At 69.3% G+C, this 108,708-nt stretch carries 115 protein-coding genes and 1 tRNA gene (2 of these 116 cut by a window edge); 63 read left to right on the top strand and 53 right to left on the bottom strand.

Going from position 1 to position 108,708, the window contains the following annotated elements; all coding sequences use genetic code 11:
* On the bottom strand, positions 1-188 hold the beginning of the coding sequence (locus EES48_RS11220) for a cation efflux transmembrane domain-containing protein (RefSeq protein WP_122466833.1). Its footprint begins 481 nt before the window's first position; only the first 188 of its 669 coding nucleotides appear in the window; its start codon is at positions 186-188; its stop codon lies off the left edge, out of view.
* Between the two features lie 162 nt (positions 189-350).
* On the opposite strand from EES48_RS11220, the gene EES48_RS11215 reads away from it, so the two are divergent.
* Both EES48_RS11215 and EES48_RS11210 read left to right on the top strand, forming a co-directional pair.
* Positions 351-1,508 carry a citrate/2-methylcitrate synthase gene (locus EES48_RS11215; protein WP_122466831.1) on the top strand — a complete coding sequence of 386 codons (1,158 nt, stop codon included), beginning with the start codon at positions 351-353 and terminating at the stop codon, positions 1,506-1,508.
* Positions 1,509-1,544: 36 nt separating this feature from the next.
* On the top strand, positions 1,545-2,351 hold the full coding sequence (locus EES48_RS11210) for an undecaprenyl-diphosphate phosphatase (protein ID WP_122466829.1): 807 nt from the start codon (positions 1,545-1,547) through the stop codon (positions 2,349-2,351).
* 3 nt (positions 2,352-2,354) lie between these two features.
* Here the strand turns inward: EES48_RS11210 and EES48_RS11205 are convergent, their stop codons facing one another.
* From EES48_RS11205 to tadA, 3 genes are all read right to left on the bottom strand, one after another.
* Positions 2,355-3,437 (bottom strand): glycosyltransferase family 4 protein, encoded by a 1,083-nt coding sequence (locus EES48_RS11205; protein ID WP_122466827.1) that lies wholly within the window; start codon positions 3,435-3,437, stop codon positions 2,355-2,357.
* A 70-nt stretch (positions 3,438-3,507) separates the two neighbouring features.
* Positions 3,508-3,936 carry an MliC family protein gene (locus tag EES48_RS11200; RefSeq protein WP_122466825.1) on the bottom strand — a complete coding sequence of 143 codons (429 nt, stop codon included), beginning with the start codon at positions 3,934-3,936 and terminating at the stop codon, positions 3,508-3,510.
* Positions 3,937-3,952: 16 nt separating this feature from the next.
* A complete protein-coding gene (gene tadA / locus EES48_RS11195) occupies positions 3,953-4,405 on the bottom strand; it encodes a tRNA adenosine(34) deaminase TadA (protein ID WP_122466965.1) in 453 nt (150 codons plus the stop codon).
* Positions 4,406-4,417: 12 nt separating this feature from the next.
* On the opposite strand from tadA, the gene EES48_RS11190 reads away from it, so the two are divergent.
* Genes EES48_RS11190 through EES48_RS11180 form a run of 3 tightly spaced genes read left to right on the top strand, consistent with a single transcriptional unit; the run spans position 4,418 to position 7,587 of the window.
* A complete protein-coding gene (locus tag EES48_RS11190; protein WP_122466824.1) occupies positions 4,418-5,965 on the top strand; it encodes a pseudouridine synthase in 1,548 nt (515 codons plus the stop codon).
* A 3-nt stretch (positions 5,966-5,968) separates the two neighbouring features.
* Positions 5,969-6,535, top strand: coding sequence for a 16S rRNA (guanine(966)-N(2))-methyltransferase RsmD (gene rsmD, locus EES48_RS11185; protein ID WP_122466821.1), 567 nt, complete (start codon positions 5,969-5,971; stop codon positions 6,533-6,535).
* Between the two features lie 11 nt (positions 6,536-6,546).
* Positions 6,547-7,587 (top strand): Kelch repeat-containing protein, encoded by a 1,041-nt coding sequence (locus tag EES48_RS11180; RefSeq protein WP_122466819.1) that lies wholly within the window; start codon positions 6,547-6,549, stop codon positions 7,585-7,587.
* Here the strand turns inward: EES48_RS11180 and EES48_RS11175 are convergent.
* Both EES48_RS11175 and EES48_RS11170 read right to left on the bottom strand, forming a co-directional pair.
* A complete protein-coding gene (locus EES48_RS11175; protein ID WP_122466817.1) occupies positions 7,584-8,147 on the bottom strand; it encodes a hypothetical protein in 564 nt (187 codons plus the stop codon). The genes EES48_RS11180 and EES48_RS11175 overlap by 4 nt on opposite strands.
* Complete coding sequence (locus tag EES48_RS11170) at positions 8,144-8,713, bottom strand: RNA polymerase sigma factor (RefSeq protein WP_205679439.1); 570 nt, start codon at positions 8,711-8,713, stop codon at positions 8,144-8,146. The genes EES48_RS11175 and EES48_RS11170 overlap by 4 nt, the downstream gene beginning before the upstream one ends.
* 34 nt (positions 8,714-8,747) lie before the next feature.
* Here EES48_RS11170 and EES48_RS11165 point away from each other — a divergent pair, with 34 nt between their 5' ends.
* A complete protein-coding gene (locus EES48_RS11165; protein WP_122466813.1) occupies positions 8,748-9,041 on the top strand; it encodes a hypothetical protein in 294 nt (97 codons plus the stop codon).
* Here EES48_RS11165 and EES48_RS11160 read toward each other — a convergent pair.
* The 4 genes from EES48_RS11160 to EES48_RS11150 are packed head-to-tail and all read right to left on the bottom strand — an operon-like array spanning position 9,025 to position 10,665.
* A complete protein-coding gene (locus EES48_RS11160) occupies positions 9,025-9,492 on the bottom strand; it encodes a low molecular weight protein-tyrosine-phosphatase (protein WP_122466810.1) in 468 nt (155 codons plus the stop codon). The two genes, EES48_RS11165 and EES48_RS11160, sit on opposite strands and share 17 nt — an antisense overlap.
* Positions 9,493-9,551: 59 nt before the next feature.
* Positions 9,552-10,049 carry an oxidoreductase gene (locus tag EES48_RS11155; RefSeq protein WP_276309619.1) on the bottom strand — a complete coding sequence of 166 codons (498 nt, stop codon included), beginning with the start codon at positions 10,047-10,049 and terminating at the stop codon, positions 9,552-9,554.
* Positions 10,040-10,339, bottom strand: coding sequence for an SDR family NAD(P)-dependent oxidoreductase (locus EES48_RS15270; protein ID WP_276309618.1), 300 nt, complete (start codon positions 10,337-10,339; stop codon positions 10,040-10,042). The genes EES48_RS11155 and EES48_RS15270 overlap by 10 nt, the downstream gene beginning before the upstream one ends.
* A complete protein-coding gene (locus EES48_RS11150) occupies positions 10,336-10,665 on the bottom strand; it encodes a nuclear transport factor 2 family protein (protein ID WP_122466809.1) in 330 nt (109 codons plus the stop codon). The genes EES48_RS15270 and EES48_RS11150 overlap by 4 nt, the downstream gene beginning before the upstream one ends.
* 145 nt (positions 10,666-10,810) lie before the next feature.
* Here EES48_RS11150 and EES48_RS11145 point away from each other — a divergent pair, with 145 nt between their 5' ends.
* Positions 10,811-11,143, top strand: a complete 333-nt coding sequence (locus EES48_RS11145) for a winged helix-turn-helix transcriptional regulator (protein WP_240623326.1) — start codon at positions 10,811-10,813, stop codon at positions 11,141-11,143.
* A gap of 25 nt (positions 11,144-11,168) precedes the next feature.
* On the opposite strand, the gene EES48_RS11140 is transcribed toward EES48_RS11145, so the two are convergent.
* The 3 genes from EES48_RS11140 to EES48_RS14885 are packed head-to-tail and all read right to left on the bottom strand — an operon-like array spanning position 11,169 to position 14,167.
* Positions 11,169-11,981 carry an alpha/beta hydrolase gene (locus EES48_RS11140; RefSeq protein ID WP_122466804.1) on the bottom strand — a complete coding sequence of 271 codons (813 nt, stop codon included), beginning with the start codon at positions 11,979-11,981 and terminating at the stop codon, positions 11,169-11,171.
* 3 nt (positions 11,982-11,984) lie between these two features.
* Complete coding sequence (gene mutL / locus EES48_RS11135; protein WP_122466802.1) at positions 11,985-13,826, bottom strand: DNA mismatch repair endonuclease MutL; 1,842 nt, start codon at positions 13,824-13,826, stop codon at positions 11,985-11,987.
* 47 nt (positions 13,827-13,873) lie between these two features.
* Complete coding sequence (locus EES48_RS14885; RefSeq protein ID WP_162998127.1) at positions 13,874-14,167, bottom strand: hypothetical protein; 294 nt, start codon at positions 14,165-14,167, stop codon at positions 13,874-13,876.
* 205 nt (positions 14,168-14,372) lie between these two features.
* On the opposite strand from EES48_RS14885, the gene EES48_RS11125 reads away from it, so the two are divergent.
* On the top strand, positions 14,373-14,966 hold the full coding sequence (locus EES48_RS11125; RefSeq protein ID WP_122466797.1) for a type 1 glutamine amidotransferase domain-containing protein: 594 nt from the start codon (positions 14,373-14,375) through the stop codon (positions 14,964-14,966).
* Between the two features lie 25 nt (positions 14,967-14,991).
* On the opposite strand, the gene EES48_RS11120 is transcribed toward EES48_RS11125, so the two are convergent.
* A complete protein-coding gene (locus EES48_RS11120) occupies positions 14,992-15,285 on the bottom strand; it encodes a hypothetical protein (protein ID WP_122466794.1) in 294 nt (97 codons plus the stop codon).
* A gap of 202 nt (positions 15,286-15,487) precedes the next feature.
* Here EES48_RS11120 and EES48_RS11115 point away from each other — a divergent pair, with 202 nt between their 5' ends.
* Positions 15,488-16,792, top strand: coding sequence for an FAD/NAD(P)-binding protein (locus tag EES48_RS11115; RefSeq protein WP_240623325.1), 1,305 nt, complete (start codon positions 15,488-15,490; stop codon positions 16,790-16,792).
* Positions 16,793-16,798: 6 nt separating this feature from the next.
* Here the strand turns inward: EES48_RS11115 and glmM are convergent, their stop codons facing one another.
* The gene (gene glmM / locus EES48_RS11110; RefSeq protein WP_122466792.1) at positions 16,799-18,148 is read right to left on the bottom strand and encodes a phosphoglucosamine mutase; all 1,350 of its coding nucleotides are present in this window, start codon (positions 18,146-18,148) and stop codon (positions 16,799-16,801) included.
* 202 nt (positions 18,149-18,350) lie between these two features.
* Here glmM and glmS point away from each other — a divergent pair, with 202 nt between their 5' ends.
* The gene (glmS, locus tag EES48_RS11105) at positions 18,351-20,168 is read left to right on the top strand and encodes a glutamine--fructose-6-phosphate transaminase (isomerizing) (RefSeq protein ID WP_122466790.1); all 1,818 of its coding nucleotides are present in this window, start codon (positions 18,351-18,353) and stop codon (positions 20,166-20,168) included.
* A gap of 7 nt (positions 20,169-20,175) precedes the next feature.
* Here the strand turns inward: glmS and EES48_RS11100 are convergent, their stop codons facing one another.
* Together EES48_RS11100 and EES48_RS11095 are read right to left on the bottom strand one after the other, a co-directional pair.
* Complete coding sequence (locus EES48_RS11100; RefSeq protein WP_162998126.1) at positions 20,176-20,703, bottom strand: SRPBCC family protein; 528 nt, start codon at positions 20,701-20,703, stop codon at positions 20,176-20,178.
* Between the two features lie 155 nt (positions 20,704-20,858).
* Complete coding sequence (locus EES48_RS11095; RefSeq protein ID WP_122466784.1) at positions 20,859-21,710, bottom strand: glutamate racemase; 852 nt, start codon at positions 21,708-21,710, stop codon at positions 20,859-20,861.
* A 124-nt stretch (positions 21,711-21,834) separates the two neighbouring features.
* On the opposite strand from EES48_RS11095, the gene EES48_RS11090 reads away from it, so the two are divergent.
* A complete protein-coding gene (locus tag EES48_RS11090) occupies positions 21,835-24,009 on the top strand; it encodes a M3 family metallopeptidase (protein WP_122466781.1) in 2,175 nt (724 codons plus the stop codon).
* 80 nt (positions 24,010-24,089) lie between these two features.
* On the opposite strand, the gene EES48_RS11085 is transcribed toward EES48_RS11090, so the two are convergent.
* On the bottom strand, positions 24,090-24,623 hold the full coding sequence (locus tag EES48_RS11085) for a translation initiation factor IF-2 (protein ID WP_122466779.1): 534 nt from the start codon (positions 24,621-24,623) through the stop codon (positions 24,090-24,092).
* Positions 24,624-24,707: 84 nt separating this feature from the next.
* Positions 24,708-25,658: an acetyl-CoA carboxylase carboxyltransferase subunit alpha gene (locus EES48_RS11080; RefSeq protein WP_122466776.1), complete on the bottom strand. Its 951-nt coding sequence runs from the start codon at positions 25,656-25,658 to the stop codon at positions 24,708-24,710.
* 134 nt (positions 25,659-25,792) lie between these two features.
* On the opposite strand from EES48_RS11080, the gene EES48_RS11075 reads away from it, so the two are divergent.
* Complete coding sequence (locus tag EES48_RS11075; RefSeq protein WP_122466774.1) at positions 25,793-26,209, top strand: pyridoxamine 5'-phosphate oxidase family protein; 417 nt, start codon at positions 25,793-25,795, stop codon at positions 26,207-26,209.
* Between the two features lie 43 nt (positions 26,210-26,252).
* Here the strand turns inward: EES48_RS11075 and EES48_RS11070 are convergent, their stop codons facing one another.
* Together EES48_RS11070 and EES48_RS11065 are read right to left on the bottom strand one after the other, a co-directional pair.
* Positions 26,253-26,753, bottom strand: a complete 501-nt coding sequence (locus EES48_RS11070) for a YciE/YciF ferroxidase family protein (RefSeq protein WP_122466772.1) — start codon at positions 26,751-26,753, stop codon at positions 26,253-26,255.
* A 77-nt stretch (positions 26,754-26,830) separates the two neighbouring features.
* On the bottom strand, positions 26,831-28,984 hold the full coding sequence (locus tag EES48_RS11065; RefSeq protein ID WP_122466770.1) for a TonB-dependent receptor domain-containing protein: 2,154 nt from the start codon (positions 28,982-28,984) through the stop codon (positions 26,831-26,833).
* A gap of 122 nt (positions 28,985-29,106) precedes the next feature.
* Between EES48_RS11065 and EES48_RS11060 the strand changes: the two genes are divergently transcribed.
* Both EES48_RS11060 and EES48_RS11055 read left to right on the top strand, forming a co-directional pair.
* Entirely contained in the window at positions 29,107-29,334 is a 228-nt protein-coding gene (locus EES48_RS11060) for a hypothetical protein (protein WP_122466767.1), read from the top strand.
* A 263-nt stretch (positions 29,335-29,597) separates the two neighbouring features.
* A complete protein-coding gene (locus EES48_RS11055; RefSeq protein WP_122466765.1) occupies positions 29,598-30,899 on the top strand; it encodes a sugar MFS transporter in 1,302 nt (433 codons plus the stop codon).
* 130 nt (positions 30,900-31,029) lie between these two features.
* Here the strand turns inward: EES48_RS11055 and EES48_RS11050 are convergent.
* Positions 31,030-31,106 (bottom strand) — tRNA-Arg (locus tag EES48_RS11050).
* 53 nt (positions 31,107-31,159) lie between these two features.
* Complete coding sequence (locus EES48_RS11045; RefSeq protein ID WP_122466762.1) at positions 31,160-31,471, bottom strand: plasmid stabilization protein; 312 nt, start codon at positions 31,469-31,471, stop codon at positions 31,160-31,162.
* Positions 31,472-31,604: 133 nt separating this feature from the next.
* Between EES48_RS11045 and EES48_RS11040 the strand changes: the two genes are divergently transcribed.
* The 5 genes from EES48_RS11040 (at position 31,605) to EES48_RS11020 (ending at position 36,009) form a co-directional block, all read left to right on the top strand.
* A complete protein-coding gene (locus EES48_RS11040; protein WP_122466758.1) occupies positions 31,605-32,012 on the top strand; it encodes a hypothetical protein in 408 nt (135 codons plus the stop codon).
* Between the two features lie 68 nt (positions 32,013-32,080).
* Positions 32,081-32,806 (top strand): 2,3-diphosphoglycerate-dependent phosphoglycerate mutase, encoded by a 726-nt coding sequence (gene gpmA / locus EES48_RS11035; RefSeq protein WP_122466754.1) that lies wholly within the window; start codon positions 32,081-32,083, stop codon positions 32,804-32,806.
* Positions 32,803-33,447, top strand: coding sequence for a bifunctional diaminohydroxyphosphoribosylaminopyrimidine deaminase/5-amino-6-(5-phosphoribosylamino)uracil reductase RibD (gene ribD, locus EES48_RS11030; RefSeq protein ID WP_122466751.1), 645 nt, complete (start codon positions 32,803-32,805; stop codon positions 33,445-33,447). Before gpmA ends, ribD begins: the two co-directional genes overlap by 4 nt.
* Positions 33,448-33,487: 40 nt before the next feature.
* Positions 33,488-34,765: a pentapeptide repeat-containing protein gene (locus EES48_RS11025; RefSeq protein WP_122466748.1), complete on the top strand. Its 1,278-nt coding sequence runs from the start codon at positions 33,488-33,490 to the stop codon at positions 34,763-34,765.
* A complete protein-coding gene (locus EES48_RS11020; RefSeq protein ID WP_122466746.1) occupies positions 34,762-36,009 on the top strand; it encodes a pentapeptide repeat-containing protein in 1,248 nt (415 codons plus the stop codon). Before EES48_RS11025 ends, EES48_RS11020 begins: the two co-directional genes overlap by 4 nt.
* Positions 36,010-36,069: 60 nt before the next feature.
* Here EES48_RS11020 and EES48_RS11015 read toward each other — a convergent pair whose 3' ends face one another.
* On the bottom strand, positions 36,070-36,567 hold the full coding sequence (locus EES48_RS11015) for an Hsp20 family protein (protein ID WP_122466743.1): 498 nt from the start codon (positions 36,565-36,567) through the stop codon (positions 36,070-36,072).
* Between the two features lie 239 nt (positions 36,568-36,806).
* Between EES48_RS11015 and EES48_RS11010 the strand changes: the two genes are divergently transcribed.
* The 7 genes from EES48_RS11010 to EES48_RS10980 all read left to right on the top strand — a co-directional run bounded on the left by EES48_RS11010 (position 36,807) and on the right by EES48_RS10980 (position 43,583).
* Positions 36,807-37,682 (top strand): class I SAM-dependent methyltransferase, encoded by an 876-nt coding sequence (locus EES48_RS11010; protein ID WP_122466741.1) that lies wholly within the window; start codon positions 36,807-36,809, stop codon positions 37,680-37,682.
* A gap of 183 nt (positions 37,683-37,865) precedes the next feature.
* On the top strand, positions 37,866-38,723 hold the full coding sequence (locus EES48_RS11005; protein WP_122466738.1) for a class I SAM-dependent methyltransferase: 858 nt from the start codon (positions 37,866-37,868) through the stop codon (positions 38,721-38,723).
* Positions 38,720-39,742: an alpha/beta hydrolase gene (locus tag EES48_RS11000; RefSeq protein WP_122466736.1), complete on the top strand. Its 1,023-nt coding sequence runs from the start codon at positions 38,720-38,722 to the stop codon at positions 39,740-39,742. Before EES48_RS11005 ends, EES48_RS11000 begins: the two co-directional genes overlap by 4 nt.
* Before the next feature lie 68 nt (positions 39,743-39,810).
* Positions 39,811-40,467, top strand: coding sequence for a hypothetical protein (locus tag EES48_RS10995; RefSeq protein WP_122466734.1), 657 nt, complete (start codon positions 39,811-39,813; stop codon positions 40,465-40,467).
* A 20-nt stretch (positions 40,468-40,487) separates the two neighbouring features.
* On the top strand, positions 40,488-41,453 hold the full coding sequence (locus EES48_RS10990; protein ID WP_122466731.1) for a cation diffusion facilitator family transporter: 966 nt from the start codon (positions 40,488-40,490) through the stop codon (positions 41,451-41,453).
* Between the two features lie 37 nt (positions 41,454-41,490).
* Positions 41,491-42,606 (top strand): CobW family GTP-binding protein, encoded by a 1,116-nt coding sequence (locus tag EES48_RS10985; protein WP_122466729.1) that lies wholly within the window; start codon positions 41,491-41,493, stop codon positions 42,604-42,606.
* A complete protein-coding gene (locus EES48_RS10980; protein WP_122466726.1) occupies positions 42,603-43,583 on the top strand; it encodes a WD40 repeat domain-containing protein in 981 nt (326 codons plus the stop codon). The genes EES48_RS10985 and EES48_RS10980 overlap by 4 nt, the downstream gene beginning before the upstream one ends.
* On the opposite strand, the gene EES48_RS10975 is transcribed toward EES48_RS10980, so the two are convergent.
* The 5 genes from EES48_RS10975 to EES48_RS10955 are packed head-to-tail and all read right to left on the bottom strand — an operon-like array spanning position 43,565 to position 45,726.
* Positions 43,565-43,963 (bottom strand): VOC family protein, encoded by a 399-nt coding sequence (locus EES48_RS10975; protein WP_205679437.1) that lies wholly within the window; start codon positions 43,961-43,963, stop codon positions 43,565-43,567. The genes EES48_RS10980 and EES48_RS10975 overlap by 19 nt on opposite strands.
* Positions 43,960-44,391, bottom strand: coding sequence for a DUF1579 family protein (locus tag EES48_RS10970; protein WP_162998125.1), 432 nt, complete (start codon positions 44,389-44,391; stop codon positions 43,960-43,962). Before EES48_RS10970 ends, EES48_RS10975 begins: the two co-directional genes overlap by 4 nt.
* Entirely contained in the window at positions 44,388-44,885 is a 498-nt protein-coding gene (locus EES48_RS10965; RefSeq protein ID WP_122466721.1) for an SRPBCC family protein, read from the bottom strand. The genes EES48_RS10970 and EES48_RS10965 overlap by 4 nt, the downstream gene beginning before the upstream one ends.
* Positions 44,882-45,418, bottom strand: coding sequence for an SRPBCC family protein (locus tag EES48_RS10960; protein ID WP_122466718.1), 537 nt, complete (start codon positions 45,416-45,418; stop codon positions 44,882-44,884). Before EES48_RS10960 ends, EES48_RS10965 begins: the two co-directional genes overlap by 4 nt.
* Positions 45,415-45,726, bottom strand: a complete 312-nt coding sequence (locus EES48_RS10955) for an ArsR/SmtB family transcription factor (RefSeq protein WP_122466959.1) — start codon at positions 45,724-45,726, stop codon at positions 45,415-45,417. Before EES48_RS10955 ends, EES48_RS10960 begins: the two co-directional genes overlap by 4 nt.
* 93 nt (positions 45,727-45,819) lie before the next feature.
* On the opposite strand from EES48_RS10955, the gene EES48_RS10950 reads away from it, so the two are divergent.
* From EES48_RS10950 to EES48_RS10935, 4 genes are all read left to right on the top strand, one after another.
* Positions 45,820-46,158 carry a DMT family transporter gene (locus tag EES48_RS10950; RefSeq protein WP_122466957.1) on the top strand — a complete coding sequence of 113 codons (339 nt, stop codon included), beginning with the start codon at positions 45,820-45,822 and terminating at the stop codon, positions 46,156-46,158.
* An 89-nt stretch (positions 46,159-46,247) separates the two neighbouring features.
* On the top strand, positions 46,248-47,024 hold the full coding sequence (gene thiD / locus EES48_RS10945; protein ID WP_240623333.1) for a bifunctional hydroxymethylpyrimidine kinase/phosphomethylpyrimidine kinase: 777 nt from the start codon (positions 46,248-46,250) through the stop codon (positions 47,022-47,024).
* Complete coding sequence (locus tag EES48_RS10940; RefSeq protein WP_122466714.1) at positions 47,021-47,593, top strand: nucleotidyltransferase family protein; 573 nt, start codon at positions 47,021-47,023, stop codon at positions 47,591-47,593. The genes thiD and EES48_RS10940 overlap by 4 nt, the downstream gene beginning before the upstream one ends.
* An 11-nt stretch (positions 47,594-47,604) precedes the next feature.
* Positions 47,605-48,426: a PhzF family phenazine biosynthesis protein gene (locus EES48_RS10935; protein WP_122466712.1), complete on the top strand. Its 822-nt coding sequence runs from the start codon at positions 47,605-47,607 to the stop codon at positions 48,424-48,426.
* Positions 48,427-48,429: 3 nt separating this feature from the next.
* Here EES48_RS10935 and EES48_RS10930 read toward each other — a convergent pair whose 3' ends face one another.
* Positions 48,430-48,846 carry a hypothetical protein gene (locus EES48_RS10930; protein WP_240623324.1) on the bottom strand — a complete coding sequence of 139 codons (417 nt, stop codon included), beginning with the start codon at positions 48,844-48,846 and terminating at the stop codon, positions 48,430-48,432.
* Positions 48,847-49,053: 207 nt separating this feature from the next.
* Here EES48_RS10930 and EES48_RS10925 point away from each other — a divergent pair, with 207 nt between their 5' ends.
* The 8 genes from EES48_RS10925 to EES48_RS10890 all read left to right on the top strand — a co-directional run bounded on the left by EES48_RS10925 (position 49,054) and on the right by EES48_RS10890 (position 56,711).
* Positions 49,054-49,392, top strand: coding sequence for a PepSY domain-containing protein (locus EES48_RS10925; protein ID WP_240623323.1), 339 nt, complete (start codon positions 49,054-49,056; stop codon positions 49,390-49,392).
* Entirely contained in the window at positions 49,393-50,073 is a 681-nt protein-coding gene (locus tag EES48_RS10920) for a response regulator transcription factor (RefSeq protein WP_122466709.1), read from the top strand. It begins immediately after the preceding gene.
* Positions 50,070-51,482: a sensor histidine kinase gene (locus EES48_RS10915; protein WP_122466704.1), complete on the top strand. Its 1,413-nt coding sequence runs from the start codon at positions 50,070-50,072 to the stop codon at positions 51,480-51,482. The genes EES48_RS10920 and EES48_RS10915 overlap by 4 nt, the downstream gene beginning before the upstream one ends.
* 68 nt (positions 51,483-51,550) lie before the next feature.
* Positions 51,551-52,876 (top strand): hypothetical protein, encoded by a 1,326-nt coding sequence (locus tag EES48_RS10910; protein WP_122466702.1) that lies wholly within the window; start codon positions 51,551-51,553, stop codon positions 52,874-52,876.
* Positions 52,877-52,893: 17 nt separating this feature from the next.
* Positions 52,894-53,706 carry a c-type cytochrome biogenesis protein CcmI gene (ccmI, locus tag EES48_RS10905; protein WP_122466699.1) on the top strand — a complete coding sequence of 271 codons (813 nt, stop codon included), beginning with the start codon at positions 52,894-52,896 and terminating at the stop codon, positions 53,704-53,706.
* Positions 53,707-53,755: 49 nt separating this feature from the next.
* A complete protein-coding gene (gene ccmE, locus EES48_RS10900; protein ID WP_122466951.1) occupies positions 53,756-54,274 on the top strand; it encodes a cytochrome c maturation protein CcmE in 519 nt (172 codons plus the stop codon).
* The gene (locus EES48_RS10895; protein ID WP_122466696.1) at positions 54,271-56,244 is read left to right on the top strand and encodes a heme lyase CcmF/NrfE family subunit; all 1,974 of its coding nucleotides are present in this window, start codon (positions 54,271-54,273) and stop codon (positions 56,242-56,244) included. Before ccmE ends, EES48_RS10895 begins: the two co-directional genes overlap by 4 nt.
* Before the next feature lie 53 nt (positions 56,245-56,297).
* Positions 56,298-56,711, top strand: coding sequence for a cytochrome c-type biogenesis protein (locus tag EES48_RS10890; RefSeq protein ID WP_205679435.1), 414 nt, complete (start codon positions 56,298-56,300; stop codon positions 56,709-56,711).
* 3 nt (positions 56,712-56,714) lie between these two features.
* On the opposite strand, the gene EES48_RS10885 is transcribed toward EES48_RS10890, so the two are convergent.
* Positions 56,715-57,737, bottom strand: coding sequence for a 2'-deoxycytidine 5'-triphosphate deaminase (locus EES48_RS10885; RefSeq protein WP_122466694.1), 1,023 nt, complete (start codon positions 57,735-57,737; stop codon positions 56,715-56,717).
* Positions 57,738-57,818: 81 nt separating this feature from the next.
* On the opposite strand from EES48_RS10885, the gene EES48_RS10880 reads away from it, so the two are divergent.
* Positions 57,819-58,745: a M20/M25/M40 family metallo-hydrolase gene (locus EES48_RS10880; RefSeq protein ID WP_122466691.1), complete on the top strand. Its 927-nt coding sequence runs from the start codon at positions 57,819-57,821 to the stop codon at positions 58,743-58,745.
* A 66-nt stretch (positions 58,746-58,811) separates the two neighbouring features.
* On the opposite strand, the gene EES48_RS10875 is transcribed toward EES48_RS10880, so the two are convergent.
* Entirely contained in the window at positions 58,812-61,229 is a 2,418-nt protein-coding gene (locus EES48_RS10875) for a DNA translocase FtsK (RefSeq protein ID WP_122466689.1), read from the bottom strand.
* 156 nt (positions 61,230-61,385) lie between these two features.
* On the opposite strand from EES48_RS10875, the gene EES48_RS10870 reads away from it, so the two are divergent.
* The 4 genes from EES48_RS10870 (at position 61,386) to EES48_RS10855 (ending at position 67,933) form a co-directional block, all read left to right on the top strand.
* Positions 61,386-64,187, top strand: coding sequence for a M16 family metallopeptidase (locus tag EES48_RS10870; RefSeq protein WP_122466686.1), 2,802 nt, complete (start codon positions 61,386-61,388; stop codon positions 64,185-64,187).
* A gap of 134 nt (positions 64,188-64,321) precedes the next feature.
* Entirely contained in the window at positions 64,322-66,016 is a 1,695-nt protein-coding gene (locus EES48_RS10865) for an MFS transporter (protein ID WP_122466684.1), read from the top strand.
* A gap of 37 nt (positions 66,017-66,053) precedes the next feature.
* Positions 66,054-67,502, top strand: a complete 1,449-nt coding sequence (locus EES48_RS10860) for an NAD-dependent succinate-semialdehyde dehydrogenase (protein WP_122466681.1) — start codon at positions 66,054-66,056, stop codon at positions 67,500-67,502.
* Positions 67,499-67,933: a hypothetical protein gene (locus tag EES48_RS10855; protein WP_122466679.1), complete on the top strand. Its 435-nt coding sequence runs from the start codon at positions 67,499-67,501 to the stop codon at positions 67,931-67,933. Before EES48_RS10860 ends, EES48_RS10855 begins: the two co-directional genes overlap by 4 nt.
* On the opposite strand, the gene EES48_RS10850 is transcribed toward EES48_RS10855, so the two are convergent.
* Genes EES48_RS10850 through EES48_RS10840 form a run of 3 tightly spaced genes read right to left on the bottom strand, consistent with a single transcriptional unit; the run spans position 67,930 to position 73,053 of the window.
* The gene (locus tag EES48_RS10850) at positions 67,930-71,538 is read right to left on the bottom strand and encodes a hydantoinase B/oxoprolinase family protein (protein ID WP_122466676.1); all 3,609 of its coding nucleotides are present in this window, start codon (positions 71,536-71,538) and stop codon (positions 67,930-67,932) included. The genes EES48_RS10855 and EES48_RS10850 overlap by 4 nt on opposite strands.
* Before the next feature lie 44 nt (positions 71,539-71,582).
* Positions 71,583-71,996 carry a DUF2177 family protein gene (locus EES48_RS10845; protein ID WP_122466674.1) on the bottom strand — a complete coding sequence of 138 codons (414 nt, stop codon included), beginning with the start codon at positions 71,994-71,996 and terminating at the stop codon, positions 71,583-71,585.
* A 13-nt stretch (positions 71,997-72,009) separates the two neighbouring features.
* Complete coding sequence (locus EES48_RS10840) at positions 72,010-73,053, bottom strand: SAM-dependent methyltransferase (RefSeq protein ID WP_122466947.1); 1,044 nt, start codon at positions 73,051-73,053, stop codon at positions 72,010-72,012.
* A 182-nt stretch (positions 73,054-73,235) separates the two neighbouring features.
* Between EES48_RS10840 and EES48_RS10835 the strand changes: the two genes are divergently transcribed.
* The 7 genes from EES48_RS10835 to EES48_RS10810 all read left to right on the top strand — a co-directional run bounded on the left by EES48_RS10835 (position 73,236) and on the right by EES48_RS10810 (position 79,122).
* Complete coding sequence (locus EES48_RS10835) at positions 73,236-74,609, top strand: NAD(P)/FAD-dependent oxidoreductase (protein WP_122466672.1); 1,374 nt, start codon at positions 73,236-73,238, stop codon at positions 74,607-74,609.
* Positions 74,606-75,376, top strand: a complete 771-nt coding sequence (locus tag EES48_RS10830) for a DUF1365 domain-containing protein (RefSeq protein ID WP_122466669.1) — start codon at positions 74,606-74,608, stop codon at positions 75,374-75,376. The genes EES48_RS10835 and EES48_RS10830 overlap by 4 nt, the downstream gene beginning before the upstream one ends.
* 68 nt (positions 75,377-75,444) lie before the next feature.
* Entirely contained in the window at positions 75,445-76,650 is a 1,206-nt protein-coding gene (locus tag EES48_RS10825) for an FAD-dependent oxidoreductase (protein ID WP_122466666.1), read from the top strand.
* Positions 76,651-76,729: 79 nt separating this feature from the next.
* A complete protein-coding gene (locus EES48_RS10820) occupies positions 76,730-77,458 on the top strand; it encodes a CoA transferase subunit A (RefSeq protein ID WP_122466663.1) in 729 nt (242 codons plus the stop codon).
* Positions 77,455-77,631, top strand: coding sequence for a hypothetical protein (locus tag EES48_RS14880; RefSeq protein ID WP_162998124.1), 177 nt, complete (start codon positions 77,455-77,457; stop codon positions 77,629-77,631). The genes EES48_RS10820 and EES48_RS14880 overlap by 4 nt, the downstream gene beginning before the upstream one ends.
* A complete protein-coding gene (locus EES48_RS10815; protein ID WP_122466660.1) occupies positions 77,631-78,281 on the top strand; it encodes a 3-oxoacid CoA-transferase subunit B in 651 nt (216 codons plus the stop codon). The genes EES48_RS14880 and EES48_RS10815 overlap by 1 nt, the downstream gene beginning before the upstream one ends.
* Positions 78,282-78,351: 70 nt before the next feature.
* Complete coding sequence (locus tag EES48_RS10810) at positions 78,352-79,122, top strand: hypothetical protein (protein ID WP_162998123.1); 771 nt, start codon at positions 78,352-78,354, stop codon at positions 79,120-79,122.
* Between the two features lie 49 nt (positions 79,123-79,171).
* On the opposite strand, the gene EES48_RS10805 is transcribed toward EES48_RS10810, so the two are convergent.
* The gene (locus tag EES48_RS10805) at positions 79,172-79,891 is read right to left on the bottom strand and encodes a M48 family metallopeptidase (RefSeq protein WP_122466945.1); all 720 of its coding nucleotides are present in this window, start codon (positions 79,889-79,891) and stop codon (positions 79,172-79,174) included.
* Positions 79,857-81,137: a polyhydroxyalkanoate depolymerase gene (locus EES48_RS10800; protein WP_122466656.1), complete on the bottom strand. Its 1,281-nt coding sequence runs from the start codon at positions 81,135-81,137 to the stop codon at positions 79,857-79,859. Before EES48_RS10800 ends, EES48_RS10805 begins: the two co-directional genes overlap by 35 nt.
* 163 nt (positions 81,138-81,300) lie before the next feature.
* On the opposite strand from EES48_RS10800, the gene EES48_RS10795 reads away from it, so the two are divergent.
* Entirely contained in the window at positions 81,301-81,732 is a 432-nt protein-coding gene (locus tag EES48_RS10795; RefSeq protein WP_122466943.1) for a DUF488 domain-containing protein, read from the top strand.
* Positions 81,733-81,736: 4 nt separating this feature from the next.
* Here the strand turns inward: EES48_RS10795 and EES48_RS10790 are convergent, their stop codons facing one another.
* Entirely contained in the window at positions 81,737-82,342 is a 606-nt protein-coding gene (locus tag EES48_RS10790) for a nitroreductase family protein (RefSeq protein ID WP_122466654.1), read from the bottom strand.
* A gap of 36 nt (positions 82,343-82,378) precedes the next feature.
* Here EES48_RS10790 and EES48_RS10785 point away from each other — a divergent pair, with 36 nt between their 5' ends.
* From EES48_RS10785 to EES48_RS10775, 3 genes are all read left to right on the top strand, one after another.
* A complete protein-coding gene (locus EES48_RS10785; RefSeq protein ID WP_240623322.1) occupies positions 82,379-83,050 on the top strand; it encodes an NUDIX domain-containing protein in 672 nt (223 codons plus the stop codon).
* Positions 83,051-83,070: 20 nt separating this feature from the next.
* Positions 83,071-83,892: a serine O-acetyltransferase gene (cysE, locus tag EES48_RS10780; RefSeq protein WP_122466652.1), complete on the top strand. Its 822-nt coding sequence runs from the start codon at positions 83,071-83,073 to the stop codon at positions 83,890-83,892.
* A gap of 83 nt (positions 83,893-83,975) precedes the next feature.
* On the top strand, positions 83,976-84,188 hold the full coding sequence (locus EES48_RS10775) for a DUF3126 family protein (RefSeq protein WP_122466650.1): 213 nt from the start codon (positions 83,976-83,978) through the stop codon (positions 84,186-84,188).
* A gap of 6 nt (positions 84,189-84,194) precedes the next feature.
* Here EES48_RS10775 and EES48_RS10770 read toward each other — a convergent pair whose 3' ends face one another.
* The 7 genes from EES48_RS10770 to EES48_RS10740 all read right to left on the bottom strand — a co-directional run bounded on the left by EES48_RS10770 (position 84,195) and on the right by EES48_RS10740 (position 93,510).
* Positions 84,195-87,089 carry a bifunctional [glutamine synthetase] adenylyltransferase/[glutamine synthetase]-adenylyl-L-tyrosine phosphorylase gene (locus EES48_RS10770; RefSeq protein WP_122466648.1) on the bottom strand — a complete coding sequence of 965 codons (2,895 nt, stop codon included), beginning with the start codon at positions 87,087-87,089 and terminating at the stop codon, positions 84,195-84,197.
* Positions 87,089-88,510 (bottom strand): sensor histidine kinase, encoded by a 1,422-nt coding sequence (locus tag EES48_RS10765; RefSeq protein ID WP_122466646.1) that lies wholly within the window; start codon positions 88,508-88,510, stop codon positions 87,089-87,091. The genes EES48_RS10770 and EES48_RS10765 overlap by 1 nt, the downstream gene beginning before the upstream one ends.
* Positions 88,507-88,947 (bottom strand): endonuclease domain-containing protein, encoded by a 441-nt coding sequence (locus tag EES48_RS10760; RefSeq protein WP_122466644.1) that lies wholly within the window; start codon positions 88,945-88,947, stop codon positions 88,507-88,509. The genes EES48_RS10765 and EES48_RS10760 overlap by 4 nt, the downstream gene beginning before the upstream one ends.
* A 60-nt stretch (positions 88,948-89,007) precedes the next feature.
* Positions 89,008-89,679: a response regulator transcription factor gene (locus EES48_RS10755; RefSeq protein WP_122466642.1), complete on the bottom strand. Its 672-nt coding sequence runs from the start codon at positions 89,677-89,679 to the stop codon at positions 89,008-89,010.
* 65 nt (positions 89,680-89,744) lie between these two features.
* Complete coding sequence (locus tag EES48_RS10750; RefSeq protein ID WP_122466940.1) at positions 89,745-91,322, bottom strand: Do family serine endopeptidase; 1,578 nt, start codon at positions 91,320-91,322, stop codon at positions 89,745-89,747.
* Between the two features lie 186 nt (positions 91,323-91,508).
* The gene (locus EES48_RS10745; RefSeq protein WP_122466640.1) at positions 91,509-91,853 is read right to left on the bottom strand and encodes a DUF2794 domain-containing protein; all 345 of its coding nucleotides are present in this window, start codon (positions 91,851-91,853) and stop codon (positions 91,509-91,511) included.
* 268 nt (positions 91,854-92,121) lie between these two features.
* Entirely contained in the window at positions 92,122-93,510 is a 1,389-nt protein-coding gene (locus EES48_RS10740; RefSeq protein ID WP_122466638.1) for a S1C family serine protease, read from the bottom strand.
* 146 nt (positions 93,511-93,656) lie between these two features.
* On the opposite strand from EES48_RS10740, the gene EES48_RS10735 reads away from it, so the two are divergent.
* On the top strand, positions 93,657-94,448 hold the full coding sequence (locus tag EES48_RS10735) for a DUF3313 family protein (RefSeq protein WP_162998122.1): 792 nt from the start codon (positions 93,657-93,659) through the stop codon (positions 94,446-94,448).
* Between the two features lie 150 nt (positions 94,449-94,598).
* Positions 94,599-95,561 carry a malate dehydrogenase gene (mdh, locus tag EES48_RS10730; protein WP_122466634.1) on the top strand — a complete coding sequence of 321 codons (963 nt, stop codon included), beginning with the start codon at positions 94,599-94,601 and terminating at the stop codon, positions 95,559-95,561.
* On the opposite strand, the gene zapE is transcribed toward mdh, so the two are convergent.
* A complete protein-coding gene (zapE, locus tag EES48_RS10725) occupies positions 95,558-96,694 on the bottom strand; it encodes a cell division protein ZapE (protein ID WP_122466631.1) in 1,137 nt (378 codons plus the stop codon). The genes mdh and zapE overlap by 4 nt on opposite strands.
* Positions 96,695-96,858: 164 nt before the next feature.
* Here zapE and EES48_RS10720 point away from each other — a divergent pair, with 164 nt between their 5' ends.
* Both EES48_RS10720 and rarD read left to right on the top strand, forming a co-directional pair.
* A complete protein-coding gene (locus tag EES48_RS10720; RefSeq protein ID WP_122466628.1) occupies positions 96,859-97,905 on the top strand; it encodes an aspartate-semialdehyde dehydrogenase in 1,047 nt (348 codons plus the stop codon).
* Between the two features lie 13 nt (positions 97,906-97,918).
* Complete coding sequence (gene rarD, locus EES48_RS10715) at positions 97,919-98,881, top strand: EamA family transporter RarD (protein WP_122466626.1); 963 nt, start codon at positions 97,919-97,921, stop codon at positions 98,879-98,881.
* Here rarD and EES48_RS10710 read toward each other — a convergent pair.
* The 4 genes from EES48_RS10710 to xrtH form a co-directional block, all read right to left on the bottom strand.
* Positions 98,866-100,263, bottom strand: a complete 1,398-nt coding sequence (locus EES48_RS10710) for a glycoside hydrolase family 30 protein (RefSeq protein WP_240623321.1) — start codon at positions 100,261-100,263, stop codon at positions 98,866-98,868. The two genes, rarD and EES48_RS10710, sit on opposite strands and share 16 nt — an antisense overlap.
* A 97-nt stretch (positions 100,264-100,360) precedes the next feature.
* Positions 100,361-101,404 carry a LacI family DNA-binding transcriptional regulator gene (locus tag EES48_RS10705; RefSeq protein WP_122466621.1) on the bottom strand — a complete coding sequence of 348 codons (1,044 nt, stop codon included), beginning with the start codon at positions 101,402-101,404 and terminating at the stop codon, positions 100,361-100,363.
* 60 nt (positions 101,405-101,464) lie between these two features.
* Positions 101,465-102,130 carry an exosortase H-associated membrane protein gene (locus tag EES48_RS10700; RefSeq protein ID WP_122466618.1) on the bottom strand — a complete coding sequence of 222 codons (666 nt, stop codon included), beginning with the start codon at positions 102,128-102,130 and terminating at the stop codon, positions 101,465-101,467.
* Positions 102,127-102,678: an exosortase H gene (xrtH, locus tag EES48_RS10695; RefSeq protein ID WP_122466616.1), complete on the bottom strand. Its 552-nt coding sequence runs from the start codon at positions 102,676-102,678 to the stop codon at positions 102,127-102,129. Before xrtH ends, EES48_RS10700 begins: the two co-directional genes overlap by 4 nt.
* 163 nt (positions 102,679-102,841) lie before the next feature.
* On the opposite strand from xrtH, the gene EES48_RS10690 reads away from it, so the two are divergent.
* Positions 102,842-103,147, top strand: coding sequence for an entericidin EcnAB (locus EES48_RS10690; RefSeq protein WP_122466613.1), 306 nt, complete (start codon positions 102,842-102,844; stop codon positions 103,145-103,147).
* 10 nt (positions 103,148-103,157) lie between these two features.
* Here the strand turns inward: EES48_RS10690 and EES48_RS10685 are convergent, their stop codons facing one another.
* Positions 103,158-104,147, bottom strand: a complete 990-nt coding sequence (locus tag EES48_RS10685; RefSeq protein ID WP_240623320.1) for an MltA domain-containing protein — start codon at positions 104,145-104,147, stop codon at positions 103,158-103,160.
* A 209-nt stretch (positions 104,148-104,356) separates the two neighbouring features.
* The gene (gene timA, locus EES48_RS10680; RefSeq protein ID WP_122466611.1) at positions 104,357-105,001 is read right to left on the bottom strand and encodes a TIM44-related membrane protein TimA; all 645 of its coding nucleotides are present in this window, start codon (positions 104,999-105,001) and stop codon (positions 104,357-104,359) included.
* 171 nt (positions 105,002-105,172) lie between these two features.
* Here timA and secB point away from each other — a divergent pair, with 171 nt between their 5' ends.
* Positions 105,173-105,676, top strand: coding sequence for a protein-export chaperone SecB (gene secB, locus EES48_RS10675; RefSeq protein ID WP_122466608.1), 504 nt, complete (start codon positions 105,173-105,175; stop codon positions 105,674-105,676).
* Positions 105,677-105,691: 15 nt separating this feature from the next.
* On the opposite strand, the gene EES48_RS10670 is transcribed toward secB, so the two are convergent.
* Complete coding sequence (locus EES48_RS10670; RefSeq protein WP_122466605.1) at positions 105,692-106,228, bottom strand: DUF721 domain-containing protein; 537 nt, start codon at positions 106,226-106,228, stop codon at positions 105,692-105,694.
* A gap of 20 nt (positions 106,229-106,248) precedes the next feature.
* Between EES48_RS10670 and mutY the strand changes: the two genes are divergently transcribed.
* The 3 genes from mutY to xth form a co-directional block, all read left to right on the top strand.
* On the top strand, positions 106,249-107,325 hold the full coding sequence (gene mutY, locus EES48_RS10665) for an A/G-specific adenine glycosylase (protein ID WP_122466603.1): 1,077 nt from the start codon (positions 106,249-106,251) through the stop codon (positions 107,323-107,325).
* Between the two features lie 127 nt (positions 107,326-107,452).
* The gene (locus EES48_RS10660) at positions 107,453-108,088 is read left to right on the top strand and encodes a LolA family protein (RefSeq protein WP_122466600.1); all 636 of its coding nucleotides are present in this window, start codon (positions 107,453-107,455) and stop codon (positions 108,086-108,088) included.
* Between the two features lie 235 nt (positions 108,089-108,323).
* Positions 108,324-108,708 carry the 5' portion of an exodeoxyribonuclease III gene (gene xth, locus EES48_RS10655; protein ID WP_122466598.1) on the top strand. 413 nt of this gene lie beyond the right edge of the window, so only the first 385 of its 798 coding nucleotides appear in the window; its start codon is at positions 108,324-108,326; its stop codon lies off the right edge, out of view.

Raw genomic sequence — 108,708 nt, 5'->3', positions numbered from 1 at the left:
GCGGCCATCGCGCCGGTCCAGGCCAAGAGATCCAGCGCCGTGCAGACAAGCAGGGCGAAGACGGAGACGGAGCCCGAGGCGGCGAGACCAAAGGCCAGAACCGCGATGACCAGGCCCAGTCGCAGGCCCGGTCCCATTGAGGACGGGCCGCCGGAGGCGACGGCGGAGGGCGGGGAGGTCTCGGCCATGCCGGCTTTTGGCGCGGCCCGGCCCGGGTGGCAATGACCGGCCGTTCGCCTTACACAGGTCGCTCATCATTTTTTGCGGGTCGCCACAGCCTCGCCACAGGAGGGCGGAAGGGTCGGCGCCTCATCACGCGGTCGTCACCGGTCGCCAGTACGGAGTAGCGCATGGGGCAGGCCGCGCGCGATTGGATCGAACGGGGCGAGGCGCTGGAGCGCCTGGGGGTGAAGAGCCAGACCCTCTACGCCTATGTCAGCCGAGGACGGATCGCCGCCCGGCCCGATCCCGAGAACCCGCGACGCAGTCTGTACGCCGCCGCCGATGTGGCCCGGCTCAAGGGGGACACGGAGGCCGCCGCCCCGATTTCCTTCGCTGGCGTTTCCGGTCGAGGCGAGGCCTCGATCGAGAGCGCGGTCAGCGTGGTGGCGCGAGGCCGGCTGATCTACCGCGGTCACGACGCCATGAAGCTGGCCGAGAAGGCGACGCTTGAGGATGCGTTTCGCATCCTGATGGCGGCAGACGACAATCCCTTCGCCAATCTGCGCCCGCGCCTGGGAGTCCAGGTTCCGGGAATGGCGCGCGCCAAGATGATCGTGGTGCTGTCCCAGCACGCCGCCGAGGACGCCACGGCGACCGGTCGCGACGCCGCCCAGCTGCGCCGAGAAGCGGCCGGCGCGCTCAGCGACATGGTCGACGCCGTTGCCGGACCCGGGCCGAGATCGTACCTGCACCAGCGGCTGGCGCGCGGCTGGCGGGTTCTGGAGAAGGATGGCGACCTGATCCGACGGGCCCTGGTGCTGGCCGCCGACCACGAGATGGACGCCGCCGTCCTGGCCACCCGCGCGGCCGCCGACGCCGGCGCCGGACCGGCCGCCGCCGCCCTGGCCGGGGTCATGGCCCTGACCGGACCGTCGATCTCGGCGCCGCTGGGCGAGGCCATCGACCTGGTCAATGAGGCGCGCCGCGATCCCGACGCGGCCCTGGCGCGGCGGTTCGAGGCCGAGGGTCACCTGCCGGGCTTCGGCCATGCCGCCTATCCGATGGGCGATCCGCGGGCGGCGGCGCTTCTGGCGGCCTTCACCCCCGCGTCGGACCTGGCCGCCGTGGCCGAGGCGGGCCGCGCCCTGACCGGCCAGCCCCCAGCCTTCGCCCTGTCGCTGGCCCTGCTCGCGCGGACGCTTGACCTGCCGCGCCAGACGCCGATCGATCTCTATCTGCTGGGCCGCACCGCCGGCCTGTTGGCCCATGCGGTGGATCAGGCGATCGAGGGCTCGCCGATCCGGGCGCGGCTGCGCTATGTGGGACCGGAACCCGGCGGCCACTGACGGCTGTCCGCGCCAACCCAGGATGTCTCCGCCTTGATGAACGACTGGCTGATCGCCCTGATCCTTGGCGTCATCGAGGGGCTGACCGAGTTCATCCCCGTGTCCTCGACCGGGCATCTGCTGCTGCTGGGCCACTTTCTCGGTTTCGAGAGCACCGGCAAGACCTTTGAGATCGTCATCCAGCTGGGCGCCCTGCTGGCCATCTTCACCGTCTATTTCCAGCGGCTGTGGGCCCTGGCCACGCGGTGGCCGTTCGATCCGGCGGCGCGGCGGTTTCTGCTTGGACTGATTGTGGCCTTCCTGCCGGCGGCCGTGATCGGCTTCTTCGCCTATGACTTCATCAAGCTGGTGCTGTTCGAGACCCCGGTGGTGATCTGCCTCGCCCTGATCCTGGGCGGGATCATCCTGTTGTGGATAGACCGGCTGGAGCTGAGCGTGCGCCATGCCGACGCCAGCCTGATGCCGTGGCGGACCTGCCTGCTGGTCGGACTTTTCCAGTGCCTGGCCATGATCCCGGGCGTGTCGCGGTCGGGGGCCACGGTGGTCGGCGGCATGCTGCTGGGCGTCAGCAAGCGGGCGGCGGCGGAGTTCAGCTTCTTCCTCGCCCTGCCGACCATGGGCGCGGCGGTGGCCTGGGACCTGCTGCAGAACCGGGCGGTGCTGGACTTTTCGGACTTCGGCCTGATCGCCGTCGGCTTCGTCGCGGCGTTCCTGACGGCCCTGGTGGTGGTCAAGGCAGTGCTGGACTTCGTCACCCGCCACGGCTTCGCGCCCTTCGCCTGGTGGCGGATCGCGGTGGGAATCGTGGGGTTGGCCGGGCTGGCGATGACGGGCGGGCTGTAAGCCTCAGGCCGCGCGGTTCCGGACGCGCGCCAGGCGGCGCAGCCGGCGCCAGAAGCGGGTCTTCTCCGGCTCGGGATAGACGTGCAGGTTCTGCACGAACTCCTCGGCCGAGGCGCGCCAGCTGAACTTCTCCGCATAGGCCCGCACTGTCTTGCGATCCAGCTCCAGGCACTTGAGCGCGGCGGTCCTCAGATCGTCGTCGATAGCGCCGGCGTCGGAGCCCGGGATGATGTCGATCGGCCCGTGCGCAGGATAGGCGGCGACCGGTGTGCCCGCCGCCATCGCCTCAAGGATCACGAGGCCGAAGGTGTCGGTCCACGACGGGAAGACGAAGACGTCGGCGTCGGCGAAGCAGCGGGCCAGCTCCTCGCCGAACCTAGCGCCCAGGAACTTGGCCTTGGGATACTTCCGGGCCAGCTCCTCGCGGGCCGGGCCGTCGCCGACGATGATCTTGGTGCCCGGCAGGTCGGTCTCGAGGAAGGCCTCGATGTTCTTCTCCACCGCCACCCGGCCGACATTCAGGAAGAAGGGCCGGGGCCAGCCCTTCCCGCCCAGCTCGTCATAGATCGGTTTCAGGTCGGGGTTGAACAGCTCGGTGTCGACCCCGCGCGACCAGGGCGAGACGTTGCGGAAACCGTGCGCCGTCAGCTCGTCGCGCATGGTCGGCGTGGCCACCATCAGCCGGCCGGACGGCTTGTGGAACCACTTCATATAGGCGTAGCCGACCCCCACCGGGATCGGGAACCTGGCCGAGACATATTCCGGGAACTTGGTGTGGTAGCTGGTGGTGAAGGGCAGTTTCCACTCCACGCAGATGCGGCGAGTGGCGATGCCGATCGGCCCTTCGGTGGCGACGTGGACGGCCTCGGGCTCGAAGGCGCGCAGCCGTTCGCGGATTTCCTCCTCGGCGCCCAGGGCCAGGCGGATCTCCGGATAGGTCGGGCAGGGAATGGTCTTGAACTGGCTGGGCTCGATCACCTCGACCTCGTGGCCCATGGCGCGGCATTCCGCGACGGTGCGGGTCAGGGTTCGGACGACGCCGTTGACCTGGGGCTCCCAGGCGTCGGTGGCGAGGACGATGCGCATGGGGCCGGGAGGCTCCGCCGTTTCACTGGCCGGGAGATTTAGACGCTCGCGCCGGGGCGCGGAACCCCCGTCAGTCGACGGCGCGACATTCAGTGGGGTCGCGGTCACCGGCGGTCCAGGTCGCCATGCCGCCAGAGCCCCTGAGCTCATAGCCGGAGGCGAGGTACCAGATGCCGTCGGCGGCGCGCTCCTGACGCAGATCGACAGCCTCGCCGGTGGATTGCCGGACCGTGGCCATTTCGCGGGCGTTGTCGAAATCCACCGACAGGCGCTCGCCGTTGTTGCAGATGTAGACGGCGCGCACGACGCGGTTGGTGATCCGCTCCTGAATCTCGGCGCCGGTGCGCTTGCGGGTGGTCTGGGCGTCGATGGCGCGCTGCTTGACCAGGGCGGCGCTGTCGGGAGCGTTGGTCGGGCTGGCTTCCTCGCCGCAGGCGGCCAGCGACACGGCCGAGGCCAGGATCAAAACGGGGGCGATCAGCCGGGCGCGCGCGGTCATGGGCGCTGAACGTCTCTCAAGCGGGGCCGTTCCGGCCGCGCCGCGCGCGGAAAAAGCCGCGCAGCAGGTCGCCCGCTTCCTGGGCAAGCAGTCCGCCTTCGATGGAGGGCTTCCAGTGGAGGGTGGGCTGATCATAGAGACGTGGGCCGTGGGCCAGGGCGCCGCCCTTTGGGTCGTCCGCGCCCCAGACCACGCGGGCGATGCGGGCGTGGCTGATCGCGCCGGCGCACATGGCGCAGGGCTCCAGCGTCACATAGAGGGTCAGACCCGTGAGCCGATAGTTGCCGCGCGCCTGGCCCGCCGCGCGCAGGGCCACGATCTCGGCATGGGCGGTGGGGTCGTGGTCGCCGATGGGTCGGTTGGCGCCGGTGGCCACCACCTCGCCGGTCGCCTCGTCGACCAGGACGGCGCCGATCGGGGCCTCGCCCGCGTCCGCCGCCGCTTGCGCGAGGTCGAGCGCCATGCGCATGAACCGCTCATCATGGATCGCCATCCCAAAGACAGCGCCCGGACCCCGCGTCCGCGTCAAGACGAAAAGCGTAGCGACGGGTCCAAGTCCCGTGGCGAGGGCGCCAAGCCTGGTTTCAAGGACCGGCCGGGCGGAAAGCCGGGCGGCAAACCCGGAGCCGGGAAGCCCGGCGACAAGGCGGCCGCCGCGCCCCTGCGGCAGGAGCGGATCGCCAAGGTCATGGCGCGCGCCGGCATCGCCTCGCGCCGCGAGGTCGAACGGCTGATCGGCCTGGGCAAGGTGGCGCTGAACGGCCGTATCCTGGACACCGCCGCCACCCTGGTGACGCGCGACGATGTGATCACGGTGGACGGCAAGCCGATCGGCTCGGCCCAGGCGACGCGGGTGTGGCGCTATCACAAGCCGGTCGGGCTGATGACCACCCACAATGATCCGGCCGGGCGACCGACGGTGTTCGACAGCCTGCCCTCGACCCTGCCGCGGGTGATCTCGGTCGGGCGGCTGGACATCAATTCCGAGGGCCTGCTCCTGCTGACCAACGACGGCGAGCTGAGCCGGGCGCTGGAGATGCCGACCACCGGCTGGGTGCGCCAGTACCGGGCCCGCGCGCGAGGCCGGGCGACCCAGGCCGATCTGGACAGGCTGAAGGACGGCTGCGTGGTCGACGGGGTCCGCTATGGCCCCATCGAGGCGACCCTGGACAAGGCCAAGGAGGGCGCGCGCGACGAGGAGCGCGGCGGCGCCAATCTGTGGGTCTCGGTGTCGATCACCGAGGGCAAGAACCGCGAGGTCAGGAAGGTGCTCGAGAGCATCGGCCTGACGGTCAATCGACTGATCCGCCTGGCCTATGGCCCGTTCCAGCTGGGCACCCTGCCGCTGGGCTCGGTCGAGGAGGTCGGCCCCCGCGTGATCCGCGAGCTGTTGAGCGAGCATATCCGGCCCGAGACCCTGCCGACCGGCAACACTGTAGAGACGCCCGCGCCGATCCCCGGACGGCGGCCGCAGGGCGCGATCGTCAAGGGCCGCTCGGGCTCGGCCATCTCGGACCCCTCGCGCAAACCCAGCCGGGTGCGCGCGGCCGAGGCGGCGGCCGAGGCTGGGGCCGATGCGGCGAAGCGGCCTCCGAAGAAGGTCGGCTGGGCCAAGGCGGCGCCGCGTACGGACACGCGGCCCAAGCGGCCGTTCAAGCCGCGCGAGGGCCAGGAAGGCGAGCGTCCGAAGCGCGACTTCAAACCCCGCGACGGCGCGGCCCGGGACGATCGTCCCAAGCGAGATTTCAAACCGCGCGCCGAGGGTCCTGGAGATCGGCCGAAGCGGGATTTCCAACCTCGCGGCGAAGGCGTGGCCAGCGATCGGCCCAAGCGCGACTTCAAGCCTCGGTCGAACGCCGAACGGCCGTCGGACGATCGTCCGGGTGGACGGCCCGGCGGCAAGCCCGGCGGCAAACCCGGCTCTGGGCCTCGCGGATTCGGCGGCAAGCCGGGAGGCAAGCCTGGCGGACGTCCCGCCGGCGGCGCGCCTCGGGGTCCGCGTGGTCCCGGCGGCCCTCGCAAGGGCTAGACCATGCGGATCGTCGGCGGCGCCTTTCGCGGGCGGGCTCTGGTTACGCCCGAGGGGCAAGGGACGCGGCCGACCTCGGACCGGGCTCGGCAAGCCGTGTTCAATGTGCTGGAGCATGCGGCCTGGTCCGAACCGATGGAGGGGGAGCGGGTGCTCGACCTGTACGCCGGGTCCGGCGCTCTGGGCTTCGAGGCGATCAGCCGGGGGGCCGGTTTCTGCCTCTTCGTGGAGACGGACGACGGGGCGCGCGGCGCCATCCGCGAGAACGCCGAGGCTTTCGGGCTGTTCGGCAAGACGCGGGTGCATCGGCGCAGCGCCACCGACCTGGGGGTCCGGCCCGGCTCGGCGGGCGAGGCCTTCGACCTGGCCTTCCTCGATCCGCCCTATCGGCAGGGGCTGGGCGAACAGACCCTGGCGCGCCTGGTCGAGGGCGACTGGCTTAAGCCCGGGGCGTTGGTGGTGTTCGAGCGCGGCTCGGACGAGCCCGAGATTGACACGCCCGGCTACGAGCGGCTCGATGCCCGCGACTATGGCGCGGCGCGGGTGCTGTTCCTGAGACGCGCCGCCTGAAGGGGCGGACCATGATCGATCGACGCGGACTGATGGCAGGGGCGGCCGGGCTGGGCCTGGTCGGGCTTGCGGGGTGCGCGACGGCGTCGCCTGGCCGAAGGGCGCCGACCTGGCGCGTGCTGGCGGCGATGCCGCTGGAGGTTCAGGAGATCTACGCCGCCGAATGGAGCGGGCGGATCCTGACCGCCGGCGGACTGGACGGGCGCGAGGACGGGCTGTTCATCAGCGACCGCAGCTTCCTCTACGACCCCGGCGCCGATGTCTGGTCCGAGACGGCGCGGCTGCCGGCGCCCCGGCATCATCCAATGATTGTCTCGGTCGGCGGAGCGGCGTTCGCCCTGGGCGGCTATGGCCGGTCCGAGGCCGGGGACTGGACCTCCACGACCGAGGCTTGGGTGCTGGAGGGCGACGGCTGGCGCGAGGTCACCCGCCTGCCCGCGCCCCAGGCCGAGACGGTCGGGCTGGTTCACGACGGGCGCATCCACCTGATCGGCGGGCGGGCCCCGACGGGCGCCGCGAACGGCGAATGGAGCGATCAGGGCGACATCGCCACGCACCGGGTGTTCGAGGTTGCCTCCGGCCAGTGGAGCCAGCGGGCGCCGCTGCCGATGGCGCGAAACAGCGCGGCCGGCGTGGTTCATGACGGAGCCCTTTGGGTGGCGGGCGGTCGCACGGTCGAGGGCGGCGGCACGGGCCGGCTGGACCGCTATGACCCGGCGCGCGACGCCTGGGAGGCGCGGGCGCCGATCCCGCCCTCCCCCACCGGTCAGCAGGTGGGCGGCGGCCTGGCGCTGGGGGTGCTGGGCGACGGGCGTCTGGCGGCGTTTGGGGGCGAGTGGTTTGGGCCGCGCGGGTCCGGGGGCGGCGGGGTGTTCGCCGAGACCTGGCTGTACGATGTGGATGCCGACGCCTGGAGCGCCGGGCCGCCGATGACCACGCCGCGCCACGGCCTGGCGGCGGTCTCGATCCGGGGCGTGGTCTTCGCCATCGCCGGCGGGCGCGTGGTCGGCGGCGGCGACGCGGGTCCTGAGCTGGAGGCGCTGGTCCTCTAACCGGCGTCCATCTCCGACAGGGCGCGCTGATGGCGGTCGATGCGGCGGCGGCAGCGGCGGATGTGGACTCCATAGCCGACCGCGAAGGCCGCCAGGGCCAGCCCGCCAGCGGCCACGGCCGCGACCAGGCGGTCGGGGATCGGCTCCAGCAGATACATCGAGGCCAGGGTGACGCCCGCCGCCGCCGTGACGGCAAGTCCGCACCAGCCCCACCGCGCCCCGGCCCGGGCCTGATCCAGCGCGGTGCGCACGGCCTCGGCGGGTGTGTCGTCCAGAACCGGCGGCGCCGCCCGGCGAGCCCACAGGGTCAGGACCAGGGCGAAGGCGCAGAAGCCTACGGCCACCGACGCCGGTGGCCAGCCGATCTGGCTATCGACCGCCAGCCAAAGGAACAGGCCGGCGGCGACGATGGCGCCCCCGACCTCGCCATAGAAGTTCAGGCGCGCGATCAGGTCGCGGCGGCGGACGGCGCGCAGCAGTCGGGCGTCGGGCGCCGGCGCGCCGCCGGGCTCGGTCCAGGTCCGGCTGAGGTCGGACCAGTCGTCGGGGTCGCGGGTCATGGCTGGAGCTCCGGGTTCAGTCGGGCGCGCAGGGCGGCCTTGGCGCGGGTCAGGCGGATCGAGACGGTGTTGGCGTTCAGGCCCAGCAGATCGGCGATCTCGGCCGGGGCGAAGCCTTCCAGGGTCAGCAGGGCCGGCTGGCGCAGGGACAGCGGCAGGGCGCGCACCGCCTCGGCCAGCCGCGCCTGCATGTCGGCCGCCTCGGCCGCCTGATGCGGATCGGGGGCGTCGGAGGGGGCGGCCTCGTCCAATGGCTGGCGGCGCGGCTCGGCGGCCTCGCGGGCGACATGGGTGACGGCGCGGTTGTGGGCGACACGGGCGATGAAGGCCTTGACCGGCGCCTCGCCGCGAAACCGGGGCAAAGCGCGCCAGACGGCCAGGAGCATCTCCTGAACCAGCTCCTCGCGCCGGGCGCGGTCGGCCTCATAGGCCGAGGCGATGCGCGCCAGCATGCCGCCGTGCGCCGCCATCACCGCCTCGAAATCCCGATCCCGCTTCAGGGGGCGTCTCCGTGCAGAAAGTTCGACCTCGGGATGAAAGACTCTCTGACGGCCCGAGACTTTCACGGCGAGACCCGATTTTCACCGGAAAGGACACGCCATGACCACCGAACCCCTCGCCGCAGAAGCCGCCACCGACAAGCCTGGGCTGGCCCGGCGCGGTCGCCGCTGGCTGTGGACCCTGGCGGCGCTGCTGGCCGTCGCCGCCGTCTCGGCCTGGATCGCGCTGGGCGTCGGGCTGTGGATGGACGCCACGCGCGGGACGATCTTCGTCCTGGCCATCGTCGCGGCCCTGGCGACCGAGGCGCTGTTCTGGACCTGCGCGGCGGCCCTGGGTGTCACCGTCTTCGAGGCGCGCCGCCGTATCTGGGCGCGGATCACCGGCGGGGCTTGAGCACCCCGTCCAGAAGGCCTTCGGCGGCGGCGGTGACCTCGGCCCAGGTCACGTCGAAGCCCTCGGCCGCCCCGAACCAGGGATCGGCCACCGCCTGCCCCTCGCGGCCGGGCACGTGGTCGAGCAGCAGGCTGAGGCGGGCGGTCGCGTCGGCCGGGGCGAGGCGGCGCAGGTTTTCGAGGTTGTCGTGGTCCAGCGCCACGATGTGATCGAAGCGAATGAAGTCGCCCGGCGTCACCTGACGGGCGCGCAGGCCCGAGATGTCTGCGCCATGCCGCGCCGCCACGGCGACGGCGCGCGGATCCGGCGGCTCGCCCGCATGCCAGTCCCCGGTCCCGGCGGAGTCTAGGGTCAGGTCGAGATCGCGGCGGCGCGCGGCCTCCCGCAGGGCCGCCTCGGCCAGGGGCGAGCGACAGATGTTGCCGAGGCAGACGAACAGGATGGAGGGCATGACAGCCTATTAGCAGGGCGGCGCGGCGTCCGCCTCCTGAAGCGATAGGGATGTCGCGTTCAGCGGGTTGGGATGGTCCCGCCGTCTATGACGTATTCGCCTCCGTGAATCGCGGCCGCGCGGTCGGAAGCGAGGAAGGCGATCAGTTCGGCGACCTCCGACGGCTCAGCCGCGCGGCCCAGGGGAATACCGCCCAACGCCGCCAGCACGCTCTGACGAGCGTCCTCGATGTCGCCGCCCGTTCCGTCCGCGATCCTTTGGAGAAGGGCGGTCGACGCCTCGCTGGCGATCCACCCGGGAGAAACGACATTCACCCGCACGCCGCGAGGGCCGAGTTCCTTGGAGAGCGCCTTGCTGTAGACCGAGAGCGCCGCCTTGGCCGCGGCATAGGCCGTCGTCGACTCGGGAAGCGGCAGGGTGCGCTGGATGGACGAGACGTGAACGATGGAGCCGAACCCCCGGTCGATCATCTGGGGGGCGAGCAGACGATCCAGGCGGACCGCCGGCATCAGGTTCAGATCCAGTTCGGCCTGCCAGTGGTCGTCGGTCAGGGCCATGAAGCCGCCCGACGGCGCGGACGAGCCTCCCAGCCGTGGACCACAATGTCCACACCGCCCAGCTGGTCAGCAACCGCCCGGGCCACGGCCTCGCAGCCTTCGGTCTTGGTCAGGTCGGCCGGGACGAAAACGGCGGCGGATGGCGTGGGTGGGGCGGCTCGGGCGGTCGTCAGGACCCGAGCGCCTCCCGCGACGAACCGCTCGACGGTCGCCCGACCCGCGCCCTTGGTCCCGGCGGTGACCAGCACGCGCCGGTCGGCGAACTCCAAAGGGTCGATGCGCGCGCTCACAGCGAGACGTCCAGCGAGCGGATGTGCTCGTCGTCGATGCCGAAGCGCAGGGTGAAGCGGAGGGGACTGCCGGCGAAATTACCGTGCGTCGGCCCTTCGAGGACCACCAGACCGTCCTGATGGCGCACGGTGTCCGGCGTGAAGATGGCGGCGCTGGCGATCGTCGCGTCCTGGATCCAGCGCCGCAGCGCCTCGGTCCCCACATGACGCCCGCCGTCGTCCCGCACGACAGCATCCGGTGCGAAAGGTCGCAGCATCCCGTCGAGATCGAGCCGGGCATTGGCCTGGACATAGTCGGAAATCGGTTTGGGCAGATCGTCGATCATCGGTGGCTCCGGCTTGATCGTTGCGTTCGATCCAAACTGGAAATACGCTCGCCGAATGGCAAGTACAGACAAAAAAGTAAGGTACCCACCGAAAGGTGATCGCGAGACCTACACGCCCCAAACAGCGGCGCAGAGCGCCCAGAACGTGATCCGGATTCTGGAGGGCCGATGGAAGCTGGTGATCCTGTTCCAGCTGTTCGGGTCGAACGTGCGCCGGTTCTCTGAACTCGAGAGGGCCATACCGGGTGTTTCGCAGAAGATGCTGATCCAGCAGCTGCGCCAGCTCGAACAGGATGGCGTCGTCGGCCGCATCGTTCACCCCCAGGTGCCGCCGAAGGTGGAGTATCACCTGACCGAGTGGGGCCAGTCCCTGTGCCCTGTGCTGGACAAGCTGCTGAGTTGGGCCGAGGCGGCACCCGCCGAGGTGCGCGAACGATTGATCGAACGCGACATGGCTGCGGCCGCCGAAGCGGGCTGAGCCCTGATCTGGCGAAGCGGGCCGCTTACTGCCGCGTTGTGTCGGGCTCCGTAGCCAGGTCGATCTCCGCACCCCCCTCCAGAGCACTCCAGACCATTGGCGCGAGGCGGGTCATCGAGGGATGGTGGTCGGCGCCGGGGAGGGGAACGACCCTAGCGGCGCCGCCCGAAGCGTCGCGGAGCTGTTCGGCGGCGGTGAAGGGGACAATCGGGTCGGCGGTGCCGTGCAACAGGGTGACGGGCGCGGTGGCGCGACGAATGGCCTGACGATTGTCGAAGCGATCGGGCATGACGCCGCGCACGATCACGGGGGCCAGATCGCCGATGGCCCCGAACGTCCCCAGGGTGGCGACCCCATCGACCGGGGCGCGGGACGCGAGGCTGAGCGCGACCGCTCCGCCCAGCGAATGGCCGAACAGATAGAGCTTTCCGCCGGAAGGGAGGCGGCGACGCGCCTCGGCCAGGAAGGCGTCGGCGTCGGCGGAAAGGCCCACCTCGGTCGGCCGGCCGGGGTTGCCGGAGTAACCGCGATAGCTGGTCATCAGCAGGCCGCGTCCGTCGGCGGCCAGCGGCTCTGCATAGGCGCCGTCGCGGTTCAGATTACCGCCGTTGCCGTGGAAATAGACGACGATGTCCCGATGCGGCGACTGAGGCGCCCAATAGAGGCCGCTCAGGGTCAGGCCGTCGGCCGTGCTGACGTTGACCGGCTCGGGCGCGCGGGTCCAGGCGGGAGTCTCGGCCATACGGGACGGCAGGAAGACCCGGTCGCGGATCATGCCCGCGCAGCCGCCCAGCAGAACAAGGGTGAGGGCGAGGGAGATCAGGCGAGCGGTCGTCATCGGTCAGCGTCTTCCGAACAGCCGCTCGAGGTCGGCGAGTTTGAGTTCCACATAGGTCGGGCGGCCGTGGTTGCATTGGCCTGAGTGGGGGGTGGCTTCCATCTGTCTCAGGAGGGCGTTCATCTCGGGCGCGGAGAGGACGCGACCGGCGCGGACGCTGCCGTGGCAGGCCATGGTGCCGCAGATGGCGGCGAGGCGTTCCTTGAGGCTGAGGGCCGCGCCGTGTTCGATCAGGTCGTCGGCGATGTCGCGGATCAGGCCCTGGACGTCGGTGTCTCCGAGCAGGGCCGGGGTCTCACGCACCAGGACGGCGCCCGAGCCGAAGGGCTCGAGGATCAGGCCCAGCTCGGCCAGCTGGTCGGCGGCGGACGAGACGCGCTCGGCCTCGGCGGGGTCCAGCTCGACCACCTCGGGGGCCAGCAGGGCCTGGCGGGTGACCTGGCCCTCGGCCATCTGGGTCTTCATCCGCTCATAGACCAGGCGCTCGTGGGCGGCGTGCTGGTCGACCACCACCAGGCCGTCTCGGGTCTGGGCGACGATGTAGGTGCCGTGCAGCTGGGCGCGGGCGGCGCCGAGGGGGTGGTCGATGGGGTCGTGAGTGGTGAGCCGTGAGTCGTGAGTGGTGAAGGGCTCCGCGCCCGCCTCAACGCGGGCGCTGCGTTCGTTGAGGCCGGGGAGGACGTGGGTCGTGGCGGGAGCGGACCAGCCCTGCCAGCCGCTGTAGCCCTGAGAGCTGGGCGGCAGCGTGTAGCCGGGGCTGGGCGGCGCTCCTTGGTGCGCGGTGAAGCCCGCCAGCACATTGTCCGCCACCGTCGTCGAGGCGCGGTGGCCGGCGGCGTGCAGCGCGTGGCGCAAGCCGCCGACGATCAGGCCGCGCACGCCGGACGGGTCGCGGAATCGCACCTCGGCCTTGGCGGGGTGGACGTTCACATCGACATAGAGCGGGTCGAGATCGAGGAAGAGGACGGCGGCCGGGTGCCGGTCGCGGGCCAGAAAGTCGGCGTAGGCGCCGCGCAACGCTCCCTGCAGCAGCCGGTCCTTTACCGGGCGGCCGTTGACGAACAGGAACTGGTGCGCCGCGTTGCCGCGCGAATAGGTGGGGAGACCAGCGTAGCCCGTGAGCCGCACCCCGTCCCGCTCCTGATCGATCAGGAGGGCGTTAGCCTCGAAGTCGCGTCCCAGCAGGGCGGCGAGGCGGGCGAGGCGGCCCTGTGGCCCCGGATGTTCGGCGGGCAGTCGCAGGACGGCGCGGCCGTCGATCTCAAGCGTGAAGGCGACGCCCTCATGGGCCATGGCCTGGCGGCGGACCTCCTCGGTGATGGCCATGGCCTCGGCGCGCTCGGACTTCATGAACTTGAGCCGGGCGGGGGTGGCGTAGAACAGATCACGGACCTCGACCCGCGCGCCGTGCGGGCCGGGGAAGGCTGAGGGCGCGACGGCGCGCTGGTCGCCCGCCTCGACCGTCACCTGATGGGCGGTGTCATGGCCGCGCGCGCGGCTGGCGATCGTCAGGCGGGCGACCGAGCCAATCGAGGGCAGGGCCTCGCCGCGAAAGCCCAGGGTGGCGATGCGCAGCAGATCGACGTCGCCGGCATCGTCGGGCTCGAGCTTCGACGTGGCGTGGCGCTCGATGGCCAGCGGCAGCTCCTCGGCCGTCATGCCCTTGCCGTCGTCGGCGATCAGCAGCCGGTTCAGGCCGCCGCCCTCGGCCTGGACCAGGATGGCGCGGGCGCCGGCGTCGAGCGCGTTCTCGACCAGCTCCTTGACGGCGCTGGACGGCCGCTCGACCACCTCGCCGGCGGCGATGCGGTTGACGGTCTCGGGCGGCAGGCGGCGGATGGTCATGCGAGTCGGGAGGGTAGCAGGTTGCAGCGCCTGTATCCCAGCGCCGCTCAGTCGTCGCCGCGATCCAGCCAGGTGTCGATCTGGGCGGTCTGTCCCTGGACCGTTTCGCGGCGGGCGGTAGCGGCTTCCCGCGCGGCGCGCTCATCTTCCGGCGAGCGCAGGATGCGAACCGAGGGCTCGGCGGCCGGGGCCGGCTGGCGGCGGGCGCGAAGGTCCTGGATGGTCAGCTGCGACTCGAAGCGGTTGCGGTCGGCCTCGTATCGGTTGGCGTCGGCGCGGGCGCGCAGGCGATCCATCTCCAGCCGCTGGCGATCGGCGATGTAGCCGGGGGCGGCGGTCACGCCCCCGCTCCACGGCAGGGGATCGCGATACGCCTGTGCCGTTGCGGGCCCCGCGCTTGCGGCGATCAGTCCGGCGAGGAGGAGGACGGTCTTCATGACCGGAAGATGGACCCGGCGCGGCGGATCGCCAAGCTTGGCCGCAACCTCGGGCCCGGTGGCGGGTTGTCGCGGCCTCATCCCATTCTCGAACCCAAGGAGACCTTCCATGGCCCGACTGTCCGGCAAGACCATCGCCGTCCTCGCCACCGACGGCGTCGAACTGATCGAACTGACCGACCCGGTGAAGGCCCTCAAAGGCGAGGGCGCCATGGTGGAGGTGGTCAGCCTGAAGTCCGGCCAGATCCAGGGCTTCAATCACCTGACCCCCGGCGACAAGGTGACGGTCGACAAGACCCTGGAGGAGACCGACGCCGGTCGTTACCACGGCCTCCTGCTGCCCGGCGGGGTGGCCAATCCGGACCAGCTGCGCGGCAGCGAAAAGGCCATCGCCTTTGTCCGCGCCTTCTTCGACGCCGGCAAGCCGGTCGCCGCAATCTGCCACGCGCCGTGGGTGCTGATCGACGCGGGCGTGGCCGAGGGTCGCAAGATGACGGCCTATGAAACCATCCGCCTGGACCTCAAGAACGCCGGCGCCGAAGTGGTCAACGAAGAGGTGGTGGTCGACGAAGGGCTGGTGACCAGCCGCTGTCCCGACGACCTGCCGGCCTTCAACGCCAAGATGATCGAGGAATTCTGCGAAGGCCGTCACGACGGTCAGGCTGAGGCGGCGTCCGAGGCCGATCGGCCGACGGCTCACTGACGCGACAGGCGTTGTTCCGGGTGGATCAGCCGGCGGGCGGCTTCGTCGGCGTTCCGCCCTGGATGGTGGCGCACAGATTGGCCACGGTGGTCCGGCCCCAGTCGCCCAGACCGGCGTGGATTGAAGTCAGATACCCGATCGTGTTGGCCGCAGCCCCGTCCAGGGCCAGATTGCATCGCTCGAAACGACAGCCATCCAGCTGGACCCCGCCGCCGCCGGAGAAGCGCAGCGTGCAGCCGACAAATGTGCAGGCGGAATAGCCGTTGCCGTCCAGATCGATGGTCTGGTCGGTGAACGTCTGGTTCTTGAAATCGGCCATTGTTCCGGTCTCCCTGCGGTCGGCGCTGTCTGACCGGGCTTGCGCCGTGACGCAACCCGTGACGGCTTTGAAGGCGCGCTCGCGGCTCACAAAGCGTTGAATTTCGGATGTTAAGCCTGATGTCGCATTGACGTCCGGGCTTACGACATCGACAACGGCTCCGCTTGAATTTCGCCCTGAGGGCGAACGCGGGGGGGGTTGAGTGAACGATCGCGTGGCGATCATCGGGGGCGGATTCTCGGGCGCCATGCTGGCCGCGCGCCTGGCGGAATCCGGCGCTGACGTCGCGCTTATCGAACGCGGCGATCGGGCGGGCCTCGGCGTGGCCTATTCCACCCCCTTCGCCTCCCACCTGCTGAACGTGCGCTCGGGGCGGATGAGCGCGCGCGCCGACCAGCCCCGGGATTTCGTCGACTGGCTGGAGGAGACCCATCCGGAATTGGCCGACCCGGAGGGCTTCGCGCCGCGCCGGGTCTATGGCGAATACGTCCGGTCCCGCCTGGCCACCGCCCAGGCCAAGCACGCCGATCGGCTGCAGATCGTGCGGGGCGAAGCGAAGGGCCTCGACGACGGGGAAGTGATTCTCGCCGACGGCTCGCGGCTGGCGGCGCGCGCCGTGGTGCTGGCCACCGGCAATCCTCCGCCCCGGACCGCGCGACCCGGCCAGGACCCGAACCTGATCATCGCCGACCCCTGGGCGCCGGGCGCGCTGGACGTCGTGCGGCCGTCCGATGAAGTGGTGATCGTCGGGTCCGGCCTGACCATGATCGACGTCATGCTGATGCTGGAGGACCGCGGTTGGCTAGGTCGGGCGCTGGTCATCTCGCGCCGCGGCCTCATGCCCCGACCGCACGACGCCAATCAGCCCCGCGTCGAACCCCGCGCCGTCGCGCCGGGACCGCTGTCGACGCGGCTCGCCACGGAGCGCAGGCACGTCCGCGCGGAGGGCTGGGGCGTGACCATGGATCGGCTGCGCAGCCTGAATGCGCGGCTATGGGGCGAACTGACCGGGGCCGAGCGCAGCCGCTTCCTCCGGCACCTGCGCCCGTGGTGGGATGTGCATCGGCACCGGATCGCGCCTGAGCCCGCCCGCCGGATCGAGGCGCTGATGGCCGAGGATCGGCTGGTGGTGCGGGCCGGGCGGTTGGAGACTGTCGAGGCTCGACGCGGCGGGCTGGAAGTGCGCTGGCGGCCCCGGGGTCACACCGCCAGCCAGACCCGACCGACGGATCGGTTGATCGACTGCACCGGTCCAGGCCACGACCCCACCCGATCAGCCGAGCCTTTCACGCGCGCCCTGATCGCGCAAGGACTTGCGCGGCCGGACCCGCTCAGGCTGGGCCTGGACGTGGACGCCGAGGGCCGACTGATTGATGCCCGGGGGCGGGCGAGCGACCGCATCTTCGTGCTGGGCCCGCCAGCGCTCGCCGCCTTCTGGGAGACCGTGGCCGTGCCGGATATCCGCGAGCGGATCGAGGATCTGACGGCGCGGCTGACGCCCGGCTGAGCCGCCTCAGCCGGCGGTCTTAACAGCCTGGGCGATGTCCTTGACGATGGTCCTGACCAAGGCGGCGTCGTCGCCCTCGGCCATGATGCGGATCAGCGGCTCGGTGCCCGAGGCGCGCACCACGACCCGACCCGAACCGTTGAGCCGCTGCTCGCCGGCGGTGATGGCGGCGCGCACCTTGTCGGCCTCCAACGGTTGGCCGCCGGCATGGCGGACGTTCTCGAGAACCTGCGGCACGGGCTCGAACTGGCGGGCCAGCTCGCTCATGGGTTTCTCGCTCTCGACCAACACGGCCAGCACCTGAAGCGCGGCCAGCAGGCCGTCGCCGGTCGGCGCGTGGTCGGCCAGGATGATGTGGCCCGACTGTTCGCCACCGAGGTTGAAACCGCCCTTGCGCATCCGCTCCATGACATAGCGGTCGCCGACGGCGGTGCGCTCCAGGCTTAGCCCGGCGTCCTTGAGGGTGCGCTCGAGCCCCAGGTTCGACATAACGGTGGCGACCACGCCGCCGCCGGTCAGCAGCTCCTGGCGCTGCCAGTGCTTGGCGATCAGGGCCATGATCTGGTCTCCGTCGACGATCTGGCCGCGCTCGTCGCAGATGGCCACCCGGTCGGCGTCCCCGTCCAGGGCGATGCCGATGTCGGCGCGGTAGGTGCGCACCGCGTCGGCCAGGGCCTGGGGGTGAGTCGAGCCGCATTCGGCGTTGATGTTCATGCCGTTGGGCTCGACGCCCACCGGGAAGACCTCGGCGCCCAGTTCGTGAAGCACGGTCGGGGCGACCCGATATCCCGCCCCGTTGGCGCAGTCGACGGCGACACGCAGGCCCGAGAGGCTCAGGCGGCGGGGGAAGGTCGCCTTGGCGATCTCGACATAGCGGGCCTGGCTGTCGTCGATCCGCTTGACCCTTCCCAGCTTCTCGGCCGGGGCCAGGCCCTGGGTCAGATCCTCGTCCATCAGAGCCTCGATTTCGGCTTCGCGATCGTCCGACAGCTTGTAGCCGTCTGGACCGAACAGCTTGATGCCGTTGTCCTGCCAGGTGTTGTGCGACGCCGAGATCATCACGCCGAGGTCGGCCCGCATCGACCGGGTCATCATCGCTACGCCGGGCGTGGGCAGGGGGCCGAAGGTCAGCACGTCCATGCCGACCGAAGCGAAGCCGGCGACCAGGGCGGGTTCGATCATGTAACCAGACAGGCGGGTGTCCTTGCCGATCACCACCAGATGGCGCCGGTCGTCCGACGACATGAACATCTTGCCGGCTGCCAGACCGACGCGCAGAGCGACCTCGGCTGTCATGGGGTGGCTGTTGGAGCGGCCGCGAATGCCGTCCGTGCCGAAGTAGCGACGCTGAGCCAAGATCCCTCCTCTTCGCCGGGTCGCCGCGAAAGCCGCAGCGAAACCTTGCGAAACGCCTTTTCAGATGCCCCTAACGCCTCAATCGCGTATCGGGTCGCTCCCCTTTTCCGGGTGAGCCGCGCGGAGCAGCGGCATAGACCCGAAGACGTCGCCGTGCCAAGCGGTCGCAGGCGCGTCGCGTCCCCAGTGAGAGGTGTTTTCCATGTGCGGCATCATCGGCGTCACCGGCACGGGTCCGGCCGTTCCCAGGCTGATCGACAGCCTCAAACGTCTGGAATACCGGGGCTATGATTCCGCCGGCGTCGCCGCCCTCGTGGACGGAAAGATCGAGCGGCGGCGCGCGCCGGGCAAGATCCGCGCACTGGAGGAGGTGCTGGTCGAACAGCCCCTGTCCTCGACCATCGGCATCGGCCACACCCGCTGGGCCACCCACGGCGCGCCGACCCGTCCGAACGCCCATCCGCACAAGGCCGGGCGCGTCGCGGTGGTCCACAACGGCATCATCGAGAATTTCGCCGAGCTGAAGGCGGAACTGGAGGCCGTCGGCCGCGTGTTCGAGAGCCAGACCGACACCGAGGTCGTGGCGCATATGATGGACGCAGCCCTGGAGTCCGGGCTCGAGCCCACCAAGGCGCTGAAGTCGGTGCTGGACCGGCTGACGGGCGCCTATGCCCTGGGCGTGCTGATCGAGGGCGAGGACGAGCTGCTGCTGGGCGCCCGCCGTGGCAGTCCGCTGGTCGTCGGCTGGGGTGAAGGCGAGATGTATCTGGGCTCCGACGCCCTGGCGGTCGGCCCCTTCACCCAGAAGATCAGCTATCTGGAGGAAGGCGACTTCGTCGCCATCGACCGCTCCGGCGCGCGCATGTTCGACGCCGATGGCCAGGCGGCGGATCGGCCCATCGTTCAGGTCTCGGCCTCGGCGGCCATGGTCGAGAAGGGCAACTACCGGCACTTCATGGAAAAGGAGATCCATGAGCAGCCCGACAGCGTGCAGCACACCCTGGCCGCCTATCTGGATCTGGCGGGCATGAAGGCCAAGCCGGTCGAGAGTGTCGATCTGGCCAAGATTGGCCGCATCCAGATCATCGCCTGCGGCACCGCCTTCTACGCCGGCCAGATCGCCCGCTACGCCTTTGAACGGCTGGCCGGCCTGCCCTGCGACGTCGAGATCGCGTCGGAGTTCCGCTATCGCGAACCGGCGGTGTCCAAGGACACCCTGGCGGTGGCCGTCAGTCAGTCGGGCGAGACGGCCGACACCCTGGCCAGCCTGACCTGGTGCAAGCGTCAGGGCCTGAAGACCGCCGCCGTCGTCAATGTCCACACTTCGTCGATGGCGCGCGAGGCCGATGTGCTGTGGCCCACCTATGCGGGGCCGGAGATCGGCGTGGCCTCGACCAAGGCCTTCACCGCCCAGGTGGCGGCCCTGCTGTCGCTGGCCGTCGCCGCCGCCTCGGCGCGCGGCCGGATCGCCCCTGAGGAGGAGGCGCGGCTGGTCAAGGCGCTGTTCGAGGCGCCGCGCCTGATCGCCGAGACCCTGGCCGACGACTCGGACCTGCGCGACGTGGCCCAGGAGCTGGCCAAGGCCAGCGACGTGATCTTCCTGGGTCGCGGTCAGATGTTCCCCCTGGCCATGGAGGGGGCGCTGAAGCTGAAGGAGATCAGCTACATCCACGCCGAGGGTTATGCCGCCGGCGAGTTGAAGCACGGCCCTATCGCTCTGGTCGACGAACAGACGCCCATCATCGCCCTGGCCCCTCTGGACGCGGTGTTCGAGAAGACCGCGTCCAATCTACAGGAGGTGGCCGCGCGCGGCGGGCCGGTAATCATGGTGACGCCCATCGGAGCGCCGTCGCCGCATGGAACAGCCGTGTGGCGGGTCTCGGTGCCCGACTGCGACCCCTACGTGGCGCCGCTGGTCCACGCCATCCCGGTGCAGCTCTTGGCCTATTACACCGCCGTGCAGAAGGGCACGGACGTTGATCAGCCCCGCAATCTGGCCAAGTCGGTGACCGTGGAGTGAGGCACCGCTAGTCTTCGGCGTCCAGCGCGGCTTTCAGCGCCGCAACCTGCTGGCCGATGACGCCGTCGACGGGCCCGGACAGGGCGCCCAGGCCGTGGCCTTCCACCCGGTAGGTGACGATCACCCGGGTTCCGCCCGTCTCCAGCGTCTCATAGTCAAAACTGAGCCAGCCCGCCGACGACAGGCCCAGCATGGGTCCGAGCGCGGCGTCGATCACCAGGCGTCGGCCGGGCCAGGCCATGGCCACGGTACCGTGACGCGCGCCCCCGTCGAGCATGTTGTCGGCGTCGCTGAGCCGCTCGCAGAAACAGCCGCCGGGCTTGAGTTCCATCGAAAAGTTTTCGGCGTCGCCCGACCAGCTGTGGGCGTCGCTCCACCACCGGGCGGGCTGGCCCGTCAGGGCGTAGGCCTCAAGCGGCGTCGCGGCGGTCTCGAAGCTGTGGCTGACCACGAAGCCGTCGTCCCACTGCTCGGTAATTTCGGCGGCGGCGGGTGATGCGACGCCGAAGAAGGCCGCCCCTATCACACCGAGCACGGACACCCTCATTGTCACTCCCCCTATCCGTTTCCCCGGCGAAGGCCGGGGTCCAGGGCCGCGCGCTCAAGCCTTCACGGCGACTCGCTCAAGCCCTCCTGGGCCCCGACCTCCGCCGGGGAGGCGGTCACAGTGTGGTCCCCGGCGCGGGACCGTCAAGCCTGGGCGAAGCTGAGCGGCGCGCCCCAGAACTGGCTGACCATCTCGCTCTGCGGGCCGGGCTTGCCGGTGGTCAGGAAGTCGCGACGGCCGGAGGCGCCCAGGTCATAGTCGGGATGCCGCGCAAAATAGCGCTCCAGGGCGTCGGCGACGGCCGTCGGCTGGTGGATCACGGGCGTGCCCTCGGGCAAAAGGCGCGCGAACACCGGCGCGACGATCTCGTAGTGGGTGCAGCCCAGGATCGCCGTATCGGGATGCCGGCCGATGCGGCGGCGCAGGGCGTCGACATGGTCGCCGATCACCACCTCCAGCTCCTTGGGCGGCGCGCCAAGCTCGATCAGGCCGGCCAGGCCTGGGCACGGCTCGCAGAACACCGCCAGATCCTGGCGGCGCTTGTCGATCTCGATCTCATAGACCCGGCTGATGGCGGTGGCGGCGGTGCAGAACACGCCGGTGATCTCCAGCGCCTCGATCTTTTCCCCGCTGCGGTCGGCTTCGTATTCCCAGGGCAGGCCGGTGGCCGCCTCGATGGTCGGGACGATGATGCCCAGCACATTGACCGGCCGTCCGCGCCGCTCGCGTTCGCCGGGCAACCAGGTTTGTTGCAGGCGACGCAGGGCGATGGCCGAGGCGGTGTTGCAGGCCAGGACGACCACCGAGGCGCCGGCGTCGAACAGGCGCTCGCAGCCCGCGCGGGTCAGCTCGACGATCTCCTCGCCGCCGCGTCCGCCATAGGGCGCGTGGGCCTGATCGGCCAGATAGACGAAATCCCGCTCCGGAAAGCGACGGACCAGCTCGCGATGAACGGTCAGGCCGCCCACGCCGGAATCGAAAACGCCTATCGCCATGACGCGGGCTTTACCGGGCGGCCCTCGCGGCGTCCACGGCGGCGCATTACATCCGGTTCATGTGACGGTCAGCCTCGATCGGTCTAGGGTGCCGTCGAATGACAAAGCTTCAAGGAGTTATCGCGTGGATCGACGTCGTCTTCTCATCGCGGGCGGAAGCCTGATGGCCCTGGCCGCCTGCGCCACCAATGGGATGTCCGATGGCTGGGCCCCGCCCGCCGACCCCGCCGCCGTGGCCGAGGAGGCCCGCATCGCCCGCGCCGTCCTGCCGACCCAGACCCCGCGTGCGGCCCTGCTGCAGCCGTGGACGGGCGGCTACGACGGCCTGCCGCCGTTCGACCGGGTGACGCCCGCCGCCCTGCGCGAGGCGATCCTGGAAGGCATCGAGTTGCAACGCGCCGACATCGCCGCCATCGCCGGCAATCCGGAGGCCGCCACCTTCGCCAACACCCTGGTTGCGCTGGAACTGGCCGGCGAGCCTCTGGACCGGGCGCTGAACCTGATGGGGGTGATGACCTCCAACATCGGCGGCGCCGAGTGGGACGCGCTGGATTCCGAGACGGCCCCGCTGCTCTCGGCGGCGTCGGACGAGATCACCTTCAATCCGCAGCTGTTTGCCCGCATCCGCGCCGTGGCCGACGGCGCCGCCGCGGCCGGGTTGAACGCCCAGCAGACGCGCCTGGCCGAGCGCCGCCGCGACGCCTACATCAGGAACGGCGCGGCCCTGGACGAAGCCGGCAAGGCTGAGCTCGGCCGCATCAACTCGGCCCTGTCCACCGCCTTCACCGGGTTCGGCCAGAAGGTCGTGGCCGACGAGAACACCTGGACCCTGTTCGCCAACGAGGCCCAGGTCGCCGGCCTGCCCGACTCGAACAAGGCCGCCGCCGCCTCGGCCGCGCGCAGCCGCAATCTGCAGGGCTGGGCCATCGTCAACACCCGCTCTTCGGTCGACCCCTATCTGACCTTCGCCGACGATCGCGCCGGGCGCGAACAGGTCTGGCGCAAGTTCATCATGCGCGGCGACAACGGCGACGCCAACGACACCAAGGCGACCATCGCCGAGATCCTGCGCCTGCGGGCCGCCCGCGCGCGTCTGCTGGGGTATGAGCACCATGCCGCCTGGCGCATGCAGGACACCATGGCCAAGACGCCGGCGGCCGCCGAGGATTTGATGAACCGGGTCTGGGCCCCGGCCAAGGCGCGGGTCGCCGAAGAGGTGGCCGACATGCGCGCCATCGCCGGTCACGACATCGAGCCGTGGGACTATCTGTATTTCGCCGAGAAGGTCCGGAAACAGAAGTACGACCTCGATCAGAACGAGCTGAAGCCCTATTTCGAGCTGTCGGCGGTCAAACGCGGCGCCTTCGATATGGCGGGACGCCTCTACGGCTTCACCTTCACGCCGGTGACCAACGTCCCGACCTTCCACCCCGATGTCGAGGTGTTCGAGGTCCGCGATCAGCAGCGCGACAATCGGGTCATCGGCCTGTTCTATTCCGACGACTTCGCCCGCGCCGGCAAGCGTTCGGGCGCCTGGATGACCAGCTACCGGTCGTTCTCGACCCTGGACGGGACCAAGGCGATCCTGGCCTCCAACAACAACAACTTCACCAAACCTGACCCGGGCCAGCCCGTGCTGATCTCGCTGGACGACGCCACCACCCTGTTCCACGAGTTCGGCCACGCCCTGCACTATCTGTCGTCGGTGGTGACCTATCCGTCGTTCGGAAACACGCCGCGCGACTTCGTGGAGTATCCGTCGCAGGTGCACGAGCATTGGGTGCTGACCCGGCCGATCCTGGACGGCTTCATGCGCCACTACGAGACGGGCGAGCCGATGCCGCAGTCGCTGGTGGACCGGATCGAGGCGTCCAGCACCTTCAACCAGGGCTATGAGACGGTCAGCTATCTGTCGTCGGCGCTGGTCGACATGGACCTGCACACCCGCGCCACGCCGCCGACCGATATCGCCGCCTTCGAACGCGAGAGCCTGGCCCGCTTCGGCATGCCCGAGGAGATCGTGATGCGGCACCGCCTGCCGCAGTTCAATCACCTGTTCACGTCGGACGCCTATTCGGCCGGCTATTACAGCTATCTCTGGTCCGAGGTGATGGACGCCGACACCTGGGCCCTGTTCGAGGAGAAGGGCGTGTTCGACCCGGAAACCGCGCGCCGCTATCGCGCGATCATCCTGGCGCCCGGCAACACCACGGATCGCGGCGACGCCTATCGCGCCTTCAGGGGTCGCGACCCCGATGTGACGGCCCTGCTCAGGGTCCGGGGCTTCCCGACCAGCTGATCGGCTCCAAACTCAAAGAGAAAGGCCGCCGCCCCAGACAGGAGCGGCGGCCTTTTTCGTCAGACGATCCGGAGGACCGCTTATTCGGTCGGCGGGGTCGAGGGCGCCGGCTGAGCCGGGGCGGGCGCCGGAGTCGGAGCCGCCTGCGCGGCGATTTGCTGAGCGACCTGGGCCTTGATCATGGCCGGCGCGCCGCGCAGCTGCGGGACGGCATTGGCCTTAGCCTGGGTCATGCCAGCGATCGCGGCCTGGTCGGTCGACGCCGCGATCTGGCTGTCGAGGAAGGCGTCCAGCTTGTCGGCGAAGGCGGTGAATTCCGGCGCGTAGCGATCGATGATGGCGTCTGCGTCGGCTTGAGCCTTGACCGTATCCGAACCCGCCGCCGCGATAGCGGCCGCGATCTCGGAGCCCATGGGATCAACGCGCTGCTCGAACGCCTCGGCCTCGGCCTGGAAGGCGGCCTGTTCCGGCGTCGGCGCCGGCGCGGCCGGGGCGGCCGCTCCGGGGGCCGGCTGTGGGGCGGGGGCCGGTTGTGTGGTCGCGTCCTGGGCCATGGCCGGGGCGGCGACGATCAGGGTGGCGGCGGCCGCCAGCAGGGTGGACTTCAGATTCATTCGGTTGTCTCCCGAAACGACAAAGGATGGATGCGTGTGCCAGCCTAATGCGGCGATGGCGTGGTGACGAAACGACGGTCCGCCTCAGTTCAGGCGGCCAATGGCGTAGAACCGGTCGGCCCGCTGGCGCTTGAGAGCGGCGGGATCGAGCGTCTCCAGCGCGGTCAGTTCCTCCTCCAGCACATCGCCGACGCGGGTGATGGCGGCGTCGCGATCCGCGTGGGCGCCGCCGACCGGTTCCTCGATCACGCGATCGACGATGCCCAGGGACAGCAGGTCCGGGCCGGTGATCTTCATCGCCGCCGCCGCGTCCTTGGCTCGCGCGCCGTCGCGCCACAGGATGGACGCCGCGCCCTCCGGCGAAATCACTGAATAGATGGAGTGCTCCAGCATCAGCACCCGGTTGGCGGCGGCGATGGCGATGGCCCCGCCCGATCCGCCCTCCCCGGTGATGGTCGAGATCATCGGCACACCCAGGGTTAGGCCGCGCTCGGTCGAGCGGGCGATGGCCTCGGCCTGGCCTCGCTCCTCGGCGCCCAGGCCCGGATAGGCGCCGGCGGTGTCGACGAAGCTGAGCACCGGCAGGCCGAAGCGGTCGGCCAGGTCCATCAGGCGCACGGCCTTCCGGTAACCCTCGGGCCGGGCCATCCCGAAATTGTGGGTCAGGCGGGTGGCCGTGTCGTGGCCCTTCTCGTGACCCATGACCACCACGGCGCGGCCCCGGAACCGGGCCAGGCCGCCGATGATCGCCTGATCGTCGCCGAACTGGCGATCGCCGCGCAGCTCAGTGAAATCCTCCAGCAGGCCCGCCACATAATCGATGAGATGCGGCCGCTGCGGATGCCGGGCGACCTGGGTCTTCTTCCAGGGATCAAGCTCGGCGTAAGTCTTTCGACGCAGCTGGTCGGCCTTTCGTCGCAGGCCCTCGATCTCGGTGTCGAACGAGCCGGCCGAGGGAGCGAGCAGTGTCAGTTCCTCGATCTTGGCCTCGAGTTCCGCGATCGGCTTTTCGAACTCGAGATAGTGGGTGGCCATCGGCTGCCTGGACGCCTGTTGTCGAAGGGGCGGGAACCTAGAGAGCCGAACGCGCCCCGGCAAGCGGCGGTTCAGACGGCGCCATGAACCGTGTCGCGCCTCGCGGGTTTCCCCTGCTCAACCGGAGCGGACACATGGCTGACAAGACCCTCAAGGACCTCGCCAAGGAGATGAAGGGGATCGACATCTGCTTCCTGTCGACCCACGGCGCGGACGGCGACGTGCGGACCCGCCCGATGAGCAACAATGGCGAGGTTGACTACGACGGTGAGAGCTATTTCTTCGCCCTGGAAAACACCTTCACCGTCCAGGACATCTCCAATGACAGTCGGGTCGCCCTGGGCTTCACGGGCAAGCACTGGAAGTTCATCGCGGTGCAGGGATCGGCGACCCTGTCCAAGGACAAGGCCGCGTTCAAGGAGCACTGGTCCAAGGATCTGGATCTCTGGTTTCAGGAGGGCATCGACACGGAGGGGCTGACACTGGTCCGCGTGAAAGCCCAGCGGATCCACTGGTGGGACAAGGGCTCGGAAGGCGAACTGGTCCTCTAGAACCAAAAACGGCCGGGGCTGCTGACCCCGGCCGCGTGTTGCATCAGGCCGCCTTCTGCTGCGCCTGGGCGTTGATCGAGGCGTCGGCGATGCCGGTCAGATCCTCGTCGGTCTTGGATTCCTGCTGCAGCGTCTCGTCCAGCAGTTTGGCGGCGTCATCCAGCCCCAGAACCGTCGCCCAGCGTTTCAGCGTGCCGTAGCGGGTAATCTCGTAGTGCTCCACCGCCTGCGCGGCGGCGAGCAAGCCGGCGTCCAGAGCGGGCGTATCCTTATATTCCTCAAGGATTTCGTCGCCCTCGGCCAGAATGCCCTCGATGGCGTCGCAGGTCTTGCCGCGCGGCGCCTTGCCGATGATCTCGAACACCTGTTGCAGGCGCTCGATCTGGCCTTCCGTTTCGTCCCGGTGTTTCTCGAAGGCCGCCTTGAGCTCGGGCGACTGCGCGCCGCGGGCCATTTTGGGCAGGGCCTTCAGAATCTTGCGCTCGGCGTAATAGATGTCGCGCAGGGTGTCGTGGAACAGGTCGTCCAGCGTCTTGTCGGCCATGGTCTCATATCCTCGGTAAGCGCGGTCCGCCCATCGAGCCGCGCCCCCGACAACCGGGGCCTTCCGAAAAAGGTCCGTCAGAACCGCGCCCTGACGCCGAACACGAAATTCCGGCCCCTCAGCGGCACGGTTTCGGCCAGATAGCTGGCATGATTCAGGATGGTTTCGTCCAGCAGATTCGAGCCGCGCACATAGACTTGGGCGCGGGTCGGCCCCAGGTCGAAGTCATAGGCCACGGTGGCGTTGACCAGGTCGTGACCGGGCGTGACGCTCTCGAAGTCGGCGGTGCGATCCTGTTCGAAGACGCGGATATACTCCAGGTCGCCAGACCACGGCCCTTGGTGGAACTCACCGCGCGCGCCCAGCCGCGCCGCCGGAATGCGCGGCAGATCCTCCCCGGAATCCAGTTCGGCCTGGACCACGTCGCCGAACACCGAGCCGGCGAACAGGTCGCTGAACTCGTGCCGCACCTCTCCCTCCAGCCCGGTGAATTCGGCGTCGGCCTGGTCGTAGCGGATCAGGCGCAGGTCCTCGAACTGATCCAGGGTGTTGGCGTAGATGTAGCCGTCATAGTCGTACCGGTAGGCGCCGATCGAGAAGGTGGTCGGTCCCTCGGTCTTCCTCAGGCTGGCCTCGATGGACACCACGCCTTCCTCGTCCAGGGTGGGCGTGCCGATCTCCAGGGTGTTGGTTGCGATGTGGGTTCCGTCAGCGAACAGCTCCTGGGCCGTAGGCGCGCGCTCCGAGCGTCCGATCACCCCCTGGACGGTCCAACCCGGCGCCAGTTCATAGGCGGCGGAGGCCGAAATCGAGAAGGGGCTGTGCTCCGTGTCGTCGATGGTCGGTCCCGAGGTGTCCTGCCACTCCTGGCGGATGGCGCCCTCCAGACGCAGGGCGCCGAAGGCCTTCTCCTCGATCAGGAACAGGGCCCGGTTTTCGGTGATGGTCTCGGGCAGGAAGGCCTCCTCGCCGACCGCCTCGAAGTCGCTGCGCGACGCCTGACCGCCGAACACGCCGCGCCAGCCGGCGATCGGCGCGTGGGTGATCTCGACCCGGCCGTCATAGCCCTTGTTGTTGAAGGTGGTGCCGACCTCGCCACCCTCGATCTCGGAATGGGTGTAGTCGGTCCAGCCGGCGCGCAGGCGAGCGCGCTCGATGCCGGCCATCGGATTCTCGATCTCGCCGCGCACGTCCAGGCGCCGGCTGCGCAGGTCGATCACCGGCGGCGCCTCGCCCTCCGCATGTTCGTGATCGTGGTCCTCGCCTTCGTGGTCATGATCGTGGTCGTCCTCTTCGCCATGGTCGTCGCAGTGCAGGTGGTCGACATGGGCTTCGCACTCGGCGTGCGCATGGCTGTGGCCCGGGAGGCCGTACTCACTGCGCTGCTCGGTGAAGGCGGCGCCGAGGTAGCCGCGCGCGCCGATCCAGCTGACGCCCGCCGTCAGGGTGCGGGTGTCGTTGAAGCTGCCCTCGACGCGGTCGAAGCCTTCCTCCTCGTGTTCGTCCTCGTGGTCCGCGTCGCCGTGATCTTCGTCTTCGTGGTCGTGATCCTCCCCGTCGTGCGCGTGGTCCTCGTGCGGCGGCGTGTAGAATGGAACCTCATAGTCGTCGGTGCGCCGCACCGCGCCCTCCAGGCGGAAGGCCAGGTTCCCGGCCCCGAAGGTGGCCCCAACCACCCCGGCGCGCTCGTCGTCGGCCGTGCCGAAGCGCGCCTCGCCGACGGCGTCGATCCCATCGGTGGGAACCGAGGTCGGCACCTTCTTGTCGATCAGATTGACCGCCCCGCCGATGGCGCCGCCGCCATAGATCAGGGCGCTGGGGCCGCGCAGAATCTCGACGCCTTCCAGCAACAGAGGCTCGCCGGTGACATTGTGGTCGGGCGACACCTCCGAGGCGTCGGTCAGGCCCGCCCCGTCGCTGAGCACCCGCACACGCGGCGAGGTCTGGCCGCGGATCACCGGCCGGCTGGCCCCGCCGCCAAAGGTGTCCGAGCTGACGCCCGGCGTGCCGGACAGCGTCTCGCCCAGGGTCGACTGGCGACGATGCACCAGGGCGTCGCCGCGCAACACGGCGACATTGTTGATCACCTCATTGGCCCGGCGGCCCAGCGGGTCGGCGGTGACGACGATCTCGTCCAGACGCGTGACCGGTTCCTCCTGAGAGTGAGCGGCGGTGGCGGCGGCCACGGCTGACAGACTGACGGCGGCGAGCAGGGCGGGGCGGAAAGGCATAGGCGACCTCGGAAAGCGGAGAGGCCATCTTGTCCTATGTTATACCGTAACAGGTCAAGCGGGTTTGCGGCGCTGAACAGTATGTGCAATCTTGGGTTGTCAACAATTCTGGGAGGATCGTTATGTTGAAGACCCTGTCCGTCACCCTGGCCTCGATGATCGCCGGCGTGGCCATGGCCGGCGCGGCTCCGGCCGCCCTGTGCCAGCCTGGCCCCGGCGGCGACTGCCAGCAGCGCTGTGAATGCGAGGCCTTCTGCGCGCAACTGCCGCCAGGATCGCCTGAACGCGCCTACTGCTTCTCGAACTGCCCCACTACCCAGCACGACTGCCTCTGCCCGCTGGAGGGCTGATCCGGGCGCTGGTCGCGGTCGTCAGGCCGCGATCAGCCATCCCGCCGCGGCGATGGCCAGGATCACCGCCGCGAACAAGAGGTCTCGCCGGGGGTTGCGCCAGGATCGGGGGGCGTCGTTTCGCATTCCGACAGGCGATATCGGCTCCACCGGCCGTGTCCACTGGGTGGAAACACGGGGCCAGGCACGATCCGCCGACGAATCTACGTGCCCCGAGCGAACGCCTCTTCCCTCGCTGGCCGATCCCCGCTTACACAAGGGTCATGACACACGCGACCCCCGACTCCCCGACCGCCGCCAAGGGCACGGGCCTCGCCTTCGCCTATGTCACCACCCTGTTCTTCGCGTGGGGCTTCGCCACCTCCCTGATCGATCCTCTGATCGCGGCGGTCAGAAAGGTGTTCGATCTGTCGTTCGCCGAGGCGACCCTGACCGCGTCGGCCTGGTTCATCGCCTACGCCGTCGTATCGGTGCCGGCCGCAGCTCTGCTGTCCCGTCTCGGCTACAGCCGGTCCATCATCGCGGCGCTGGGCGTCATGGTGCTGGGCTGTCTCATCATTCCGGCGGCGACCCTGGTCGACCAGTACATGCTGGTGCTTCTGGGTCTGTTCGTCATCGCCTCCGGCGTCACCCTGCTTCAGGTCGCCGCAAACCCGCTCGTGGCAGCCCTGGGGTCACGCAAAAGCTCTCATGCCCGCCTGAATTTCTCGCAGTTCTTCAATTCCCTGGGCACCACGCTCGGTCCGTGGCTGGGGTCGACGGTTCTGCTGACTGGCGGCGTGTTCGCGGCCGGCGCCGTGGTGACCGAGGCGACCCGGGCGGAGTCGCTGCGGAGCATCGATCTCGCCTTCCTCGGCCTCGGGTCCGTTTTCGCGGTCGTCGCCGTCTTCATCTTCACGGCCCGCAAGCGGATCAACGCCGCCGCCGCGACGGCATCGGCTCAAGGGGGAGGCATGGCCTCGCCGCTGAAGGCCTTTCGGTCGAAATGGGCGCTTCTCGGGGCTCTGGCCATCTTCGTCTATGTCGGCTCGGAAGTGACGATCGGCGGCCTGCTCACCAACTTTCTGAACCGGCCCGAGATCCTCAACCTGCCCGAGGCCGACGCCGGACGCATGGTCAGCCTCTACTGGGGCGGCGCCATGATCGGGCGGTTCATCGGCGCCCTGCTGCTGACGCGTGTGAGGGCCGGGATCCTGCTGGCCGTCAACACCGCGATCGCCGCGATCCTCTGTCTGGTCGTCACCCAGACTTCGGGAGAAACCGCCGCCTACGCCGCCATCGCGGTCGGTTTCTTCAACTCCATCATGTTCCCGACCATCTTCACCCTCACCCTGGAGCGCTCCAGCGCTCCGGCCCCCGCGACGTCCGGCCTGCTGTGCACGGCCATCGTCGGCGGGGCGGTGCTGCCGCTGATCGGCGGTCAGATTGCGGATGTGACCGGCAGCCTCAATCCCGTCTTCTACGTCCCTCTCGTCGGCTATCTGATCCTCGTCGTTTTCGCCCTGTTGGCTGCGAAGGCGCGAGTGAGTGACGCGCAGACCGTTTCCGCGCCTGCGGGACACTGACAAACCGCCGGCGTTTCGAGACCACGGACTGGGATCGGATTGAATCCGGCTGGGAGGCTTAGATCGGGGGTCTTCTGGAGGGCTGCCGACGGAGGTGACGGATAGCCGCCCATGCTCAGTCGATGAAGCATGGCGACCCCGGGAGGACTCCAACCTCCGACCTCGGCTTTAGGAAAGCCTTGCTCTATGCAGCTGAGCTACGGGGCCATTGGCGTCGTCCCTAGCGGCTCGTCGAGGAGGGCGAAAGCCCCGACGCGGCCTCATCCGCCGCTAGACCTCTTCCGCCGGGTTTCCCAACCCTTCTTTGCGGCCGCCGAGCGGTCCGCCTTGGATCGGCCCGCCGAAGCCTGGCCTCCCTTGCGGCCACCCTTCCTGGCGGCCGGATGACCGGTGTCCGTGCCCCGGCCCGAGCCGCCCGGCTTCTTGCCGCCGCCGTCATCCTTGTTGACGGTCGCCCAGGCGCGTCGCTCGGCCTCCTTTTCCGACACGCCCCGCTTCGCGTAGCCCTCGGCGATGTGGTCGGCCTTGCGCTCCTGTTTGTCGGTATATTTGGTCTTGTCGCCACGAGGCATCACGGTCTCCCTTCAGCCACGACAATTGGAGCCGGGCGTGAAGGTTTCGCGGGCGCTGATATCGGCCGCCGGTTCTTCCCGCGCCTTGACACGTCCGTTGGAGGGACGCCCAATGCGCGAGGGAGCACAAGCCATGCGCGTCTTGATTATCATCGCCGCCATCCTGACCGCGCCCGGTCTGATGGGTTCGGGCATTCAGCCGTCCGAGGCGCGCGCTGAGCGACCCGGCCGCGCCTCGCAGTGTTTCCTGCCCCAGACCGTTCGCAACTATCGAACGGATGGTGATCACGCCGCCTATGTGAAGGATCTCTCGGGGCGTGTCTTCCTCCTCCAGACGAACGGCTGTCGGGGGCTGATCGTGTCACGCTCGATCGCCATCAGCCCGACCACGGGCGGCTCGGCCTGTGTGGGCGAGCCCGTCAGCATCGCCACCTCCGGGCCCTCGATCCGCGGCGAAAACAATTCGGTCTGCACCGCGCGCATCATGAAGCGGTTGACCCCGTCGGAAGTCGAAGCCTTGCCGCGCGGCGTCCGTCCCTAAAGGTCGATCCCCTTGACCCCCCGGCGGGTGGGTCATAGGCCGAACCTCCGTCCGTCACGGAGTTCACGATGCCGCGCCTGATCCTGCTGCGCCACGGCCAGAGCCAGTGGAACCTCGAAAACCGCTTTACCGGCTGGGTCGACGTCGACCTGACCGACAAGGGCGAGGCGGAGGCGCGAAAGGGCGGCGAACTGATCGCCGCCGAGGGCTTCCGGCCCGACGTGCTGTTCACCTCGGTCCTGACACGCGCCCAGCGGACGGGCCAAATCGCCCTTGAGGCGGCCGGACTGGACGGCGTGCCGGTGGTCGAGGACTGGCGGCTGAACGAGCGGCACTATGGCGGCCTGACCGGGCTCAACAAGGCCGAGACCACCGAGAAGCACGGCGACGCGCAGGTGAAGATCTGGCGGCGCAGCTATGATGTGCCGCCGCCGCCGATGGCCGCCGACAGTGAATGGTCTTTCGCGGCCGATCCGCGCTACGCCAGTCAGGACATTCCCGATACCGAGAGCCTGAAAACGACGCTGGAACGCGTGCTGCCCTACTGGGAGAGCGCCATCGCGCCGCGGCTCAAGACGGGCGACGACGTGCTGATCGCCGCCCACGGCAATTCGTTGCGCGCCATCGTCAAACACCTGTTCGATGTGCCGGACGACAGCATCGTCGGGGTCGAGATCCCGACCGGCAATCCGCTGCTGATCGATCTGGACGGCAAGCTCAGGCCGACGGCCGCGCGCTATCTGGACGCCGCACGCGCCCAGCCGCTCCCTCCCCTGCCGGCCGCCGCCGAATGAACGCCCCCGCCGGCGACGCCGACGCTCGCTTCATGGGCCGCGCGATCGAGCTGGCGCGCGGCCAGATGGGCGCCACCTGGCCCAATCCATCGGTGGCCTGCGTCATCGTCAGCGATGGTGAGGTGGTGGCCGAGGCCGCCACGGCTCAAGGCGGGCGCCCTCATGCCGAAGAGCAAGCCGTCCCCGCCGCCGGCGAGCGGGCCCGGGGCGCCACGGCCTATGTGACGCTGGAGCCGTGTGGCGCGCGCTCTTCGGGGCGCACCTCCTGCTCGCACTTCCTGGTCCAGGCCGGCGTGGCGCGGGTCGTGGTGGCGGCCGTCGATCCCTCGGCCTTCGCCGCCGGGCGTGGAATCGAGCGCCTGCGTCAGGCGGGACTGGAGGTCGAGGTCGGGCTGATGGCCGAACAGGCGGCCATTCTCTACGAAGGCTATCTGCATCGGGTCGAGACCGGCCGGCCCATGGTCAGGATCAGCGCCGACGGGGAGGGCTTCGACGCCCGTTTCGCCGCCTCGCCCAAGGCCGATCTGGCCACCGAACTGAAGCGGCTGGGCGAGGCCGGCTACACCCGGCTGTGGGTGTCGGCCGGCGACCTGGCCGATGCCCTGCGCGCCCAGAACCTGCTCAGCGACGAACAGGCTTAATCAAAGCTTCCTTAAGTGGTCGGGGCGCAGGCTTTCGAGCATGTCCGTCCGGCATCCGACCACCGCGCGCAGAAAGCTCAGCCAGGCTGATGTCGACGCCATCTGCGCGCGCCACGACCGGTTGTGGCAGGCGCGTCCGGGCGGCGCGCGGGCCGTGTTCGCCTGGATGGACCTGTCGGGCCTCGACCTGTCCGGCCGCAACCTGGCCGACGCCGATCTGTCGGCGGCGCTGCTGGTCGAGTGCAATCTTGCGAGGACCAAGCTGGATAACGCCAATCTGTTCGGCGCGGACATGGAGAACGCCATCCTGACCGAGGCGTCGCTGAGGCGGGCCGACCTTCGCGGCGCGTCGCTGCGCGGGGCCGACCTCACCGGCGCCGACCTGTTCGAAGCCGACCTGCGCGAGGGCGCCATGGCGGCCGCTGACGCCCACTCCGGCTACCGGGTCATCGAGCCGCGCTCCAAGTCCATCTCCCACGCCGGCGGCGCCAATCTGTCGGGCGCCAATCTGGAGCGCTCGCGCCTGTCCGGCATCATCGCCGTGGCCGCCGACTTTTCCGGCGCGGCCATGAAGGACTGCAAGCTGATCCGGGCCAATCTGAAGCAGGCCAATTTCAACGGGGCCGACCTGGCGGGCGCCGACCTGTCCGGGGCCGATCTGACCGGGGCCGATCTGCGCGACGCGGTATTGGTGGGGGTCAAGTCGGCCATGTGGCGGGTCGACGGGGCCGACATGACCGGCGCCCTGACCGACAACCGCTCGGCGGGGGAGCCCGTGTCGCGTCTGCCAGCCGCAGAGATGCTGAGGGAACACGCCCGGTGGTGCGAGTCCGACGGGGCCGAGGGCCAGCCTTCGGTGTTCGACAACGTCGATCTGCGCAGTCTGGACTCGATCCGGGGCCTGAACCTGACCGCCCTGTCGGCCAAGGGCGCGGTCTTCTACGGCCTCGACATGGAGGGTGTTCAGCTGCAGGGCGCCCACCTGGAGAACGCCGACCTGCGATCGGCCAAGCTCAAGGGCGCCGACCTGCGCGGGGCGCGCCTGAAGGGCGCACGGCTGGCGGGAGCCGATCTGCGCGAGGCGCAGCTAGGGCCGCTGCTGATCGGGCCGGAGCGCCTGCTGCCGGCCGACCTGACGCTGGCCAATCTGCGCGGCGCCGACCTGACCGGCGCGGATCTGAGACGGGCGTCGCTGGTTTCGGCCGACCTGTCGCGGGCCATCGTGCACGGCGTCAACGCCCGTCACGCCGACCTGACCGGCGCCCAGATGGCCGGGGCGCGCGGTCGCGACGAGATGCAGACTGGCGGCGACGAATGAGCCTCAGCCGCCGTATCACCCAGGCCGAGCTCGCCATGATCGCCGAGGCCCACGCCCGTTATGTCGAAGGTCGGGCCAACGGCCGCCGGGCGGTGCTCAAGTTCGTCGATCTGTCGGGTCTGGATTTGTCCGGCCTGATGCTGGACGACGCGGACCTGTCGGGCGCCAAGCTGACAGGCGCGAAGATGAAGGGGGTCCGTCTATCGCGGGCCCTGCTGTTCGGCGCCGACTTGGGTCAGGCCGATCTGCGCCAGGCGGTGCTTGTCCGGGCCGACATGCGCGGCGTAAGCCTGAAGGGCGCCAATCTTTCCCTGGCCGACCTAACCGGCGCCGATTTTCGCGAAGGCCAGATCGCCATCCCGCACCCCGACAAGGGTCTGGCGGCGGCGCGCCGGGAGCGGCGCGCCGGCGACGCCACCGACGCCGTGTTCACCGGCGCCACCCTGGATGGCTCGCGCTTCGACCAGTTGGAGGCGCTCAAAGCCGACTTCACCGACTGCTCGATGCGCGGAACCTGTCTGTCGCGCGCCAATCTGAAGGACGCCAACTTTTCGGGCGCTCTCTTGGAAGGAGCGGATGTGGCGGGGGCAAACCTGTCGGGCGCTCGCTTCGCGGGTGCGGTCCTGACCGGCTGCGCCACCGAGCGGGCGAGGCTGGACCGCACCGACTTCGGCGGCGCCCTGAGGGATCCCGACGCCAAGGCCATCCAGGCCGCCGAGATGATCTACCAGCAGGCCCGTGAAGCTCAGCAATGGGCCCAATCCGGCGGCAAGGCCGGCAAGCCGGCTAACTTCGACGGGCTCGATCTGCGTCCGCTGGGCGCGCGGCTGAAGGGCTATGTGCTGGCGGCGCTTAGCGCCCGGCAGGCCTGCCTGGTGGCGCTGGACTTCTCCGACTGCGAATTGCAGGGCGCGAACTTCGAGGGCGCCGATTTGCGCGGGGCCAAGTTCGTTGGGGCCGATCTGCGCGGCGCCCGCTTCGGCGGAGCCAATCTGGTCAAGGCCGACTTCCGCAAGGCCGATCTGACGCCGTTGCCGCTGGGCGCCGGTCGCAACCTGCCGACAAGCCTGGCCCGGGCAAGCCTGCGCTACGCTCACCTGAACGCAGCGCGGATGAATGGTATCGATCTGTCGGACGCTGACCTGGCTGGCGCGGACCTGACCGATGCGGTGATCACGGGGGCCCGACTCAATGGGGCGGTCCTCGATCAGGCCGTCGGCCTGTCGTTCGAAATCGCGGCCTGACCACGAAAAAGGGGCGACGCTGTCGCGCCGCCCCTCGGTCGTTCGCTATCGCCGATGGCCTTAGGCGGCCTTGGCGGTCTTGAGCGCGGTCTTGCCGGCCAGCTTGGCCTCGCCTTCGATCAGGGCCTGCCCGCCGCCGATCTCGATACGCCGGGGCTTCAGAGCTTCGGGCAATTCGCGTTTCAGAGAGATGGCCAGCAGGCCATTCTCCAGCGAGGCGTCGGTGACCATCACATAGTCGGCCAACTGGAAGCGGCGCTCGAAGTCGCGCTCTGCCAGACCGCGGTGCAGGAAGGTTCGGCCGTCCTGGGCGTCGTCGTTGGCGGTCTTGCGGCCGGTGACGGTCAGGAGGTTTTCCTTGACCTCGATCGACAGCTCGTCACGGCGGAAGCCGGCCACGGCGATCTCGATCCGATAGGCGTTCTCGCCCGTCGTTTCGATGTTGTAGGGCGGCCAGCCCGCGCCTTCGCCGGCCCGCGAGGCGGTCTCCAGCATGGAGGCCAGGCGGTCGAAGCCGACGGCCGAACGATACAGGGGGGTGAAGTCGATGGTGCGCATGATCAATCCTTCTGCGATCAGCAAGGTTGACCGGCCCGCGTCTGCCCGGGCCGGCGTTGGGGATCGGGCCCGTTGCGGTCTCTGATGAGCCCCGCGAACCCGGAACGCCCGGCGAACCGGCGCGTCCAGACGATGAGATGGGAGGGGCGTTTTTGGACCGCAAGGGGTGCGGCGCCGTGATTTCTTGGCCCGCATCTTCGCGCCGTCTACAAGGACCGAAACCGTCCGGAGACACCCCGATGCGCCGCGCCGTTCTCGCTTCCGTTCTCGCTCCTCTGGCCCTGATGGCCCCCTCCGCTGTGGCGCAACAGGCCCAGCCTCCCAGCGCCATGATGCCGGAGCATCACGAGGACGCGGCCCTGCAGACCGCTCTCGCCAATCCCACCCGCGACGACGCCGCCAAGGCGCGCGACGCCTTCCGCCATCCCTACGAGGCCCTGACCTTTTGGGGTCTGGCTCCGAACACGACGGTTCTGGAGATCGAGCCCGGCGCCGGTGGATGGTGGCTGGAGATCCTCGCCCCCTACGCCCAGGCGACCGGCGGCCGCTACATCGCCGCCCAAGGCGATCTCGGGGCGCCGGAGGTCTCGGATCGCGCCCGCCAGAGCCGCGCGGCGCTGCAGGAATCTCTGGCGGCCTATCCATCGGCCTCCATCGTGGATTTCGGACCGCGCGCGGGCATCGACGCGCCGGACGGGTCGGTCGACATGATCCTGACTGCACGGATGTTCCACAACTGGGCGCGCCAGGAAGGCCGGGTCGACCAGTACATGGCCGAGTTCGCGCGCGTGCTGAAGCCGGGCGGCGTCCTGGCCATCGAACAGCATCGCTCTCAGGATGGGCTGAATGTCGCTGATACCGCCTCGACGGGCTACGTTCCGGAAAGCTGGGTGATCCAGGCGGCGCAGAAGGCCGGCCTGACGCTGGACGCCCGCAGTGAGGTCAACGCCAATCCGGCAGACACCAAGGACCACCCCTTCGGCGTCTGGACCCTGCCGCCGGTGCGCAATTCCGAAGGCGACGGCCGCACTCTGACTGCCGAGGAGCGGGCCCGCTACGACGCCATCGGGGAGAGCGACCGCATGACCTTGCGGTTCCGCAAGCCGGCGGCCTGAGCCCCCGTCGGCAAATCGCCGCGCGTTACGGTGGACGCCCCCCGCGAACGTCTCTAGACCTTCGTGGGTCGGACGGATGCGGGCGTCCGATCTAGGATTAGGCTGATCGTGAAACCACCCCTGCCGGAGCGCGCCCTCCCGGCCCCGGAAGCGAGTCCGGGCCCCTCGCGTCGCCGCCTGCTGATGCTGACCGCCGCCACCGGGGTGGTCGCCGCCTGTGGGCGCCGCGAGGAGAAGGCGGCCGACCCCGGCGAACCGCCGGCGCCGACGGGGCCGCGTGAGGGCACGCTTGAATGGGCCGTCGCCGGCGACTGGCGTACCAATGACAGCGCCCGCGACGTCTGGCGTCATCCTCTCGAAACCCTGACCTTCTTCGGCCTCCAGCCGGGTATGACGGTGGTCGAGTTCTGGCCCGGGGCGGGCTGGTACACCGAGATCCTAGGCCCCTACCTGGCACGGGGCGGCGGCAAGCTCTACGCCGCCGGGTTCGAACTGGGCGAGACGCCGGTGCCGGCCCAGGCTCAGTTGATGGAGCGGTTCCGTGACCGCTTCCGCAACCGTCGCGTCTATGGCGATGTCGAGATCACCGAATTCGGACCGACCAGCGTCGAGGTCGCGCCCGCCGGCAGCGCCGATCTGGCCCTGTTCATGCGCAGCCTTCATCTTTTCATGGCGGCGGGCCTGGCGGAAAAGGCCTTCGCCGACGCCTTCGTGGCGCTGAAGCCGGGCGGCATCCTTGGCATCGAGCAGCACCGCGCCGCCGCCGACGAGGATCAGGATCCGGCCGCGGCTTCGGGCTATGTGCAGGAAGCCTTCGTCCGGCAGTTGGCCGAGGAGGCCGGCTTCGTTTTCGTCGAGGCCAGCGACATCAACGCCAATCCCGAGGATACCAAGGACCATCCCTTCGGCGTCGAGACCCTGCCGCCGCAGCGTCTTAGCGCGCCGATGGGCGAGCCGCCGGACCCGACCTTCGACCACACGCCCTATGACGAGATTGGCGAGAGCGACCGCATGACGCTCAAGTTCCGCAAGCCCGCATGAGCGCCGCGGGGGGTACGGAGCGGGCGCCGGTAAGGAACCGAGCCAGGGAGTTCGCCGAGGCGGCTCCATTGATGGGGGTGCCCGGCGCGCAACCGCCACCGGGCGGATCGGCGGAGTGGTTCAGGGGCGCCGGGGGTCTGCGCCTGCGCGCCGCCCTGTGGACACCAGCCGGGACGCCGCGCGGAACCGTGGTGGTCAGCCCCGGACGAACCGAGCCGATCGAGAAATACTATGAGCTCATCGGCAATCTTCTGGCGCGCGACTGGTGCGTCCTGGCTCATGACTGGCGCGGCCAGGGGCTGTCCGCGCGCCTGTTGCCCGACCGGATGAAGGGCCACGCGCGAGCGGTCGAGGAGTTTCTGGACGACTACAGCCGCTTGATCTCCGCCTTTGAGGCGCGCCTGCCCAAGCCCTGGATGATGCTCGGCCATTCCATGGGCGCGACATTGAACCTGCTGAGCCTGCAGGCCGGGGAGAGCCGCTTCGCCGCCGCCTTGCTATCCAGCCCGATGCTCCGCATCACCACCGGCAAGCGGTCGATGTGGTCGGTCAAACTGGCCACCCGTTGGCACGTCAGAAACGGCAAGGCCGGCGACTATGTGCTGGGCGAACTGGACGATCCCTTCGCTCACGACTTCGAACACAACGCCCTGACATCCGACGAGGGCCGCTACGATTTGTTCCGCCAGCAGCTTCTGGCATGCCCGCATCTGGCGCTGGGCGGTCCCACCTGGGGCTGGCTGGCCTTTGCGCTCGACGCCGGCGAACGGGCGCTCAAGCCCCGGGCGCTGCGGCGCGTGGCGACGCCGTTGGCGGTCGTGCAGTCGGGGGATGACACCCGCGTCTGGAAGACCACCAACGCCTGGGCGGCCAAGCGGATTCCCGGGGCGCACTACGTCGAGGTCGAAGGCGCGCGGCACGAAGTGATCATGGAGACAGACCCCCTGCGCGGGCGGTTTCTCGCCGAATTCGATCGCTTCTCCGACGAAATCGCGAAAGGACCCGGCCTCCCGGACTGAAAGAGCGATGATCGCCGCAGCGCGCGATTCTGCTGGAAAGTTACACTATAACAGTTTAGGGGTCGGCGATGGACCCCGCCGCCCATTCCCTGACCCTGTCGCTGATCGGCGGCGGCTTCGTGGCGGCGGCCCTGCACACGGCCCTGCCGACCCACTGGCTGCCCTTCGTCCTTGTCGGCCGCGCCCAGGGGTGGACCGGTCGCCAGACCTTGTGGGCGGCGGCGGCGGCGGCGTTCGCCCACACCCTATCGACCGCGACGGTCGGGCTGGTGATCATCGCCGCGGGCCTGGCCATCGATCACTGGATCACCGGCCTGCTGCCCTATCTGGCCGGCGGAGCGCTGCTGGGCATGGGCGGTTGGTATCTGTGGCGCTACAGTCGGCGACCGGCGCGCGGCGTTGGCGCCCAGGCCGTGGCGGCCGAACGGACGACCGGACACGGTCACGCGGCGGCGTTCTGGGGTCTGATCGTGATGCTGGCCGTGTCGCCCGGCGAGGTGCTGCTGCCGCTTTATCTGGGCGCCGCCAACGCCGGGGTTCCGGCGCTGCTCGCCCTGACCGTCGCCTTCTGGGCCGGGGCGACCCTGGGCATGGTCGTGCTGACCGGATTCGCCTGGGCGGGCTCAACGGCGCTGAAGCTGGAACGGCTGGCGCGGTATGAAGGCCTGATCCTGGGCCTGGCCCTGATCGGGCTCGGGCTGGTCGTCCTCTTCCACCCCCACTGAGACGGGGCTAACGCTGGCGAATGGCCCACGACGCCCACAGCCACACGCATCACCATCCGGGCGGCGGGCACGGCCACGGGCATGGACACACGCACGGCCACGGGCATCACCATGGTCCGGTCGACACCGGCGACTGGCGCTACGCCGTCGGACTGGCGGTCAATCTCGCCTTCGTGGTGGTGGAGTTCACGGCCGGGCTGATCGCGGGCTCGACGGCGCTGCTGGCCGACGCCGGGCACAATCTGTCGGACGTGCTGGGCCTGGCCATGGCCGGCGGCGCGGCCTGGCTGGCGCGGCACAGCGCCCACGGCGCGGCGGGCGGGCGTCGCACCTATGGGCTGGGGAAGGCCACGGTGCTCGCGGCTCTCGGCAACGCCCTGCTGTTGATCTTCGCCTGTGGGGCCATCGCCTTCGAGGCCGTGCGCCGCTTCGCCGAGCCGGCGTCGGTCGAATCCTGGACCATCATGATCGTGGCCGGCATCGGCTTCGTCATCAATCTGGGCACGGCCATGCTGTTCATGAACAGCCAGCACGACCTCAACGCCCGCGGCGCCTATCTGCACATGCTGGCCGACGCCGGGGTGTCGCTGGGGGTCGTCGTCGCCGGCGGCGTGATCCTGCTGACCGGCTGGAGCCTGGTCGATCCGCTGGTCAGCCTGGCCATCGTGGCGGTGATCCTGCTGGGCACCTGGGGCCTGCTGAAGGACTCGGTCAATCTGGCGCTGGACGGGGCCCCGGCCGGGGTCGACATGGCCGCCGTCAGCCGCGCCCTGACCGAGCTCCCCGGTGTCCGCGCCGTCCACGACCTGCACGTCTGGGCCCTGTCGACCACCGAGACCGCCCTGACCGTGCACCTGGTCCATGACCGCCCGGACGTCCCGGCCCTTCTGGCCGAGGCGCAAGGCCTGGTCCGCGATCGCTTCGGCATCGGCCACACCACCTTCCAGACGGAGCCCGAGCCCCTGCCGGATTGTCCTGGCTGCTGATCTTCACAAGCGGCCCCCGAAGCGCCATCTGGCGGCCATGACCGACAAGATCCCCGTGACCGTGCTGACCGGCTATCTCGGCGCCGGCAAGACCACCCTGCTGAATCGCATCCTCACCGAGGACCACGGCAAGCGATACGCCGTCATCGTCAACGAGTTCGGCGAGATCGGCATCGACAACGACCTGGTGGTCGGGGCCGACGAGGATGTGTTCGAGATGAACAACGGCTGCGTCTGCTGCACCGTGCGCGGCGACCTGATCCGGGTCGTCTCCGGCCTGATGAAGCGCCAGCGGCCGGGCCAGCCCGCCTTTGACGCTATCATCGTCGAGACCACGGGCCTGGCCGACCCAGGCCCGGTGGCCCAGACCTTCTTCGTCGACGCCGATGTCCAGGCCAAGACCCAGCTGGACAGCGTCACCGCCCTGGTCGACGCCCGTCACGTCATGGCGCGGTTGGACGACTCGAAGGAAGCGCGCGAGCAGGTCGCCTTCGCCGACCGCATCATCCTGAACAAGACCGACCTCGCCTCCGAGGACGAACTGGCGACCGTGGAGCGACGCCTGCGCGGGCTGAACCCGCTGGCGCCTATCACCCGCGCCGTGCGTGCCGACGTGCCGCTGGACCAGGTGCTGGGGCTGGGCGGCTTCGATCTGGAGCGCATCCGCGACCTCCATCCGGAATTCGATACGCCCGGGTCGGGGCCCGCCCACGGCGAGCCCGGCCACGTCCACGACGAACACTGCGGCCACGATCACCACGGGCATGAGCATGGCCACGACCACGGCCATCATGACCACGACGGCGAACTGGACACACTGGACTCTCCCTCCGGCGCGCGCGGCCACGCCCATCAGGACGATATCCGGGGCGTCTCCCTCAGCCTCGATCGGCCTATCGACGGCGCCCGCTTCACCCGCTGGCTGGACGAGCTGCTGGCTTCCAAGGGCCAGGACATCCTGCGCGCCAAGGGCATCATCGACGTTCACGGCGAGGACCGTCGCCTGGTCTTTCAGGCGGTGCACATGATCCTGGAGGGCGATCTCCAGCGCGAATGGGGCGACACCGAGCGCCGCTGGAGCCGCGCCGTCTTCATCGGCCGCGACCTGGACGAGGCCGCGCTCAAGGCCGGCTTCGAGGCCTGCGCGGCGTGACGGCCTTCACCTTTGACGCCCAGCCGACCGCCGCCCTGTTCGATCGCCAGGGCGCGGTGTTCGCGCTCGGCGACGGGTCGGTGCGGTTCGCCTCGGGCGAGCGGACCGAGGCGCATGATGGGGCGGTGCTGTGCGCCGCCGTCCATCCGTCCGGCGACGGGATCGTCACCGGCGGCGACGACGGCAAGCTGGTCTGGACGCGTCGCGACGCCGCCGCCGTGCTGGCCACCGTCAAGGGCTGGGTCGACGCCGTGGCGGCGGCGCCCGGGACGGGCCTGATCGCCTTTTCCAGCGGACGCACCGCGAGCGTGCTGGACGTCAAGGACGACCTGTTCCGCCGCGACTTCGCCCATGAACGCACCGTTGCGGCCCTGGCCTTCGATCCCAAGGGGCGGCGGCTGGCGGCGGCGACCTATGGCGGGGCGGCCCTGTGGTTCGCGCGCATCGAGAGCCAGAAGCCGACCATGATGAAATGGGCCGGGTCGCACACGGCCGTGGCCTTCGCCCCCGATGGTCGCTTCCTGTTCACCGCCATGCAGGACAACCAGCTGCACGGCTGGCGGCTCAGTGACGCCAAGGACATGCGCATGGGCGGCTATCCGGCGCGGATCCGCGACATGAGCTTTCTGGCCAAGGGCCGGCTGATGGCGACCTCGGGCGCGCACGGGGGCGTGTTGTGGCCGCTGTCGGGCGCCAACGGGCCCATGGGCCAGTCGGCGATCGAGATCGGCCGCGAGGGCGACGATACGGTTGTGACAGCCGTGGCCTCCAGCCCGGCCCACGGCTATCTCGCGGCGGGTCTGGCCGACGGCCGGGTGTGGCTGGCCGAGCCGGCAGGCGACCGGCTGAATTGGCTCAGCGAGGATCGCGGCGCGCCGGTCGTCGCCCTGTCCATGAACGCGGACGCTTCGAGCGTCTGCTGGGCCCGCGAGGATGGCGAGGCGGGGGTCGTTGATCTTCAGTCCGCGATCGCCTGATACAGCATGATCAGGTTGCCGTAGGTGTCGTTCAGTGTGGCGCCACGCACGGCGCCCATGTCCTGGGGGTCACCGAGGAACGCGACCCCCAGTCGGGTCAGGCGCGCATGTTCGGCGTCGATGTCATCGACCTGAAAGGCAGTCCAGGGGATGCCCTGCGCTCGCATCCAGTCCTGAAAGGCGCGAACCTCAGGTCGTTGGCCTCCGGGTTCGATTGACAGCTCGACCCCTTCCGGATCGGCAGGGGAGACGACGCTCAACCAGCGCACCGACCCCATGGGAATGTTCTGCTTCACCTGGAAGCCCAGCGTGCCGACATAGAAGGCCTCGGCCTTGTCCTGATCGTCGACGGCGATGCTGGTCAGCCTGATGCGGATCATGCGGAGGCTCCCTTGCGGCGATAGTCGGTGACGGTGAAGTCGCGCCACTGGCCGTCAGCGCCCTTGACCCGACCGGTCTGCCGTCGATGATCGGCCGAGAGTTGTTCGAACACGTCGTCGTAGTCGGCGACCTCGCCCTCCCCATCGAAGCTGGGGCCCCGGCTGCGCAGGTGAAGCCGACCGTCGGCCTCCACGCCTCCGCGATAGGTCCACAGATGAGGGTGGCCCCAGTTGACGAAGTCGCCCGTGGCCTCGCCGGTCTCGGGATCGAGCGCGATCTGAAAGCGATAGTCGTTGCCCTCCATCACCAGCCAGACGCCCCGGCGATCGACCCGCTCGGTCCCGGTCTGCCGTTGCGCGGGATGATCGGGCACGGAGCGCCCTTCGAAGGTCCACTCGCCGACCATTTGATCCAGCCAATCGCTCATCGTGTCGTTTCCTCTGATCGCCCGCCTGCCCATCCCGGCGCCCAGGCCGAGGGGTGGCGATCCTCGACCAGGTCGGGCTCGATCCCATGCTCCAGCCAGACCTTCAGCCCGGCCAGGACCAGGGCGAAGCCGCCGGTGGACTCGATCGCCTTGGCCGCCTGCTTGGACGGGCTGCCCGAGAAGCCCCGGTTGACCACGGTCAACCACGTTCCAAGCGGATGGTCTTCGAAGACCCACTCCACCTCTGTCGGATCGCTGTCGACGTCCCAGTCCATCAGGATGCGGCGGCCCGGCTCGAAGGCCTTGACCTGAACCTCGGTCGAGAAGCCGTACATGCCCCAGGTCCAGCGCACGCTGGCGCCCTCGGCCAGCGGCCCGCTCGCTTCGGTGAACCAGTAGCGGGCGATCTGATCGGGTTCGGCGACGGCGGCGAACACCACCTCCGGCGATCGGCGGATCAGCATGCCGGCCTCAGCTACGCCTAACTCGGTCATTGGCGGACCTCCGCCGCATAAGCGGCGCGCAGCCCTCGCCACCGCGGCCAATCCCAGCCGTGACGCCGGCCCCTGATCGCGTCGTCCAGCCCCTCCATGTGATGATGCCAGCCGCTGAGGGTGCGCGACAGGTCACGCTCCCACTCGGCCGGCACGCGGTGCGTCAGGGTCAGGTGCGTGCCGCCGCCGTCCGGCCGCAGGCGCCAGCTGACCACCGAGTCGGGGTGGCCGAAGCTGTGTTCGAACAGCTCGGGCGGCCGCCAGGTGAGTATCTCGTTGGCCTGGCGGCGCACGTCGTCGCGACAGGGGAAGTCCTCGGTTTCGGGCTGTTCGAAGGTCAGGATCATGGCCCCGCCGGCGCGCGGTTCGATCTCGGCGGCGGCCAGCCAGCCGCGCAGGCCCTCGGGCGTGGTCAGGGCGGCCCAGACCCGTTCGGGCGAATGGCGCAGGCGGCGCTCGAACCGCAGCTCCCATCCGCCGTCCGCTTCGCGCCAGGTCCCGGCGTCGGCGCCGAGGGTGTGGCCGTCGGTCATTGGGGAAACTCCCGGTCGAGGTGCGCCTCCAAGGCGTCCAGTTTCGAGGACCAGAACCGGCGATACGGCTCCAGCCAGGCGTCGATCTCGGCCAGCGGCCTCGGATCGAGCGAATAGAGCCGTTGCACGCCCGCTTTTCTGACGCGCACCAGACCGGCCTCGCGCAGCACCGACAGGTGGCGCGACACCGTCGGCTGGGCCACCGGCAGGGCCTGCACGAAATCACCGGCCGGTCGCTCGCCGTCGGCCAGCATGGCGACGATGGCGAGACGATGCGGATCCGCGAGGGCGGCGAAAGCGGGGGTCATTTGCATAGCTAACCATCTATATAGTCGGTCGTCAATATAGGGGTGGTTTCAGGCGCGCTTGCCCCCGGCCGCCATCCGGGCCATCTGGCCGGCATGTCGCTGAACACCGTCAATCCGTGGCTGATCCTGGTGGTCGCCGGTCTGCTGGAGATCGTCTGGGCCTCGGGACTGAAGTTCGTCGGACCACAGCGCCCGCTGACCTCGCTGGGCGTGTTGGTCGCGCTGGCCGCCTCGATGGCTCTGCTGTGGGCCGCGACCCAGCGGCTGCCGATCGGCACGGCCTATGCGGTGTGGACCGGCATCGGCGCGGTCGGCGCGGCCTCGGTGGGCGTCTTCCTCTACGGCGAGCCGGCGACGGCGGTGCGCATCGTCTGCATCCTGCTGATCGTCTCGGGCATCGTCGGGCTGAAGCTGTTCTCGGGCGCGCATTGATGGCCAATCCCGTCGATCCGTCTTCCACTCCCGCTCAAGCAGCGAGCGACCGCGTCGCGAGCGATAGCGTCAAAGACAAGGGAAGGGTTCTGATCCTCGCCGGCTCCGACTCCGGCGGGGGCGCCGGGATCCAGGCCGACATCAAGGCGATAACGATGATGGGCGGGCACGCGGCAACAGCGGTCACCGCGATCACCGTGCAGAACACTCTGGGCGTTCACGATGTCCATCCCCTGCCGATCGCCCTGATCGAGGCCCAGGCCCGCGCGGTGCTGTCCGACATCGGAACCGACGCCCTCAAGACAGGCATGCTGGGCGACACCGCCGTGGTCGAGGCCGTGGCCGGGCTCATCGACGAGGCCGGAGCGCCGGCCGTGGTCGATCCGGTGATGGTGGCCAAGGGCGGTCATCGCCTGCTGCCCGATGACGCCATCGCGGCGGTGCGCGCCCTGATGGTCCCCCGCGCCGCCCTGCTGACCCCCAATGCGCCGGAAGCCGAGGCCCTGACCGGGATCGTGGTCGCAGACCTGGACGGACAGAGGCGCGCCGGCGAAGCGTTGCTGGCGATGGGCGCCCGGGCCGTGCTGATGAAGGGCGGCCATGTCGAGGGGTCGGTGCTGATCGACCTCTTGCTGACCGGCGATGGCGAGACCCTGTTCGAGACCGAGCGGCTGGAGACGCGCCACACCCACGGCACCGGCTGCACCCTGGCCAGCGCCATCGCCGCCGGCCTGGCCATGGGCCGCCCCCTGCCGGACGCGGTCGCCCGCGCGTGGGCCTATGTCGGGGAGGCCATCCGGCGCGCCCCCGGCCTGGGCGCAGGCCACGGGCCGCTGGACCACGCGTGGCCGGTGCGGGACCGATGACGGCGCGGACAGCCGAACTGGTCGAAATCCTCCGCGCCACCCCCGGCCTGATGCGCGCGCTGGAGGCGGCGCGCGGCCTCGATCTGCCCGACTGGCGGATCGTGTCCGGCGCCGTCTATCAGGCGGTGTGGAACGCCCGGACCGGTCGTGAGCCCGACTATGGGGTCAAGGATTACGACCTGGCCTATTTCGATGCGTCGGACCTCAGCTACGAGGCCGAGGACGTGATCATCCGCCGCGCCGCCTGCGACCTGCCGCCGCCGCTGGACAGCCTGGTCGAAATCCGCAACCAGGCCCGGGTTCACCTGTGGTTCGAGGATCGCTTCGGCGAACCCTATGCACCGCTCGCCTCAACCGACGAGGCGCTCGCGCGGTTCGTCGCCCCGGCCTTCGCGGTCGGCGTCCGGCTTGAGCCCGACGACACAATCACAGTCGCCGCGCCCTTCGGCCTCGACGACGTGTTCGACATGGTGATCCGGCCCAATACCCACCGGCCCCGCGCCAGGGGCTGGGACAAGGCCGTCGCCTCCGCCCGGGCCCGCTGGCCCGAGCTTCGCGTCATCGACTGAGGGAGAGCGCCATGCGCCAGTGGACCGTCGACGCCTTCGCCGCCGAGCCCTTTCGCGGCAATCCGGCCTGTGTGGTCGAGCCCTTCGCCGACTGGCCGTCGGACGGCTGGATGCAGGCTCTGGCCGCCGAGAACAATCAGGCCGAGACCGCCTATCTGCGGACCACTGACGACCCCGCCCGCTTTGACCTGCGCTGGTTCACCCCGGCCATGGAGGTCGATCTGTGCGGCCACGCCACCCTGGCCGCTGCCCATGTTCTGGCGACCGTGCTGGCGCTCGACTCCGAGGCCCTGACTTTCGACACCCGCTCCGGACCCCTGATCGTGCGGTGCGGAGATGGCGGTTACGAGATGGACTTTCCGGCCGACCCGCCGCGCCGGATCGACGAGCCGATGGGCGTGTCCGAGGCTCTGGGGGCGGCGCCGCTCGAGGTCTGGGCCGGGCGCTATCTGGTCGCCCTGATGGCGGACGCGGCGACGGTGCGCGGCCTGACGCCCGACATCGCCGCCATCCACCGCCTTGGCCACGAGGCGACAGGCGGACCCGGCAATCTGGTGGTCGCTGCGCCCGCCGATCAGGCCGACGGCGTGGACGTCATAGACCGCTTTTTCGCGCCGGGTTCAGGCGTGGCTGAGGATCCCGCGACGGGCTCGGCCCACTGCATCCTCGGGCCGCTGTTCGCCGACAAGCTGGGCCGGCCGGTGGTGCGCTTCCTTCAGGCCTTTCCCGGCCGGGGCGGCGACATCGAGACCGAGACGCGCGGCGACCGCCTGATCCTGAGAGGCCAGGCGGTCACGGTGCTCGAAAGCACCCTTCGCGTCGCGGCGCGCTGAAATCTACCAGCGGCCGACGTTCTGACGGTCCCGGCGCTCCACACGGATCTGGGCGGCCAGCCGGTCGAAACGACGATCCAGGTCGGTGCGCTCCCAGCGGGTCAGACCGCCCCGGCGATACTGGGTCTCCAGCCGCGCCAGGGCGTGGAACTCGGTGCGGAGACGAGCGGCCTCGCGGCGGTTGAGCTGGCCGTTGCGCACACCGACGTCGATGCGGTGATCGAGGTTGGCCTGGCGGGCGTTGATCGACACCCACTGGCCCGGCGCGTTCCACGCCTGGGCCTCGGCGACATTCGGCGCGGACACCGACAGGGCGGCGGCGGCCAGCATGGGCAGCAGCGCCTTTCCGGCCGCCGAACGCATATCGGACGGGGCGGCGGCGGCGCGGGCGGGGGCGGAGCGTTCGACGGGACGGGTCATCGGGTCATCCTTTCCTTGATCTCGGCGCCCATGAGGGCGACGATGACTCCAGGTAAGCAGGGGCGAGCTGATCGGGCGCTGAACGGGCTGTTTCAGGCGCCGTTCATCGCGGCCCCGCGCGACGGAACCGGCTTTGGGGCAAGGTTAAACAACCGTGGTCATCAGTGTTCAGTCGCCGTTCAGCGCCGTGACCTTAGGGAAGGGACCATGATGTCCCGTGTGCTTACAGTTCTGATCGCCGGCCTGATCGCCGTCGGCCCCGTCGGGGTCGATGTCGCCTCGGCCCAGTCACGCCGGGGGGACAGCCCCCTGGTCAGCCAGTTCCGCCAGGACCGGGCGCGCGAGGAGGCGCGCGAGGGCCAGCGCATCTCGGCCCGCGACGTGGTGCGCCGCGTTTCGGCGGGGCGCGAGGGCCGCATGCTGAATGTCTCCGAACGCGGCAGCGGCTCAACCCTGACCTATGTCGTGCGTTGGGAGTATCCCGGGGGCCGAATTTCCGACATCACCGTGGACGGCCGCACCGGCCGGATTCTGGGAGAACGCTGAATGCGCGTGCTGCTCGTCGAGGACGACGCCGACCTGTCCCGCCAGTTGAAGACGGCGCTGGCCGACGCCGGCTACGCGGTCGATCACGCCCCGGACGGCGAGGAGGCCCACTTCCTCGGCGACACCGAACCCTACGACGTGATCGTGCTGGACCTGGGCCTACCCAAGGTAGACGGCGTGTCGGTGCTGGAGCGCTGGCGGCGCGAGGGCAAGACAACGCCGGTGCTGATCCTGACCGCGCGCGGCGCCTGGTCCGACAAGGTGTCGGGCTTCGACGCCGGCGCCGACGACTATCTGACCAAGCCGTTCCACACCGAGGAGCTGTTGGCCCGGCTGCGGGCTCTGCTGCGCCGATCCGCCGGCCACGCGACTGCCACCCTGGAATGTGGTGGCCTGCGTCTGGATCCCCGCGCCGCCCGCGCCAGCGTCAATGGCGAGCCTCTGCGCCTGACCTCGCTGGAGTACCGGCTGCTGCACTATCTGATGATGCATCAGGGCCGGGTGATCAGTCGAACCGAGCTGGTCGAGCACCTTTACGACCAGGACTTTGACCGCGACTCCAACACCATTGAGGTGTTCGTCGGGCGGGTCCGCAAGAAGATCGGTGCCGAGCGCATCGAAACGGTGCGCGGATTGGGCTATCGCCTGACGGCCCTGCCCGGGGAGACCGCGCCCGCGTGACGCCCCGGCCGTTCCGCGACGTGGGACGCTATTTCGGCCGGCCCGGCCGGTCCCTGACTCGTCGTCTCGTGTGGCTGGCCTCGGCCTGGATCGTCCTAGCCCTCTTGCTGACCGGCGCGGTGCTGACCTCGCAGTTTCAGGAGTCCGGGCTGCGGCGGCTGGGTGGGGTGCTGAACACGACCATCGATAATCTGATCGTGGCCACCACCGCGACGGAGAATACGGTGGTGACGCCGCAAATCCTGGATCAGCGCACCCTCAATGAATTCTCCGGCAAGTACTGGGTTGTGGGCGAGCCGCGGGACGATGGATCGCTGCGTGTCCTCACCCGCTCGACCTCCTTGTGGGACGCTGACATGCCGGCCCCGGACAGCCTGATTGAACGGCTTGAAGCCGGGTTCGGCGATTCGATCAGCTACAATGCCGTCGGACCAGTCGGCGAGCCACTGCGCATCGCCGCCACCATGAAGCGGCTGCCGGGGCGTTCCACCCCGGTGGTGTTCATCGCCGCCATCGATCGCTCCAACATCGACGCCGACACGCGCCAGTTCGCCGCCTTCACCTGGGCTGCGCTCGGCCTGCTCGGCGCCGGCCTGGTGCTGGCGGTGTTCATCCAGGTGAGGATCGGTCTGCGCCCGCTCTACGACTTGAGGACCGAGATCGCCGACGTCCGCAAGGGTCGGGCGACAAGGATCGAACGCGCCTATCCGATCGAGATCGCGCCCCTGGCCGAGCAGATGAACAAGCTTCTGGCCCATAATCAGGAGACGGTGGAACGCCAGCGCACCCATGTGGGCAATCTGGCCCACGCCCTGAAAAACCCGCTGTCGGTGCTGCTGGCCGAGGCCGGCGAGCGATCCGATCCGCTGTCCGACGTCGTGCGCCGCCAGTCGGAAGCGATGCGCAGCCAGGTCGAGCACCATCTTCGCCGGGCCCGCGCAGCCGCCCGGGCGGGCATCTCCGGCGAGCGCACGCCCGTCGGCGAGGTCATCGACGAAATGGCGGTGATGCTGGAGCGGGTGTTCCAGTCCAAAGGCGTGGAGATCGACTGGCGAGCGCCGGACGAACTGGCCTTCCGGGGCGAGCGTCAGGATCTGCAGGAACTGCTGGGCAATCTGATGGAGAACGCCTGCAAATGGTCCAAGGGTCGGGTGCGGGTGTCGGCGGGCGCCACCGGCCTGGGCCAGATGGTGGTGGTGGTCGAGGACGACGGGCCCGGCCTGCCCGAGGACCAGAGGGAGGCCGCACTGGCGCGCGGCGCCCGGATGGACGAAGCGACGCCCGGCACCGGTCTGGGCCTGTCCATCGTCGAGGAGCTGACCCGCGCCTATCAGGGCCGCTTCAGCCTGGCGGCCAGCGAAATGGGCGGGCTGAAGGCGGTGCTGGAACTGCCGTCCGCTGAGCTGTGAGCCACAGTTTTCCTTAAGCTTTGGCCGCCATCCTCACAATTGATGATGACCGCCGGGCTCCCCTCCTGATGGCCGCGATCCCCGCCAGAAAGGCCGCCATGGTGCGGATGGTGGTCGAGAAATCGCCGGACTCCGTCCTCGAGCGGCTGCGCGCCGCCCTGGCCGGAACGTCCGGACGGCTGGCCGAGGTGCGCGAGATGGTCGAGGCCGAGCGCGAGCGGCGAAGGGCCATGAACTTCGCCTTCCGGCCGCTGATGGCCCTGTCCAACCATGCCGACGGCAGCCATTTTCCGACCGAGGTGCGAGATCGCCTATGGGCCGAGATCAGCGATCTGCAGCCCGGTCTGGTCGAGATGCTGGACGACAGGCGCTTGGCTGACGGCGCCGCCGACAAGATCTGCGGCGTGGCGGCGGGGCTGCTGCGCGACGACCCCACCAGTTGGACACAGGTCGATGCGCTGGATCTGGCGTCGGATTTCGATCTGGTCACGCGCCTGCGGGACCTCCCGGACCTGCTGCCCGAACTGACGGGTCGGCCGTCCGACGAGGCCGTCACCCATTTCCGCCTGGTGCTTCGCGACGCCCAGGCGATGCATGAGGACGGGGTGATGCGGGTGCTGCGCATCCTGTCCGCACACCTCGCCGCTCATCCGGCCCAGACCCTGAGGCTGGTGGCGCTGTCGGCGCCCAACGCCGAGCAGGAGGCGGTGATCGAGGGATCGGAACTGTCTGCTCTGGTCGAGGGTCTGATCACGCGATCGGAGGCCGCAGGCGAGGTCTATCTTTCGATCGACCCGGCGTCGGCGAGCGAGGCTGAGGTGAAGGCGGCCGACCGCAAGCTCCACCTGGCGGTCGAAATCCTGGCCGAGGTCGCCCTGACGCTCCAGCTTCGTCCCGGCGGCGCCTGGGCGACGCGACAACGGACCCTGCGCCGGCGCCTCACCGACCGGGCCGTCCACGACATGAAGGCCGCGCTCAAGGCCGTCGAAAAGGCGCTGCCGCTCGCCAGCGCGCGGATCGCCCGGGGCATGACCCGCAAGGCGCCGGATCTCGAGGCTGACCCGGATAGCCCCGCGATCGGAGAAGCCCAGCGCCGGCTGATCCTGTTCGCGGGGTTGAAGGCCGCCGCCGCCATCCTGGGCTGCGCGGCCGAAAAGGCGCGGATCGGCGAGACCCTGGACCTGCGCCTGGCCGACTATGTCGAAGAGGCGGTGAACCGGCTCAATGACGGAGAGGTCGAGGACCGAGCGCGCGCGGCGCGACTGATCGAGCGCGCCGCCGATTTCCTGGACCGGCTGGGCGACGGCGCCCTGGCCACGGCCGCGCGGCGTCGTCTGGCCGCGGCGGAACAGCGCGCCCAGGAGGATCCGCTCGGCTCGATTCGCGTCGCCTGATCGGCTAAAGCGCCGCCATGATAGGCTTCTGGCTCATCGGCGGAGCGGCGACGGCGGCGGCCGCCATCCTTATCCTGTGGCGCGCGCGGCTGGCCGCGGACCGCCCGGCCGAGGCCGATGTCACGGGTGCGGCCGAACTGGCCGAACTGGACCGTCTGCGCGAGCGCGGCCTGATTGACGCCGATGCCCATGCCGAGGCCCGAGCCGAGGCCGGCCGCCGCCTGTTGCGCACCGACCCCGAGCACGCCGAAATGCGGGCCGTCCGCTCCGATCGTCCCCTGCTGCTGGCCGGTGTCGTCGCAACCGCCGTGGTCACCCTCGGCGTCTACGTCGTGACCGGCAGCCCCGGTCGCGCCGATCAGCCCTTTGCCCAGCGCGTCACCGAATGGTCCGGCCAGATCGATCAGCTGGACGCTCCTCGCCTGGCGGCCGTCGCCGAACGCGCCGCCGGCGAGCGGCCGCAGGATCCCGAAGCCCAGGCCTTCCTCGGCCGCGCCCGTCTGGAGGCCGGCGACCCGCTGGGGTCCGCATCCGCCTTTCGCCGCTCCCTGACACTGCGTCCCAATCATGCCGAGACCTGGGGCCGGTTGGGCGAGGCCCTGGTCCTGGCCAATGACGGCGCCATCGGCGGCGACGCCGAGGCCGCCTTCTCCCGCGCCCTGGAGATCGATCCGACCGCCCAGCCGCCTCGCTTCTTCCTGGGCCAGGCCGCCCTTGAGCGCGGCGATCGCGACCGCGCCGCCGAGCTGTGGCGTCCGCTGATCGAGGGCCTGCCCGACGACGACCCGCGTCGCGCGCCCCTGCTCGCCGCTCTGGAGTCTGGCGCGTGACAACGCCGCATTGGCCGCCGCGCGGATCGGCGCTATGGGGCGCGACCCCATGAGCTGGCTTCCCAAATCCCCCAAGGCCCGGCGGCGCCTGTGGCTGATCGCCGCCGTCACCCCCATCCTGGCGCTGGCCACGGGCCTCAGCCTGTGGGCCATGCGCGACAGCGTCACCTTCTTCTACAGCCCGTCAGAGATCACCACGGAAGCGGTCCCCGCCGGGCGGCTGATCCGGCTCGGTGGCTTGGTCCAGACCGGCAGCGTGACCCATCCGGCCGAGGGCGGGGTGATCTTCGCCGTCACCGACAACGCCGCCGTCACCCCGGTGCATTTCGATGGCGACCTGCCTGACCTGTTTCGCGAGGGTCAGGGCATCGTCGCCCAGGGCCGGTTTCGCGAGGACCGCATCTTCGAGGCCTCAGAGGTGCTGGCCAAGCACGACGAGACCTATATGCCGCGCGAGGTCGCCGACCGGCTGAAGGAAACCGGCGAATGGCGCGGCGGCGACAGCGCCGAGGCCCAGGCCGCCGCCTATCGCCCGCCCGTAACGGCCTCGGGCGCGACCCCCGGATGATCGCCGAACTCGGCGCCCTGGCGCTCGCCCTCGCCCTGGCGCTCGCAGTGATGCAGGCGGTGGCCGCCGGCCTTGGCGCGGCGCAGCGACGTCCGGTCCTGACCGGCGCCGCCGAGGGCGCGGCCATCGCCTCGGCCATCGCGGTGGCCATCGCCTTCGCCGCCCTGATCCATCTGTTCATCGTCTCGGACTTCTCGGTCTCGAACGTCGCGGCCAATTCCCACACGGCCAAGCCGCTGCTCTATCGGGTCGCCGGCGCCTGGGGCAGTCACGAAGGCTCGCTGGTCCTGTGGTGCCTGGTCATGACCGGCTTCGGCGCCACGCTGGCCCTGGGACGCGGCCTGCCGTTCGGCCTCCGGGCATGGGCCACGGCTTGCCAGGGCCTGCTCAACGCCATGTTCCTGGCCTTCGCCGTCTTTACCTCCAGCCCCTTCACCCGCCTCGACCCCGCCCCGGTGCAGGGCGCGTCGCTGAACCCGCTGCTCCAGGACCCGGCGCTGGCGGTGCATCCGCCGCTGCTCTACGCCGGCTATGTCGGGCTGTCGGTGCCGTTCAGCCTGGCGGTCGCGGCCCTCATCGTCGGCCGCGTCGATCCGGCCTGGGCGCGGTGGGTGCGGCCGTGGTCGCTGGCGGCGTGGTCGTTCCTGACCGTCGGCATCACCCTCGGGGCCTTCTGGGCCTACTACGAGCTGGGCTGGGGCGGCTGGTGGTTCTGGGATCCGGTCGAGAACGCCTCCTTCCTGCCGTGGCTGGCGGCGGCGGCCCTGCTGCACTCCGCCATCGTCACCGAGCGGCGCGGCGCCTTGGCCGGCTGGACCGTGTTCCTGGCCCTGCTGGCCTTCAGCTTCTCCATGCTCGGCGCCTTTCTGGTGCGGTCCGGCGTCCTGACCTCGGTCCACGCCTTCGCCGTCGATCCGGAGCGGGGAATGCTGCTTCTGGCCATCCTCGGCGTCGCCTCGGGCGCGGCTTTCGCCCTGTTCGCCTGGCGCGCGCCCAGCCTCCAGCCCGGCGGCCTGTTCGCCCCGGTCAGCCGCGAGGCGACCCTGGTGCTGAACAACCTGTTCCTCGCGGCCGCCGCCGCCACGGTCCTGCTCGGCACCCTCTATCCGCTGCTGCTCGAGGCCGCGACCGGCCAGACCATCTCGGTCGGCCCGCCCTATTTCAACCTGACCTTCACCCCTCTGATGGCCGCCGCCGCCCTTATCCTGCCTGCCGGCCCGCTGCTGGCTTGGAAGCGGGGCGACCTGATGGGCGTGCTCCAGCGGCTGAAGTGGGCGGCCGGCCTGTCGCTGCTCGCGGGCGTGGCCAGCCTGGCCCTGACATCCCTTTCGGCCGCCATCGTCGCGGTCGGCGTCATGATCGGCGCCTGGCTGATCCTCGGCACCCTGACAGAATTGGTCGAGCGTACCCGCCTGTTCCGCGCACCCGGCGCCGAGGTCTGGCGCCGCACCAAGGGCCTGCCGCGCGGCGCCTGGGGCATGACGCTGGCGCACATCGGCCTCGGCGTGTTCGTGCTGGGCGCCGTGGTCGAGACGGGGCTGAAGACCGAGGTTCCCTCCGTGTTGTCGCCCGGCGATCCGCCCGTGGCCTTCGCCGACTGGCGCGTGACGCTGGACGATGTCCGCATCGTCGAGGGGCCAAACTATCTGGCCGAACAGGGCGTCTTCACCCTGTCGCGCGACAATGGCTCGGGCGCCCGCGCGGTCACGGCCGAACGCCGCTTCTGGCCCGCCGGCGGCCAGACCACCACCGAGGTCGGGCTGGATTTCCGGGGTCTGGACGACCTCTATGTGGTGCTGGGCGAACGCCGCGCCGGTCCCGAGGGCCAGCCGGCCTGGAGCGTGCGCGCCTATCACAATCCCTGGGCGCGGCTGATCTTCCTGGGACCAGCGCTGATGGCGCTGGGCGGGCTGGTGTCGCTGACCGATCCCCGGCTGCGGGTGGCGGTGACGCGGAGGCGCAGGTCGTGATCCGGCGGTTGCTCCTTACGCTGACGGCCTGGTGCGCGCTTGCCGGCGCGGCCATGGCCCAAGACGTCGCCGCCCCCGACCAGCCCCTCGCCGATCCCCAGGCCGAGGCCCGCGCCCAGCGCCTGTTCGGCGACATCCGCTGCGTGGTCTGCCAGCACGAATCCATCGCCGACAGTCCGGCCGGCATCGCCGGAGACCTGCGCCGTCTGGTCCGCGAACGGGTCGAGGCCGGGGCCACCGATCGCGAGATCGAGCGCGAACTGGTCGAACGCTACGGTGACTTCATCCTGTTCCGCCCGCCCTTCAACGCCCTGACCGCCCTGCTCTGGGGCGCGCCCTTCGTCCTGGGACTCGGCGGCCTCGCCGTCTTCCTCGCCTGGTCCCGCCGCCGACGAGAGCCGGTCCAGCCCCTCACGCCGGAGGAAGAGCAGGCCCTGGCGGAACGGATCAGGCCGCCGAGCGACTGAACGCTAGACCCACGCCCTGAAGTGCTTCGATAGCTTCAGGCCCTGGCTCTGATAGTGGCTGCCGCCCTCGCCATACAGCCGCGTGGGCCGCTCGGTCAGGGGCTCATAGACCAGCCGCGCCACCGTCTGGCCGTGCTCCAGAAGGAAGGGGGTATCGTGGGTCCGCACTTCCAGCACCCCGCGTGAGCCCGCCCCATGCGCCTCGTCGGTGCCGAAGCCAGGATCGAAGAAGCCTGCATAGTGGACCCGAAACTCCCCCACCGACGGGTCGATCGGCGTCATCTCGGCCGCCTGCAACACCGGAATCTCCACCGCGTCGGACGACGCCAGGATGTAGAACTCGCCCGGATCCAGCAGCAGTTCGCCGCCCCGCGCCTCCAGAGGCTCCCAATAGGCGCGCGGGTCGTGGCCATCGATCCTGTCCAGATCGATCACGCCCGCATGGCGCCGCCCGCGAAAGCCCACGATCCCTTCGCCCAGCTCGACGCCCACGCTGCGGGTTTCCAGACGCGGCGGATCGCCTGCCTTTAGCCTGAGCTGGTTCAGCCGCGTGCCGGGCCTGACCAGGATGGAGAAGGTCTGGGGCGCCACCTCGAGATACAGCGGCCCCTCATAGCCCTCGGTCACGTCGTCGAAGGCGTCGCCGCGATCGGTCAGCAGGCGCACGAACACATCGACCCGTCCGGTCGAGCTCTTGGGATTGGCCCGCGCGATCAGGCCGGGCGGCAGCTTCAGCCGCTCCTGAAGTTCGACGATATAGACGCAGCCCTTCTCCAGCACCGCGCCGCCGGTCAGGTCCAGCCGGTGCATGGCGACATCGGCGATCCGCTCCTCGACTCGGCGCCGGCCCGGCAGGAACGAGGCCCGCACCCGCCAGGCGTGACCCCCCAACCGAAGATCCAGACTTGCCGGCTGGACCTGGTCCGCATCGAACGGTGTGGCGGACGTGACCGCTCCGGCGGCGATCAGGGCTTCGATGGACTGGCACGGCAGGATGCCTGGGCGGGCGGCGTCGATCAGGGTCATGCGGCCTGAATACACGGCTGACACCCCGTGGCCATAGCCACGCGAACGGCTAAGGTGACGCCGTCCTCATCTGGAGCCGTCATGCGTCCGATCCTCGCCCTCACCGCCGCCCTCGCCCTCGTCGCCGGCTGCGCCACCGCCCCGGACTCCGCGCCCGATGTCGGGCCGTCACGCCTGATCGAGGACCTGCGCATCCTGGCGGCCGACGACATGCAGGGCCGCGCGCCGGACACCGAGGGCGGTCTTAAGGCCCGCGCCTATCTGGTCCAGCGGCTGGAAGATCTGGGCGTCGCCGCCCCGCCGTCCGGCCGCCTCCAGGCCATCTCCGGCGAGGTCCGCCGCCAGAGCGGCACGCGCCAGGTCTCCGGCGCCAACATCCTGGGCCTCATCCCCGGGACCACCCATGCCGACCGCTACATCGTGGTCACCGCCCACTATGATCACCTGGGCGTCCACGACGACCAGATTCACAACGGCGCGGACGACAACGCCTCGGGCGTCGCCAGCGTCCTGGAGCTGGTCCGCCGACTGAAGGCTCGGCCGCCGGAGCACAGCGTGTTGATCGTCTTCTTCGACGCCGAGGAATCCGGCCTGCTGGGCGCCCGACGCTTCGTCGAGAACCCGGTCGTGCCCTTGGCCAACATCGCCCTGAACCTCAATCTCGACATGACCGCGCGGGCCGAGACCGACAACCATCTCTGGGTCACGGGGACCTATCAGAACCCTAGCTTCCGGCCTCTGCTGGAGCCGATCGCGCCGGTCGACGGCATCAGCCTGAGCTTCGGCAAGGACACGCCGCAGGATACGGGCGCGAACAACTGGGTCGAAGCCTCGGACCACGGCCCATTCTTCCGCGCCGGCGTGCCCTTCATCTATCTGGGCGTCGACTTCCACCCGGACTATCACCAGCCCACCGACGACTTCGACCGCGTCCGCCCGGAGGCCTTCACCGCCGCCACGGAGCTGGCGGTGCGGGCCTTTCGCGCGCTGGATCAGGGCGTGAATTAGCAATCAGACGCCCGCCCAACCCTCGCTCAAGCAGTGAGCCGCCGCGTGGCGAACGATAGCGACTTCTTAGACAGGCGGAGGCGCCAGCACATCCCGCTTGCCGGCGTGGTTGGCGGGGCTGACCACGCCTTCCTGCTCCATGCGCTCGATCAGGGTGGCGGCGCGGTTATAGCCGATCTGGAGACGGCGCTGGACATAGCTGGTCGAGGCCTTGCGGTCCCGCGTCACCACCGCCACGGCCTGGTCATAGAGGTCGTCGCCGGACGAGCCATTGCCGCCGCCCAGATCGCCCGATCCGGCTTCGTCGTCGTCGCCGCCGTCGGTGATCAGATCGAGATATTCCGGCTCGGCCTGGGCGCGCAGGTGTTTGGCGACTTCCTCGACCTCCTGGTCCGTCACGAACGGCCCGTGCAGACGGGTGATGCGGCCGCCGCCGGCCATGTAGAGCATGTCGCCCTGGCCCAGCAGCTGTTCGCCACCCTGTTCACCCAGGATGGTGCGGCTGTCGATCTTGGAGGTGACCTGGAAAGATATCCGGGTCGGGAAATTGGCCTTGATGGTGCCGGTGATGACGTCGACCGAGGGACGCTGCGTCGCCATGATCAGGTGGATGCCGGCGGCGCGGGCCATCTGGGCCAGACGCTGCACCGCGCCCTCGACGTCCTTGCCGGCGACCAGCATCAGGTCGGCCATCTCGTCCATGACCACGACCAGATAGGGCATGGCCTCGGGACGAATCTTCTCGCTCTCATAGACCGGGCGACCCTGCTCGTCGAAGCCGGTCTGGACCATGCGTTCGAAGTGCTCGCCTTTCGCCTGGGCCTCGCGGGCGCGGTCGTTGTAGCTGGCGATATTGCGCACGCCCAGCTTGGACATGCGGCGATAGCGGTCCTCCATCTCGCGCACGGTCCACTTCAGGGCGACGACCGCCTTCTTCGGATCGGTGACCACGGGCGCCAGCAGGTGCGGGATGCCGTCGTAGACGCTGAGCTCCAGCATCTTGGGGTCGATCATGATGAAGCGGCACTGCTGCGGCGTCAGCTTGTAGAGGATCGACAGGATCATGGCGTTGACCCCGACCGACTTGCCCGAGCCGGTGGTGCCCGCGATCAGAAGATGGGGCATCCGCGCCAGGTCGGCGACATAAGGCTCGCCGCCGATGGTCTCGCCCAGCGCCAGCGGCAGAAGCGTGTTCGGCTTGTCGTAGTCGGCGCTGGCCAGCAAGTCGCGAAGAAAGACGGTCTCGCGCCTGGCATTGGGCAGTTCGATGCCGATGGCGTTGCGGCCTTGGACGACGCTGATGCGGCAGGCGCGGGCCGACATGGAGCGGGCGATGTCGTCGGACAGGGCCACCACCCGGGCGTGTTTCACGCCGGGCGCCGGCGCCAGTTCATAGAGGGTGACCACCGGGCCGGGTCGGATCTGATCGATGACGCCCTTGACCCCGAATTCGGCCAGCACGCCCTCCAGCATCTTGGCGTTCTGCTTCAGCGCCACGTCGTCGACCATGCCGGTGCGGACCTCGGGCTTGGACAGGATGCCCAGAGGCGGCAGCTGGAAGCCGCCCCGATCGCCGAAGTCGAGCGCGGGTTGAGCGTCGCGGACCTCGCGAGCTGAGGGCTTGGGCGTCTTGAGATCGGCGACCCTGGGCTCCGGCGCGGTGCGGACCGAGGGGCGTGGGGCGACCGGTTCGGGATCGGGCAGCAGGGGCGGGGTTTCGTCAGAGTCGGCGTCGGCGTCCCACGGCGGGGCTTCGGCCTGTGGCGGCGGCTGCGGCTCTCGACGCGCGACAGCGGGTTCGGCAGGTGTGCGCGGCGACGCCTTGCGCACCCCTGCGGGTTCAGCAGCACGCTGTGTCCGGCGACCCACCAAGGCGGCGACATCGCCGAAGTCGCGCCAGCGCAGACCCACCGCATAGCCGACGGACCACAGGCCAAAGCCGGCCAGGACCAGCCCCGCCAGCACGGGCGCGGCGCCGGCGTGGAGCAGACCGAAGCCTTGCGCGATTAATCCTGTGATGCCGTCGCCCCACAGCCCGCCCAGGCCTGAAGCCAGGGGCCAGGCGGCCGGCTCCGGCGGCGAGGACAGGGCGCCCGACAGCGCCAGCACGCCGAGCGCGGCGATCAGGGCCTTCAGCGGCGTCGGCCGCAGCCGCCCCTCGACCGCGCCGCCAAGCGCCCGGGCGGCGCCGAAGGCCAGCCACAGCAGCAGGGCGACCCAGGCGGCGAGGCCCAGGGATTGGTAAAGCAGGTCCGAAATCACCGCCCCGAAGCCGCCCAGCCAGTTGGTGGCGGCGGCGCCCGAGGCGACGTTCCAGCTGGGATCGGCGGCGTTCCAGGACACGAGCGCAGCCAGGGCCAGGATGGCCGCCGCCGCCTGGGTCGCACCGCGAAAGCGCACCATCAGCGGTGCGGACCAGACGATGCGGAAGCCGGTCCAGGCGCGCGCGGTCCAGGCGCTGGCGGTGGCGGTGGCGGCGGTCATGGCGGGGGGCGAAACTCCGGGCGACTAACCTCCCCTTGTGCGCCATGAGGGTTAAGCGGCGTTTACTGTGAACAAAGAGTCATGTTTGGGAGGGTTCCGCGCGCGCGGGCTCTGGCCTACCACTCCGACATCGTTGTTCGGGAGGGGCTTTTCCCCATGACTCTTCGTCGCCTAGCCTTCGCCACCGCCTGCGCCGCCGCCCTGATGACCGGCCTGCCCGCCGTCGCCCAGGACGTGGCCGCCGCCACCGCCGTCGCCGTCCAGTCGCAGTCCGACCCCCTGCCGGCCCTGCCGGAGATCGACATCCCCTTCACCAAGATGGTGCTGGACAACGGTTTGACCCTGATCGTCCACGAAGATCACAAGGCGCCGATCGTGGCGGTGAACGTCTGGTATCACGTCGGCTCCAAGAACGAGCCCGAGGGTCGTTCCGGCTTCGCCCACCTGTTCGAACACCTGATGTTCAACGGCTCGGAGCATTTCAACGACGATTTCTTCAAGGCGACCGAGCTGCTGGGCGCCACCGATCAGAACGGCACCACCAACACCGACCGCACCAACTATTTCCAGAACGTGCCGACCTCGGCGCTGGACAGCGTCCTGTGGCTGGAAAGCGACCGCATGGGCCACCTGATGGGCGCCGTCGATCAGGCGCGGCTGGATGAACAGCGCGGCGTGGTCCAGAACGAGAAGCGCCAGGGTGAGAACCAGCCCTATGGCCGCGTCTGGGACGCCATCACCAAGGCGACCTATCCTGCCGACCACCCCTATGGCCACACCGTCATTGGCGAGATGGCCGACCTGAACGCGGCTTCGCTAGAGGACGTCCAGGAGTGGTTCGGCGACTACTACGGCCCGGCCAACGCCGTCATCGTTCTGGCCGGCGACATCACCCCTGAACAGGCGCGCGAGAAGGTCGAGCGCTACTTCGGCGCCACCCCGCCCGGACCGCCCGTCACCCAGCCCGCCCGCATGATCGCCAAAATGGAAGGCGAGCAGCGAGAGGTCATGTATGACCGCGTCGGCCAGCCGCGCCTGTACAAGGTGTGGAACGTGCCGCCGACCGGCGAGGCCGACACCGACCATCTGGGCATGCTGGGACAGGTGCTGTCCTCGGGCCGCTCGTCGCGTCTCTATCGCCGCCTGGTGCATGAGGACCAGACCGCCACCCAGGTTTTCGCCGGCACCTCGGAAAGCGAGATCGGCAGCCAGTTCCTGGTCATGGTCACCGCCAAGCCCGGTCAGGATCTCGATGCCATCGAGGCCATCGTCGATGAAGAGATGGCCCGCCTGCTTGAAGAAGGCCCCACCGCCCAAGAGCTGGAGCGGGCGCGCACCGTGGTCGGCGCCGGCTTCGTGCGTGGCCTGGAGCGGGTCGGCGGCTTCGGCGGCAAATCGGACCGTTTGGCCGAGAGCGAGGTGTTTCTCGGCGATCCCGGCGCGTGGAAGGAGGGCTACCAGCGCATCCTCGACGCCCGGCCGAACGATCTGACCGCCGCCGGCCGCGAATGGCTGACCGACGGCTCCTATACGCTTGAGGTCGTGCCCTTCCCCGAATACGCCGCCTCGGGTCAGGACGTGGACCGTGACGGCGGCATGCCCGCCCCGGGCGCCGTGCCGGCCGCGACCTTCCCCGCCATCGAACAGGCCACCCTGTCGAACGGCATGAAGGTGATGCTGGTCCAGCGCGACAACGTGCCGACCGTGTCGATGAACATGATCTTCGATGCCGGCTCGACTGTGGATCCCGAGGGCAAGGGTGGTCTCGCTTCCCTGACCCCAGCGGTGATGACCAATGGCACGGAAGATCTGGACGCTCTGGAGATCAGCGATCGGCTGCAACTGCTGGGCGCCTCGCTGGGCGCGGGTTCAAGCGTAAACTCCACCAATGTGTCGATGAACGCCCTGTCGTCGCGGATCGACCCGTCGCTGGCACTCTATGCCGACGTGATCCAGAACCCGGCGTTCCGCCAGGAGGACTTCACCCGGTCTCAGGCCATGCAGGTGGCCAACATCCAGCAGGCCAACCGTAGCCCAGGGGCCATCGCCAGCCGCGTGCTTTCGGCCGACCTTTATGGACCCGACAGCGCTCAGGGTCGTCCGACCTCCGGCACCGAGCAGTCGGTGCAGGCCTTGACCCCGGCCGATGCGGAAGCCTGGCACGATGCCTGGTTCCGCCCCGACAACGCCACCCTGGTGGTGGTCGGCGACCTGTCGCTGGCCGAGCTGCAACCCCGGCTGGAGCGGGCCTTCTCCGGCTGGCGCGCCCAAGGCGCCATGCCGCAGCGCCCGTCGCCGGTGACCCCGCCGCAGGCCGGGGAACGTCCGGAGATCCTGATCGTGAACCGTCCCGGTCCGCAGTCGATCATCTACGGCGGTCGTCTGGTCGGAGAATTCGATCCCACCACCCAGATGTCCATCGACGCGGCCAACAACGCGCTGGGCGGCTCGTTCACCAGCCGGATCAACATGAACCTGCGCGAGGACAAGGGTTGGTCCTACGGCGCCGGGGGCGGCGTCGGTCTGGCGCGCGGCCAGCGGGTGTTCGGCGTTTCCACGGGCGTGCAGGCCGACAAGACGGCCGAGAGCCTGGCCGAGCTGAACCGCGAGTTGACCGAGGTTCGCAACGACCGTCCGATCACCGAACAGGAGCTGGCCGCGGCCCGCGCCAACATCGTCCAGGGCATGGCGGGCGGCTGGGAGACCAACGCCGCGGTCGGCGGGGACCTCGCGTCGATGGTCGTCTACGGCGTGCCCCAGGACTACTATGCCGGCTACGCCGAGGGGGTGAACACCACCACGGTCCAGACGGCCGCCGAGGCCATCGACTTCATCGTCGGCGACGGCCCGACGACCTGGGTCGTGGTCGGCGATCGCGCCGACATCGAGCCCAAGATCCGGGCCCTGAACATCGGCGACGTCCGGGTGGTCGACATCTACGGCAACCCGGTCAGCTGATCGTCTGATCGACGTCTCTGAAAACCCCGTCGCGCCTCGGTGCGGCGGGGTTTTTTCTCGCCCACCGTCGCGGCCCCTCCCCAACCCGAGCCGGCCGGTCTAAGGCTGGTGAAAAGACGATCGGGGAAGATCGGATGGGGACGGATCAGTCGGGCGGCTCGGCGCGCGCGGACGTGGGCGGGTCCGACAAGGATCCTGGCCTGAAGACGGTTGTCACGGCCTCGGCGGCCGGCACCGCCTTCGAATGGTACGATTTCTTCATCTTCGGCTCGCTGGCGGCCGTGATCGCGCGCCACTTCTATGCCGACGTGGGCGAGGCGACCGCATACATCCTGGCGCTTCTGACCTTCGGCGTCGGCTTCGTGGTGCGGCCGCTGGGCGCCCTGGTGTTCGGCTGGTTCGGCGACCGAACGGGACGCAAGACCACCTTCTTGGTGACCATCAGCCTGATGGGCGTGGCGACGGTCCTGATCGGCGTCCTGCCCGACTATGACACCATCGGCATGGCCGCGCCGATCCTGCTGGTCTTGCTGCGCATCCTGCAAGGCTTCGCGCTGGGTGGCGAATATGGCGGAGCGGCCATCTATGTCGCCGAGCACGCGCCCGACAGGAAGCGCGGTTTTCTGACCGGCTGGATCCAGACCACGGCGGCCATGGGCCTGATCATGGCGCTGGTGGTGATCATCGTCACGCGGTTGATCGTCGGGTCAGAGGCGTTCGACGAATGGGGCTGGCGCATCCCCTTTCTGCTGTCGCTGCCGCTTCTCGCCATCTCGCTGTGGATCCGGCTGAAGCTCAACGAGAGCCCGGCCTATCGCCGCATGGAAGCCGAGGCCGGGGACAACGACCGCCGCGCGCCCTATCGCGAGGCTTTCGGCACCTGGCGCAACGGCCGCTTCGTGCTGATCGCCCTGGTCGGCGTGATGTTCGCCCAAGGGGCCGTCTGGTACTGCGGGTACTTTTACACCCGCTTCTTCATGGAGCGGGTCATCAAGCTGGACGTGGCCACGGTCGACCTGCTGGTGCTTGCCGTCACCGCCTGTTCGGCCTTCCTGTACGTGTTCTTTGGCTGGCTGTCGGACAAGGTCGGCCGGAAGCCGGTGATGCTGTTCGGCATGGTGCTGGCGCTCGCGGCCTATTTTCCCGGCTTCCAGGCCTTGGTCCAGGCGGCCAATCCAGCGCTGGCGGAGGCCCAGGTCCGCGCGCCGGTGACGGTCATCGCCGATCCCGCCACCTGCGCGGTTCAGTTCGATCCGGTCGGCAAGGCCGCCTTCGCTTCATCGTGCGACCTGGCCAAACAGGTGCTGTCCAACGCCGGGGTCACCTATGAAAACCGGGCCGCGCCGGCGGGATCCCTGGCCGTGGTTCAGGTCGGCGGCGTGGCGGTTCAGTCGGCAGAAGGGGCCGGGCTCGATGCGGCGGCCCTTGCTCAGACCCGGACGGCGGTCGATGGCCGCATCCGAACCGCCCTGGCCTCGGCCGGCTATCCGGAGCGGGCCGATCCCGAGCGGGCCAACCTGCCGCTGGTGTTCCTGATCCTGATGATCTTCATGGTGGCGGCCACCGCCGTCTATGGTCCTCAAGCGGCGGCCCTGGTCGAACTGTTCCCAACACGGGTGCGCTATACGGCCATGAGCCTGCCGTACAACATCGGCACGGGCTGGGTCGGCGGGTTGCTGCCGGCGGCCAGCTTCGCCCTCGTGGCGGCGTCGGGAAACATCTATTTCGGCCTGTGGTATTCGGTCGCCTTCACCGCCATCGCCCTTGTGGTCGCCCTGATCTGGCTGCCCGAAACCCGGGGCCGCGACCTGAACACGATCGGGACCTGAGCGTTCAGGGTCCATCCCCGAAGCCCAGGATGGACCCATGACCTCTCCCCGCGACGCCGGCCTGAAGCTGATCCGCGAGCACGCCCTCATCGCGGGCGACGTGGTCACGGCGTCCAAGACGATCGCCGTCGACGATCCGGCCACCGGAGAGACCATCGGCCATGTGCCCGATCTCGGCGCCCTCGAAACCGAGCGGGCCATTCAGGCGGCGCACGATGCGTTTGGCGACTGGTCGACTTCGGATCCGCACCAGCGCGCGGCCATCCTGCGCGACTGGGCGCGGTTGATCGACGACAACACAGAGGGGCTGGCAGCCCTGATGTCGCTGGAGAACGGCAAGCCCTTCGCCGAGGCCAAGGGCGAGGTCACCTACGCCAACAGCTTCATCAAATGGTTCGCCGGCGAGGCGGAACGCCTGATCGGCCAGAGCCAGGACAGCCCGCTGGGCCATGTCATCGTCACCTTCAGGGAGGCGGTCGGACCGTGCGCCATGATCACGCCGTGGAATTTTCCCGCGGCGATGCTGACACGAAAGCTGGGCCCGGCCTTCGCGGCGGGCTGCACCGCCGTGGTCAAGCCGGCCTCCCAGACGCCCTTCACCGCCATCGCCCTGGTCGAACTGGCCTATCAGGCGGGGCTTCCCAAGGGCGCGCTCAGCGTCGTCACCGGCGATGCAGCGACCATCGGCGGCGTCCTGACGGCCTCGCCGTTGATTCGTAAGCTGAGCTTCACTGGGTCGACCCCCGTGGGACGAAAGCTGGCCGAACAGTGCGCCCCGACCCTCAAGCGACTGTCGATGGAGCTGGGCGGGGCGGCGCCCCTGATCGTCTTCGCCGACGCCGATCTGGATCTGGCCGTGTCCGAGACGATCAAGGGGAAATTTCGCAACTCAGGGCAGACCTGCGTCTGTCCCAACCGCGTCTATGTCGAGGCGTCGGTGGCCGAGGCCTACGCAGAGACTCTGGCGGCCAAGGTGGCCGAGCTCAAGGTCGGGAACGCCTTCGACGCCGATGTGAAGGTCGGTCCCCTGATCGAGGACAAGGCGATCGACAAGGTCGAGGCGCACCTGAAGGCGCTGAGGGGCGACGGCGCCAAGGTGCTGACCGGCGGCGATCGTCACGAGCGCGGCGGGCGGTTCTTCCAGCCGACCGTGACCCTGGGCGGTGACGACACTCTGTTCCGCCGCGAGGAGACGTTCGGGCCGCTGGTCCCGGTCTTCGCCTTCAACAGCGAGGCCGAGGTGCTGGAGAAGGCAAACGATTCCGACTTCGGTCTGGCCTCCTTCGTCTTCACTCGCGATCTGGACCGGGCCATGCGAGTGGCGCGCGGGCTGGAGAACGGCATCGTGGGCGTCAACGCCGGCATGGTCTCCACCGCCGTAGCCCCCTTCGGCGGAGTCAAACAGTCGGGCTACGGGCGCGAGGGCTCGACCCTGGGCATCGACGAGTACGTCGACGTGAAGGCCGTGACCCTGAACCTGTCATGAGCGAGATGCCCGCACCGACGGTCGAGGACGCCGCCGACGCGCTGCTGAGCGCCGCCTACGCCGGGGACGGCTCCATCTTCGGCGGCGACGATGCCGCGCCGGAGACCCTGGCGCGGCGCAAGGAGGCCGGCGACCTGCTGGTCGCCCAGAAGCTGGCGAAGCATGTCGATGAGGCCCGCACGGAGATCAGCCTGACCAACGCCGGCCGATACTGGGCCCATCATGGCGGCGTGGTCGCCTTCCTGCGCGAAATGCCGCCGACGGCTCGCAGCCGTAATCCGGAACTGGAGGCGCTGCGCTTCACCTACATGCGGCTGCGGCTGAACACCTTCTGGTGGACCTTCGGCCTGGCGGTGGCCAGCTTCGTGATGTCGATCCTGTCGCTGGTGATCGCCGCCCTGTTCGGCCAGAGTCTGATCCCCGGCCGCTAGACCGGGCCGAAGCCACCGCCGCCCGGCGTTTCGATCTCCAGGCTATCGCCCGGCTCCATCTCGATCCGCGCGGTCGCACCCAGCGGCTCGACCGCGCCGTCCGCGCGCCGCACACAGTTGACGCCCAACGCGCCCGCCTCACCGCCCGCCTGACCGAAGGGCGGTACGCGGCGGCGGTTCGACAGGATCGAGGCCGTCATGGGTTCCAGGAACGTGAGCCGCCGCACCGCGCCGTCGCCGCCCCGGTGCGCGCCTGCTCCCCCGGAGCCGCGCCGAATAGAGAACTCTTCCAGCCGCACCGGAAAGCGGGTCTCCAGCACCTCGGGATCGGTCAGGCGGCTGTTGGTCATGTGGGTCTGGACCGCCGGGGCGCCGTCGAAGTTGGGCCCGGCCCCCGCCCCGCCGGCGATGGTTTCGTAATACTGGCGGGTCGCGTCGCCAAAGGTCAGGTTGTTCATCGTCCCCTGGCTGGCGGCCAGGACGCCGAGGGCGCCGTAGAGGGCGTCAACCACCACCTGACTGGTTTCGACATTGCCGGCGACGACAGCGGCGGGGTAGCGCGGATTCAGCATCGAGCCCTCGGGCACGATCAGGGTCAGCGGCTTGAGGCAGCCTTCGTTCAGGGGAATGGTGTCGTCGACCAGGGTGCGGAACACGTAGAGGACGGCGGCGCGGGTGATGGCCAGGGGAGCGTTGAAATTGTTCGGTCTTTGCGTGCTTGTGCCGGTGAAGTCGATTACGGCGGAGCCGGCTTGCGTGTCGACCGAGACGGCGACCCGGACCACGGCGCCGTCGTCCATCTCATAGGCGAAGAGGCCGGGTTTCAGCGCGGAGATGGCGCGGCGGACGGCCTGTTCGGCATTGTCCTGAACGTGGCCCATATAGGACTGGACAACCTCGCGACCGAACATCGCCACCATGCCGATCAGCTCGTCGGCGCCGCGCCGACAGGCCGCGATCTGGGCCTTCAGGTCGCCGAGGTTCTGATCCGGATTGCGCGCGGGCCAGGGGCCGGATGAGAGAATTTGGCGAATGCGCTCCTCGACAATGACGCCCTTGTGGACAATCTCGACGTCGTCGATCAGCACGCCCTCCTCCTCCACCGAGGTGCTGAGCGCGGGCATGGAGCCGGGGGTCAGGCCGCCGACATCGGCGTGGTGACCCCGCGCGGCGGTCCAGAAGGCCGGCGCGTCGTCCGCCTCGGACAGGAACACCGGCTGGATCACCGTGATGTCGGGCAGGTGGGTGCCGCCGTTGTAGGGGGCGTTCAGCATGAAGGCCTGACCCGGGCGGATCGTCGCGCCGCGCGACCGCATGATGGCGCGCACGCTCTCGCCCATCGAACCGAGGTGGACAGGGATGTGCGGCGCGTTGGCGATAAGGGCGCCCGAGGCGTCGAACACGGCGCAGGAGAAGTCGAGCCGCTCCTTGATGTTGACCGAATAGGCCGTGGCCTGAAGCGCCACACCCATCTGCTCGGCGGCGGCCATGAAGCGGCTGTTGAAGATCTCCAGCATGACGGGGTCGACCGCCGTGCCGACGGCGGCGCGGGTGGGCGGGGCCTCGACCCGCTTCAGCACCAGATCGCCGCCGGGGTTCAGGCTGGCGCGCCAGCCGGGCTCGACCAGGGTCGCGGAGGTGGCGTCGAGGACTACCGCCGGACCGTCGACGGCGCGCCCGCCGGTCAGGGAGGCGCGGTCGAGAAAGGGCGCAGACTGGGTTCGGCCGCCGATATGGAGCGGATGGGTCACCTCCGGCTCCGGCGTGGCCGGGCTCGACCCGGCGAGGGCGGCCTCGATCGTCTGTCGGCCCAGGGCCTCGGCCGAAAGGGCTTCGATGACGCGCGGCGTGGCCGGGGAGACGAAGCCGTAGCGGGCCCGGTGCTCGGCGTCGAAGGCGGCGCCCAGGGCCTCGGCTCCCACGAAGTCGAGGCTCAGCGCTGTGTCCGACCCGGCGTATTTGACCTCGGCGCGAATGCGGGTTTCGGTCTGATCGAAGGTGTGGCCCTGGGCAGCCAGAGCGGCCTCGGCCTCTGAAGCCAAGGTCTCGGCGGCGGCCCTCGCCCCGGCGTCGGAACCGGCGTCGAGCGGCAGGGCGACGGTCTGTTGACGGATCACCGAGACGTCGGCGAGGCCCATTCCATAGGCCGACAGCACCCCGGCCAGGGGGTGGACCAGCACCTCGGTCATGCCCAAGGCGTCGGCCACGCCGCAGGCGTGCTGGCCGCCGGCGCCGCCGAAACAGTTGAGCACATAGGCGGTGACGTCGTGACCGCGCTGGATCGAGATCGACTTGATGGCCTCGGCCATGTGCTGGACGGCGATGGCGAGGAAACCCTCGGCCAGATCGAGCGAATCGGCGGGTCGGCCGGTGGCGGCGGCGACCTCGGCGGCCAAGGCGTCAAAGCGCCTGCGGACGACCTCGGGGTCGAGCGGCTGGTCGCCGTTCGGACCGAACACGGCCGGGAACCGCTCCGGGCGCAGACGACCGAGCAGCAGGTTGCAGTCGGTGACGGTCAGCGGACCGCCGCGCCGATAACAGGCCGGGCCGGGATCGGCCCCGGCGGATTCAGGTCCGACCCGCAGCCTCTGGCCGTCGAACCGGCAGATGGAGCCGCCGCCCGCCGCCACGGTCTCGATCGCCAGCATGGGCGCGCGCAGGCGGACGCCGGCCACCACGCTGTCGGTGATCCGCTCGAAATCGCCGGCGTAGTGGCTGACGTCGGTCGAGGTGCCGCCCATGTCGAAGCCGATGACCCGGCGATGGCCCGCGGCCTCGGCGGTGCGGGCCATGCCGACCACGCCGCCGGCCGGGCCGGACAGGATCGCGTCCTTGCCTTGGAACGCCTGGGCGTCGGTCAGGCCGCCCGAGGACTGGAGAAACAGCAGCGGCGTGTCGGGACCGAGCTCCTCGGCCACCTGGTCGACATAGCGCCGCAGCACCGGCGACAGATAGGCGTCGATCACGGTGGTGTCGCCGCGTCCGATCAGCTTGATCAGCGGCGCGACCTGGTGGCTGAGCGAGACCTGGCTGAAGCCGACGCGGCGGGCCAGGGCGCCCAGGCGGCGCTCGTGCTCGGGATGTTTCCAGCCGTGCATGAGGACGATGGCCAGCCCCCTGCAGCCCTCGGCCCGGGCCGCCTCGAAAGCGCGAAGCACCGCCGCCTCGTGGAGAGGGGTCAGGACCGCGCCATCCTCGGCCACTCGTTCGTCGATCTCGACGACCGTGCGATAGAGCGCCTCGGGCTTGACGATCTCTCGGGCGAAGATGTCGGGGCGGGCCTGCCAGCCGATGGCCAGGGCGTCGCCGAACCCGCGGGTGATGGCCAGGGCGGTGGCCTCGCCCTTTCTCTCCAGCAGGGCATTGGTGGCGACCGTGGTGCCCATGCGGACCTGGGCGATCAGACCAGGCGCGGGCCGTTCGTCGGAGCCCAGCCCCAGCACCTTGCGGATCCCGGCCACGGCCGCGTCGCGGTAGCGCTCCGGATTCTCCGACAGCAGCTTCTCGACCGTGATCCGCCCGTCCGGCGCCCGCGCCACGACATCGGTGAAGGTGCCGCCGCGATCGATCCAGAAACGCCAGCCGGGAGTGGAGAGGTCAGCCATGCCCCGTGTCTAGCGCGGCGGGCCAGCCCCCTCCACCTCGTGGCCTACCCCCAGCGCCCCTCGGCCCAGCGGGCGGCGAAATAGCCGCCGAGCGCCGAGGTTCCGGTCAGGACCGTGCCCCAGACGATGTCGGTGAGGGTCAGTTTCCACGACCAGACGCTGAGCGTCGCCTGATTGGTCAGGTCGTAGGTGGCGTAGGCGATGAACCCCAGCACCGCGCCGTTCAGCAGCGCCCGCGTCCAGGAGCCTTCGCGCAGCGCCGGGTCGATGGCCAGGAAGACGGTGCCGGCGATGGAGACCAGGTAGAAGATCACCGCCGCCGTCATGTCCGGTTTGGCGGCCAGGATGGGACCGATGATCGGCTTGTAGAGACGCGGCGTCATGGTGGTCAGCCACACAGCGTCGATGATGGCGAAGGTCAGGCCAGCGCCGAGATAGGCCGCGACGTATTTGATCATTCGGGGCGCTCCTTCACACCGGTTTCAGTCGATAGTGGCTGACGCCCCAGGTCCGGCCCTCGTCGTCGCCGAACAGCCCGGCGGTGGCCATGAAGAAGCGCCGCCAGCGACGCGTCCACAGGGCGGCGTCGTCGCCATAGGTCTGGGCCATCAGGTCGCGGACCTCGGATTTGTTCCGGTCCATGTTCTTCAGCCAGTCGTCGGCGGTGCGGCGATAGTTCTCGCCGGGCCAGGTCCAGTCCTCCTCGACCGCCAGCAGATCCGAGAAATGCCGGATCAGGCCGTGGCTGGGCATGATCCCGCCAGTGAAGAAATGCTGGGCGATGAAGTCGTCGGACTGGGTGTGGTCGAACCGGTAGGGGGCGTCGCGGTGGCTGAAGACGTGGATGAACATCCGGCCGTCGGGTCGCAGCCAGGACCGGCAGCGCGTCAGCAGGATGCGCCAGTTGGCCATGTGCTCGAACATCTCGACCGAGACGATGCGGTCGAAGGTCCGGCTCTGGCCGTCGGCCCCGTCGACGCCGTGGAAATCGTTCATGTCCTGAGTGATGACCCGCAGGTTGGTCAGGCCAGCGGCTTCGGCCCGCGCCTCGATGTGAGCCCGCTGCGAGGCCGAATTCGAGACGGCGGTGATCCGACTGTTCGGATAGCGCTCGGCCATCCACAGGCTGAGCGAGCCCCAGCCGCAGCCCAGTTCGAGAACGTCCTGGCCGTCGTGAAGATCGGCATGGGCGCAGGTTTCCTCCAGCGCCCGGACCTCGGCGTACTCCAGGGTCTCAGCGCCCTCATACAGGCAACAGGAGTATTTCAGGCGCGGCCCCAGACACAGTTCGAAGAACCGGGCGGGCAGTTCGTAGTGCTGGGCGTTGGCGGAGTCGGCGTGTTCGGCCACGGCCCGACGGCCCATGGCGCGGGCGAAGCCGCCCTCGTCGTGAGGGGCGGCGTCGTCCAGCCGCTTCCGGTAGGCCTCGACCAGGCTGGCGATCGCCGGGCGCGTGACCAGGTCCGGCGCGGGCGCGTCCTGAAGCTTGCGGATGGCGGCGTTGGTCAGGGTCACGCGGTCGGCCTCATGCAAAGATCCTTTTCCGTCGGCTGCGCGACTTAATGCGCATGACGGCGTTATGGCTCCGCTTGGGGAGATGCGGCAGTTACGCCCGCGCGATCCGGGCGTATGCGCCGGCGTCCAGACATTGGCTCCGCGCGTAGCTCTCGAGACCACGCCACGCCTGGACTGACCGCATGACGCCGACCCTGATCGCCGAAAGCTCGCCAGCGGAACCGCGCCGCCACTATGCCGTGGTCGGATCTGGGATCGCCGGTCTGTCCTGCGCGTGGCTCTTGTCCCGGCGGCACGACGTCACCCTGTTCGAGGCGGACGCTCGCGTAGGCGGCCACTCCAACACCGTGGAAGCGCCGACGCCCAGTGGGCCGGTCCCGGTGGACACCGGCTTCATCGTCTACAACGAGGACAACTACCCGAACCTGGTGGCTCTGTTCGACCAGCTGAAGGTCCCGACCAAGCCGGCGATGATGTCGTTCGCCGTGTCGCTGGACGGCGGCAAGCTGGAATATTGCAGCCAGGGTCTGGGCGCCGTCTTCGCCCAGAAACGCAACACCATGAGCCCCCGGTTCTGGCGCATGATCGGCGACATCCTGCGGTTCCAGAAACAGGCGCCCAAGGATCTGCCGGAGCTGGAGCGGACCGGCGAGACTCTGGACGCCTGGCTGAGCCGGCGCGGCTATGGGCCGCTGTTTCGCGAGGCGCATCTGCTGCCCCAGGCAGCGGCGATCTGGTCCAGCTCCATGGCGCAGATGGCCGACTATCCGGCGGCGGCCTTCGTGCGCTTCTACATGAACCACAATCTGCTCAAGATCGATTCGCGTCCGACCTGGCGGACGGTCGACGGCGGCAGCCGCGAATATGTGCGCCGGCTGCTGGAGGACTATCGCGGGCGGGTGGTGACCGAGGCGGGCGTCACCGGCGTGGTCCGCGGCGCCGATCAGGCCGCGCTGAGATTCGCCGACGGCCGGATCAAGCGGTTCGACGGCGTGGTCCTGGCCTGTCATTCCGATCAGGCGCTGCGCCTGCTGGAGGCGCCGACGGCCGAGGAGCGCCGCCTGCTGGGCGCCATCCGCTATCAGCCCAACCGCGCCGTGCTGCACCGCGACCTCAAGGCTATGCCGCGTCGGCGCAAGGCCTGGGCCGCCTGGACGCATATGGGGGCTTCGGCGCGCGCCGGAGAGGGCGGCGTGACCTATTGGATGAACCAGCTGCAGTCCCTGCCCGGGCCGCCGCTGTTCGTCAGCCTCAACCCGCTGAATGAGCCCGACCCGGCCACGGTGATCGGCCAGTGGGACTATGAGCATCCGGTGTTCGACCGGGCGGCGGTGATGGCGCAGCGCGAGCTGTGGTCGCTTCAGGGCCAGAAGCACACCTGGTTCTGCGGGGCCTGGTTCGGCTCGGGCTTTCACGAGGACGGCCTGCAGGCGGGCTTGGCGGTCGCCGAACAGCTGGGCGGGGTCCGGCGGCCGTGGTCGGTCGCCAACGAGAGCGGCCGCATCCATGTGACGCCGCCCGAGGGAACGGCCACGGCGGTCGACCGGGCGGCGTGAGCTCGGCCCTCTATGTCGGAGAGGTGACCCATCGGCGGGTGGCCCATTTCGAGCACGCGCTGCGTTATCGGCTCTACATGCTGCTGGTCGATCTGGACGAGGCGGCGAGTCTTACAGGGCGGCTGCGCTGGCTCTCGGGGCGACGGCTCGGACTGATGAGCTGGCGCGCAGCGGATCATGGCGATAGGTCCGGCCGTCCGTTGCGCGCCCAGGTCGAGGGGCACCTGGCCGCGGCCGGCATCGACATCGCCGGGGGGCCGATCCGGCTGCTGACCATGCCACGCATCCTGGGCTACGGCTTCAATCCGCTGAGCGTCTATTTCTGCCACCGGCCGGACGGAACGCTGGCGGCCCTGCTCTATGAGGTGACCAACACCTTTCACGAGCGGCATTCCTATCTGGTCGCCGTGCCGGAGCAGGTGACCGGACCGATAAGGCAGACGGCGGACAAGCGGTTCTATGTCTCGCCCTTCCTGCCAATGGACCTGACCTATGACTTCGTGGTGCGGCCGCCGGGCGAGGCGGTGTCGGTGGTGGTCAAGGTGAGGAAGGGGGAGGCGCCGGTGCTGACCGCGACCTTCGCCGGCGACCGGCGGCCACTGACGGACGGCCAGCTGTTGCGCGCCTTCGTCACCCATCCGTTGCTGACCTGGAAGGTGATCGGCGGGATTCACTGGGAGGCGGTCCGGGGCCTGCTGAAAGGGGCCAGGTATCGCGGCCGGGGTCAGCCGCCGGTCGAGCCCGTGACCGTCGGCCGGGCGGTCTGAGCGCCGTTGGCGCGCCGGGCGACGGCTGCTAGCCCTGTCGCTTGGATTGATCGGGCCGGAGACGCGCCGTGCAGACCAGACGCCTCGTCCTCGCCGGCATCGGCCTGACCGGCCTCACCGCCTGCGCCACGCCGGGCAGCGAGGGGGGCGGCGGAGCGGGAGCGAGCGGGTCGACCCTGGTGCGACCCCGTTTCGTGACCCCGCCGCTGGCGCCGCTGAAGGCCACGCCGAACCGGCTCAGCCGCATCACCGTCTGTACACGGCCCTTCCGGGGGGCGGGGCCGCGTCTCGAGGCCGAGGCGTTCGGCGACAAGCGGCTGGTCCACAACTATGGCCACGGCGGCGCGGGCTGGTCGCTGTCGTGGGGATCCGCCGAAGGCGCGGCGGCCCTGGCCCTGGACGGCGGCGCGCGCGAGGTGGCGGTGATCGGCTGCGGCGCCATCGGCCTGACCACGGCGCTGACCCTGCTGCGGGCGGGCGCGACGGTGACCATCTACGCCGCCGAGCGCGCGCCCTTCACTCGTTCAGCGCGGGCCACCGGCCTGTGGTCGCCCAGCTCGCGCGTCGCCCAGGACGACCGGATCGACGCGGGCTTCGCCGAGCGCTGGGAGGCGATGGCGCGGCGGTCGTGGGCTGTCCACCACAGCCACCTTGGCCTGGACGGCGATCCGGTGAAATTCGTCGACATCTACGCCCTGAACGACGCGGCGGGCGGCCAGGCGTCCAGACCGGGCCCGGCGCCCTCGCCCGGATCAGTTCCCTTCTCGCATCTGGGGTCGCGCCTGCGCGGCCTGGCGCCGTCCAGCCGGCCGCTGAACAAGAGCGAGCATCCCTTTCCCGTGGCGAGGGCCCGCATGGCGCCGGAGATGACCTTCAACGTGGCGGAGTACGCGGACAAGATCGCCGCCGACGTGCTGCTTGAGGGCGGGCGCATCGAGCAGCGCGTGTTCCATGCGCCGCCGGAGCTGGCGGCCCTGACCGAGCCGGTGATCGTCAACTGCACCGGCTATGGCGCGCGGGCGCTGTTCGGCGATGAGACGGTCGTGCCGGTGCGCGGCCAGATCGCCTGGCTGACGCCCCAGCCCGAGGTGACCTATGGCCTCTACTATCGCGGGGTCAGTATGCTGCCGCGGGCGGACGGCATCGTCATCCAGGCGATCGGCGGCGGTGACATGGTCGGCTATGGCGTCGAGGATGAGACCCCGGACCGCGCAGAGGCGGAGGCCTGTCTTGAGGCCATCGCGCCCTTGTGGGCCGCCAGCCGATCGGCGTGACGCTTGCCCCCCCTTCGCCCGCGCGTTACGGGACGAGAGAACGCCGCGATATTCATCAGACGGTGAAAAAGGGAGCGCGATGCAGAAGATCTATCCCGACGCCAAGGCGGCCCTGGAGGGTTTGACCTTCGACGGCATGACCGTGATGTCCGGCGGCTTTGGCCTGTGCGGCATTCCCGAGGCCCTGATCGCCGCCTTGCGCGACAGCGGGACCAAGGACCTCACCGTCATCTCCAACAATGCGGGCGTGGATGGCTTCGGCCTGGGCCTGCTGCTGGAGACCCGTCAGATCAAGAAAATGATCAGCTCCTATGTCGGGGAGAACAAGGAGTTCGAGCGCCAGTATTTGTCGGGCGAGCTAGAGCTGGAGTTCAATCCGCAGGGCACCCTGGCCGAGCGCATCCGCGCTGGCGGCGCCGGCATCCCAGCCTTCTTCACCGCCACCGGCGTCGGCACCCTGGTGGCCGAGGGCAAGGAGGTGCGCGACTTCGACGGCCGCGACTATGTGATGGAGACCGGCCTGGTCGCCGACCTGTCGATCGTCAAGGCGTGGAAGGCCGACGCGCGCGGCAACCTGATCTTCCGCAAGACGGCCCGCAACTTCAATCCGATGATGGCCACGGCCGGCAAGGCCTGCGTCGTCGAGGTCGAGGAGATCGTCGAGGTCGGCGCGCTGGACCCCGACCACATCCACACCCCCGGCATCTATGTCGATCGCCTGATCCTGGGCACGCCCGAAAAGCGGATCGAACAGCGCACGACGCGCAAGCGGGCCGGATCCGCAGCGGCGGGGAGCGAAGTGGGATGAGGTCGCGGTTCACCCTGCTCGTCGCCGGCGCCGTGGCTCTTCTGATCGCGGTGGTCCTGGTCATGTCCGGTGCGGTGTCGCTCGCTCCGGACCTTTCGGCCTTGGCGCCGTGGGTCGGCTTTGGCGGCGCGCTTCTGCTGTTCATTCTCGCGATCCGCTCGAGGAGATCCTGATGCCCCGAACCCGCGAACAGCTGGCCGAACGCGCCGCCAAGGAATTGCAAGACGGCTTCTATGTGAACCTGGGGATCGGCATTCCGACCCTGGTCGCCAACTACATCCCGGACGGCATGACCGTGACGCTGCAGAGCGAGAACGGCATGCTGGGCATGGGCCCCTTCCCTTACGAGGGCGAGGAGGACGCCGACCTGATCAACGCCGGCAAACAGACCATCACAGAGATCCCCGAGAGCGCCTATTTCAGCTCGGCCGACAGCTTCGCCATGATCCGGGGCGGACACATCAACCTGTCCATCCTAGGGGCCATGGAGGTGGCCGAGAACGGCGACATCGCCAACTGGATGATTCCCGGCAAGCTGGTGAAGGGCATGGGCGGGGCCATGGACCTAGTCGCCGGCGTCAAGCGCGTGGTCGTGGTGATGGACCACGCCAACAAGCACGGCCAGTCCAAGGTGCTGAAGGAATGTAGTCTGCCGCTGACCGGCACTGCTGTGGTCAGCCGAATCATCACCGACCTGTGCGTTTTCGACGTGAAACCGGACGGGGCGGGGCTTGAGCTGATCGAATTGGCCGAGGGCGTCACCTTGGACGAGGTCGCCGCTAAGACCGAGGCGAGCTACACCGTGAAGGCGGGCGTCGCGTAACGCCGGCTCTTGACCAACGAGTTTTCACCGCCTGCTATAGCGCCATCTACGGAGCACGGCGGGGGCGGGCGTGAACAAGGACTATCAGGACGGCTATCGCAATGCGGACGGACCGTTTCGTGACATGTTCGCGGTCGGCCAGAAGAAGGTCGGCCAGGATCAGGCGGACCAAGACGCGGCATGGCGCAACAGGACGGATCGCGGCGGCCTCGCCGCCAACCTTATCAGCATCGGCGTACTCGCTGTCGTCGTCTCGATCCTGGCCCATGTGATGGCGCCAGACACGGGCGCGGGCGCATCTGGCTCGACGCCCGTCCCGGTCGGAGCTCAGATCGCCATATCCCTCCCTGTCGTCTGGGTCGCCGGCTTCGTGATCGCCGGTCTCCTGCTGCCAGTGTTTGCCCTGACCCGCCTCATGAAGCTTCGCGTCAAGGGTCGAATGAAACCGGTATGGCTTCGCTCGGGACTGGCTCTCGCCGTTTCGGTCACGCCTCTGGTGACCGCCACCATTCTCTGCATGAACGTGATTGCTCGTGCTGAGAGCCCGGGGGCAGCGGTACCGGGCGATCTGGCTTCTGCGGGCGCGTCGCTCAGCGTTGGGATCATGGCAGTTTTGACCGGCCAGGATCTAAGCCAGAGCTACGTCATACCCCCCTCGCCAGCGATCGCGACGATGGTCATGGTTGGGATGATCATCATTGCGCCCTTTTGCTGCGGCGCAGGCCTGTTGGCGCCAGCGTTCCATCGGCACGCTCGTTGGGTTGCCGCGCCTGCCGTTCTGGGCCTCCACATTGCTGCGCTACTCAGCGTGTTCGCCGTGGCGGTGGGTTTGACGAGCTGATCTGTTGATCAAACGACGCCGGTTGCGGCTCACCCTCCGGAGCTTCTCGTCACCCCCTATTCACCGCGTGTAACGCCGCGCCGTGGTCTCTCAGCCAGGCGCGGTGGGGGCGGTGGTCGCCGACCAGGCCATGAACCACCCGCCAGTAGGCCGGGCTGTGGTCGGCGTGAACGCGGTGCGCGACCTCGTGGGCGGCCAGATAGTCGAGCACGGCCTCCGGCGCCATGATCACCCGCCAGGAGTAGCGGATGGTCTGGTTTTGCGGCGTGCAGCTGCCCCAGCGCGAACGGGCGTCCATAATCGAGACGGTCGAGGGCGTCAGGCCCAGGGTCCGCTCATGCACGCGGGTGCGGGCTTCGAGCCGGGCCCGGGCCTCGCGGCGCAACAGGTTCTCGACCCGCCGGGCGAAAGCGTCGCCCTCGCCGCCGGACAGGATCAGCGGGCCGTCCGGGTCGTCCGCGAACCGCGCCGCGCCGGCCCCGCGAACGGCCCCAAGGCGGTAGGATCGGCCGCCCAGAATGACCACGCCGCCGGGGGCGAAGCGGTGGGCGGGGGGCCGCGCCGACTGGCGTTCGGCGATCCAGCCGCGGCGCGATCGCGCGAACTCGACCGCTTCCTTCAGCCGACGTTCGGAGGGAGCGGTGGCGATCGCCTCGCCGGAGCGGGCGTCGATGCGGATGGAGATGCGACGGGCGCGACGGTTGATCCGGAGAACGACCTCCGGACCTCCGGCCTCAAGCCGCAGCTTCAGCCCGTCGTGAAGGCGCACAGAGGGCCTCGTTCCTGGCGATGAAGTCGCGGGTCAGGGGATAGATCTCGTCGCGGAAGCGCCGGCCGTTGAAGACGCCATAGTGGCCGACCTTGGGCTGGACGTGCAGCACGCGGCGATCCTTGGGGATGTTGGGGCACAGGCCATGCGCCGCCTGGGTCTGGCCGACGCCGGAGATGTCGTCGTTCTCGCCCTCGACCGTCATCAGCCCGACGTCGGTGATTGCGTCCAGACGGATCGGGCGGCCGCGATGGCTGAGCTCGCCCCGGGGCAGCAGGTGCGACTGGAACACGATGTCGATGGTCTGGAGATAAAACTCTTCGGACAGGTCCAGGACCGACAGATACTCGTCGTAGAATTCCTGGTGTTTGTGGACGCTGTCGCCGTCGTCTTCGACCAGATGCTCGAAATACTGGCGGTGGGCGTCGATGTGGCGTTCCTCGTTCATCGACATGAAGCTGTAGAGCTGGACGAAGCCCGGATAGACCCGCCGGCCGAAACCCGGATAGGGCAGCGGGACGGTATGGATCATGTTCGAGCGGAACCAGGCGAAGGGCTTTTCCTCGGCCAGCTTGTTGGTGACTGTTGGCGACAGGCGCGCGTCGATGGGCGACCCCATGAAGGTCATGGAAGCGGGGCGCGCGGCCTCGTCGTCCTCGGCCATGCGGGCGACCGCGGCCAGCACCGGCGGGCCCGGCTGGCACACGGCCACGACGTGGGCGCGCGGCCCGACCTCGGCCAGCATCATCCGGACGTGGTCGATGTAGTCGAAAAAGTCGAACCGCCCCTCCAGCATGGGCACGTTGCGGGCGTTCTCCCAGTCGGTGACATAGACGTCGTGATCCTGGAGGAAGGTCTCGACCGTACCGCGCAACAGGGTGGCGTAGTGGCCTGACAGCGGGGCCACGATCAGCACATTGGGTCCGCTCGTCGGCTTGCCGGCCGCTTTCAGATCGGCGGCGTTGCGGGTGAAGCGCACCAACCGGCACCAGGGCGACGACCAAACCACTTCCTCGATCGTCCGCACCTCGTGGCCGTCAATCCGGATGGTCTCCAGCCGCCAGTCGGGCTTGCCGTAACGGCGCGTCAGGCTCTCGAACAGCTCGGCCGAGGCATAGGCCGTGCGGCCGATGGCGGTCTGGGCGGCCGGATTGAAGGGAGACGTCCAGAAGTCCCGGCCCATCTGGGCCCAGAGACGGAACGGCGCGGCCGACTGATAGGCCAGTTCGTGAAGGGCGTAGAGCATGCGACTCGCTGACGGCGGCTTCGGACGATGAGCGGATCATGAAACGCACCGCACTGCAAAAAGATTATCACTGATCAGATATTCGCAAGCGCGAGATCATGACCGAGTGACGGCGGAGGCACCGTCCGGTGGCGCGACGCCCGGCGATCCCCATCTCATGCCCATGAAACTGTTCACCATTGGCTATGAAGGCGCGACCCAAGGCGTAGTCATCGAGCGGCTGAAGGTCGCGGGCGTAAAACGGCTGGTCGATGTGCGGGCGGTGGCGGCGTCGCGCCGCGCCGGGTTCTCCAAGACCATTCTCGGTGAAAGCCTGAAGGCCGAGGGCATCGATTATCGCCATCTCCGCGCGCTGGGCACCCCCAAGGCGGGACGCGACGCCGCCCGCAAGGGCCGGATCGACGAGATGCGCGCCATCTTCGACGACCATCTCGCCGAGCCGGCGGCGCAGCTGGCGCTTGCGGAGCTGCGCGAGCTGGTGTCCGAGAGGCCCACGGCCCTGCTGTGTTTCGAAGCCGATCACGCGGGCTGTCACCGGGCGGTGCTGGCCGAACGGCTGGCGGCGTCGGACGGCTATGAGGTGGTGGCGCTGTAGCGCGCTAAAGGCGCCGGATCAGGGAGGCCGGGTCGGGCCGGGCCCGTTCCAGGGGCGGCTCCGCGGCGGTTCCCAGATGGATGAAGCCGGCGATACGTTCGCCGTCGCCGATGTCGAACAGCGCCAAGGCCTCAGGCGCGTAGCTGTACCAGTCGGTGATCCAGTTGGCGGCCCAGCCCATCGCGTCCGCCGCGTGGATCAGGTTCATGCACACGGCGCCGGCCGACAGCTCCTGCTCCCACACCGGCACCTTGTGGTCGGGCGTGGGGGTGGAGACGACCATCACCGTCACCGGCGGATTGACCAGCTTGGCCAGAACGGCCCGAGCCTTGTCGGGCTTGGGCTGGGCCTCGGCTTGGGGCTTGAGATTGCGGCCGATGGCGGCGCGGGCCTCGGCCGACAGAACCACGAAGCGCCAGGGGGCCAGCTTGCCGTGATCCGGCGAGCGGGCGGCCAGAGCGATCATGTCCGTGACGGCCCCGTCGTCCGGGCCCGGCGCAGACAGCGCCTGGGCAGGACAGGAGCGGCGCCGCGCCAGGCGGCGGATCGCCTCGTCGGAGCGGGTGGGGGTCGGCAGGGCGTCGCCGAGCACGGGCAGATCGAGAGTCATTCTCAGCATCTAGGCGCGGCCCGGCCCGGGCGCCATATGCCGATGGTGACCGAGGACGCGCCCAAGCCCTTCTCCGCCGCCGACCGGCCCGCCGATCCGCCCTGGGCTGCCGGCGTCGCGCGACCGCGACCGTGGACCGCCGAGCCGGGCCGGGTTGCGTTCGACAATCCGTGGATGGCGGTGACCGAACAGCCGGCGACGGCGCCCACGGGCGCCGCGGCAAGCTACGGCGTCATGCGGCCGAAGTCGCTGGCGGTCGGCGTCCTGCCGCTGCATGGCGACGGCACGGTGACCTTGGTCGGCCAGCAGCGGTTCGCCCTGATGAACTTCTCCTGGGAGATGCCCGAGGGAGGCGCGCCGTTCGACGAGGATCCGCTGGAGGGCGCGCGGCGCGAACTGGCCGAGGAGGCCGGACTGAAGGCCGGTGTCTGGGTCGAGGCGCTGCGGATGGAGCTGTCCAACTCGATCACCGACGAGCGGGCCGTGGCCTGGCTGGCGTGGGATCTGTCTCCAGTCGCCGGGTATGCGCAGGACGACACCGAGGCCCTGGTGATCGCCCGCCCCCGCTTCACCGCGCTGCTGGACGCCATCGCCGCCGGACAGGTGCGTGACGCCTTTACCGTGGCGACGGCCTTGCGCGCCTACCACATGGCGCGGGAGAATGTGCTGCCGGGCTGGCTGGCCCATGTCATGCTGGCCCCGCGCTGACCCGTCCCCAAGGAGGACGCATGGCCCATCTGAAGCCCGTCGAACAGACGCCCGATCTGTGGACCCGTCTACGCGACAGCGCCGCCGAGGCGGCCGCCAGTGAACCGCTGCTGGGCTCGCTGCTTCACGCCACCCTGTTGTCGCACGAGACCATGGCGGCGGCGCTGAGCTTTCAGATCGCGCGCAAACTGGGCGATTCCGAACTGGGCCCGATGAGCCTGCGCGAGGTGTGTCTGGAGGCGTTCGCGGCAGATCCGGCCATCATCGCCGCCGCCGAGGCCGACCTGGGCGCGGTCGAGGAGCGCGACCCGGCCATCCGCTCGCTGCTGCAGCCGTTCCTGTTTTTCAAAGGCTATCAGGCCCTGCAGGCCCACCGCGTCGCCCACTGGCTGTGGGGCCGGGAGCGCCACACCCTGGCGCTCCATTTCCAGAGCCGCATGTCGGAGCTGTTCCAGCTGGACATCCACCCGGCCGCGCGGATCGGCTCGGGCGTCTTCCTCGACCACGGCACAGGCATCGTCATCGGGGAGACGGCGGTGGTGGGCGATGAGGTCTCCATGCTGCACGGCGTCACCCTGGGCGGCACCGGGGCCGAGCGCGGCGACCGCCACCCCAAGATCGGAAGGGGCGTGCTGATCGGGGCGGGGGCCAAGGTGCTGGGCAATATCGAGATCGGCGACTACGCCAAGGTGGCCTCGGGATCGGTGGTGCTGAAACCCGTGCCCACCGGCTGCACCGTCGCGGGCGTGCCGGCCCGCCTGGTCAACTGCCCGACCGGCGAGAGCCCGGCCCGGACCATGGATCATACCCTGGCCGACGTGGTCTATGACTTCGTGATCTGAGCCAAGCCGCCCGATCCGCGTTTGTAATGAGGCGCGGCCCTGACTAGGGTCCGCCGCCTTCCAAGACAGCCAGAGGCTCGCCCGTGAACGACACCGACATCAAGCGCGTCGAGACGCACCTCAAGCGCACCTTCAACACCGGCGGCATTCACCTGAAGGCCCGTCCCAAGCCGAACGATTCCGCCGAGGTCTATGTCGGCGACGAGTTCATCGGCGTGGTGTTCAAGGATGAAGACGACGACGGCAGCTTCATGTTCGAGATGGCCATTCTGGCCGAGGACCTACCGCCGGTCTGACCGAAGTCAGGCGACGATCGCCGCCCAGGCCGCGTGGGCGCGGGCGCGCAGGGTGGCGAGGTGGTCGTGCAGGGCTGCGAAATCATCCTCTCCGACCAGCCGCGCCAGGCGGTTCTGGAAGCCTTCGGGCTCTTCCTCGATCGAGATGGCGTGGCGAAAGCAGGCGTTGATCACCTGATTGAGCGTCTGGTGGAGGCGCCAGCTCTCGCCCAGGGCGGGGTCCAACCCGGGCGTGGCCAGGGCCTCCAGCGTCGAGACGCCGAGCGGGGCCAGGCCCGTCAAGCGCGCAACTTGAGCAGCAAATTCGCAATCCACCTGGGCCCCGGGGTTGAGCTTCAGGTCCCAGAAGCCCGACGCCGGCCGTTCTCGCGTCATCAGCGCTCGCATCTCGCGCGCGTCATGACGCACCGTCGCCGGGTCACGCGGATGGGACAGCGCCTCGGCGACGGCGTCCGCGACCTCCGTGGCGAAGGTGTCGTCGTCAGCCCACACCACCCGCGCCCGGGTCAGGGCCATGACCTCCCAGGTGTCCGCCGCCGAGGCGTAGTAGTCGCGGAACGCCGGCAGGGACACGGCCACCGGTCCGGCCGAGCCTGACGGCCGCAACCGCATGTCGACTTCGTAAAGCTCGCCTTCGGCGGTCGGCGCCGACAGGGCCGCGATCAGCCTTTGGGTGAAGCGGCCGTAGACGACATCTGCGCTCCAGCCCTTCTTGTCCGACACGGCGTCGGGCGCCTCGGCGCGGTAGACGGTCATCAGGTCCAGGTCGGAGCCGGCCGTCATCTCGCGCGACCCGGCCTTGCCCAGCGCCACCACCGCCACCGCGCCCGCAAAGGCGCCGGCCCGCGCCTCGATCTCGCGCCAGGCGTGCGGCGACAGGGCACGGATGGCGGCGTCGGCCAGGTCGGCGTAGCCCTCGCCGGCGGCCCAGACCTCGGCCCGGCCGGTGACCACCTGCATGCCGATGCGGAAACGCTGCTCGCGGGTGATACGACGCACAACGTTCATGGCCGTCTCGAGGTCGGCCGCGGTCTCGACCTCCCGGGCCATTTCCGAAAGAACGCCGGAGTCCTCGGCGATGTCGCGGTCGAACCGGGCGTCCAGCACACTGTCGAGCGCGGCGGGGCTGCGGCCCAGGGTGCGGGCCAGGCGCGGCGCGAAGGCCATGACCCGCACCACGGTCTCGAACAGGGCCGGTTGGGCCAGGAACAGGGACATGACCTGCACCCCGCCCGACAGCTGTTCGAAGAAGGTCGAGAAGCGCCTGAAGGCAGGGTCGGGCGCCCCCGTTTCGGCCGCCACGGTCAGAAGTTTGGGCGCCAGGCGGGTGAACAGCTCGCGCCCGCGGGCGGTCCGGGTGGCGTTGATGCGCCCGTGGTGCCAGCCGCGAATGGTCGCCGCCACCGACGGCGGATTGGAGAAGCCCATCCGTTCCAGGGTCGCCAGGGTTTCGGGATCGTCCTCGACGCCGGTGAACACCAGACTGCCGAACGGCGACGACAAATCTTCCTCGTCGGAGAACAGCTCGCCGTAGCGGCGATTGACTCCGACCAGCAGCGCCTCGACCTCGGCGTCGAAGGCGGCCAGGTCCTCGACGCCGGACAGCGCGGCCACGGCGCGGCGCGCATCGTCGTCCTCGGGCAGGGCGTGGGTCTGCTCATCCTCCAGCATCTGCACCCTGGGCTCCAGGTTGCGCAGGCGCCAGTAAGCGGCGGTCAGGTCGTCGGCCGTGGGGGCCCCCAGATGACCAGCCTCGGCCAGGGCGGCGAGCGCTTGATCGGTACGAGGCGCGCGCAAACGCTTGTCGCGGCCGCCAAGGATCAGTTGCTGGGTCTGGGCGAAGAACTCGACTTCGCGGATGCCGCCACGTCCGAGCTTCAGATTGGCTCCGGCGGCGACCAGGCCCTCGCCGGTCTTGTGGGCATGGATCTGGCGCTTGATCGAATGGACGTCGGCGATGGCCTGATAGTCCAGGCTGCGGCGCCAGACGAAGGGTTCCAGTTCGTCCAGAAAGGCCCGTGCGGCCCGGAGGTCGCCGCACACCGGCCGAGCCTTGATGAAGGCGGCCCGCTCCCAGTTCTGGCCGACGGATTCATAGTAGGCCAGGGCCGCCGGGGCGGCGACGATAGGGGGCGTGGTCGAGGGGTCGGGCCTTAGCCGAAGATCGAGCCGGAACACATAGCCGTCGCCGGATCGCTCCGAGAGCAGGCGGGTGACTCCTTGCGCCAGTTTGTTCAACCAGGTCTGGACATCCAGGCCTTCGGCGAAGGCGGTCGCCGTGATTTCGGGATCGTAGAAGAGCGACAGGTCGATGTCTGAGGAATAGTTCAGCTCGCCCGCGCCGTGCTTGCCCATGGCGAGGCCGAACAGCCCGGGAACCGGCCCGCGCGGATCGTCCGCGGCCGAGATCAGCTTGCCCCGGAGGCGCAGGGCTTGGGCGGCCACGGCCAGGGCGGCGCGCACGGCGGCGTCGGCGAAGTCGCTGAGCGCCTGGGTCACCCGCGCCGCGCTCCAGACCCCGCCAAGATCGGCCAAGGACAGCGTCAGGTGCATGTCGCGCTTGAGCCGTCGCAACGCCGCGTAAGCCTCCGCCTCGGCGCTGTCGTCGGCATCGGAGCCGATGACGGCCAGCACCTCTGTGGCGGCGATGATCTCGGCCAGCCGCGCCTCGGGATCGGCGACAAGGGTGTCACGCAACCGCTCTGGCCTACGTCTGACCAAGGCGGCCAGATAGGGCGAGGCGGCCACCATCGGCGCCAGCGCCGGCCAGGCGGCGTCAAGGTCATCCGACCACCCACCTTGCTTGGCCGCTGAGGACAGATCCTCGCGAACCCTCTCGGCCGCCTCCCCGTCGACCACGGGGCCGGGGGGCGTCAGTCGGGGCCCGAGCGGTTTTCCCATCAGTCGGCGGGAGGCAGGATGAAGGCGACACGCAGGCCGGGTCCGGACACGCCGCCGTCGTCCTGGTCGACCGCGCCGGGGCCCTCGTCGATCTGCAGTCGCCCGGCGTGGGCTTCGGCCACGGCCGCGACCAGGGCCAGCCCCAAGCCGGACCCCGGTTCGGTGCGGCTGTTCTCCAGCCGCACGAAACGCTGAGTGACCCGATCGCGATCCTCGGCCGGTACGCCGGGTCCCGTGTCGGTGATCGAGAACTCGATCTCACCCGACGATCGCCGTCGCGCCCGCAGCATCACAGCTCCACCGGGCGGGGTGTATTTAATGGCGTTGTCGATCAGATTGGCCAAGGCTTGGCTCAGGAAGGCGCGGCTGGCGCGGATGAACAGGCCGCGATCGACCTCGTGGCCGAAATCCAGCCCCTTGTCCTCGGCGGCGGGCTGGTAGAGCTCGGCCATGTCGGCGGCCAGATCGCCGGCGTCGAACCGGTCCATCTCGGGGGTCTTGGCAGCCTGAAGCCGGGCTATGGCCAGCACGGTGTTGAAGGTCTTGAGCAGGTCGTCGGCCTCGCTCAGCGCCACCTGCAAGGCGTCGACGGCGTCGATACGGCCCGCCTCGGCGTCGATCAGGGCCACCTCCAGCTTGGCCCGCATCCGGGTCAGAGGTGAGCGCAGGTCGTGGGCGATGGCGTCGCCGGCATGGCGGATCGAGGCCATGGAGGCCTCCATCCGGTCCAGCATGATGTTCAGGCCGTCGGCCAGCTCGTCCAGCTCGTCGCCGCGCCCCCGCACCTCGGCCCGCGCTTTGAGATCGCCGCCCTGGACAGCCGACACCACCGTCTGGATACGGCCCATGCCGCGCTCGACATTGCGGCTGATGATCAGGCCGCCGACCAGGCCCAGGATCAGCACCAGGGCCATGGCGGCCCACAGCGCCTGGGTCAGGCGGGCCAGATAGTCCTCGATGTCGCCGATGTCCTGACCCACGAACAGCAGGTCGTTGGGGCCCAGCGGCGTCTCGACCCCGATGGCCTGTCGCATCTGCACGCGCCCGTCTTCGTCCACGTCCGGCACGCGGAAATCGTCCCAGCGCGGATCGTCGCCCGCCGCGCGCGGATCAAAGGGCGACTGGCTGATGTTGGCGGTCTTGATCGCCCCGGCGCGGTCGCTGAGCACATAGAGGTAGGAGCCGCCGCGCGAGACCCGCTCGATCAGGGCGGCGTTCAGCGCATTGTCGCCGCGCTCGCGGTGGATGCCGGCCAGAACCTCGACCTCGGCCCGCACGCTGGCCTCGGCCGCCGATCGCGCCTCGGACGCCGACACCACATAGACCCAGGCCAGCACCGCGCTGGCCGCCGCCGCGAACAGGGCAAGGAACAGCAGCGTCAGCCGAAAGGGCGTGCGTCGGAAAAGGGAGGGGAGTTTCACGGCGAATCTCCCTCCCCTTCAGGGGAGGGTGGTCGCGCGGCGACCGGGAGGGGGCGCTCCTCGCCTTGATCGATGGCAAGCCCTGCCCGCCGACTTGGCCGCGCCAGACACACCTCAGTGATCTGCGCGACCACCCCTTCCAGACGATCTCGCACATCGTGGTTGTCGAACCGAAGTGTCAGCCACCCGGCCCCGGCCAACGCCGCGTCACGCTGCTTATCCGCTCGCATCCGTTCTTCGGTCCAATGCGATGTGCCGTCCACCTCGCCCGCGACCCGCCTGTCCAGATTGGCGAAGTCGAGAATGAAGCCCATCATCGGCGCCTGTCGCCTGAAGTGCAGACCCTCTGCACGGAGTTCGTGCAAGGCCAGCCACAGCCGCGCCTCGGCGGGCGTCAGACGTTTTCTCAGGTCTCGTGCGCGGGCGATGATCGCCACTCAGCCCTCCCCACCCGGTCGCTTCGCGACCACCCTCCCCTCCAGGGAGGGAGACATCACTCAGGCCTCCAGCCGGTACCCCGCGCCGCGCACGGTCTGGAGCATCTGGCGGTCGAAGCCCTTGTCGATCTTGGCGCGCAGGCGGCTGATGTGGACGTCGATGACGTTGGTCTGGGGGTCGAAGTGGTACTCCCAGACCTTCTCCAGCAGCATGGTGCGGGTCACCGACTGGCCGGCGTGGCGCATCAGGAACTCCAGCAGCTGGAATTCGCGCGGCTGCAGGTCGATCTCGGTCTCGCCCCGGTGCACCGTTCGGGCGATCAGGTTCATCTCCAGGTCGCCGACCTTGAGCACCGTCTGCACCCCGCCCGTCTCGCGCCGCCGCGCCAGGGCGTCGACCCGGGCGATCAGTTCGGCGAAGGCGTAGGGCTTGACCAGATAGTCGTCGGCGCCGGCCTTGAGGCCCGTGACCCGGTCCTCAACCTCGCCCAGGGCCGACAGAAACAGCACCGGCGTCTGGTCGCCCATGCCGCGCAGGGTCTCAACCATGCCGACGCCGTCCAGTCGCGGCATCATGCGGTCGACGATCAGCACATCGAAGCCGCCCTTCTGGGCCTCGATCAGCCCATAGGCGCCGTCGGGCGCATGGACCACCTCATTGCCGGCTTCGTTCAGCCCACGGACCATGGCGCCGGCGGCGTCGGCGTCGTCCTCAACCACCAGAATGCGCATCGATCAGCCCCCGAAAAGTGAATCGCCGCCGATGTTAGCGCATCGGCGGCGATCCGGTCAGTCCATTACTCCGCGTCGGGCAGCTCCAGCACCACCGGGCTGTTCTGGCCGTTCGGCAGTCGCACCAGCAGGAAGACACTGTCGCGTCCGGCCTGCCGGGCCGCGGCGACGGCGGCCTGCAAGTCCGCCACCGACGACACGGCGGCCGTGCCGGCGCGAAGGATCACCACGCCCGGCGTATTGGCGAAGCGCACGTCGCCGCCCGTGGCCGTGCCAGTCACCACGATGCCGTTGACACCGGCTGGGATGGAATAGCGCTCGCGCAGGGCCGGCGTGATCGGCGTGACCCGCAGGCCGGCGACCTCGGTCCCCGTCGCGGCGCCCGGCGCGTTCGGCGTTTCAGCGCCGTCCAGACCACTGTTCAGACGGTTCAGCTCTTCCGTCGAGGGCCGCTTGCCGGAGGTGACATTGATCGTCTGGCGACGGTTGTCGCGCAAGATCTCAATACGGATGGTCTCGCCCTCGCGGGCGCGGCCGACCAGCCGTGTCACCTCCGTCGAACTTTCCACCGACTCGCCGTTGACCGACACAACCACGTCGCCGGCCTGCACACCCGCGCGGTCCGCGGGTCCGCCCGGTGTCACGCTGTTGATGAAGGCGCCCTCGAAATCGGCGTCGAGGCCCAAGGCTTCCTTGTAGTCGGGCAGCAGGTTGCCGATCGACACCCCCAGATAGCCACGCTCGATCGAACCGCCGCGCATAAGGGTATCAGTCACCTGCTTCGCCACGGAGGCGGGAATGGCGAAGCCGATGCCGACGGAGCCGCCTGTCGGCGAAAAGATCGCGGTGTTAACGCCGATCACCCGTCCGTAGATGTCGAAGGTTGGACCGCCCGAGTTGCCCCGATTGATGGCCGCGTCGATCTGGATGTAGTCGTTGTAGCCTTGTGGATCGATGTCGCGCGATTTGGCCGACACGATGCCGGCCGTGGCGGTGCCGCCCAGCGAGAAGGGGTTGCCTACGGCCACCACCCAGTCGCCGACGCGCGGCTCGGCCGATTCCTCGAAGCTGACGAAGGGGAAGCTGCCGCCCTCGACCTTGAGCACGGCAAGGTCGGTCCCTTCGTCGCGACCGACGATCGTGGCGGTGAATTCGCGCTCGTCGGTCAGCTTGACCGTGATCTCCTCGGCGTTCTGGACCACATGGTTGTTGGTGACGATGTAGCCGTCGGCAGAGATGAAGAAGCCGGAGCCGGAGCCCGCGCCCTCTATGCCCTCGTCCTCGCCGTCCTCGCCCTGCGGAGCCTGCTGCGGCAGCTGGTTGAAGGGGAAGGGCAGCAGGCGCTCCAGCCCGCCCATGCCACCGCCCGGCAGCTGCGAGCGGGGCGTGCGCGTCTTGACGTCGATCTGCACCACGGCAGGCGCGACCTGGTCGAAGATGTCGGCGAAGCTGAGCGGGGCGCCGGGCGGCGGGGCGAAGGCCATGCCGGCCGCGCCGGAGGTGGGGATCAGCTGTCCCGCGCGGGCGGCGGGGCGATCCTGGGCGACGGCGCCCGGCCACTCGATGACGCCGCCGGCGGTGGCGGCGGCCGCGAAGCCCAGGCCGACGACGGCCCCGAGCATGAACTCCTTACGCTTCAGCATGGTCATCCTTGATCAGTCCGGACCGTGGCGTCCCGAGATGTCGGGCTGAACGGGTCCGCGTCGAGATATAGAGGCATGGCGGGGGAAGCCAAGCCGCGCAACTTAAGCTTCGGAAAGGTCAGCGCCCGGGATGCGGCGAGGTTGCGGCCGAACGGCGCCATCGGATGAGGCGCGTCGTCGCGTGCGTCACTCGACCACGCTGAAGCGGCGGCCTTCGAACACGCGCAGCACCTGGGCCAGGTCGCGGCCGCGCTTGAGGATCTGGCCCGCCGGTCCGATCACGGCCCAGGCGCCCTGACGGTTGGCCAGGGCCGGGCGCTTCTCGATACGATAGGCGGGGGCGTCGCCGTGACGGCGGAAGACGGCGAACTCGGCCCAGTCGGCATGGCCCAGGATCGAATAGTCGCGCCATTCGCCTGAAGCCACCATCCGCCCATACACCCTGAGGATAGGGTCCAATTCGCGCCGGTCGAAGAACACCGGCCCCTGGGGGCCTGACCGTCCCTGCGACTCAGGATTTTCAAGGCTCATGCGAGGAGAGTTAGGCGCCGGGAGCGAAAAGGCCAGCGCCGCCGTGGTGGGGACGATTCAAGGAATTCGCCTGAGTCACGAAAAGGCCGCGTTTCGGTCCTTTCGCCGCCCGCATGGCGATCGACAAGGCCAGTGTCGACCGGCCGGGAAGCTTGAGGTCCCGGATCCTGAACAGCCCCCCCAGCCCCCCGTGGCTTTGAGGTTTCCGGCCAGTCGACGATCCCCTCCCAAGTGAAGCGCCCGCCTGACCCTCCCTCCCCCTCCCTGGTCAGGCGGGCGTTTTGCTGTCCGGCGCAGGTTCGGGCGGGGGCGGCGCCGATCGGGCGCCGGCCGGATCGGGCGCCGCTTCGGGTGCGCCGCCGGCGATGGCGAGGGTTTCGATCGCCTCTCCCCGCAACACCTCGATTTCCGCTCCGGCCGCGCCGTCGCCGAGCGTAGCCGCCACAGTGGCGAGATCGCCGGGAGCCCGGCCGTTGACCGCGCGGATCACATCGCCGGCCGTCAGCCCCGCCGTGGCCGCGTTCGATCCGCCCGCCACCGAGGCGACGGTCACGGTGCCATCCTCGCCCACCCGCAGCCGCGCGCCCCAGGCCAGCAGCGCCTCGCGGCCCAGCATCACGGTCGGCATGGTCTGGGGCTCGATCGCAAGCGTCCCGCGCCGCTCCTCACCTTGCCGCAGATAGACCAGCGGCAGGCTGTCGCCCGGCGAGGCGACGCCGACAGCCGCGAGGAACGACCCGGCGTTGGCCACCGGCCGGTTGCGGACACGGGTCAGGACATCGCCGCGCCGAAGCCCCGCGCGCTCGCCTGACGAGCCCGGCTGCACGTCCTCGACCACGGCGCCGCGCGCCAGGGCGAGGTCCAGGGTCTTGGCTCTGGCCGGATTGAGGGATGCTACGGTGACGCCGGTGCGGCCGCGCACCACCGCGCCGGTGTCGCGCAGCTGGGCCACCACCACAGCCATTATGTTGGTCGGCACGGCGAAGGCGATGCCGTCATTGCCGCCGCCGAATCCGCCCGACAGGATCGAGGTGTTGATGCCGATCAGCCGACCCCGGCTGTCCAGCAGCGGCCCGCCGGAGTTACCCGAATTCACCGCCGCGTCGGTCTGGATATAGTCCTCGACCGCATCACCCAGACCGGAGCGGCCGAGGCCCGAGATGACACCCATGGTCACGGTCTGGTCCAGGCCCAGCGGATAGCCGACGGCGAAGGCGATATCGCCGGTCTTCAGGGTGTCGGAATCGACCACCGGGACCTGGTTCAGGCCGGACGCCTCGATCTGCAGCACGGCCAGGTCGGTCGCCTTATCGGCGCCCAGCAGTTTCGCATCCAGCGAACGGCCATCGGGCAGATCGACGCGGAAACTCTGGCCGCGATCGACGACATGATGGTTGGTGACGATGATCCCCCGCGCCGCGTCGATGATGACGCCCGAGCCGCCGGTGATCTCGCGGGCTTCGGTCTCATCCGAACTGGGGCCTGCTGATCGACCGAGGGTCGCCACGGACACCACGGCGGGCAGGGCGTTCTCCAGATTATCCGCGAAGCTGAGGACGCCACGCGAGGCGTCGGTGGGAATCTGGGCCAAGGTTGGAGACGCGGCCGCCAGGGCCGCCAGGGTCGCGATCAGTGTCGGCAGTCGGCGGTGGGTCATCGGCGCTCCAGGGACGAACCATGACGGTAGCGCGGGAAATCGCGGCTGACGACGAACTTTCGGCGGATGGGACACCTGAACCTCCGGTGGGGCCGCGCGTTCGGGCCGAACGGGCCTTCCCCGAGGCTTCCGCATCAGGATCGATCATGTCGTTTCGCATACCCACCGTCGCCGCCCTCGGCGCCGTCCTCGCCGCCTTGGGCGCCTGCGCCACGCCGCCCGCGGCGCAGTCGGGCTTTCTATCGAACTATTCCGCTCTGACGCCCGAACCCGCGACCCTGGCCTCCATCCGCCAGAACCGCGACGAGGCGACCTTGGCCAATGTCGAGCGGCTGGCGCTGGAACCGGCCGTGTTTGTCGGCGGGGCCGAAGCGGGCCTGAGCGCCGAGGAAGCCGGATGGGTCCTGGCCGAGGTCGATCGGCAGGTCTGCTACGAACTCAGCGAGCGCTTCACCGTCCTGGAGCCCGGCCAATCGGGAGCTCAGGCCACGGTGCGGATGGCGGTGACGGGTCTCAGCCTGACCAATCCGGCGGGTTCAGGCCTGTCGGCGGTGGCCAACTGGTTCATCCCGGGTCCGATCGGCGTGCGCGCGCCCGGTTCGACAGGCGGGTTGGCGGCCGAAGGCGAGTTGGTGCTGGTCCCCGACGGTCGGCAGGCGGCCGCCATCACCTGGGCGCGCAACGCCAAGGTCGTGGGCTTCGACACGCCTTCCCTGTCGCGCCTTGGGGACGCGTTGCAGCTGGCCGAGCCGCTGGGCGACGCTGTCGGTGACGCCTTCGCCCCCGAAGGTCGTGAGGTCAGGGAGATCGCCGATCCAGACCCCTGCGCCCGGTTTGGCCCACGCACGCGACCGGCGGGTTTTCTCGCCCGCATGGCGACCGGCCTCTACGACCCCGGCATGAGCGCCGCCCCGCGCGAGACGTCGCCCGAAGAGTAAGCGCGACTTGCGATGGCGGGCGGTCGGGTCTAGACGCGCGCCAACCCTTTCGCATCGCACTAGAGCGCCGATCGCGCCGCGTTTCGCGAGGCCCCTCCGGGCCTCAAGCAGCGCGAAAGCGCGGTAGGCCCACTTAATAAGGATTCTCCCATGGCTCGCGCGAAGATCGCCCTCATCGGCGCCGGCATGATCGGCGGCACCCTGGCCCACGTCGCGGCGCGCGAAGCGCTGGGCGACGTCATCCTGTTCGACATCGCCGAGGGCACGCCCCAGGGCAAGGCGCTGGACATCGCCGAGGCGACCTCGGTGTTCGGCCAGGACGTCGCGCTCAAGGGCGCCAACGACTACGCCGACATCGCCGGCGCCGACGTTTGCATCGTCACCGCAGGCGTGCCCCGCAAGCCGGGCATGAGCCGCGACGACCTGGTGTCGATCAACCTCAAGGTCATGAAGGCCGTGGGCGAGGGCATCAAGGCGCACGCCCCGAACGCCTTCGTCATCTGCATCACCAACCCGCTTGATGCGATGGTCTGGGCGCTGCAGAAGTTCTCTGGCCTGCCGCACGAGAAGGTCATCGGCATGGCCGGCGTGCTGGATTCTGCCCGTTTCGCCTATTTCCTGGCCGAGAAGACCGGCGTGTCGGTGCAGGACATCCACGCCTGGACCCTGGGCGGTCACGGTGACGACATGGTGCCGATGGTGCGCCACTCGACCGTCGGCGGCCTGCCGCTGCCCGACGCCGTCGCGGCGGGGCTGCTGTCGCAGGCCGATCTGGACGCCATCGTCGATCGTACGCGCAAGGGTGGCGGTGAGATCGTGGCCCTGCTCAAGACCGGGTCGGCCTTCTACGCCCCCGCCGAGAGCGCCATCGCCATGGCCAAGTCCTATCTGCTCGACCAGAAGCGCGTCCTGCCTTGCGCCGTCTGGCTGTCGGGCGAATACGGCCTGTCGAATCTCTATGTCGGCGTGCCCGCCCTGATCGGCGCCGGCGGGGCCGAGAAGGTCATCGAGTTCACCACCAACGACGATGAGAAGGCCATGTTCGCCAAGTCGGTCGAGTCGGTGAAGGGCCTGATCCAGGCCTGCAAGGACATCGAGCCGGCGCTGGCCTAATCCCCGGCCGGCGGCCAGGAGGCGCTGGCCATTTCCCTCAGGCGGCTGGCGGTGCGTTCGAACTCGAAGGCGCCGGTCCCTGACGGATACAGCGCCTCCGGCTCGGCCGCGGCCAGAACGATCAGCCGCGCCTTGGCCTCGTAAAGAGCGTCGATCAGGGTCACCAGACGCCGCGCTTCCTGGTGGCGATCGGAGCCAAGCACCGGCACGTCCGACAGGAACAGGGTGTGAAAGCGCGCTGCGATGGCCAGATAGTCCTGCGGGCCCCGCGGGCGCGCGCACAGGTCGTCGAAGGTCGCTCGAGCCAGGCCGCCGGCGGTGCGCTCCACCACGACATCCCGGCCCAGAACGGTCAGATGGGTCGGCTCCTCGGGCTCGTCGCCCTTCATCTCGGCCCAGAGCGCCTCGAAGCCCTCGCGCGCCTCAGGCTCCAACGGCTGGAACCAGACAGTACGTCCGGCCAGGCGGTCGCGGCGCCAGTCTCGCGCGCCGTTGACCTCGACCACCGCGCAAACCTCGCGGATTTGATCGATGAAGGGGACGAACAGCTGGCGATTGATGCCGTCGCGATAGAGGTCGCCGGGCTCGCGGTTGGAGGTGACCGCCAGCACCACCCGATGTTCATTCAGCGCCTCGAACAACCGGCCCAGGATCATGGCGTCGGCGATGTCGGTGACCTGAAATTCATCGAAGCACAGCAGCCGCGCCTCCGAGGCGATCAGAGCGGCGACCGGGGCGATTGGATCGTCGCCACCAGCGGATCGGCGCCATGCCGATCCGCCACTCGATATGTGTTCGCCGAAGACGGCGCGGCGGGCGTCGGCGTCGCCCTCGCGCCACTGGCGGATCAGGTCGTGGACCCGGGCCATGAAGGCGTGGAAGTGGGCGCGGGTCTTCGAGGGTTCGGGTGAGCAGGCGTAAAACAGGTCCATCAGCATGGACTTGCCTCGCCCCGGCGGCCCCCAGAGATAGACGCCGCGCACGCGAGGGGCCTTTCGGAACAGGCCCGGTCTTTTGGCCAGATCGCGCGTCAGCCGATCCAGTTCGTCCAGCGCCGCCGCCTGCGCCGGGTCGTGGGTCAGCCGCCCGTCGTCGATACGGGCGTCATAGGCGGTGCGCAGAGCTGTCGGCATGCCCCCGCTTAGCGAGCCCGGCGGTCGCGCGAAAGTCGGCTTGCGTATCGGGTCGAAGGGCCTATGTCGGAGCCACGGCGAACGCCGACCCCAATCACACTCTAAGCGCTCAAGCAGCGAGCCTCCGCGAGGCGAGCGATAGCGCGTCCGAAGGACACACCAAGATGAGCTATTCCGTCGCCGTCGTGGGCGCCACCGGAAGCGTCGGCCAGGAGATGCTCAACATCCTGGAGGAGCTGAACTTTCCGGTCTCCGAGATGCACGCCATCGCCTCGCGCAAGTCGCAGGGGACCGAGATCGCCTTCGGCGACAAGACGCTGAAGTGTCAGGATATAGAACGGTTCGACTTCTCCCAGGTGGACATCGTGCTGATGTCGGCCGGCGGCGACGTGTCGCGCGCCTGGTCCGAGAAGATCGGCAAGGCGGGACCGATCGTGATCGACAACTCCTCGGCCTTCCGCCGCGATCCGGACGTGCCGCTGATCGTGCCCGAGGTGAACCCAGACGCGATCAAGCTGGCCAGAAAGAAGAACATCATCGCCAATCCCAACTGCTCGACGGCGCAGCTGGTGGTGGCGCTGAAGCCCCTGCATGACGCGGCGCGCATCACCCGGGCGGTGGTTTCGACCTATCAGTCGGTGTCGGGCGCCGGCAAACAGGGCATGGACGAGCTGTGGAATCAGACCAAGGCCATCTACGGCCTGGGCGACGCCACGCCCAAGGTGTTCCCGAAACAGATCGCCTTCAACGCCATCCCGATGATCGGCGCCTTCCGCGACGACGGCTACACCGACGAGGAAGCCAAGATGTGGGACGAGACCCACAAGATCCTGGACCCGTCGATCAAGCTGACCGTGACCTGCGTGCGCGTGCCGGTCTTCGTCGGCCATTCCGAGGCGGTCAACCTGGAGTTCGAAAGCCCGCTGGACGCCGAAGACGCCCGCGAAATCCTGCGCGAGGCGCCGGGCGTGCTGGTCGTCGACAAGCATGAAGCCGACGGCTACGTCACCCCGGTCGACGCCGCCGGCGAGCACGCCGTCTATGTGTCTCGCATCCGGAACGACCCCACGGTCGAGAACGGCCTGAACCTTTGGATCGTGTCCGACAACCTGCGTAAAGGCGCGGCCCTGAACGCCGTGCAGATCGCCCAACTGCTGGACGAACAGGGCGTGATTCAGCCCAAAAGCGGCTATCGCAGCCTGACCGTCTGAGCCGAGCCGCACCATGACCCCCACTCCCGCCGCCAGCGACGCGCGCGCGGCCCTGATCGCAGGCGTGGGGTGCTACGCCATCTGGGGCGTCATCCCGCTGGTGTTCCAGCAGATGGACCGGCTGGGCGCCGACGCCTGGGAGATCATGGCGCATCGCACGGCGTGGGCGGTGCTGTGGGCTCTGGCCCTGGTGCTCCTTCTGCGCCAGTGGGGTCAGGTGCGGGCCGCCTTCGCCAATCGCCGGGTGATGGGCTGGATCGTCGTCTCCACCCTGCTGATCGCGGCCAACTGGACCACCTATGTGATCGCGGTGAACAGCGGTCGGACCCTGGACGCCAGCCTCGGCTACTACCTCAATCCCCTGCTCAACATGGCGGCCGGCGCCTGGCTGTTCAAAGAGCGGCTGAGCCGCCTGGGCCTGATCGCCATCGGCTTGGCCGGCATGGGCGTGGTGTTGCAAGCCGTGGCGCTCGGCCACCTGCCGTGGATTTCCCTGTTCCTGGCCTTTTCCTTCTGCGCCTACGGCATCATCAGAAAGCGCGTGGAGGTCGAGGCGCAGCCGGGCCTGTTCCTGGAATGCCTGCTGCTGGCCGGTCCGGGCCTCGCCTGGATCCTGTTCATCGAGAGCCGGGGCGCGGGGCATTTCTCGGCCAGCCCTGAGATGATGTTCTGGCTCATGGCGGCCGGGCCGATCACCGTTGTGCCCATGGCCCTGTTTGCCTGGGCGGCGCGGCGCATGCCCTATTCGACCATGGGCTTTCTGCAGTTCCTGGCCCCGACCATGGTGTTCGTGATCGGCGTGCTTCAGGGCGAGCCATTCGGCTGGCTGCGCGGAATCAGCTTTGGCTTCATCTGGGCCGGCGCCCTGGTCTTCGCCTGGGGCGCGCTGAAGGCCCGCCGCGCCGCCCGCGCCGTGGTGCCGCCCGAGCCCGGCCTGCTGGACGAGCCCCAGCCGCCGTCTCAGCGCCAGACGTAGGTCGCCGCGCTTCGGGGCGGCAGTTCGGTTGCGGCGCGCCGACCGCCCTCGGCGATGTCGAACTGGACCGGCTCGGTCCCCTCGTTCAGGGCGATCAGCACTCGTGACCCATCGGGATTGACGAAGGCGACCCCATCCAGGCCCTCGGGCTCCAGCGAGGCCACCCGAACGGCGCCCGGCATGACGAAGCGGCTGGCGTGGCCGAAGGTGTAGTATTCCTGGTTTCGGGTCACCTCGCCCGTCCGGCTGTCGATGGTGACGATGCCCCTGCAGTCGCCGCAGCCGCCGGCGTGGGGGCCGTAGTTTTCGTCCAGCGCCAGGTTCCACATCAGCACCCCGCGCGCCCAGTTCTCGACCGAGCCGATGATCAGGGTCTTCATGGTCCAGACGAAGCTGTCGCCAAAGTCCGGGGACCATTCGCCGCCCGAGCACTCGGTGAAGAAGACGTCCTTGTCCGGATGGGCGTCACGCACCGTGGACTGAGCCCCGACCTCGCCTCCGTAGCAATGCCAGGCGACGCCCGAGACATATTCTCGCGCCACCGGGTCGGCCAACACCGTCAGGGGCTGCTCGGGCTGATCCCAGTTGTGGTCCCAGTCGAGGATCTGAGACTCGATCCCGGCGGCGCGGAGCTCCGGCCCTAGATGTTGGCCGATGAAGCGTGCCCGGTCGGCGGGCGGCCAGCGCATGCCGGGGTATGAGTCGGGTTCGAAATCCGGTTCGTTCTGGATGCTGAGATAGTCGGTCGGCACGCCGTGGTCGGACGCCGAACGGATATAGAGCCGCCAGTAGTCGGCGTAGGCCGGATAGTGCTCGGGCTTAAGCTGGCCCGTGATCAACGAGTTGGAGGTCTTCATCCAGCCCGGCGCGCTCCAGGGCGAGGCCATGACCTTCAGATCGGGATTGATGGCCAGGGCGGCGCGGACGGTGGGAAAGACGTGCTCCTCCATGCGCGCGGTCGAGAAATCCTTCAGCTCGGGATCGGCCGTGTCGGCCAGGCTGTAGTGATCCAGCGAGAAGTCGGAGGCGCCGACGGTGACCCGGGTGAAGCTGAAGCCCAAGCCCTGCCCGTCACGGCCAAACAGCTCCTTGAGCAGGCCGTCGCGGGCGGGTTCGGAGAGGCGGGTCTGGATCAGATGGGCCGAGGCGTCGGTCACCGAGGCGCCGAAACCGACCATGGTCTGGAAGCGCTGCGTCGGATCGACGGTGACGGTCGGCCCGCTCTCGGGGCGGACCGCGAAGACCAGCGGACTGGCCGCCGTCAGCAGTGCGCTGCGGTCGGCCGAGGTGATCCAGGCGCCCGCCGACGGACCGGATGGCTCGGCCAGAGTCGCGCACCCCGCGGCGCTCAGCGCCAGAAGCGCCGCCGTGACGCCTCGCAAGCTCGCGTATCCCCAATGAGCCATCGTCGCCTTCCCCGCATGATCACGCCTCTCATTGGAAGCGCTTCCAACATTCGGCCCGGTCACACCCGGTGAGTCAAGGCGCGGCCCGGGTTGAACCGCGCACCACCACCTGATGCGGGAGGCTCGAAAACCGCCAGGGTGCGTCACGCGAGGCGCCGCTGACCCGCCCGGCAAGGGCGCGGACGGCCGCCTGCCCCATGTCCTTGAGCGGCTGATGCACTGTGGACAGAGGCGGCCAGACGATCTCAGACACCGGCGTGTCATCGAACCCGGTGATCGAGACCTGTCCGGGAATATCGAGACCCAGGGCGTGGGCCGAGGACAGGGCGCCGGCCGCCATGTCGTCGTTGGCGCAGATCAGGGCCGTCGGCGCCGAGGACTGCTCCAACATCCGTCGAGCCTGCTCGATCCCGGAGCGGAAGGTGAAATCCCCGCGCGCGACCTGAACCGATTCCGCCGCAAGCCCAGCTTCCCCCAGCGCCCGCATCAAGCCGTCGAACCGCTGCTCCGCCGACAGGTGCCCCACGATGCCGCTGATGAAACCGAAACGCCGATGGCCCAGCTGGATCAAATGGCGCGCGATGTCGTGACCGCCGGCCTCGTCGTCGATGCCGACCCCATCCGCCAGATTGCGTCCAGCCCCGCCGGGCGAAATCAGGGCGACGTGGCCGCCCTCGCGACGAATGTCTTCAATCAGGGAGGCGTCGTCGGCGAACGGCGGGGTCAGGATCACCCCTTGGCAGCGCTGGACGCTCATCACCTCCAGCACCCGGCGACGGCGGTCCGGCGCATCCTGGGGCACAGGGCGCGCCATCAGCTGAAAGCCCAACGCCAGACATTCACGCAGGGCGCCCAGTTCCAGCGCCGAGGCGTAGAAGGAATTGGGTTGGGCCTCCAGATCCGACGCCAGGATCAGCGCCAGCGTCCGGCTCTGCCCGCCAGCCAGGGATCGGGCCTGTGGATTGACGCGATAATTGAGGGCGCGGACCGCCTCCCAGACGCGTTCACGCACCTCCTCGCGAACATTCGGTCCGCCGTTGAGCACCCGCGAGACGGTGGTGCGAGCCACTGCCGACTGGCGCGCCACATCGTCAATGGTGGGTTTTTTGGCGGTCAATCACGGCCCCTTGGAAGCGCTTTCGACGATGCCGTCCAGGCTGCGCTCGGGCAAGTCGCCTCAATCGGAAATCGTCGCGCTTCGACGCCTGAGCACGCCGGTCACCATGGCGCGGGCCTCGAGATTGAGCACAAGCCACGCCACCACCGGCGCCGCGAGAGGCAGAATGGCCATGGTCACATAGTCCCCCAGCTCGACGGGATAGGCCATCCAGTCCGGGTATCGGGCGGCATCGACCAGCACCCCGCTGTGACGAAGCCCCGCTCCCCAATCCAGTTGGTTGACCTCCACCATATGCTTGGCCAACAGCACCCAGGCGGCCGAGAACACGCAGACGCACGTCATTGCGGTCACGCCGATCAACATCTTGAGCAGCCAGCGCGACGCGCGCGGCGGCGCCGCCATGAGGGCGAGAAAAAAGGGAATGGAGAGCGCGAGCCTGAGCAGCTCGGTTTCCGCCAATTGCAGCGTCAGCACGCCACCGCGACCGTCCGAGCCGATCGCCATGTCCCCGGTCACAACGCGCCAGCCGCCGTCCGCGGGTTCCAGGGTGTCAACAACGCCAATGCTGCGACCCGCAAGCTCAACGAGGGGCGATAGCAATTGAGTGAGGATGTGGCCGCCGAACCAAAAGCCGATCAGCAGCGGAATGGCCGCAAGGACGGTGACGATCGCAAACGAGCGAATCGACCGGTCGGCCGGAGGCGGTTCGCTCGTCGGGCTCACGCCGCAATTCCCTGGGGTTCAGACGTCGGCCCTCCGACAGGCCCGAGACTGCGGATCCAGATCATCAATGCCGCCAGTGCGTCGATCATGATCAAGGCGTCCCAGACCCATACATGAAAGAATTCGAACACATCGGGCGCCAGCCGCGCCAGATAAAGCAGACTGATGATGCGCAGAAGGTTGATGGCCTGAACCGCCGCCACGCCTGCCGCGACGCCGATCATCCGTTGTTTGACGGTAGCCGGAAACGCGAGGATCGCCGCGATGAGCAGCAGGCAGACCTCCACTGCATTGCAGCCCGCCTCCACCCTGACCGCGCCACGGCCGTCGACGAACGCCAATACGGTGCCGTCGGCCCGAACACCACCGCCGAACAGATTGATCAGGAAGGTGCAGACGTGGACGAGTGACGCGGTGAACGGCTGGGTGAAATAGCGGTCGACGGGCGGCGCCATCAGCAGGGCGGCCAGTCCGATCGCGATAATCGTGAAGGCGACCAGATACGACAGCCCCGGCCGCGAGCGGCGGAATTGAGTCAGTCCGTTCATGTCGCCCCCATGCGACGTCTCTGCCGCCGAGCGACTTTCCCGCCGCGCCGTCGCCCTTGTCAATCGCCGTTCTCTCGTCGCCGCGGCCGCATGTCGCTTGAGCGGCGCGAAACCGTCGCGTCCGGCGCGCGTTCAGCGCCTAAGCTTCACCGGAGATTCCGTCATGACCCTGCGCGCCATCAGCCTCGCCGCCGTTGCGGCCCTAACCCTCGCCGCATGCTCCGAGGCCGAACAGGATGAAGCCGCGGCCGAAACCGCCGCCGCGGGCGAGAACGCCGAAGCGACGGCAGCAGAAGTCGGCGACGCCGCCGCCGTGGCCGGTGACGCCCTGGCCGAAGAGGCCGCTCAGGTCGGTAGCGCCGTGAAGAGCGGCGTGTCTGACGCCGCCAAGGAGATCGATCAGACCACCGATCGCTGGGCTGCCGAAGCCGAGGCGCGCGAACAGCGCGAAGCGGCCGACGGCGCCTGACGAGGTTTCCTCATGGCCGCGGTATGAGCCGCCACATACGCAGAGGATGCCTTACCGTGCCGGCTTCGTCGCCGGCTGCGGCCCCCCGACCCATGTAGTAGTCGGCCCGAACCTGACCACGAATGGCGCTCCCCGTGTCCAGCGCCATGACGAGTCCCTGATAGCCACGCCGGGCGCCCGCCAGATTGCCGCCATCGGCGATGATCCAGGCGACCTGCCCATAATCCCAGTGGGCGGGGTCCACGGCCACCGAGCGCCCGGCCACGAGCGGCATGCCGGCCGCGCCGGCCGGATGGCCATCGTCATCGGCCGCCATTGAAAAGAAGATGTAACGCGGGTTCAGACCCATGACCTCGCGCGCCTCGGCGCCACGATGGGCCGCCAGCCAGGCCATGATTGCTGATCCCGAGGTCCCGTTGCGCGGTAGCAGGCCGCGCTCGGCCATGGGACGGGCGATCCCGACAAAGGTGTGCCCGTTGTCCGCGGCGTAGGCCGCCCGGGCCTTGGCCCCGTCCTCGAAGCTGAGATAGCCGGATCCCTGAATCTGCAGGAAGAACAGATCCTCGGCCCGCATCCAGCCCAGCACCGGCGCATTGATCTCGCCGCGCTCGATGGCGGCGCGATCGGGGTACTGTACGAAGTCGCCATTGGCTGTCAGCCGCCGGAAGGCCGTTCGGCCATTGACGCCGGGGCGGCGGGCCAGATCATCGGGCACGCCCAGAATAGGCGCGTCAAATTCATAGCTGGCCTGGCGTCGCGCCTCGTATTCGGGCGCGAAATAGGAGGTCAGCAGCCCTTCTCCGCCGATGCGCTCGACCGTAAAATTGGTTTCGAAGAAGGCGCGGGCCCGTTCCCGGTCCGGCGGGCCGTAGGCGGCTAGCTGGCGAGCGCGGTCGCACACCGTGCGCGCAGCGGTATCGCGATCAACCGAGCATCCACCGAGATAGGCGGCGAAAGCGGAGGCGTGATCCTCGGCCGACCAACCGGGCAATTCGGACACGTTCTGACCCGGAGGCGCGGGCGGGTAGTAGGGTTGTGGTCCAGTGTCCGGCAGGGTCGGCGCCGGTGTGGGAAGGACGGGCTGAGGCGCGGCGGTCGGAGGTCCAAGCGGTGTCGGCGACCGCTGAGCCGGAGGCGAAGACACGGCGCACGCCGCCAACAATGCGGCGGCCATAGCACCGAGCGCGAGACGCGCCGCGCGGGCGAGAATCACGCCGAGGCCGCCTCGACCCGGGCCAGCACCCAATTGGGATCGTTGCTGCCGACCGCCCGCTCGAACGTCCAGTGCTCGGCGGTGCGGCGCTCCTCGGTGGTCTCGTCGCCCTCGGCCGGCTTTAGACGCGACGACAGTTCCGCCAGGAACCGGACCTTGGCGCGGGCGCGGTCGCCTTCGACCTCAATGGCTTCCAGATCGGCGCGGGGCGGATGGACGAACTCGACCGTCTCGCTCTCCGCACGCGTCTCGCGCGCGACGATGCCGGTTTCGAACGATTCCATGACTGGCGAGGCCAGGAGCGGCTTCAACGCCGTGCGGTCGCCCGAGGCATAGGCGCGCACGATGGTCTCATAGGCGCTGCGGGCGCCGATCAGAAAGCGGGAGACGTCAAAGGCCGGATCGCGCGCCTTCAGCGCGGCGACGCCTTGAGCGACTTCCGGAGCCAGCGGCGGCTCGCCGCGCGCGGGGCCGGCAGTCGGCGGCGGCGCGGCGGCGCCCTTGGCGGCCAGTTCGGCCTCAAGCTTCTTGGCGTTGTCCTCGGGCTGGCGGCCAACCTTCTTGCCCAGCACATTGTAGAGCTGGAACAGCACGAAGGCGGCGATCACCGCGAAGATGACGATGATGAATTCTTGCGGCATGCGCTTTCCCGAGACTGATCTTCGGGATTAAGGGGCCATTCGGGCGCGCGCAAGGCGAGGCGGCCGCTCAGAGGCGATCACGGCGAGATTGCGACCACCGGTCACGGATGCTAGCAGCGCCCCTCTTGTTCCGTGGCCGCCCATCGGCCCCCAGCCCGTGATCGACTTTCCATGACCGACCTCCCGATCGACACCGCCGCCTCGGACCAGCCGGCGCCTACCGGCCCGTTCTTCCGGGTCCTCGCCCAATTCGTGCGCGACCTGTCATTCGAGAATCCTCGCGCGCCGGAAAGCCTGCGCATCGAGGCCAAGCCGGGCATCGACATGGGCGTGGAGATGAACGCCAAGGGCCGCGCCGACGGCCTGTTTGAGGTCGACCTGAAACTGTCGGTCAAGGCCAGCACGCCGGAGACGGCGCTGTTCCACGTCGAGCTGGTCTATGGCGGCCTGTTCCAGATCGGTAATGTGCCCGAAGCCGATGTCGAGAAAATGCTGCTTATCGAATGCCCGCGCTTCCTCTTCCCCTTCGCGCGCCAGATCATCGCCGACGCCACGCTGCAGGGCGGCTTCTATCCGCCTTTCCTGGTCGATCCGCTGGACTTCGCGGCCATCTACAACGCCCGCAAGGACCAGATGCAGGGTCAGGTTCAGGGTCAGCCGCCGGCCCAGGTCTGAGGTCGGCGCGGTCGCTCAGCGGCCGCCCATCACCGCGCGCCCGAGACGCGTCAGCGCGGCCTTCAGCCCCTCCGGCGCCGCCTCCACGGATTTCGACAACTCGGCCTCCGCTTCGGCGGGCAGGGGCGGTTTGATCGCGCGCCGGGCGGGCGCGCTCGCCGCCTGAAGGCCCCGCACGGGTCCCTGGCTGATGCGCAGCTTCTCGACCGCGCCCTCGCCGAGGAACAGGTTCACCTGGGCCAGGATCTCGGCCGACTGATGCTGAACCAGCAGGGCGGCCGGCCCCGCCACGCGAAGCTCCAGCGTCGCTCCGGACCCGTTTCGACCGCGCGTCAGCTTGATTGGCTGGGTGACTTTGGCCAGCCGATCGCCGACGATCTCTCGCCAGCGGGGCTCCAGAGCCCCGGCGCCGCGGCCGTACCGATCGTCCAGCTTGCGGATCAAGGGCTGCAGCGCGCGGCCCACCGGCGGGGCGGGGCGGGGCGCGGGGCGGCTCTTGCGGCGCGCCAGGATGGCGCGGGCTTCGCTTTCCGAGGGCAGTTCGCGGGGCATCGGCCTATATAGCCCCTTCCATGACGACGTCGGCTGAAAAACGGGCGGAGACGATCAGGCCCGAGGCGCGGCGGGCGCTGCTCGCCTGGTATGACGACAACGCCCGCACTCTGGCCTGGCGGATTGGTCCCTCGGATCGGTCGGGCTCCGGACCCGATCCCTATCGCGTCTGGCTGTCGGAGGTGATGCTGCAGCAGACCACCACCGGTCACGCCGCCCCGTACTTCGAACGGTTCACGACCCGTTGGCCGACGGTGACGGCCCTCGCCGCCGCCGAGGACGCCGAGCTGATGGGCGCCTGGGCGGGCCTGGGCTACTACGCCCGCGCCCGCAACCTGCTGGCCTGCGCCCGCGCCGTCGCCGGCGAGCACCGAGGCGTCTTTCCCGACACCGAGGTAGGCTTGCGCGCCCTGCCGGGTGTCGGGGCCTACACAGCCGCGGCGGTGGCGGCCATCGCCTTCGACCGCCCCGCGAATGTGGTCGACGGCAATGTCGAGCGGGTCATGGCGCGGCTGTTCGCGGTCGAGACGCCGCTGCCCCGGGGCAAGCCAGAGCTGACCCGTCTCGCGGGCCGGATGGTAGGCGAGGATCGTCCCGGCGACTGGGCTCAGGCCCTGATGGACCTGGGGGCCACGGTCTGCCGGCCGCGTCAGCCGCTGTGCGGCGTGTGCCCGGTGGCCGACTGGTGCGAGGGCCGCGCCTCGGGTCGGCCGGAGCAGTTCCCGGTGAAGGCGCCGAAGGTCAAGAAGCCGCGTCGCCGGGGCATCGCCTGGGTGATGCTGGACCGCGAGGGGCGGGTGGCCCTTGCCCAGCGGCCGAACAAGGGTCTCCTGGGCGGCATGGCGGGGCTGCCGACCTCCGACTGGGGCGACGCGCCCGCCGAGACGCCGCCGACCGAGGGCGACTGGCTCGAGGCCGGCTCTATCGACCACGTCTTCACCCACTTCGCCCTGACACTCGAGGTGCGAGCCGCGCGCGGGATCGTCGAGCGCGGCGCGTCCAACCAGTGGGCCGATGTCGAGACGGCGATCGCCATCCTGCCCACCGTGTTCTGCAAGGCTCTGGCGCGGGGACTGGCGGCGCTCGACGAAGGCTAGGCGGAACCGTTGTGCATGAACCGCGCTTCATCGGGCCGCCGGAATATGGTCAGGCTGGGGCCACGGGCTTGCCCGACAGGCCCTGCACAATGATCCAATCAGACATCCCGAACGGGAGACGACACGAATGACGCTTTCACGCCGCCAACTGGCCTTTGGGGCCGCCGCCTTGAGCCTGTCGGGCCTCGCCGCGCCCGCGCTCGCCCAGACGCTGAGCGCCGAGGACCGCACCCTGGTCGACCAGGCCTCGGCGTATCTCCAGAGGCTGACCTCGGCCCAGGGCACGTTCACGGAAACCGGACCGGGCGGACAGACGCATCGCGGCCGCTTCTGGTTGCAACGTCCGGGCAAAATGCGTTTCGAATACACCACGCCGGAAGGATTGCTGGTGGTCTCGGACGGCAACAACGTCAGCCGCTATGACCCGCGCATCAACACCTTCCGTCAGGTGCCGCTGGGTCAGACGCCGCTGTCGACCTTCCTGTCGCGAAATGTCCGCCTCGCCGAAGATGTCCGCGTCGATCGCGTGACCCGCAGCCGCAACGGTGCCTTCGCCATCGTGGCGCGCGACCGTCGGCGACCGAACGAGGGTTCGGCCGTGCTGGCCTTCGCCGGTTCGCCCATGCGCCTGCAGGAATGGACCCTGATCGATGCGCAGGGCCAACGCACGCGGGTGCAACTCAACACGCTTCAGCCCGCCTCGGGCCTGGCGTCCAGCCTGTTCGTGCTGCGCGACCCGACCCGACGTCCCGGCCGGAGCTAGAGATCGTCGCGCCGCGACGATCGACCTCACGCGAGATTTCGAGAATCGGACGCTCTCTCGTTGACCTTTTTTCTGGGGCGTGACAGTTTGGGCACAGGGCGACGGCGGTCGTCCTCCGTCCCGGATGTCATCCCCTCCCGGGTGCGGCGTGAGAGAGACATAAACTGCGAACGACGCCCGGTCCTCGGACCGGGCGTCTTTTTCGTTGGCCGCAGGGCCGTGCTAGGCGCGGTCCATGAGCCTGAGAGTCGCCACCTGGAACATCAACTCCGTCCGCCTGCGGGCCGATCAGGTCGCCCGCTTCGTCGCCGAGCGCGCACCCGACGTGATCTGCCTGCAGGAGATCAAGTGCCGCACCGGCGAGTTTCCCGAGCAGGCGTTTCGCGACATGGGCCTCCCGCATCTGAAGGTCATGGGCCAGAAGGGATGGCATGGTGTCGCCATCGCCTCGCGCCATCCGATCGAGGACGCGCCCGACACCAAGGCCTGCCGCGAGGGCCATGCCCGCTGCGTCTCGGGTGTTATCAAGGGCGTCGAGATCCAGAACTTCTACATCCCGGCGGGCGGCGACGTGGCCGATCGGGCGCTGAATCCCAAGTTCGATCACAAGCTGGACTTCT

It is taken from the genome of Brevundimonas lutea (genome assembly GCF_003704105.1).
Lineage (GTDB): Bacteria > Pseudomonadota > Alphaproteobacteria > Caulobacterales > Caulobacteraceae > Brevundimonas > Brevundimonas lutea.
Note: the sequence above shows the minus strand (reverse complement) of the source record. Positions and strands in the feature narration are given on the sequence as shown.

Excerpts from the sequence above, each read along its gene's own strand:
- EES48_RS11215 (WP_122466831.1), top strand. The coding sequence starts at position 351 with ATGGGGCAGGCCGCGCGCGATTGGATCGAACGGGGCGAGGCGCTGGAG.
- EES48_RS11210 (WP_122466829.1), top strand. The coding sequence starts at position 1,545 with ATGAACGACTGGCTGATCGCCCTGATCCTTGGCGTCATCGAGGGGCTG.
- EES48_RS11205 (WP_122466827.1), bottom strand. The coding sequence starts at position 3,437 with ATGCGCATCGTCCTCGCCACCGACGCCTGGGAGCCCCAGGTCAACGGC.
- EES48_RS11200 (WP_122466825.1), bottom strand. The coding sequence starts at position 3,936 with ATGACCGCGCGCGCCCGGCTGATCGCCCCCGTTTTGATCCTGGCCTCG.
- tadA (WP_122466965.1), bottom strand. The coding sequence starts at position 4,405 with ATGCGCATGGCGCTCGACCTCGCGCAAGCGGCGGCGGACGCGGGCGAG.
- EES48_RS11190 (WP_122466824.1), top strand. The coding sequence starts at position 4,418 with ATGGATCGCCATCCCAAAGACAGCGCCCGGACCCCGCGTCCGCGTCAA.
- rsmD (WP_122466821.1), top strand. The coding sequence starts at position 5,969 with ATGCGGATCGTCGGCGGCGCCTTTCGCGGGCGGGCTCTGGTTACGCCC.
- EES48_RS11180 (WP_122466819.1), top strand. The coding sequence starts at position 6,547 with ATGATCGATCGACGCGGACTGATGGCAGGGGCGGCCGGGCTGGGCCTG.
- EES48_RS11175 (WP_122466817.1), bottom strand. The coding sequence starts at position 8,147 with ATGACCCGCGACCCCGACGACTGGTCCGACCTCAGCCGGACCTGGACC.
- EES48_RS11165 (WP_122466813.1), top strand. The coding sequence starts at position 8,748 with ATGACCACCGAACCCCTCGCCGCAGAAGCCGCCACCGACAAGCCTGGG.
- EES48_RS11160 (WP_122466810.1), bottom strand. The coding sequence starts at position 9,492 with ATGCCCTCCATCCTGTTCGTCTGCCTCGGCAACATCTGTCGCTCGCCC.
- EES48_RS11155 (WP_276309619.1), bottom strand. The coding sequence starts at position 10,049 with ATGGCCCTGACCGACGACCACTGGCAGGCCGAACTGGATCTGAACCTG.
- EES48_RS11150 (WP_122466809.1), bottom strand. The coding sequence starts at position 10,665 with ATGATCGACGATCTGCCCAAACCGATTTCCGACTATGTCCAGGCCAAT.
- EES48_RS11140 (WP_122466804.1), bottom strand. The coding sequence starts at position 11,981 with ATGACGACCGCTCGCCTGATCTCCCTCGCCCTCACCCTTGTTCTGCTG.
- mutL (WP_122466802.1), bottom strand. The coding sequence starts at position 13,826 with ATGACCATCCGCCGCCTGCCGCCCGAGACCGTCAACCGCATCGCCGCC.
- EES48_RS11125 (WP_122466797.1), top strand. The coding sequence starts at position 14,373 with ATGGCCCGACTGTCCGGCAAGACCATCGCCGTCCTCGCCACCGACGGC.
- EES48_RS11120 (WP_122466794.1), bottom strand. The coding sequence starts at position 15,285 with ATGGCCGATTTCAAGAACCAGACGTTCACCGACCAGACCATCGATCTG.
- glmS (WP_122466790.1), top strand. The coding sequence starts at position 18,351 with ATGTGCGGCATCATCGGCGTCACCGGCACGGGTCCGGCCGTTCCCAGG.
- EES48_RS11095 (WP_122466784.1), bottom strand. The coding sequence starts at position 21,710 with ATGGCGATAGGCGTTTTCGATTCCGGCGTGGGCGGCCTGACCGTTCAT.
- EES48_RS11085 (WP_122466779.1), bottom strand. The coding sequence starts at position 24,623 with ATGAATCTGAAGTCCACCCTGCTGGCGGCCGCCGCCACCCTGATCGTC.
- EES48_RS11080 (WP_122466776.1), bottom strand. The coding sequence starts at position 25,658 with ATGGCCACCCACTATCTCGAGTTCGAAAAGCCGATCGCGGAACTCGAG.
- EES48_RS11075 (WP_122466774.1), top strand. The coding sequence starts at position 25,793 with ATGGCTGACAAGACCCTCAAGGACCTCGCCAAGGAGATGAAGGGGATC.
- EES48_RS11070 (WP_122466772.1), bottom strand. The coding sequence starts at position 26,753 with ATGGCCGACAAGACGCTGGACGACCTGTTCCACGACACCCTGCGCGAC.
- EES48_RS11065 (WP_122466770.1), bottom strand. The coding sequence starts at position 28,984 with ATGCCTTTCCGCCCCGCCCTGCTCGCCGCCGTCAGTCTGTCAGCCGTG.
- EES48_RS11060 (WP_122466767.1), top strand. The coding sequence starts at position 29,107 with ATGTTGAAGACCCTGTCCGTCACCCTGGCCTCGATGATCGCCGGCGTG.
- EES48_RS11055 (WP_122466765.1), top strand. The coding sequence starts at position 29,598 with ATGACACACGCGACCCCCGACTCCCCGACCGCCGCCAAGGGCACGGGC.
- EES48_RS11045 (WP_122466762.1), bottom strand. The coding sequence starts at position 31,471 with ATGCCTCGTGGCGACAAGACCAAATATACCGACAAACAGGAGCGCAAG.
- EES48_RS11040 (WP_122466758.1), top strand. The coding sequence starts at position 31,605 with ATGCGCGTCTTGATTATCATCGCCGCCATCCTGACCGCGCCCGGTCTG.
- gpmA (WP_122466754.1), top strand. The coding sequence starts at position 32,081 with ATGCCGCGCCTGATCCTGCTGCGCCACGGCCAGAGCCAGTGGAACCTC.
- ribD (WP_122466751.1), top strand. The coding sequence starts at position 32,803 with ATGAACGCCCCCGCCGGCGACGCCGACGCTCGCTTCATGGGCCGCGCG.
- EES48_RS11025 (WP_122466748.1), top strand. The coding sequence starts at position 33,488 with ATGTCCGTCCGGCATCCGACCACCGCGCGCAGAAAGCTCAGCCAGGCT.
- EES48_RS11020 (WP_122466746.1), top strand. The coding sequence starts at position 34,762 with ATGAGCCTCAGCCGCCGTATCACCCAGGCCGAGCTCGCCATGATCGCC.
- EES48_RS11015 (WP_122466743.1), bottom strand. The coding sequence starts at position 36,567 with ATGCGCACCATCGACTTCACCCCCCTGTATCGTTCGGCCGTCGGCTTC.
- EES48_RS11010 (WP_122466741.1), top strand. The coding sequence starts at position 36,807 with ATGCGCCGCGCCGTTCTCGCTTCCGTTCTCGCTCCTCTGGCCCTGATG.
- EES48_RS11005 (WP_122466738.1), top strand. The coding sequence starts at position 37,866 with ATGCTGACCGCCGCCACCGGGGTGGTCGCCGCCTGTGGGCGCCGCGAG.
- EES48_RS11000 (WP_122466736.1), top strand. The coding sequence starts at position 38,720 with ATGAGCGCCGCGGGGGGTACGGAGCGGGCGCCGGTAAGGAACCGAGCC.
- EES48_RS10995 (WP_122466734.1), top strand. The coding sequence starts at position 39,811 with ATGGACCCCGCCGCCCATTCCCTGACCCTGTCGCTGATCGGCGGCGGC.
- EES48_RS10990 (WP_122466731.1), top strand. The coding sequence starts at position 40,488 with ATGGCCCACGACGCCCACAGCCACACGCATCACCATCCGGGCGGCGGG.
- EES48_RS10985 (WP_122466729.1), top strand. The coding sequence starts at position 41,491 with ATGACCGACAAGATCCCCGTGACCGTGCTGACCGGCTATCTCGGCGCC.
- EES48_RS10975 (WP_205679437.1), bottom strand. The coding sequence starts at position 43,963 with ATGATCCGCATCAGGCTGACCAGCATCGCCGTCGACGATCAGGACAAG.
- EES48_RS10970 (WP_162998125.1), bottom strand. The coding sequence starts at position 44,391 with ATGAGCGATTGGCTGGATCAAATGGTCGGCGAGTGGACCTTCGAAGGG.
- EES48_RS10965 (WP_122466721.1), bottom strand. The coding sequence starts at position 44,885 with ATGACCGAGTTAGGCGTAGCTGAGGCCGGCATGCTGATCCGCCGATCG.
- EES48_RS10960 (WP_122466718.1), bottom strand. The coding sequence starts at position 45,418 with ATGACCGACGGCCACACCCTCGGCGCCGACGCCGGGACCTGGCGCGAA.
- EES48_RS10955 (WP_122466959.1), bottom strand. The coding sequence starts at position 45,726 with ATGACCCCCGCTTTCGCCGCCCTCGCGGATCCGCATCGTCTCGCCATC.
- EES48_RS10950 (WP_122466957.1), top strand. The coding sequence starts at position 45,820 with ATGTCGCTGAACACCGTCAATCCGTGGCTGATCCTGGTGGTCGCCGGT.
- EES48_RS10940 (WP_122466714.1), top strand. The coding sequence starts at position 47,021 with ATGACGGCGCGGACAGCCGAACTGGTCGAAATCCTCCGCGCCACCCCC.
- EES48_RS10935 (WP_122466712.1), top strand. The coding sequence starts at position 47,605 with ATGCGCCAGTGGACCGTCGACGCCTTCGCCGCCGAGCCCTTTCGCGGC.
- EES48_RS10930 (WP_240623324.1), bottom strand. The coding sequence starts at position 48,846 with ATGACCCGTCCCGTCGAACGCTCCGCCCCCGCCCGCGCCGCCGCCGCC.
- EES48_RS10925 (WP_240623323.1), top strand. The coding sequence starts at position 49,054 with ATGATGTCCCGTGTGCTTACAGTTCTGATCGCCGGCCTGATCGCCGTC.
- EES48_RS10920 (WP_122466709.1), top strand. The coding sequence starts at position 49,393 with ATGCGCGTGCTGCTCGTCGAGGACGACGCCGACCTGTCCCGCCAGTTG.
- EES48_RS10910 (WP_122466702.1), top strand. The coding sequence starts at position 51,551 with ATGGCCGCGATCCCCGCCAGAAAGGCCGCCATGGTGCGGATGGTGGTC.
- ccmI (WP_122466699.1), top strand. The coding sequence starts at position 52,894 with ATGATAGGCTTCTGGCTCATCGGCGGAGCGGCGACGGCGGCGGCCGCC.
- ccmE (WP_122466951.1), top strand. The coding sequence starts at position 53,756 with ATGAGCTGGCTTCCCAAATCCCCCAAGGCCCGGCGGCGCCTGTGGCTG.
- EES48_RS10895 (WP_122466696.1), top strand. The coding sequence starts at position 54,271 with ATGATCGCCGAACTCGGCGCCCTGGCGCTCGCCCTCGCCCTGGCGCTC.
- EES48_RS10890 (WP_205679435.1), top strand. The coding sequence starts at position 56,298 with ATGGCCCAAGACGTCGCCGCCCCCGACCAGCCCCTCGCCGATCCCCAG.
- EES48_RS10885 (WP_122466694.1), bottom strand. The coding sequence starts at position 57,737 with ATGACCCTGATCGACGCCGCCCGCCCAGGCATCCTGCCGTGCCAGTCC.
- EES48_RS10880 (WP_122466691.1), top strand. The coding sequence starts at position 57,819 with ATGCGTCCGATCCTCGCCCTCACCGCCGCCCTCGCCCTCGTCGCCGGC.
- EES48_RS10875 (WP_122466689.1), bottom strand. The coding sequence starts at position 61,229 with ATGACCGCCGCCACCGCCACCGCCAGCGCCTGGACCGCGCGCGCCTGG.
- EES48_RS10870 (WP_122466686.1), top strand. The coding sequence starts at position 61,386 with ATGACTCTTCGTCGCCTAGCCTTCGCCACCGCCTGCGCCGCCGCCCTG.
- EES48_RS10865 (WP_122466684.1), top strand. The coding sequence starts at position 64,322 with ATGGGGACGGATCAGTCGGGCGGCTCGGCGCGCGCGGACGTGGGCGGG.
- EES48_RS10860 (WP_122466681.1), top strand. The coding sequence starts at position 66,054 with ATGACCTCTCCCCGCGACGCCGGCCTGAAGCTGATCCGCGAGCACGCC.
- EES48_RS10855 (WP_122466679.1), top strand. The coding sequence starts at position 67,499 with ATGAGCGAGATGCCCGCACCGACGGTCGAGGACGCCGCCGACGCGCTG.
- EES48_RS10850 (WP_122466676.1), bottom strand. The coding sequence starts at position 71,538 with ATGGCTGACCTCTCCACTCCCGGCTGGCGTTTCTGGATCGATCGCGGC.
- EES48_RS10845 (WP_122466674.1), bottom strand. The coding sequence starts at position 71,996 with ATGATCAAATACGTCGCGGCCTATCTCGGCGCTGGCCTGACCTTCGCC.
- EES48_RS10835 (WP_122466672.1), top strand. The coding sequence starts at position 73,236 with ATGACGCCGACCCTGATCGCCGAAAGCTCGCCAGCGGAACCGCGCCGC.
- EES48_RS10820 (WP_122466663.1), top strand. The coding sequence starts at position 76,730 with ATGCAGAAGATCTATCCCGACGCCAAGGCGGCCCTGGAGGGTTTGACC.
- EES48_RS14880 (WP_162998124.1), top strand. The coding sequence starts at position 77,455 with ATGAGGTCGCGGTTCACCCTGCTCGTCGCCGGCGCCGTGGCTCTTCTG.
- EES48_RS10815 (WP_122466660.1), top strand. The coding sequence starts at position 77,631 with ATGCCCCGAACCCGCGAACAGCTGGCCGAACGCGCCGCCAAGGAATTG.
- EES48_RS10800 (WP_122466656.1), bottom strand. The coding sequence starts at position 81,137 with ATGCTCTACGCCCTTCACGAACTGGCCTATCAGTCGGCCGCGCCGTTC.
- EES48_RS10795 (WP_122466943.1), top strand. The coding sequence starts at position 81,301 with ATGAAACTGTTCACCATTGGCTATGAAGGCGCGACCCAAGGCGTAGTC.
- EES48_RS10790 (WP_122466654.1), bottom strand. The coding sequence starts at position 82,342 with ATGACTCTCGATCTGCCCGTGCTCGGCGACGCCCTGCCGACCCCCACC.
- EES48_RS10785 (WP_240623322.1), top strand. The coding sequence starts at position 82,379 with ATGCCGATGGTGACCGAGGACGCGCCCAAGCCCTTCTCCGCCGCCGAC.
- cysE (WP_122466652.1), top strand. The coding sequence starts at position 83,071 with ATGGCCCATCTGAAGCCCGTCGAACAGACGCCCGATCTGTGGACCCGT.
- EES48_RS10770 (WP_122466648.1), bottom strand. The coding sequence starts at position 87,089 with ATGGGAAAACCGCTCGGGCCCCGACTGACGCCCCCCGGCCCCGTGGTC.
- EES48_RS10755 (WP_122466642.1), bottom strand. The coding sequence starts at position 89,679 with ATGCGCATTCTGGTGGTTGAGGACGACGCCGACGCCGCCGGCGCCATG.
- EES48_RS10750 (WP_122466940.1), bottom strand. The coding sequence starts at position 91,322 with ATGCTGAAGCGTAAGGAGTTCATGCTCGGGGCCGTCGTCGGCCTGGGC.
- EES48_RS10745 (WP_122466640.1), bottom strand. The coding sequence starts at position 91,853 with ATGAGCCTTGAAAATCCTGAGTCGCAGGGACGGTCAGGCCCCCAGGGG.
- EES48_RS10740 (WP_122466638.1), bottom strand. The coding sequence starts at position 93,510 with ATGACCCACCGCCGACTGCCGACACTGATCGCGACCCTGGCGGCCCTG.
- EES48_RS10735 (WP_162998122.1), top strand. The coding sequence starts at position 93,657 with ATGTCGTTTCGCATACCCACCGTCGCCGCCCTCGGCGCCGTCCTCGCC.
- mdh (WP_122466634.1), top strand. The coding sequence starts at position 94,599 with ATGGCTCGCGCGAAGATCGCCCTCATCGGCGCCGGCATGATCGGCGGC.
- zapE (WP_122466631.1), bottom strand. The coding sequence starts at position 96,694 with ATGCCGACAGCTCTGCGCACCGCCTATGACGCCCGTATCGACGACGGG.
- EES48_RS10720 (WP_122466628.1), top strand. The coding sequence starts at position 96,859 with ATGAGCTATTCCGTCGCCGTCGTGGGCGCCACCGGAAGCGTCGGCCAG.
- rarD (WP_122466626.1), top strand. The coding sequence starts at position 97,919 with ATGACCCCCACTCCCGCCGCCAGCGACGCGCGCGCGGCCCTGATCGCA.
- xrtH (WP_122466616.1), bottom strand. The coding sequence starts at position 102,678 with ATGAACGGACTGACTCAATTCCGCCGCTCGCGGCCGGGGCTGTCGTAT.
- EES48_RS10690 (WP_122466613.1), top strand. The coding sequence starts at position 102,842 with ATGACCCTGCGCGCCATCAGCCTCGCCGCCGTTGCGGCCCTAACCCTC.
- timA (WP_122466611.1), bottom strand. The coding sequence starts at position 105,001 with ATGCCGCAAGAATTCATCATCGTCATCTTCGCGGTGATCGCCGCCTTC.
- secB (WP_122466608.1), top strand. The coding sequence starts at position 105,173 with ATGACCGACCTCCCGATCGACACCGCCGCCTCGGACCAGCCGGCGCCT.
- EES48_RS10670 (WP_122466605.1), bottom strand. The coding sequence starts at position 106,228 with ATGCCCCGCGAACTGCCCTCGGAAAGCGAAGCCCGCGCCATCCTGGCG.
- mutY (WP_122466603.1), top strand. The coding sequence starts at position 106,249 with ATGACGACGTCGGCTGAAAAACGGGCGGAGACGATCAGGCCCGAGGCG.
- EES48_RS10660 (WP_122466600.1), top strand. The coding sequence starts at position 107,453 with ATGACGCTTTCACGCCGCCAACTGGCCTTTGGGGCCGCCGCCTTGAGC.